The following is a 115343-nucleotide window of genomic DNA, read 5'->3' on the forward strand; positions in this document are numbered from 1 at the left end:
AGGAACGTTACGCGTTTTGCGGGGTGCAAAAATAGCTTACGTTTTCGAATCTCACAAGCTTTTCTCAATCTTTTTTTGAAAATAAATTTTCGTTTGGATTTCGTGGGCTTGTCAGGATTTCTAGGAACGTATGCGTTGTTGCGGGTGCAAAAGTAGACCCTTTATTCGTGTAAACAATGGCTTTTTTGATTTATTTAGCATTTATTTTTTAAACAACTGATAACTTGAAATTTACAAATACCTTTTTAGTTCAGATTTTAAACTTCAGGACGCCGAAGCTAATATTTTATCATTTTTACAGGGCTTTCAGTCACCGGAAGAGCAACAAAACCCCACCAACAAAGCTCTATTTTGCTCGTAAAGACGCAAAGACGTAAATTTTGAATCTGATTTCATTAAACCTTCACATCTTTGCAGGTTTTGGATTTAACAAAAGAAGACACCTTAATAATATTTCAGATATAGTTTTCCTTTGAATCTTCTTTACTCTATATAATGTATGCCTTTTTCATCTTTTCTCTTTTATAAAAACTAATACCCTAGCCCAGATGGAAACGGCATCCTGCTGTCCCGGGGTTCGGGACAGCAGATATAGTGTACAGCTGGAAATAGCTCCTAATTATTAGGATCGATCATTAACAACAACACTTAATTGGATTTTATACATATATATAGAACAAACCTTATATATCTATTGTATGTGTTTTGCTAATACTTTATATTTGCAATCTTAAAATATAAAAAACAATGATTAAGATTACTTTGCCCGATGGGTCAGTTAGAGAGTTTGCTCCTGGAGTAACTCCGATGGATGTTGCAAAAAGCATCAGTGAAGGATTTGCAAGAAATGTAATTTCGGCATCTTTTAATGGTACAACTATTGAAACATCTACTCCACTAACGATCGACGGCAGTCTTACATTATATACTTGGAATGATGCTGATGGGAAGAAAGCTTTTTGGCATTCGACTTCACACGTTATGGCGCAAGTTCTTGAAGAAATGTATCCTGGAGCAAAATTGACTCTGGGACCGGCCATTTCTAACGGTTTTTACTATGACGTTGACTTTGAAGACCAAAAAATCACTGAGGCCGACTTTAAGAAAATTGAAGACCGTGTTCTTGAGATTTCAAGAGAAAAACATGAATTTAAAATGCGTCCAGTTACTAAAGCGGAAGCATTGGAAATGTACAAAGACAATGTTTACAAAACAGAACTAATCACTAATCTTGAAGACGGAACTATCACATTTTGTGATCATTCAACTTTTACTGATTTATGTCGTGGTGGACACATTCCTAATACAGGAATCATCAAGGCAATGAAAGTAATGAGTGTTGCCGGAGCTTACTGGAGAGGTGATGAAAAAAACAAGCAATTAACTCGTGTTTATGGGACGTCATTCCCGAAACAGAAAGACTTAACTGAATATCTGGAATTACTTGAAGAAGCGAAACGTCGCGACCATAGAAAACTAGGGAAAGAATTGGAATTGTTTGCTTTTTCTCAAAAAGTAGGTCAAGGTTTGCCGTTATGGCTACCAAAAGGAGCTGCCTTGAGAGATCGTTTAGAGCAATTTTTGAAAAAAGCACAGAAAAAAGCAGGTTACGAACAAGTTGTAACTCCACACATCGGCCAAAAGGAACTATATGTAACTTCTGGACATTATGCAAAATACGGAGCAGACAGTTTTCAACCGATAAATACTCCTGCTGAAGGTGAAGAGTTTTTATTGAAACCTATGAACTGCCCTCATCACTGTGAAATCTATAATGTAAGACCTTGGTCATACAAAGATTTACCAAAGCGTTACGCTGAATTTGGAACAGTTTATAGATATGAGCAAAGTGGTGAATTGCACGGTTTAACTCGTGTACGCGGATTTACTCAGGATGATGCACATATATTTTGCACTCCAGAGCAATTGGACGAAGAATTTAAAAAAGTAATCGACCTGGTACTTTATGTATTTGGTTCATTAGGTTTTGAAAACTTTACTGCTCAAATTTCATTGAGAGATAAAGAAAACAGAGATAAATACATTGGTTCTGATGAGAATTGGGAAAAAGCAGAAAATGCAATCATCAATGCTGCAGCAGACAAAGGATTGAATACCGTTGTTGAATACGGAGAAGCAGCTTTCTACGGTCCAAAACTGGATTTCATGGTAAAGGATGCTTTAGGCAGACAATGGCAATTAGGAACAATTCAGGTAGATTACAATTTACCAGAACGTTTTGAATTGACTTATAAAGGATCTGATAATGAATTACATAGACCTGTAATGATTCACAGAGCACCTTTTGGATCAATGGAACGTTTTATTGCTATTTTATTAGAACACACGGCAGGAAATTTCCCACTTTGGCTAATGCCTGAGCAGGCAATTATACTGTCTTTGAGTGAGAAATATGAAAATTATGCTAAAAAAGTTTTAAATCTGCTAGAAAATCACGAAATTCGCGCCCTAATTGATAACAGAAGCGAGACGATAGGAAAGAAAATTAGAGATGCAGAAATGCAGAAAATCCCGTTTATGCTGATTGTTGGTGAGGAAGAGGAGAAAAACGGAACCATTTCTATTCGCCGTCATGGTCAAGAAGGAAAAGGTAATATCAGCGTTACAATAGAAGAATTTGCTTCGATTGTTGACGAGGAAATAAAAAAAACATTAAAAGTATTTACAGTTTAACTTAAATTATAAAGTCATAGCAATAAGAAGCAACAGAGGTTATCAACCTCGCGTAGAAAAGAAGGATGCACACAGAATAAATAATTTTATTCGCGGTGTACAAGAAGTAAGACTTGTGGGTGAAAACATAGAGCCTGGAGTTTTTAAACTTGCAGAAGCTTTAAGATTAGCTGACCAATTTGAATTGGATTTAGTTGAGATTTCACCAAACGCGGAGCCACCGGTTTGTAAAATCATGGATTACAAGAAATTTGTTTACGAACAAAAGAAACGTGATAAGGCTCTAAAAGCGAAATCTACTCAAGTAGTAGTAAAAGAAATACGTTTTGGTCCTCAAACAGATGAGCATGATTACGAATTTAAGAGAAAGAATGCTGAAAAGTTCTTAAAAGAAGGAGCCAAATTAAAGGCTTTTGTATTCTTTAAAGGACGTTCAATTATCTACAAAGACCAAGGGCAAATCTTATTATTGAGATTGGCTACTGACTTAGAAGAATTTGGAAAAGTTGAAGCAATGCCAATTCTTGAAGGAAAGAGAATGATTATGTTCATTGCTCCTAAAAAGAAGAAGTAATCAGTTTACAGAAAGCAGATAAAAAATAGTTTTCAGTTTACAGTGTTCAGTTTTAAACCTGAAGTCTGAAACTTTAAATAAAATATAAGTAAGTAAGAATAAATTAAAACACTAGGAAAAAATGCCTAAAATGAAAACCAAATCTAGCGCCAAGAAACGTTTTAAAGTTACTGGTTCTGGAAAGATTAAGAGAAAGCATGCTTTTAAAAGTCACATCTTGACTAAAAAATCTAAAAAACGTAAATTAGCTTTGACTCACTCAGCGCTAGTTCACTCTACAGATATGAAAAGCATCAAACAACAATTAAGAATTATCTAATAATTCTTTAGGTTAAAACAAATTTAATAACCTTGGAGTATGGCTAATAAGTTCCTTTGATTAAATTCAGGACGCCTACTACAAAAAAAACAATAAAATTATGCCAAGATCGGTAAATTCAGTTGCAAAAAGAGCAAGAAGAAAAAAAATAATGAAGCAAGCCAAAGGTTTCTTTGGTAGACGTAAAAACGTTTGGACAGTTGCAAAAAACGCGGTAGAAAAAGCAATGTGCTATGCATACCGTGACAGAAAAGTGAATAAAAGAAATTTCCGTTCATTATGGATTCAACGTATTAACGCTGGAGCTAGATTAGAAGGAATGTCTTATTCTCAATTCATGGGTAAAGTAAAATCTAACGGAATCGAATTGAACCGTAAAGTTCTTGCTGATTTAGCGATGAATCACCCTGAAGCTTTCAAAGCAGTACTTAATAAAGTAAAATAAACGTTATATAAACTCAATTTAGAATTACTTACTTATAAAAAAACCCAATCTTTCGATTGGGTTTTTTGTTTTTATTGTACTCCAACAAAATTATAGAACCAATAATGGAGCTATAAATCCAAAGCCTAAAAGACCAGTCGTATAATCTTTTACCCCGAAAGCATTTTCGGCATAGGTTGTATATTCATAACTTCTAGCCGTATAGGCTACATAGAATTTTATATTAAAATCTTTGAAAGGCATATACTGTATAGTTGGAATAAGCCCATAACTAGTAGATAATTTTGAACTTCCATTTGGATCAGGATTATCTTTCCAAGAATGATTGCAATTCATTACTGTTAAAAGCAAATTAATTTTAGGAGTGACCAAATATTCAGCTCGTATCCAGTTTTCAACATAAAGAGCTTCTTGTGCAGCATATTGATATTGACTGCTTATAATACTAGAGACAATCCCTTTGCGATCAAGCCCTTCATCACTATATTTAAAATCATAATACAAAACGAAATTTTTAGCTTTGAACTTATTACCCAATGCAAAATAGTTCATATGTGCCCCTTTAGCCTCATTGAAGAAACTATAGCTATAAGTAGTTTCTAATTTGTCATTAAAAAAATTACCTCGCCAATTAACTACTGCCGCCAAAGGATACTCTGAAGGATTTATGTTTGGAGGCGCAGTATTTCCATATTGCTCTTCATACGTTTTAGTCCTAGAATTTAATATCTGAAAAGATAGTGAGTTATTACCATCTCCGAAATTATGAGATATTCCAGCACCTACCAAAAAGTTATCTGCATATTCTATTATGTCATTATAAGTCAAGATATCGATAGGATTAAAATCAAACTCATAACCTCCCCAATCTGCACATAATTTCCCAAAAGAAAGCTGGGTGCTCTGAGATAAATCAATTCTCAAAAAAGCCAGATCGACTGATCTGCTAATGTTATCCAGATTTCCAGGAATGGGTTCCCTTGTGTATCTGTTACGGAATCTAAAAAATATTTTATCATGAATTTTTCCTTTAATTTCAAATCGGAGCTGATTCACGTTAAATTCTGAAATTTCATGGTTTCCATCCATAAAATGACTATTGTAAGCCATTCGGGAATTAAAAATTACATCAATATCCCTTAACAAAGATTGTTTAGAAACAGGTATCAACGATTTTAAGGAATCTGGAATAATTAAAACTCCTTCTGTGGTTTGTTTTTCCACTTGCTCTATTTGGGCCATTACAATAATTGGAAAAAAACCAATTATTAAAAAAACAAAGTATTTTCTCATAATTATCTAATTTTTAAATTTATAATAATAAAGATCCCAATAAAAACCCAACTGCAATCGCCACACCAATGGCAATCACACCTGGTGTCATAAAACTATGATTTACTACATATTTTCCTATTTTTGTACTTCCTGTCCTGTCAAAATTTATAGCAGCCAATAATGTTGGATATCCAGGTAAAACAAAATCACTGTTTACAGCCGGGAATATAGCAATCAATGCAGATGGAGGAAGACCCAAAGCAATTCCTAATGGCATCATCGTTTTAGTAGTGGCGGCTTGACTGAACATCAATGCACCCATTATAAAAACTGCTATCGCAAAAGTCCAAGGATGTGCCTCAACAATACCTCCTAAAGCTTCTTGAATTGTATCATTATTGGCATTCATAAAAGTTGAGCTCATCCAAACCACTCCAAAAACTGATACCACTGCAGATGCCATTGAAGTAAATAAACTGGCTTTAGTAACATCAGATGTACTTGTTTTTGTAATCAGCATCATAGCTGCGGAAGCTGTAAGAGTTATTACGCTAATTATGGTTACCATTGACAGAGATCCATTAGCGGCAACACTAAGAGTTTTGTCCCCTGGTGCAAAACTAGGCACTAAACTCGGAAATGCTCCAGCTATTACAATTAGGACTATCGCAAACGTGAATATTAAAACTGAGGTTTTAGCGCCAGATTTCAAACTTTTCTCTTCACCTTCAGCATTTGCTTGCATGGTTTCTGCAAATTCAGGATCCATCATTTTTTCAATAAAAATAGAGTCATCTTTCAATTCTGTTCCTTTTTTGAAAATAGAAAAACAACCTATTAGTATACCGATAATACAAGCAGGAATGCAAATCATCATAATATCTACCAAAGCCCCAGGATAACCTAATATAACTACCAAAGCAGCTGTTGCCGCACTCATAGGACTTCCTGTTAGAGCCAAATGGGAAGCAATAACCGAAATACTTAATGGGCGTTCTGGTCGAATTCTTTTCTTGGCAGCCACTTCAGAAATGATTGGCAAAAGGGAATAAACGATATGAGCAGTTCCAGCAAATAGACATAAAAAGTAAACTGTAAAAGGCGCAATAAAAGTGATATTTGATGGATTGCTTCGAATAATTTTCTCGGCCAAACTCACAAGATAATCAAGTCCTCCCGACGCCTGTAAAGTCGCAGCCGTTGTTACGATAGCCATAATAATCAACATTACATCCAAAGGTGGGTCTGTAGGTTTCATTTTGAAAACAAATAGAAAAATGAATAACCCAACCATTCCCATGACACCTAATCCGATCCCTTTCATTTGTGATCCTATGAGAATCATACCAATAAGAACAGCAAATTCGATCCAAATCATATAGTTACTTTTAAGGTTATTATTGTTTTTGAAACAAAAAAAGTGAACCTTATAAAAGATTCACTTTGGGACTCACTAATATTCAAAGAAATATTGTTGTACCTTTTCTCTATCAGATGTAGTTGTCAAAGCTAACATTAATAAAACTCTAGATTTTTGGGGATTCAAATCATCCGAAACAACAAAGCCCAGTTCTTTATCTTTTACTTCATTATCTAAAGTAATTCTACCAGAGCCAGCTCTAGCAGAACGACATACCAAAATTCCTTTTTTGGAAGCATCGGCTAATGCTTTCCCCACAGGCTCACCAAAATTACCATTCCCCATTCCGGCGTAAACAATTCCTTTTACACCCGAATTTAAAATTCCAGTAACTGACGCTGGACTAGCATCTGCATATCCATAAACAATTTCAACTTGTGGTAGTGAAGTCAAACTTGTGACATCAAATTTTTTGGAAGGATTTTTCAATGATTGATAGTAATAATTTACTTTACCATCATAAATTAAACCGATAGGTCCGAAATTGCGAGATTGGAACGTTTCAAGATTGGTAGTACTGGTTTTTGTCACATCTCTGGCGTCAAAAATCTTTTCATCCATAGCAACGATTACTCCTTTTCCTTGGCTTTTTGGACTAGCCGCAACCATTACGGCATCTAGCAAATTTCTATTTCCATCCTGACTCATTGCTGTTGATGGACGCATTGCTCCAACTAGAACAACTGGTTTATCGGACATCACTGTTAAATCCAAAAAATAGGCAGTTTCTTCCTGAGTATCAGTACCATGAGTAACAACTATCGCATCAGCCTCATTATTTTTGAAAATTTCATTAATTCTTTTAGATAGTTTTAACCAAGTTACCACATTCATATCTTGACTACCTATTTGTGCAATTTGCTCACCAGTTATTTTTCCGTAATCGTGAATTTGAGGCACGGCATTCAGCAAATCATCAATAGGCACTTTACCAGCAGTATAAGCCGCTTTTGTTGAAGATTCACCGGAGCCAGCGATAGTTCCTCCTGTTGCCAAAATAATAATTCTTGGTGAAGTCTTTTGAGCTTTGTTTTGTGCTTGCGCTGGTAAAACAAAAGCTGAAATCATAAATAATAAAATAATATTTTTCATAATTTATATAGTTATAGTTAATTAATTCTTTCTTGGTTTAATAATGATTTTCACTGTTAAATTATGAGGTAATGAACTTAGGATTAATCAAATTTTCTATTGAATAAATTTCATCCCATTTTTCTTGAGTTATTAATTTACGTTCAACAACAGCAATTTGATGGACACTTTTTCCAGTTTTCAAAGCTTCTCCCGCTATGCTGGCACTTTCTTCGTATCCTAAAATTGGATTCAACTGAGTTACGATCCCAATACTATTCATCACCATATTATAACAATGTTGCTCATTTGCAGTAATACCAATGATACATTTATCTATTAATGTTTGAATTGCATTTGATAAATAATCTAATGAGGTAAACATTGCAAAAGCAATTACTGGTTCCATAACATTCAATTGCAATTGTCCAGCTTCAGCCGCCATGGTTACTGTTAAATCTTGTCCTATCACATAAAAACAAGTTTGATTCACCACTTCTGGAATTACAGGATTTACTTTTCCTGGCATAATTGATGAGCCAGGCTGACGAGCAGGCAGGTTAATTTCATTAAATCCTGTTCTTGGTCCCGAACTCAACAACCTAAGGTCATTGCATATTTTCGAAATTTTAACTGCCGTTCTTTTCATGGTACCCATAATTTGCACATAAGCTCCTGTATCTACAGTTGCTTCGATCAAATCGGGAGACAATGTCAACGGAATTCCAACCTCTTTGGCCAAATAAGCAACACAAATTTCCGGATAGCCTTCAGGTGCATTTACTTTTGTCCCAATGGCTGTTGCTCCCATATTAATATCTAAGACTAAACTTTGCGCATCTTTTAATCGTAAAACATCTTCTCCTATTGTTGTTGCGTACGAATGGAATTCCTGGCCCAAAGTCATTGGTACCGCATCTTGTAACTGAGTTCTTCCCATTTTTAAAACTTGCTTAAACTCAGTGCCTTTATCTGCAAAAGCTTTCTCAAGATTTTCAACAGTTTTTATAAAATGATCCATCTTTAAATAAAGTGCAATTCTAAATGCTGATGGATAAGCATCATTGGTCGATTGGGAACAATTCACATGATTATTGGGATGCAAGAAGTTATACTCTCCTTTTTTGTGCCCTAAATATTCCAATCCAATATTGGCAATAACCTCATTTGCATTCATGTTTACTGATGTCCCAGCTCCGCCCTGTATCAAATCGCTGACAAATTCTTGATCAAATTTACCCGCTATTACTTGGTCACTCCCATAACAAATCGCTTCAGCAATTTTGGTATCCAGAGCACCACAATCTTTGTTGGCCATTGCAGCCGCTTTTTTTACATAACCCAATGCTTTGATGAACAATGGCTCTCTAGAAATTGGAATACCGGTAATATTAAAATTCTCAACAGCCCTAAAAGTTTGAATTCCATAATACAAGTGATTTGGAATTTCTAATTCGCCTAAAAAGTCATGTTCTTTTCTTGTTGCTCCCATAATAAGAATTATAAAAAATTGATGTTAGAATTTATTTGATGTTATTTTTTTAGTACATCATTGAAACTAAAATTGGTCCCCAAGCCGTTAAAAGAATATTTCCCAGTGCATAAGGAATTGTGTACCCCAAAACTGGAAATTTACTGGCCGAAGCATCCTGTATCGCTTTTAATCCAATGGTTGATGTTCCTGCTCCCGTTTGCGCTCCTAACAAAATTATCGGGTTCATTTTGAGTATATATTTCCCAAAAAATAATCCAATGATATGTGGCACAATCGCCACTACAAAACCAGCCAAAACAATACTAAAGCCCATTTCTTGAAGTCCAGATATAAAACTAGGCCCTGCTGCCATTCCTACCAAACCGATAAATGTTGCCAATCCAACATTATCAAAAATCCATAAGGCAGGCTCGGGAATACTGCCAAATATTGGTGTATACGAATGCAGCCACCCAAAAATCAATCCCATTACCAATGCTCCGCCGCTGGTTGTCAAAGTGATCTCGATTCCAAAAACGGTAACAGAAAGCAACCCAAAAAATCCACCTAAAACTATACCCAATCCCAAAAAAACGATATCGGTAGCTGAACTTTTTCTGTCTAGATACCCAATGTCCTTGGCCGCTTTTTCAATTAAAACCATCTTGCCAGAGATTTTCAAAACATCACCTCTTTCAATAATAGTATCTAAATTAATAGGTATCTCATGGTACTCTCTAGTGATCTTATCCAACATTAAGCCGGTACTGAAATGATCACGTAAACTCTTAATTGTTTTCCCTGCTATATTCTTATTTGTGACTATCACATCCATGTGTGCCAATGGAAATTTCAATAATTCATCATCTAAAACTTCTGGACCAATTTCGGAAAGACTTGAAAGGATAATCCCTTGTCTTGCCATAATTACCAATATATCACCCTCGTAGATAACCGTATTGGGAGTTGGATCAATTAATTCTTGCTTGTGTCTTAATCGCTGAATGGCTACCCTAAAATCTTTATTGGCTTTTTCGAATTCGGATATCGTTAATCCGATCCATTTCTTATTTGTTATTTGATAGGCTCTAATAACCCAACTTTGATAAACTGTCTCTATACCTGGCTCCTCTTCCGCATCCCCTGTTAAAGTCTGACTGAGTTTTTCGCTTTCTTCCACTAAATTGATTCTCATTAATTTTGGTGCAATTGATGTCAGAAAAAAAACAAATGAAGTCGCTCCGATAAGGTAAGTCAGAGAATAAGCAACGGGGATGTTGTTGACTAACCTTGTTTTCTCAAGTTCTGAAATTGGTAGTTGATGAATAGCCTCCGAAGCTGTTCCTATAAGAGTCGATTCTGAAAAAGCTCCTGCCAAAAGTCCTGCAGCAGTACCCGTATCATAGTTTAAAAGCTTGGACATCCCAAAAGCAATCAACAAACAAGAGACACAAATAACAAGGGTTAACATCAATTGAGGAAATGCATTTTTCTTTAAACCCTGAAAAAACTGAGGCCCTACTTTATAACCTGTAGCAAAAAGAAAAAAATCAAAGAAAATAGTTTTAACAATAGGCGGAACTTGTATGTTCAATTGTCCAATAAGCACACCTGCAAACAAAGTCCCTAAAACAACACCAATTTTAAAACTACCGATTTTAATATGCCCTAAAGCAAAACCTAGAGACAGCGTTAAAAAAACGGCTAGCTCTGGATGCTGCTGTAAAATATGCGTAATTTTTTCCATTAACTTCAAATTAGAAATCCACTAACAAAACACACTCTACTTTAAAAACAGGGGCTTGTTTTTAAACCTACACTAAAGTTAATACATAAATCTGATACATAACCATTTAGGATGCCAAAAAATTCCTATCCTTTGCGCATTTTTGTTTGAATCATATAATGGATGAACTATAAACATCACAGAAAACTACTTGTATTCGGGGATATACATTTTGCTTCTTATAAAATCGCTAATACTTTCTGGCCTTTTAACACCAGCTAAACCTGAATTAAAGATGTCTTCGGCAATCTTTATCGCAACATTTACGGATACTTTCAAAATATCAGCCACACTAGGATAGATCAACCCTTTTTCAAAATCAGAAAAACTCACTTGTTCAGCCACAGCTTCTGCAGCTGTCAACAATATATCATCAGTAACTCTTGTCGCTTCTGTAGCAAAAATGGCAAGTCCTAATGCAGGAAAAATAAACACATTATTTCCTTGGCCAGGTGTAAATATTTTGCCTTGATATTCTACTGGAGCAAATGGGCTTCCACTGGCAAAAATGGCTTTCCCTTTGCTCCAGTTATAAGCCTGTTCCGCAGTACATTCAGAATGGGAAGTTGGATTAGAATAGGGAAAAATTATTGGGCGCTCATTTACGGCACTCATATTTTCAATAACCTGCTGATTAAATGCTCCCCCAACAGTACTCACTCCAACAATGGCAGTAGGCTTAATTTTAAGAACCGCTTCAGCGAAATCCGTACAGGAATCAGAATCATGAGCAAACTGTAATTGATGCTCAGCAAGATCTGTTCTGCTTTTTATCAATAATCCGTTTATGTCAAACATCCAAATCTGTTTTAAGGCTTCCTCTCTTGTCAGACCATCCCTTTCAAACTTTTTGACTAACATATCGGCTATTCCAAAGGCCGCTGCTCCAGCTCCCAAAAACAAGAAATGCTGATCAATAAATCTTTTCTTCATCAAACGGCTTATCGAAATAAAACCAGCAGTTGCGACTGCTGCCGTTCCTTGTATGTCATCATTAAAAGTGCAAACTTTCTCTTTGTAGGTATTCAAAATCTTTATGGCATCCACTCCTGGAAAATCTTCCCATTGAATGCATATTTTAGGAAAAACTTCATTCATTGCCTCAACAAAAGCTGCAACAAAATCATCAAATTCCTTACCTCTAATCCTTTTGCATTTCAATCCGGGATATAGAGGGTCATTCAAAAACTCTTCATTATTGGTTCCTACATCCAAAACAATTGGCAATGTATATTCAGGAGGAACACCCCCGCAACTGGTATACAAAACTAATTTTCCTATGGGAATCCCTAACCCAAAAATACCCAAATCACCTAAGCCCAATATCCGACCGCCATCTGTAACAACGGTAAACCGAACATCTTTTTCGGGCCAATTTCTTAGAATCTCTTTTAGATTGTCTTTTTGTTTTATCGAAAGATATAATCCTCTCGGCCTTCGGGATACCTGACCAAATTTTTGACAGGCCTCTCCAACAGTAGGTGTATAAACCAAAGGCAGGTACTTAGCAGGATCACTGCAGATTGTTTTGAAAAATAAGGTTTCATTATTTTCCAGCAACTGCATTAGATATATATATTGATTTATAGGCTTTTCAAAATTATCCAGCTGTTCGTGGATACGTATTGTTTGCGTTTCAATGGTTTCGACCGCTTCTGGCAACATTCCGAGCAATCCAAATTTTTCTCTTTCTTCGTGAGTAAATGCTGTTCCTTTATTTAATCGAGGATTTCGCAATAACGAATAACCAGTGCAGTCTTCCATTTTAATAAGTTTTATAAATTTTTAAAATCAACGAAACAACCATCACTCTTAAAAATGAATATTCTTAACATTATCCAATCAATAAGAGAAAACTTTAAAAAAATAACAATTCAAAAAAGACATCTGTTTATTGAATTTTAAGATATAAACTTACAAAAATATTTAATATAAATTCTAAAATATTCAACATCAAATTGTTAAATAAAACTTCAAAAACCCTAGTTGGTACTGCAAATTTTAAAACGAAACCAATATGAAAATTATTCGTCCCCCGAATGATGCTCAGGAGCCATAGCCTGATTGTGTTTTATAGCAGAATTCAAGTAAAAGAACAATCGAATGGTATGATTCATGTCATACTGATAACCTGAATATTTTTGTTGATAGACATTCATATAACCAAAATCATAACTCAATTCAGGAGTAATATTTTGTTTAATTCCAATAAATAATCTGTTTTGATCAAATGTATTATAGACCACTTCTTTGCCAAAATGAATTAATAACTCATCGGATAAAACCAAAGAAGGCAATTTTTTATTATTAAAAATTGGAATAGTGAAACTGGCCAAGTAACGTATCCTATTCGTAAAACGATTTTCACCAGTAGACTCATCATTTTCCATTTTTTCCTGCCATCGTTGTTCGTTTCTCAGTCTTTGAAGAACGCTTACTTTACCAACTTTTGTCGTTAATTGCGCCTGCTGGTAAATTCTGTTTTCATCCGCATATGTTGACCAACCTTCTTTAGTCGGAGCCAGCCACATATGAGCGTAACCTGCGGTTAATGATACTGATTTACCAGGAAAATAAGAGAAACCGCCTCTCAAAAAATAAAAATTATTGTTTTCAAAAAATCCGTTTTCGCGAATATGAGCATCGGCGGCAACTCCCCAATGTTCACTGAACTTCGTCACACTATTCAGTGAAACCCATGTTTGAACTTGCTGGTTTATTTCTTTTTTTGTAGCCCCTTGACCAAAAATTAAAAAGGGAAATAAAATCGCTAAAATTTTAGATAAATTTTTCAAAATGAATAGATTTAAATCAACAAAAGATTGCATTAAAATTAATCAAAATAACATTACTATTTTCCAAGTAAATTTACCCTAGCCATAATTATATTAATATAATTTTCATCAGTTTAATTAGGAAATTAATGCATTTTTTAATTATTCTAAAAAGGAAAAACAAATCCGAACCTACAAAAACGTCATTTTTGACGTTCAAGACATCAAATTTGTCCTTAAATCCCCTATCAATAGCGTTTTGCCTTATCAGCAAAAGATGGCTTTCGAAATTTGACTTCCAAAAGGGATTCTAAAGTCATATAAATCTATAAAAAACAGATACTGGACTTTGCAATTTTTATAAAATTTTCTATTAATGAATACTGGATAATTCTTTTTGCAATCTTTATATTTGGACATTAATCCAAATCCATGAACAAAACCTATTTCGTTCTCTTTTTACTTTTTTTCAATACTTTTTATTCCCAAACCAAACTCCTTTCCTGGAACATTCAAAACTTTGGCAAATCCAAATCCGATCAGGAAATTGCATTTATAGCCAATACTGTAAAGGACTATGACATAATTGCCATCCAAGAGGTTGTGGCCGGAAATGGCGGAGCACAAGCGGTAGCAAGATTGGCCGATGCACTCAACCGGAAAGGGACAAAATGGGACTATCGGATAAGTGACCCGACATCAAGCGATGCTCATGGAACCGAACGTTATGCTTTTGTTTGGAAAACTAACAAGCTAAAACTAAAAGGCAAACCTTGGCTGGAACAAAAATACCAGACCGAAATAGACCGAGAACCTTATTTTGCCACATTCGAAATAAAAGACAAAACCATAACAATTGTCGCCTTTCATGCCATCCCAAAGAGTAAACAGCCCGAAACCGAGATTAAATATTTCAAGCTTTTGCCAAAGGAATACCCAAATCTGAATCTGCTCTTTGCTGGAGATTTCAATTGTTCCCAATCACATTCAGTTTTTGATCCTTTGAAGAAAATGGGCTTTCCTCCTATTTTAAAAAACCAAAAAACGTCATTGAAAACTAAGCCGAAAGGAACTGAATGTCTGGCATATGAATATGACAATATGTTTTATAAAACGAATTCCATAAACTATTTAAAATCAGATGTGATTTTGTTTTACAAAAAATTCATTTCCTTAAAAGAAGCCCGAAAAGTATCGGATCATATTCCGATTTGGTTTGAATTTTCTTTGAATTAATTTTTTAAAAAAATCTCTCAAATAAAAAATCCCAAATTCCAATTGTAACTATTGGGATTTGGGATTTTCAGTTTAAGATTTTCTATCTTTTTATGTTTTCTGCTTTTTCTTTCTTGCAGCAGGAAACAAAACATTATTCAAAATTAACCGATAGCCGGGAGAATTAGGATGCAAATCCAAAACTGTTGCGGGATCACCCACTTGATGCTGATAATCCTCTGGATCATGACCACCAAAAAAAGTAAACATACCCTTTCCTTTTTCACCGTGTATGTAACGCGCTTCACCATTGAGTTCACAAGCTCCCATTGTCAGAACATTTGATTTTATCAATTCTGAATCAAATGAAGTGGTTTGTCCCATAAAACCTTTGATTAACTGTGTATGATTTTGACAAAGCATACTTGGTATGAAATCCCATTTTGCAGAATATTCCATCAAGCTAAAATAATCTTTATCCATAGGAACCTTCCTTTTTAAAGTCATATCGATATCCGAAAACTCGTATTGCTCTGGTCTTCGTTCTAAAGTAAAATTCTTGAAAGCAAAAGTATTATTAAAATTCAATTTGGATTGATAATTAGCTTCACTAGGATCTCCATCAAACATGGATTCACAAATATCAACACCATCTGCAGCCAACGCAATGTCAAAACTATCCGTTGCAGAACACATTGCAAATAAAAATCCTCCCCCAATTACAAAATCTCGAATCTTTTTGGCAACTGCTCCTTTTTCTTGAGATACTTTTTCGTAACCTAACTTTTTGGACAAAGCCTCAGCATCTCTTTTTTGGTCAATATACCAGGGAATATTTTTATAAGCTGCATAAAACTTTCCATATTGCCCTGTATAATCCTCGTGATGCAAGTGCAACCAATCATAAAGCAATAATTGATCACTTAGAACTTCTTCATCATATATGGGAGTAAAAGGAATTTCGGCATACGTCAATACTAAAGTAACTGCATCATCCCAAGGTTGTTTCCCTTTGGGAGTATAAACTGCAATTTTCGGAGCTTTCTCTAATATAACTGCCTCCATATTCTGTGAAGGACTTGAAATTTCATTCAAAATCGATGTCTCTTCAGCATCCGAAATGACTTCAAAACTCACTCCTCGTATTTGACATTCCTTACGAATTTCTTCTGCATCTGGTAATAAAAAAGAACCGCCACGGTAATTAAGCAACCAACTTGCTTTATAGTTTTTAGCTAAGCACCAATAGGTAATTCCATACGCTTTAAGGTGATTCTGCTGCGTAGTTTCGTCCATTGGCAACAAAATAAAGGAAGCTCTCGATGAAATCGATATTAGAAAAATAAATATAAAAAGAATTCTTTTGCACATCATTGAAAACTATTTTAAAGCAAAGATAATTGGAAGTAATTAAAGTACTCCTTTTATCTTTTATAATCATGCAAAAAATCCTTTTTAACATTCAATCAATTAAATCTCTAGAGAAACAATAGAATTTTGAATGGCATAAACAACCAGTCCGGCAATATTTTTGGATTCTGTCTTAAGTAACAAATTGTTTCTGTGGCCTTCAACAGTTCTTGGGCTAATGAATAGTTTTTCACCAATTTCTATGGTGCTTTTTTGCTTGCAAATAAGTTGCAAAACTTCTAATTCACGAGAAGTTATAAAACCAGTGTCTAAACTGCACTTTGTTTTTTTATTGGCAATTAGGTCATTTTGAATGATCCCCATTACATACTCTGAATAATAGAATCCTTTTGTCGCTACTTCATTTATGGTTGCAAATAATTCCTGAGGAGTCGTATTTTTAACCAAATAGGAAACAGCGCCCACATCAATCATATTGGCTATAAATGATTTTGAATCGTAACTCGTCAAGGCTATGATTTTTATATTCGAAAAATCTCTATGAATAATTTTGGTAGCTTCAATCCCATTAAGCAATGGCATTTTCAAATCCATAATCACAATATCCGGTTTGAGATTATCTCCTTTTAGAAAATCAATTAATTCAACACCATCTGAGGCCTCAAAAATTACCTCAATATTCTCTTCTCTAGACAACAGAAAAGAAATTCCTTTTCTGAATAGAACTTCATCATCAACCAAAATTATTTTTATAGTTTCCTTCATAATTTAGAAATTAAAAATCACTGTAATTCCATTATTCATTTGCGACTCAATCGAGAGACTTCCCTCTAAAACAGCTACTCTACTTACAACATTTTTCATTCCAAGACCCTTATGATTTTCCAATTGATTTACATCAAAACCAATTCCATTATCCGAATACTTACAGGTTCTTTTTCCGTCAATTGTATCAAAAAGAACAGAAATCATTGTTGCTTTTCCGTGTTTTATCGAATTAGCAAATAATTCCTGTAAAATTCTAAAAACATGTATATGCTTATCGTTGTCTTTAAAATCAAACTCCAAATTATTCTCATATCGAATTTCAACAGCTCCATCATCAAATAATTGAGCACATAATTCCTCAATTCCAGCATGAAGACCGAATTTATCCAATACCGGAGGAAGTAAACTGTGCGTCATTTTTTTTGAACTATTCAAAGCTTTAGAAGTATACTCAATAATGTTTTTGGTAATTTCTTCAATATCTTTTTGAGGTAAATTAGGAATCTTCAGAAGATAACAATTCAAAGAAATCACATTCAATTTTGAACTGATATCATCATGCAAGTCCTGTGCAATACGCTTTCTATCTGATTCTAACGTACGAATCACTGCCGATAATTGTTTGTTTTTCAGGAAAACATCTAAGTCATCAAATTCTAATTTGTTTCCCATATCCTTTTTATTGTAAGAATGACTAAATTTCCTTAACGAGTTTTTAAAATTTCACAATATTTATCTTATATAAAACAAACATGCATTTTATCTTTTTTTATACAACTTTAAGCGGCAAATATAGCTATATTTAGCTATTTTCCTAATAAAGTATTGTGTTTATATAAGCACAAACATAATAAAAATTCTTATTTTAGAAGAATAAAAACTTTTAAATTCTTGTAAGCCAATGCCCTACAAAAAACCCAAGCTTAAATCCATAAAAAAAGGAGAATATCTTATTTTCATAAAATAGTCTCCCTTGTGATAACTAATGTTTTTAAACTTTAAAATGGAACGTCACCATCATCATCGTCATCATTATTAAAATTACTACCAAAAGCCTCGTTTGCTGATGGAAGATTTTTGGTTATAAAAGGACTATCATCATGATTCATACTTGATGGTAAATCATCATAGCCACCACTGTAATCTTCAAGATTATCAAATCGACCCAAGTGTCCAATAAACTTCAAACGAACATTTTCAATTCCACCATTTCTATGTTTTGCAATCATAATCTCGGCTTGTCCCGCAGTTGGAGATGCTTCTTCATCATCCCACTCATCGATTTTGTAATACTCAGGACGGTATAAAAACGAAACAATATCTGCATCCTGCTCAATCGCTCCAGATTCACGAAGATCCGAAAGCAAAGGTCTTTTACTTGAACCACGCGTTTCAACAGCACGCGATAATTGTGAAAGTGCAATTACAGGAATATTCAGCTCTTTCGCCAATGCCTTTAAATTTCGGGAGATTGTAGAAATTTCCTGCTCTCTATTTCCTCCTCCTTTTCCATTTCCGCCAGCAGTCATCAACTGCAAATAATCGATAATGATAATTTTGATACCATGCTGCGACACTAAACGTCGTGCTTTTGCACGCAAATCAAAAATGGATAATGAAGGTGTATCATCTATATAAAGTGGTGCTTTTTCTAAATTCTTAACTTTGGTACTAAGCTGTTCCCACTCATGTTTTTCTAATTTTCCGGTACGTAACTTCTCTGAAGACAATCCTGTTTCGGAAGAAATCAACCTGGTAATCAACTGTACGGATGCCATCTCCAACGAGAACAAAGCAACTGGATGTCCAAAATCGATAGCAATATTTCTAGCCATCGATAATACAAAAGCTGTTTTTCCCATCGCAGGTCTCGCTGCAATAATAATTAAATCACTTGGCTGCCAACCCGAAGTTAGTTTATCCAATTTATCAAAACCTGTGGCAACACCAGAAAGCCCCTCTTGACCAGCAATTTCTTCAATACGTTTTTTAGCTTGCAATACTAAACTCTGAGCGGTTTCGGAACTACGCTTGATATTTCCTTGTGTTACTTCATAGAGTTTGGATTCGGCTTTGTCCAACAAATCAAATACATCGGTAGTTTCATCATAGGAATCTTCAATAATTTCAGATGAAATTCGAATCAAACTTCGTTGAATAAATTTCTGAAGAATAATTCTAGAGTGAAATTCAATATGTGCTGATGAGGAAATCTTTTGCGTCAACTGAATTAAATAAAAATCACCTCCTGCAAGATCTAACTTAGCAGTTTTTCGAAGCTGTGCAGAAACGGTCAGCAAATCGATTGGCTGGGTGTCATTAAATAATGTTACAATGGCTTCAAAAATATATTTGTGAGCATCTTTGTAAAATGCATCAGCTTGTAGAATATCAATTACATCATCTACCCCTTTTTTATCAATCATCATTGCCCCAAGCACTGCTTCTTCTAAATCTAATGCTTGTGGTGGTAATTTTCCTTTTTCTAGGTTTATAATTGTTGTTTTGTCCACTTTAACCGGACTAATATTTTTGAAATTTTCCATGTAGCGAAAGTAACTAAAATTAAAAAAAAATCACAATTGAGTTATTATAATTTATTGTTTATAAATACCTATTTTTTGTTTATAACCAAAAAAAAATCCGAAACTGTAAGGCTTCGGATTAAGGTCTTAAAAATGGCTGTTTATTCTTTGAATTCTCCCATTTTACAGTATTTATCCATTCTCTGAGCGATTAACTCTTCTGTTGATAAGTCTTTCAATTCATTATATCCTTTTATGATATATTGTTCAACTGTAGTAAAAGTAGTCTCTCTGTCATAATGAGCTCCACCAAGTGGTTCTGGAATAATATCATCAACTAATTTTTGTTTTTTCATATCAGCTGAAGTCAATTTTAAGGCTTCGGCAGCTTGTTCTTTATAGTCCCAACTTTTCCATAAAATTGACGAACAAGATTCTGGTGAAATTACAGAATACCAAGTATTTTCTAACATATAAACACGGTCTCCAACGCCTATTCCCAATGCTCCACCTGATGCTCCTTCTCCAACAATAATTGTTATAATAGGGACTTTCAAACGAACCATTTCAAAAATATTTCTTGCGATAGCTTCTCCTTGTCCGCGTTCTTCCGCTTCCAAACCTGGATATGCACCCGGTGTATCTACTAAAGTAAGTACTGGGATATTAAACTTCTCGGCCATTTTCATCAAACGCAACGCTTTTCTATATCCTTCAGGATTTGCCATCCCAAAATTTCTATATTGACGCGTCTTTGTATTGAATCCTTTTTGTTGTCCAACAATCATAAAAGATTGTCCTCCTATTTTTCCTAAACCACCAATCATGGCTTTATCATCCTTAAAACCTCTATCTCCATGAAGTTCCAGAAAAGTATCCCCACAAATCCCTTTGATATGATCCAAAGTATAAGGTCTGCTTGGATGTCTTGATAACTGCACACGTTGCCAAGCAGTTAAGTTTTTATAAATATGTTTTTTGGTCTCCTCTAATTTTTTGTTGATTTGTTTACAAGTATTGGTTACATCAACATCCGATTCTAAACCAATAACAACACATTTATCTAATTGTTCTTCAAGTTCTTTTATAGGAAGCTCAAAATCTAAATATTCCATAGGATTTGTGCGTATTTATTATTGTTTTTAATTTTTCGATTTGGAACTGCAAATATAAAATTTAATATCGTTATACACTTATTTTTTTGTTCAAGTAGAAAAAAATAGGTTTTACAAAAATAAAAACCTTACAATTAATCTTCTTTTCTATAGTGCTTTATAATACCGTTTAAAAGTACCGTAATTACAATTACAACGGCTCCTATGTAAAATTCTGTACTCATTTTTTCTTTTCCACCAATGATAAAAAAGGCCAATACAATACCATAAACAGGCTCTAAATTAGTCGTTAACATAACCGTATATGGTGACAATTGTCGCATCACTTTTACCGAAGCCGTAAAGGCATAAGCGGTACAAATAGATGCTAAAATCAGAATCAAAATCCAATTTTTGGCTGACAACACAAAAAAATCTGCTGAGAAAGAACCTTGAAATAAAAAGTAGATGGAAATAAAAATAAAACCGGCTAAGAATTCATAAAATGAAATCACCGAAGGATCATGATCAGCAATTAACTTTCCATTCATTAAAGTAAATAATACTCCCAATATTATGGAAACTAATGCCAATAACATTCCGCTCCAATAGTTGACCTCTACCTGCATGATTAATCCTAAACCAGCAATAATAACCAATCCAAAGAAAACTTCGTACCAGAGCACTTTTCGACCATAAAATAAAGGTTCCAATAATGAAGCAAAAAATGCACCTAATGAAAAAACAGATAAGGTTATCGAGACTGTTGAGACTTTTATGGCTTCAAAAAAGGTAATCCAATGTAAAGCTATAAGAAGACCAACCAATATAAACTTAACTAATGATTTGGGAGAAACTTTAAATGATTTCTTCTTGATGCCAAGAAAAACAGCAATAAAAACTGCCGCAAAAAACATCCTATACCAAACCAAAAAATCTGATTTTATCGTAATTAATGCTCCTAAAATAGCTGTAAATCCCCAAATAAAAACAATCAAATGTAGATTAAGGTAACTTCTTAAATTATCGTTTCGCATTTCGTAATAAATAAACAGCTAATATTCCAAAAATTATGTTTGGCAACCAAACCGCCAAAAGAGGTGAAAATGAAGATTTCTCGGCCAATACTCCAAATATCTTATCCATAAAGACAAATGAAAAGGCAACTGCAATTCCAATGGCCAAATTGACTCCCATCCCCCCTCTTCGTTTCATTGAAGATACAGAAACAGCAATAATAGTCAAAATAAATGCCGAAATAGGAACGCTATATTTTTTATATAAAACGACTAAGTAAACATTGATATTAGATGATCCACGCTTTCTTTCCTTATCTATAAAAGCATTCAATTCCCCTAGAGTCAATGTTTCAGCAATATAAACCACTGGCGCCAAATCCTCCAGATCAAAACCAAATTTCATCTTCTTTTCAGGAGCTTTTTCAATCACGTCCCCTTCTTTCCCAACTATTCTCTTGGTATAATCATATAAAGTATAGTTCTTTTCTTTCGGATTCCATTTGATTCTGCTAGCAGTGATTTTGTATTCTAATTTCTCTTTTTTAAACCGCTCCATCGAAAAATTAAAAGCCATTTGAGACTCATTATTAAAGCTATTTACATAGATAAAATCGTGATCATTTATCTGTCTGTAAACATCCGTATTATCGCCCCGCATGAGTTCCTTACCACCACTGCGGAGATAGGTGTACCTAAAATTATTATACCCTTCACTAGAAACAGGAATAACCCAAAAACCCATCAACAATACTATCAGGGAAACAATGGAAGCCCCAATAATATAAGGCCTCATAAACCGAGTAAACGAAATACCCGAACTTAAAATAGCAATAATCTCTGTATCATTTGCTAATTTTGAAGTAAACCAAATCACCGATATAAACAAAAATATCGGAAAAAGATTGTTCATAAAGTAAATCGTAAAATGATAGTAATAAATGGCGATTTTTAAAACCGGCACATCATTGGCTAACATTTTATTAATTTTTTCCGACACATCTATGATAATCCCAATAGGGGCAAATAACAAAAGCATCACCGCAAAAGTGGCTAAATATCTTTTTAAAATGTATCTGTCTATTATTGTTAGCATAGTTATGATTGAATCTTTTATTCGTTGAATCAGTTAACTGTTTAATCGTTTATTCAATTAAACAAATAAACGATTAAACATATTTACAGTCTTTGGCTCATATTTTTCACCATCATTTCTTTCCATGGTGCAAAATCGCCCGCTAAGATATGTTTTCTGGCCTCACGAACCAACCACATATAGAAACCTAAATTATGAATCGTAGCAATTTGTTTCCCCAAATATTCATTGGCAGCAAACAAGTGACGCAAATATGCTTTTGTATATTCCGTATCAACAAAAGTATAACCCATTTCGTCCAATGGAGAGAAATCGGCTTCCCATTTTTTATTCTTGATATTGATCGTCCCGTTGGCTGTAAACAACATCCCGTTTCTGGCGTTACGTGTAGGCATCACACAATCAAACATGTCGATTCCAAGAGCGATATTCTCTAGAATATTGATTGGTGTTCCAACTCCCATCAAATAACGAGGTTTGTCTTCAGGCAAAATTTCACAAACTACTTCGGTCATGGCGTACATTTCTTCTGCAGGCTCCCCTACCGAAAGTCCTCCAATCGCGTTTCCTTGCTGACCAGAATTGGCAATATATTCTGCAGACTGTCTTCTTAAATCCTTATAAGTACTTCCTTGTACAATTGGAAAAAAGGTTTGCTCGTAACCGTATTTAAAAGGTAATTTGTCCAAATGATTAATACAACGATCCAACCAACGGTGGGTCATGTGCATCGAGCGCTGGGCATAACGATAATCACAAGGATAAGGCGTACACTCATCAAAAGCCATAATGATATCGGCCCCAATGGTACGCTGAATTTCCATCACATTCTCTGGCGTAAAAAAGTGATACGAACCATCAATATGCGATTTAAACTTTACTCCTTCTTCCTTAATTTTTCGATTTGCCGAAAGCGAATACACTTGATATCCACCAGAATCGGTCAAAATGTTACGATCCCAATTCATGAATTTATGCAATCCTCCCGCTTTTTCAAGAATTTCGGTTTGTGGACGCAAGTATAAATGATAGGTATTTCCAAGAATAATATCTGGGTTTATTTCTTCTTTTAACTCCCGTTGATGAACCCCTTTTACAGAGGCAACTGTACCAACAGGCATAAAAATTGGTGTTTCAATAACACCGTGATCAGTAGTAATACTTCCCGCACGCGCTTTCGATTGCGGATCTGTTTTTAGTAAATCAAACTTCATATAGACTTTTTATCAGTCGGCAAAGATAGTCTAATTTAAAACCCACATCAAAAAAATATTTCCCTTCCTATGAATGAAAAGTCGGTTCATGACATTCAAAATTTAAATACTACTCAGAATAAAATTAGAGAATTATTAAATCTAAAAATGTTTTATTATTTAATTTAGACAAAACGTATCTTTCACACACTATTAATCAAAACATACATTATGAAATTAAAATTAGCCATGTATCTTATTCCGAATTTAATTTTCTTGAGTTGCAATCCAAAAGCAGATGATACACAAGCCATTAAAAGTCTTCTTGAAAAGGAATCTTCCAGTTGGAGATTGGGCGACAGTGAAGCACATGCTGCATGCTGGCATATTCAGCCTTATAGCAAAATTTTAATTTCAACTGTTGATGGTAAAGCATTAGACATCCCTGCTGAAGACATTATCAAACCTATTGCAAATGCCAGTGGCGGTACCTCTATGAATACAAATTATAAAATGAGCATTCACGACAATAATGCTTGGGTCAGCCACGATGAAGTATCGATTGCGAAAGATGGCAAGAAAACCTTTTCGCATGAGATTCGATTACTTGAAAAAATAAATGGCAATTGGAAACTTGTAGGACAATCTATTCACGCCTATAAATAAAAATATTTAAGGATATACAAGCTGAACAACCTTTAAAGATTGGATAAAAACTTGTGTAACAAAAGTTACTGTACAACCTTAATTTCTGTTGTAATTTTGCGTTATAAAACAATACACTTTAAAGCAACTACTATGACTTTAGAAAATATAATAAAAGAGCAACAATGTACGATTGTAGATGTACGAACTCGAGAAGAATTCAGTGGAGGACATGTTGTCGGGTCTATTAATATCCCACTGAATGAAGTCCAAGAGCGATTTGAAGAAATACAAAACCTAAAATCGCCGTTGGTTCTTTGTTGCGCCTCCGGAAACCGAAGCGGACAAGCGCAACATTATCTTTCTCAAAAAGAAATAGACTGCCACAATGGAGGTTCTTGGCTTGAGGTCAATTATTATCAATCCAAATAATAAACAAAATGCTAAATAAACTAAAACAAATATTCGGCTTCGGATCTACTGTTGACTATGCAGCACTTGTAAAGCAAGGTGGTATTATCCTAGATGTACGAAGCAAGGTTGAATATGCCAGCGGACATATAGAAGGTTCCATAAATATCCCCGTAGATATTTTGAAAAATAGTTTATCTCAATTAAAAGACAAAAACAAACCTATTATCACTTGTTGCGCCTCTGGAATGAGAAGTGCGAGAGCAAAAAACATCCTTAAAACACATGGCTACACTGATGTCCATAATGGAGATGGATGGCGAAGTTTACAAAGCAAAATATAAATCTATTATTTTTTTAATTACTAAATATCTGGTTTTAACGACTGCATGAGAAAAAAAAGTGTATACCATGCAGTCTTTTTTTCATTACTGGAAAAAGATAAAAATAATAGAAACATTTTCAATAATTTGTGGAACTAAAGATTTTGTAAAAATCTTTTTTCTCAAAAAAACATTATTTTGGTCTTCATTGTCAATTTCTTCAAATACCTAGTATTCTGGCTTTCATTAGGTAATTTTTATATGAGTAAGTTTACCTTTTCATGCTATAAAAAAATTATCTAAATAAAATTCAATTATTTCTCCACGTGATACTTCTGCCAAATGAGTGTAATTCCTATTGATTATGGTGTCACAATATCCTAAAATAGTTTTCATCAACTACTGACAAACATCATATTTTGAATAAACTTTCTGTTTTAAATTTACAAATAATTTAAAATGAATACGTTATGAGACAGCAAGTTCCAGTGTCAACAATTATGACCAAAAATATAATTAAACTGACTATTTCAGATGATTTAACAAAAGCTGAATCCCTCTTTAAGCATCACAAAATTAGGCATATTCCTGTTGTGAATGGAGAAACCATAATTGGGATGCTAAGTTATACTGATTTACTGCGAATTTCTTTTGCAGACGCAATAGATGATGATGAAGAGGTTGTGGATACAACCGTTTATAATATGTTTACGGTTGAGCAGGTAATGGCTAAAAAATTAATTACCATTACACCAGATACAACTATTAAAGAAGCTGCTGAGATATTAGCAAAAAAAGAATTTCATGCTTTACCCGTATGCGAAGATCATTTGTTGGTCGGAATAGTAACCACCACCGATTTGATAAAGTATTTAATTGATCAGTACAAATAAGTGTTTACTAAAAAAGAAAGTCCCAATGTCTCTTTTGTGATTATTGGGACTTTTATTTTTTTATACTGTTGTCAATTGTTTTAAATCGGCTACGGTTTGAATTGGGTCTTCAGCTTTAAAAACAAAGCTTCCGGCAACAAGTACGTCCGCTCCTGCTTCCACCAATTGTAATGCGTTTTTATTGGTAACGCCACCGTCAATTTCTATAAGAGTTGATGCTCCTTTTCTAGTAATTAAATCTTTTAGTTTTTTCACTTTTACATAAGTGTTTTCTATAAAAGACTGTCCGCCAAAACCAGGATTCACACTCATGATACAAACCATATCAATGTCATTGATTACATCTTCCAATAAATCAACATTAGTATGTGGATTTAACGCCACTCCAGCTTTCATCCCTTGAGCTTTGATCGCTTGAAGAGTTCTGTGTAAGTGTGTACAAGCTTCGTAATGTACAGTCAAAATATCGGCACCTAAATCTTTGAATGTTTTAATATATTGGTCTGGATTGACAATCATCAAATGCACGTCAACTGTTTTTTTAGTATGTCTTGTGATGGCTTCAAGAACAGGCATTCCAAAAGAAATATTTGGAACAAAAACGCCATCCATGATGTCAATGTGAAACCAATCGGCTTGACTGTTGTTAATCATTTCAATATCACGTTGCAAATTAGCAAAATCGGCAGCTAGAACTGATGGAGCAATAATTGTATTCTTCATTGTGTTGTTTTTGTGTTTAGATGCATTGTGGTACATCTTTACATTTGTGTTGTTTATTTTTTGCAAAGGTAATATAAAAAATAAAACTCCGGTAATCAGCCGGAGTTTCAATCATCAATCAAAAAACGAACAGTTAATCAGACTGTTGTTCACGTTGTATTAAAATAGTTAAAATTACTTTTTTTAAAAATTTTAATTTGGGGATATTTTATATTAACCTAAATACGTTTTCAAAATTTTACTTCTTGAAGTATGTTTTAATCTACGGATAGCTTTTTCCTTGATTTGACGAACACGTTCACGAGTCAAGTCAAAAGTTTCACCAATTTCTTCCAATGTCATTGGGTGTTGATCACCAAGACCAAAGTACAAACGTACTACATCTGCCTCTCTTGGAGTCAATGTCTCTAGTGAGCGCTCAATTTCAGTACGCAAAGATTCATGGATTAACTCTCTGTCTGGATTTGGTGATTCACCAGAACGCAATACATCGTAAAGGTTTGAATCCTCTCCTTCTACAAGAGGAGCATCCATAGATAAGTGACGACCAGAGTTTTTCATAGACTCTTTTACGTCATTTACGGTCATGTCCAATTCTTTTGCAATTTCCTCAGCAGATGGTGGACGCTCATTAGATTGCTCTAATAACGCATACATTTTGTTGATTTTATTGATAGAACCAATTTTGTTTAATGGTAAACGAACGATACGAGATTGTTCGGCTAAAGCTTGAAGAATCGATTGACGAATCCACCATACAGCGTATGAAATGAATTTAAATCCACGAGTTTCGTCAAAACGTTGTGCTGCTTTTATCAATCCAAGATTTCCTTCATTGATCAAATCGGGAAGGGTAAGACCTTGATTTTGGTATTGTTTGGCTACCGAAACTACGAAACGTAAATTAGCTTTTGTTAATTTCTCAAGTGCTCTTTGATCCCCTGCTTTAATTCTTTGAGCTAATTCTACTTCTTCGTCAGCGGTAATAAGATCAACTTTTCCAATTTCTTGTAAATATTTGTCTAATGAAGCGGTTTCACGATTGGTAACCTGCTTGGTGATTTTAAGTTGTCTCATGTTTTTGTCTCCTCATTTTTTTAAGTGTACAAGTGGTTATACGTACAAGGTTTCAAAAAAGTTACAAAAGATCTGTTCTTTTTTTAAAATAAAATAAAAATACCTGCTTCAAATTAATGAAACAGGCACTTCTAACTAATTTAATTGTTAATTGGTGGATTAGTTAATACAAGAAATAGTGCTAAATGGCATAGACTATTTTTTATTTTAATTGGTTTTATTCCATTCCTTCTAAATTGATGATTCGGTCGAATATTTCTTTTAAGAATAAAATCATAAAAAACACGCCTGCAGCTAAAATCAAGTGATCAGAGGTGAGCAAAAAAGGTTCGTCTAGAATGTCATACAAACTCGGAATAATGAGGCATAATGACGCTATAAGTCCAATCCAAGGATTGATTTTGTTAAAAAAAGTTCTGAATTGCATATTTGTTTGGTTGTTAAGTTCAAGTCTCATGGTAATTCGGCTTTATAATTTTTTAGTAGAGTAAAGGTAAATAGCAAAACAGTCTTTTTTTAAAGAAATGTCATGAATGAGCTTTTTAATGTCATGAAAGAGGTGACTGAATATATAAATCCGGAAGCAATTAATTAAAAAAGATTTTATGGAGCGAAAAAATAGGCTTTATCAGCAAGGATCGTTCCAGCTGTCCGCTATATCTTTTTTGTATCTTTAGAAAAGAAGATACAAAAAAGGATGTCGCTTCCATCAGGGCTAAAATCCAGCATATTCAATTCTTGGAAAAAATGCTTAGTATTCGACAGTACGAAAAAGACAAACATTTAAGGAGAAGATGTATTGGTATTTATGAAAATGAGTTCTTACGATATAATGTTCATTTTCTTGATGAAATCTTTATAGGTATCACTAAGATTAATTTTGTGGTTCCCTTTAAGTATAATTAAATTATCGGCAAGGATAATTTCCTCAATTTTATCAGTATTTACGATATAATTTCTGTGGGTTTTAATGAATTTGTCTTTATTTAGTAAATCACTGATTTTGGTTAATGAAATCAAGATGACAAATTTTTCTTTCTCAGTAATGATGTTACAATAGCGTTCTTCCACTTCTATGTAGAGAATGTCTTGTAACGACACTTTTTTTAATGCATTTTTCTTTTTAATGAACAAATAATCATTACTGATTACGGTGTCTTGATCTTCGCTCAAAAACACATTAGTTTGCTCGTAGAATTTTTCGACAGCCATTTCTAAGGCATAAAGAATTTCCAATTCATTAAAGGGTTTCATCAGAAAACTAAAAGGCTTGGTGAGTTTTGCTCTTTCAAAAATCTGACGATCTTGTGAACTAGTTAAAAAAACAAAAGGTTTGGATGCGTTTGGCACAATATTGATAGTCTCGGCAAAAGTGATTCCGTCAGGTTTACCATCAAGAAAGACATCGATTACAATAATATCCACTGTATTTTGGTAGAATAAAGTCAGAGCATCAGTATAGCTTCTTGCAACACCTACAATATTGTATTTATTGGCCAGTAAGACTTTGCTCAGCGCTTCACTTTGCTCTGGCGTATCTTCTATAATAAGTACATTGATATTATCCATTTTGTTCTGTCTTTGGGAACGTCAATATAATCTTAGTGCCTTTGTTGAGTTCGCTTTCTATTGCTAGCGTTCCTCCGTTTTTCTTGATCATTTGTTTGCACAATTGTATTCCAAGTCCCGTTCCTACAACCTCCGAATTGCTTTTCTTAGCCAATAATTCGTTATCTTCAAGCAGCTTGTTTATAGTGCCTTGGCTCATTCCCAAACCGCTGTCTTGAACTACAAGTTGGCAAAAATTAGTATTTGTTTCTATCGTATAAATCCTAATTTCACCATTTTCATTAGAAAATTTAATGGCGTTGTCAAGCAAGTTTCGCAATACAATTTTTAGGGAGTCAAGATCTACGAAGATAAAACTATTTTTGGAAACGGCGTTCTCAAAAGTTATGGCTTTGTCAAGCAGTAATGATTTGTAGTTGTATTCTATTTGTTGCACGATGGAATATAAATGAACCGAATCTTTATGAAAATACAATTGTTTGGTTTGCAATAAAGCCCAATGGAGCAGGTTGTCGAGCAAACTGTAAGCGCCGTTTGCAATCGCGCTATTTTGGTGCAAGAGTTGGTCTAGCTCATTGTAGTTTTTGGTTTCAAGCGAAGTAGTTAATTTAGCATTACTTGTTTTGAGGGCATTCACCGAAGAACGCAAATCATGACTCACGATAGAGAATAATTGATCCTTGGTGGCGTTGAGTTCGTCTAATTTATTTTTTTGAGTAAGGATTATTTTGTTGTTTTTTACTTTTTGAGCATATATATAAACACCTCCTACTAAAAGTAATAATAAAGCTAGAACTGAATAAAATAAACCATTACGCTGAGTGTCTTTTAGTTTGCTCTCAACTTTTAGTACTGATATTTGTTTTTGTTTTTGCGCTACCGCATATTTTTTCTCGTAGTCTGCGAGTGCCCAGACTTTATTTTGGTTGTTTAGGGAGTCATTCCATTGTTCGGATTCTTTTCTATATGCTAATGCTTCTTTGAAGTTACCTCTGTTTTCTTCGACAACTGCCATATTTTTTGAAGCAGATTTTTTTGTATAGAAATCCTTAATTCTTTTGGATATTATATATGATTTTTTAAAATAAAAAATAGCTAAATTATCTTTATATTGATCATAATATAAATTTGCTAAATTCATATATGAGTTACAAATTCTATCATTATTTTGACTTTTTTCATTTATTCTCATATTTTTTAGCAGATATTTTTCTGCTTTTTCGTGTTGTTTCAAGAAAATATAAGTGGTGCCTATTCCGTTATATGCAATAGTTAGACATTGAATGTCGTTTGATTCAATAGATTGATTTTCTGACAGTATAAAATAATAAAGAGCTTTATCATAATCTCTTAGTTCTAAAACTGTAGCACCTAAAAAAAAATTTTTTATTTGTGAAAGTTCAAATGAATCTGAGATTAGTAAAAACTCTTTTCTTGCCTCTTTGTATATTCTTTTGTTAAAAAAACTAATCCCCCTAAAATAATGACAATAATCATGTAAAGTTTTGTTTTTATCTACATTTAATTGCTTCATGGAATATACCAAAGTAGAGTCCCAATCTTTCTTTAAATAGAAAGATTGGGCTTTTACAAAATTTAAGTTTTCTTTAAATTTGACAGATTTTTGATAAAGATTTTTTTTTTCAAATAAATTATTTTCTTTGATTTGTGATAATAAGAAACTAGGGAATATTAATATAAAGCAAATAAAATAATTATTGATTTTTAGATTCATAATTAAGGAAGATTTGTTGTAGTCCCTCTAGAAATTTCAGGATCTAAATTTACCATAAAAGATTTGATTTTGTTTATATTCCCCACCGTAGGAGAGGTGTAATCAAGCTCTACATACCAAACATCACAGGTTTTTGGGGTAACCATAGAGAAATCATAATCATACTTGATAGTCAAAACCCCATCTTTTTCTACAGGTGGTTCTACAACAGGTGCGTCTAGATTATCGGAGTTTATGTAGAGTGTTGCTCTTACTTTTAGGGCCTTTACCCCACCTGGCTTGTAAAATTTTGCCGAAATTAATGGCGCTACTGGATAATCGACCTCTTTGAGATTGTCGAACTTAAATACTTTGGTATTAATCTTGGTCGTTTGAATGGTTGGATAAGGAACGAATTCTAGAGGAGTTTTTTTATCACCCATGATTGTTTTTTTTGGTTAATTGTTAATAATAGAATGTGTTAAAGATATTTTTTTTCTTTGAATTAAATGTAATGATTTTGTTATTTTTTAAAAGTAATCATTTAGAAACATGTAAAATAGACATGTTTTTTGTAGTTAAACCAAGAACTAGACTAATGTACAGATTGCTGGTGATTGTATTTTGATTCTTATAAAATTTGACTGTGAAGTGCGCAGAGGTTTTCGAAAGGTTCGCGAAACTTTATGTATTAGAAAGCTTGGTTTTGATGCTGTTTTTACTGAAGAATTTTCTACTGGGGCAAGCCCAAATAAAGTAAAAACAAAAAATGAAGATTGAAAAAAATGAATGCCTTTGGTTTTTAAATTTCACTTGACTCTTAAAATTGTTGTAGAAATTACCATTCTCATTGAAATTGCCCTTGAAATCATTTGTCTTACGGTAAAAAAAAATTACTTTTGCAGCAGTTTAACTTTTACACACAAAATGAAGCCTAACACACAACAATTAAACGATTTAACTATCCAAGTAAGAAGAGACATTCTTCGTATGGTTCACGCTGTTAATTCAGGTCACCCAGGAGGGTCTCTTGGTTGCACCGAATTTTTAGTAGCCTTGTACCAAAATCTTATGGATCGCAAAGAAGGATTTGACATGGACGGAATTGGAGAAGATTTATTCTTCCTTTCAAACGGACATATTTCACCTGTATTTTACAGCGTTTTGGCAAGAAGCGGTTATTTTCCGGTAAAGGAATTAGCCACCTTCCGTTTAATCAACACAAGATTACAAGGACACCCAACAACTCATGACAATTTACCTGGAGTACGTATTGCTTCTGGCTCATTGGGTCAAGGGTTATCTGTAGCAATTGGTGCGGCTCAGGCTAAAAAACTAAACAATGACAATCATATCGTTTACACACTTCATGGTGATGGTGAGTTACAGGAAGGTCAAAACTGGGAAGCGATTATGTATGCATCTGCTAAAAAAGTAGACAATATTATCGCAACTGTTGACCTTAACGGAAAACAAATTGATGGTACTACTGACGAAGTTTTGGCAATGGGAAGCATTCGCGCTAAATTCGAAGCTTTTGATTGGGAAGTTATTGAAATTACCAAAGGAAATGACATTGAAGCTATCATTGGAGGAATGAACGAAGCAAAAGCGAGAACTGGAAAAGGAAAACCAGTTTGCGTGCTACTTCATACTGAAATGGGGAACGGTGTGGATTATATGATGTACAGTCATGCTTGGCATGGTAAAGCACCGAATGATGCACAACTTGCCAATGCTTTAGAACAAAATTATAATACTGGAGGTAATACAGATTATTAAATAATTTTTGAATTGTAAATTTTGAATTTTGTTTCAAAATCTTTCAATTTTTAAATTTTAAATCTTTGAATTTAAAATACATGAAAAAATATACAAATACAGGAAGTAAAGATACTCGTTCGGGTTTTGGAGCGGGAATGACTGAATTAGGTCAAAAGAATGAAAACGTTGTGGCCCTTTGTGCTGATTTAATTGGATCATTAAAATTTGATGATTTCAAAAAAAATCACCCAGAGCGTTTTTTCCAAATTGGAATTGCAGAAGCAAACATGATTGGAATTGCAGCAGGATTAACTATCGGGGGGAAAATTCCTTTCACTGGAACTTTTGCTAACTTTTCTACTGGAAGAGTTTATGACCAAATCCGTCAATCAGTTGCTTATTCAGATAAAAACGTAAAAATCTGTGCTTCTCACGCAGGATTGACCCTTGGAGAAGATGGAGCAACTCACCAAATCTTGGAAGACATTGGATTAATGAAAATGTTACCTGGAATGACTGTAATCAATACTTGTGATTACAACCAAACAAAAGCGGCTACATTAGCTCTTGCTGATCACCATGGTCCAGCTTACTTGCGTTTTGGTCGTCCGGTTGTGCCTAATTTCATGCCAGCTGATGAGCCTTTTGTAATTGGAAAAGCAATTCTTTTAAACGAAGGTACTGATGTAACAATTATTGCTACAGGACACTTAGTTTGGGAAGCTCTTATTGCTGCAGAAGTTTTGGAAGCAAAAGGTATTTCTGCTGAAGTAATCAACATCCACACTATTAAACCTTTGGACGACGAAGCAATTCTAAAATCATTGGCAAAAACCAAATGTATCGTTACCGCTGAAGAACATAACATCCTTGGAGGTCTTGGAGAAAGCGTTGCTAGAGTATTGGCATTAAACAATCCAGCTCCTCAAGAGTTTGTTGCTGTTAATGACAGTTTTGGAGAATCTGGAACTCCTGAGCAATTAATGGAGAAATACAAATTGAACAATCAAGCGATTGTTGAAGCTGTAGAAAGAGTGATCAAAAGAAAGTAATCTTTCTCTATAAATATAAAATCCCATCTCGTTGTAAAAATGAGATGGGATTTTTTTATACGTTATTTTTAATATTAAGCTTCGTCGATAAGTAATCAATTTACAAAACGCATTTTTATTTTCTATGTTTAACCTCAAAAAAAAATCCCATTCTAAAAAGAATAGGATTAATATATTATTGATTCATTTTGATACAAGTTGCATCCAAATGCCTTTTCAACCTATCAGGGTTAGCCTGATCACCTGAACAATCTGGAATTTTATCAAATGTATAGTAATTTCCATCCTTATCTTTGATTTCTCCTCTTGTTGCATAATTATCTCCGTCATCATCAAAATCATTAAAATCAGGAATACCATCCTTATCCGTATCATCTGGATTAGCAACCCCACTTAAAAAAGTATTCATATATCTATCACCATCTAAATCTTCCTGAAAAGAAGGAATACCATCTAAATCATGATCAAATCGCTTTAATTCATACAATTTAATACTAAATACTATAGGAGAATAAGCAGGAATAGTTGTTTGAGCAGTATTATAATATCCTAAACCAGAAGGAAGAAACATTACACCAACACCAAAATCATTATACTTTATCGTCCCATCACTATTTGAAGATGTCCAACCCGTTTTAAATTGAGGAAAACCCTCAGACCAACCACGAATAACCCCTGTTCCTCCGTCATGAGTGGTACCGTCCAAATTGTATTGTGCCTGACCATTATTAGAAGAGTCAAACACTGTACCATCCAATAAAGTACCTTTATAAGCTGCAAAAACAGCATCTACATTACTAGGATATTCACCGCCTGTTGCTTTATCTCCTCCTTTTATCCCTTCTCTAATTAACAAAGTATAAACTTTATAAGTAATACCATGGGCACTTACATTTCTGAAGGTTAATCTTGGAAGAGTAGGACTATTCAAATAAGACCATAAAGAAGGCTGAGTTCCAGCGTCAGTAATCTTTTTAATTGTTACATCCTGATCATCAGGAAAACCCGGATGATTTACTATTTCGCTGATATAATTTGTTTTTAAATAGTTGTTAATAGCTAAACTATCAATAGGATACTGCTCAGCATAAGGCTTTGGCGGAGTTACTTCTACATCATCATCATTCTTATTACATGAACTTATGGTAACAACTGCTGCAATTAATAAAATAAAATTTAATTTAATTTTGTTCATTATATAGGTATAGTTTAAGTCACAAATATACATTAATGATTTACTTTTGTAAAGTATTTAACTTTGATTTTAGAAAATTCATGAGAATAGACAAATATTTATGGTGTGTTCGGTATTACAAAACCAGAAATATGGTAACAGAGGCTTGCAAAAAAAACCACATTACCGTAAATGGTATTATCGCCAAACCATCGAAAGAGGTTTTTCCTACTGATAAAATTACTTTTAGAAAAGATCAAATCACACAAATAATTACAGTTCTCGACATACCCGATAATCGTGTAGGGGCCAAGCTTGTTGATATATATCGAAAAAACGAAACCCCAGCCGAAGCATACGCACACTTAGAATTATTAAAATTATCAAAAGAACATTATAGAAGAAACGGAACTGGAAGACCTACCAAAAAAGACCGAAGAGATATTGATGAATTTGGAAATGAAATAAAAGACGAAGACGAAATAGACTAAAATATTCAGTTTCAGTTTTTAGTTTTGAAACCAGATTTAATGACATAAAATTCGCCTAACTTTTTTATCTTTGAAAAAAATAAAATACGCCATGAGCAAAAATATTATTCTTACCAATCAACAAATCGAACACACAACCAAAAGAATAGCTTACCAAATCTATGAAACTTTTGTAGAGGAGGAAGAGATTGTGATTGCTGGAATTACAACAAATGGTTTTATTTTTGCCGAAAAAATTGCTCAAGTACTGTCTACTATTTCACCTATCAAAATTTCACTGTGTGAAGTAAAAGTTATCAAAGAAAACCCAAAACTTCCCGTGACTACTTCCTTAACAAAAGAACAATACAGTAACAAAGGTTTAGTACTTGTGGATGATGTACTGAGCTCCGGAACTACTCTCATATACGCAGTAAAACATTTTTTAGATGTTCCTTTAAAAAAATTCAAAACCGCTGTTCTTGTGGACAGAAACCATAAAAAATTCCCTATTAAGGCCGATTTTAAAGGAATTTCTCTTTCCACTTCCCTATTTGAGCATGTATCTGTTGTTTTTGACAACAATGGCGATAGTTATGCCAGTTTAAGCTAATAGATTTAAAATATCATTTACCGTTTCCTCGATTGATTTATCATCAACACTCACTTTATACTGTGCATGGTTGTAATAGAAGCTTCTGTCAAAAAGATGCTTTGCTATAAACTCTTTCATTTCCTCTTCGCTTTTATCCGCAATAAGCGGCCTTTTGCTCTTATTAGACACCAATCTATTAAACAAGGTATCGATAGATGCTTTTAAATAAATAGACGTCACACCCTCCCCTATCAAGAATTCATGATTATTGGCATAACAAGGCGTTCCTCCTCCCAAACCGATGATGTTTTTATCCGGATTATTTAACAATTCCAGAAAATATGTATGCTCTAATTTTCTGAAATGGATTTCACCGTGATTCTCAAAAATCTGTTTAATGGACATTTTTTCATTTTTTTCGATATATTCATCGAGATCAACGTACGGAATTGAGACGATTCCAGAAAGTTTTTGAGCGATTGTTGACTTACCACAACCCATATACCCTAATAATATAATTTTTTTCATTTGAATAAGGCCTTACATATTAAGGCGTTAAGGATTTTTAATTAAAAAAGACAAATTTATAATAATTTTACTTGGAAACTTCGAAAAAAAGTCCCTATATTTGCACCCGCATTCAAGAAACGAAATGACTCGATAGCTCAGTTGGTAGAGCACATCACTTTTAATGATGGGGTCCTGGGTTCGAGCCCCAGTCGGGTCACAAATTATGTGATCAAAGCATAAGTTTCTTGAAGCAACGACTCGATAGCTCAGTTGGTAGAGCACATCACTTTTAATGATGGGGTCCTGGGTTCGAGCCCCAGTCGGGTCACAAAAGGTCGAGTAATTTATTACTTGACCTTTTATTTTTTAAGGCCACGTGGAGAAACGGTAGACTTGCCATCTTGAGGGGGTGGTGCTCGTAAGGGCGTGTGGGTTCAAATCCCACCGTGGTCACTTGATGGGACAAAGAAGAAACATTCTTCTTTGTCCCATTTTATTTGGCTCCAATTCGTTGTTAATTATATAAATAATCAATCCTGACATAGAGTTTTCAAATTCAACTTTAGGAATACAACCTCACCATTGCGTATCGTTTTTTTTTGACCTAAATTTAAATCAATTTATAAACAGTAAAAGCAATGTTAGAAAAATTCTTTAAACTCGAAGAAAGAAACACTTCTTTCAAACAAGAAGCCATTGGTGGGACGGTTACCTTTTTGACGATGGCCTACATTATTTTTGTAAATCCTAACATTCTTTCTGCTGCTGGGATGGACAAGGCTGCACTGATTAGCGTTACCTGTATTGCCGCAATCGTAGGAACTCTTTTGGTTGGTATTTGGGCCAATGTTCCTTTTGCAATGGCACCAGGAATGGGGCTCAACGCAATGTTCGCCTTTACACTTGTTATGAGCGACGGAGCAACATGGCAACAGGCACTGGGCGTTGTTACCATGTCAGGGATTGTTTTTATCATCATTTCTATACTCGGAATTCGGCACAAAATAGTCGATGCCATACCCGAATCGCTCCGGGTTGCAATTGGTGCGGGAATCGGGCTGTTTATAGCCTTCATTGGGTTCAAACAAATGGGACTGATTGTTGCTAATCCAGCTACTTTGGTAGGCCTTGGGAAATTTACCCCAGCTGTAGTCATTGGGCTGATTGCCTTTATTGTCACAGTATTTCTGGAAATCCGAAAAGTAAAAGGCTCCATTCTGATAGGGATTTTACTTGCTACCATACTTGGCTTTATCTTTGACGACTCTATAAAAATCCCTTCACAATTTATTAGTACTCCTCCCTCTATCATTCCTCTTTTTGGGCAATTGGAAATTTTATCAGTTTTGAAAATTACTTTCATCGCTCCTATTTTTTCATTTTTGTTCGTGAATTTATTCGACTCCATCGGAACGGCTATTGCCTGTTCTATGGAAGCTGGACTGATTGATAAAGATGGGAAAATGCCCCACATCAAAAAAGTTTTGGAAGCCGATGCTGTAGCAACCGCTTTCAGTGGTGTTTTGGGAACCAGTAGCACCGTGACTTATATTGAATCGGCGGCAGGGATTGCCAATGGTGCCAGAACTGGATTAAGTTCTGTTTTTACCGCCGGATTATTCTTTCTTGCCATGTTCTTTGCTCCCCTTATTGGAATTGTCCCTGCTTATGCAACGGCACCAGCACTTATCTTGGTTGGTATTTTTATGGCTAAACACTTAATCAAAATTAATTTTACCGAACTTTATATTGCTGTTCCTACTTTCCTAACCTTAATTTTAATGCCTTTAACTTACAGTATCAGTTCAGGAATTGCTTATGGCTTTTCATCATACATCATTCTCTGCTTTTTGACTAAAAACACTGATAAGGTCCATCCAATCATGTGGGGAATTGGCCTTTTTTCCATTTTGGAAATCATCATTTCACAAATGAATTAACAACAAAATCTAAAACATATCAGCTTTATGAAAATTAAACTTTTATTAATAGCCCTTTTGTTTTCTTTTTTTGCCAGAGCTCAGGAAGTTCAATTACATTATGATTTTTTACCCGAAAGAGAATACTTTACTTTTACTTTCGAGTTTTTTAAACCTGACAAGTTAGGAAGCACTTTCTTCTTTACCGATTTCAACTTTGGACGCAGTGACTCTGCAAACCTGGCGTATTTCGAAATTGCTAGAAAATTCAATATCAAAAACAACCTCATCGAAGGTTTGAACTTTCATATTGAATACAATGACGGCCTTTTAATGACCGATGACAAAGCCGATAGTCCCGAAAATCCACTTGGCTTCCCAATTAATCGCGCTTTTTTGGTTGGATTGGGTTTCCCAATAAAGATTGGCAACTTTACCTTAAACACGACATACTTGTACAAAAACACACATGGATCTTCTGGATTTGACGGACAATTTACGGCTGTTTGGTTCCAAAACCTATTCAATAACAAAGTAACCTTTAGAGGATTTCTTGATTTCTGGTCGGAAGACAGAGCTGACGGTTCCAGCAAAAAAGCGATCTTATTAACCGAACCCCAAGTTTTGTACAATTTTAACAAAAGCTTTTCAATGGGGTCTGAAATTGAAATCAGCAACAACTTTGACCCATCAGAAGAATTCAAAGTATTTCCAACTATTATGGCCAAATACGCTTTCTAAAGAAAAACTTTTAAATACCAATAGGGCAACAGGATTTCGATTCTTGTTGCCTTTTTTTAATACTCTTTTTGGATTCAAAAACAAAGTTCCATGTAAACACAAATCAATATTATTGTAAATTTTTAATTAATCTTTTATTTAATAACAATATTTGGCAATTAAAAACGTTAACTTACTTAATTTAAATATTTTAGCAATCCCTTTCTACCAAAAAAATCGTCTATGAAAAAAACTGCAAAACCAATTAAAATCAACCACCTTGTGTTTTTAAGCTTTGCTTTTATCTTTTTGGTAATAACAAATGCTAATTCCCAAACCGTTCATTACGATTCTATAAACAAACAAAAATTTGTCCTTGTTAACGTCCAAAAAACATATGAACGCATTGCTGACAAAGGCTACGAATCTGTAGAAATCTATGAATCTCTAGGAAATTACTATTATGAAAATAAAAATTTTCTAAAATCAAAATTATATTTCGATAGGCTATTTGATAAATACAGCCTTTCTCAAATTTCATCCAAAAGCAAAGAAAGATATCAATTAATAAGAAAACAGTTTTATTAGAAATCAATCAACCTCCAATATAAAAACAGTAGCTATATTCAACTCATAGCTACTGTTTTTTTTACATTAAACACAAACAAGTATTTTCTTTAGAAAAAATTAAATATAAATTTTAAAAAAAGTCATAACTTTCAACTTCCTAATTGCAAAATTGAAATCCAAATGACAACACTACTCATAAATAAGAAGAAACACACTATCGATGTTGACCCAGAAATGCCTTTGCTTTGGGCTATTAGAGATACCATCGGTCTTACGGGAACCAAATTTGGATGTGGCATTGGTGCTTGTGGCGCTTGCAAAGTATTAGTTGATAATGTGGCTACCTATTCATGCTTAACTCCTGTTTCGACAGTTGTTGGCAAAAACATTACTACTATTGAGGGTACTGCAGAAAATTTACAATTATTGCAAAAATCATGGGAAGAATTCAATGTCCCTCAATGCGGTTATTGTCAACCTGGACAACTAATAACAGCAACTTCCTTACTCAATTCTAATAAAAACCCTTCGGATACTGACATAGACGATGCCATGAGTGGTAATATTTGCCGTTGTGGCACTTACCAACGCATCAAAAGTGCCATAAAACATACCATAGAACTTAAAAAACAACGCTAATCATGAATGAAATCCAAAACATAAGCCGCAGAGCTTTTATCAAGAACATGGGATTAGCGTCTGGTGGATTAATCTTAGCGTGTAATTACCCTTTATTCTCACAAGAAATTGTATCGGGAAATCTAACCGTATTCAATCCTAATCTGTTTGTACAATTAAATTCAGACGGAAGCCTTGTTATACTTTCATCTCGTTCAGAAATGGGTAATGGAGTGAGAACTTCTTTGACCTCTGTCGTTGCTGACGAAATGGAGGCCGATTGGAATAGAGTTTCTGTAAAACAAGCAACAGGAGATGCTAAATATGGCGACCAAAATACCGATGGTTCCAGAAGTATAGTAGATTTTTACGAAACCATGCGAACAATGGGAGCTATGGCTCGAATGATGCTTATTACCGCTGCCGCAAAAAAATGGCAAGTTCCCGAAAATGAATGTAAAGCCCAGAACCACTTTATTATTCATTCCAGCGGAAAAAAATTAGGTTATGGAGAATTAGTTGATATAGTAGCTACATTGCCAGTTCCAACAACCATTACTTATAAAAACCCTAAGGATTTCAAATATATTGGTAAAACCCTAAAAAGTATCGACGTTAAAGATTTTGCAAACGGAAGTGCCATTTATGGTATTGACAAACGCTTACCCAATATGAAGGTTGTAGCTATAGCGAGATGTCCGGTTACTTTTGGGACAGTCAAATCTTTTGACAAAACTGCTGCTATGAAAATTCGTGGTGTTATAGATGTAATCGAAATTCCGAGAGTTGAAAAACCTTTTGGACCACTTGGTGGTGTTGCGGTGATTGCTTCTAATACTTGGGCGGCATTTAAAGGCAAAGAAGCTCTTGTAATAGAATGGAATTATGGCAAAAATGAAGGTTATGATTCTGAGAAGTACATGACCGAATTAACCGAAAGAGTTCATAAAGCAGGTAAAGTCGAAAAAGAAATTGGCGATGTAAACAAAGCTTTTAATGAAGCTGCAAAAGTTGTTGAAAGTACTTTTCAATTACCTCATCTTGCTCATGCGCCAATGGAAGTTCCAAATGCGGTAGCTTGGGTTCAAGGAGATACCTGCGAAGTTTGGGCGCCTACCCAAGATCCTCAAACGGCTAGAAATGAAGTTTTTAATTATTTGGGAACAACCATAGATAAAGTCACTATAAATGTCACTTTTTTAGGTGGTGGTTTTGGACGAAAATCAAAGCCAGACTATATTGTAGAAGCCGTTATGGTTTCAAAGGCTATCAATGCGCCCGTACAAGTCGTTTGGTCACGGGAAGACGATATAAAACACGGTTATTACCATACCGTAAGTTCACAATACATGAAAGCCTCGCTGGATGCACAAGGTAATGTTACAGGTTGGTTGCACCGATCTGCATTTCCTTCGATTATGTCCACCTTTAAACCAGGCACCGATTATCCTGCTGGATGGGAAGCTTCCAGTGCTGCCGATGTCCCTTTTGCTATAAAAAATTTCAAAGTTGAATCAGGGCAAGCTCCAGCAATGGTTCGAATTGGATGGATGCGATCTGTAATCAATATTCTCCATGGTTTTTCGATCAATGTGTTTGCCGATGAATTAGCGTATGCTGCCAAGCAAGATCCATTAGAATTCAGACTAAAATTAATTGGTGGCGATCGCATAGAAGACACCAAAGACTCCATTAAATACAATACGGCACGTCTCAAAAATGTTTTGAAAATGGCTGCTAAAAATGCCAATTGGGGAAAACCTTTACCAAAAGGCCATGCTCACGGCATAGCAGTTCATTATAGCTTTTATTCCTATGTAGCTTCTGTGGTTGAAGTTTCAATGGTTGATAACAAAGTAAAAGTACACAATGTTCATACCGTTATTGATTGCGGAACTGTTGTAAATAGAGACACTGTAAAATCTCAAATGGAAGGTGCAGCTATCTTTGGAATGTCACTAGCCTATTATGGAAAAATCACGGCTAAGGACGGAGCTATTGAACAAAACAGTTACAGTGACTATCGAATGATTCGTATGAATGAAATTCCAAAGGTTCACGTAGAAATTGTGGACAGTTCAGAAAAACCAACAGGAGTTGGAGAACCTGGTGTACCAGTGATTGCCCCTGCCATAATCAATGCTATCTTCAAACTAACAGGAAAACGATATTACAACTTGCCTTTGAGCGATTACGACCTTGTATAACTAATTGACAAATTAAAATCCTAAACGAATACTTATTTTTAATGAACAATTGGATTGAACTATTACAAGATTTTAAAAACAAAAAGAAACCTGTTGCACTTGTTACAATTACCAAAATTCTTGGTTCGGCTCCCTGTAAAGTAGCGTCAAAAATGATTGTCACGCCACAAAAAGAAATATACGGAACCATTGGTGGTGGAAAATTAGAATTTCAAGTAATCGATGAAGCGGTTCGTGCTATTAAAGAAAATAAAGTTTTAGAATCTACTTATACTTTGGGACCCGAATTTGAACAATGTTGCGGAGGAAAAGTAGAATTAATTATTGAGCCCATGAATCAATCCCCAGAATTATACCTTTTTGGAGCCGGACATATAGGCGTTGCTATCTGCGAAGTTTTAAAAGACACACCTTTCTCAGTTACACTTCTCGATACTCGGGAAAATTGGAGAGAAACTATCGAAATTGACCAAACGGTTACTTACAGCGCCTTACCTTTTGACCTTTATAAACAAACAATAAACTGGGGACCGAATTGCTACGTAGTTATTTTAACCCACGACCACAAACTGGATTTTGAAATTACAGCTTTGGCATTACACGAGCAAACCAGATACATTGGATTAATTGGTAGCAAAACCAAGAAAAACAAATTCAACAACTTATTGATAAACGAATTGGATTTCAAACCAGGAATCAAGCCCGTACATTGTCCGATTGGATTGGATTTGGGCGGTAATTCGCCTAAAGAAATAGCGATAAGCGTCGCCTCCGAATTACTGAAAGTCTATTATGGGAAATAATGCAGTATTTGTGTTATTGGCAGGTGGAAAATCCGAAAGGATGGGCATTGCAAAAGGGTTGCTAGAATATCAAAACACCTATTGGATTTTGGAACAAATAAACCGAATTTCAGCTTCAACAGTAACCGAAGTTTATATTGGCTTGGGTTTTCATTACGAAGAATATTTAAATAAAATCCCTTGGTTTACTAAAGCTCAATCGCTTTTCATAAATTACAAAAATCTAAAAGTGCGAGTTGTGGTTAACCAAAATCCAGAACTTGGCTCTTTTTCAACACTTCAAACTGTTTTGCAACAAATCCCTAAAAACAAATCGGTTTTAATTAATCCAATTGACATTCCTATTTTAAATGCAAACGAATTACAAAACATTATCGAAGAACAAAATCTAATTGTACTTCCAAATTTTAAAGGTAAGAACGGTCATCCAATAAAGTTGCATTCTGAATTTTGGGAACCACTACTTTTGCTCAATCCAACCAATGAAAACAGTCGATTGGATTTAGAAATCAAAAAAATAATTCCTTCTAAAATAACAACAATAACCGTAACCGATTCCTGTATCCTAAAAAACTTAAACACTCCAAATGATTGGATTGAGTTTACAAATTCCAATCATAAAAGAGCATAAAAAAAGCATCCCGAAATCTATCGAAATGCTTTTTTCAAAATTAAATTCAACCTTATTTCTTTATTAATTCCTGCAATGGTTTTAATTGCTCCAAATCAATTTTAGATTCTTTCAAAACCGAAATCATATTCATAATATTCGTTGGATTCATATCTTTTCCCAAAACCCTGACAACAGCAAAACCTGCATCATTTTTATTGGCAAAAAAAACAAATTCATTGATATTATCATCTGTTCCAACATAGCTAACAGAAGCACCTTGTTTACCTGAACCAAACTTCATCAACTGCTGATATTTTGGGTCTTTTAAAATTAAATTCACTTTAGCTCTTTCTGTCTCGAACTGTGCTTTGTTTTTCTCATTCAATTTGAAAGCCAAAACATTCATTTTATCAAAAGAATGTAATGCTTCACTTTGAGCAACAGTCAATTTTGTTTTGTCAACATTCAAAATATTTGATGAAATATCCAAAGCAATAAAATCTTTGTTCTCCGTATTTTCAACAAAGTATTTTTGCAAAGTAGGCTCTGAGTTACAGCTTCCAAAAAGCAAACTACTTAGCAATGCGATTATGAATAATACTACTTTCATTTTACTTTTTCCCTTTAGTTGCTTTTTTCAAATCATCACCACCAGGAATTTTCATTTTGTCTGTCAAGACCGAAATCTCACTCAAATCAAAGTCTCCTGTTAATGACATCAAAACAGTATCTTCATCTTTCCCTCCTTCAACAAACATCAACAACTCTTTAATTTGACTGTCTTTTGCTCCAGATTTAACCATGATTTTAATATTTCTCCCTTTGTCATTTACGCGCATCAATTCTTCCAAACCTGCAGTTTTAATATATTTGTCTGCAGTAGTTTTCATTTCGCCTTCAACTCTTGTACTTTGAGTGGTAAACACTTTCAAATTATCTAATTTCTTTATCAGATTCATGTATTGCTGCGCCTCTTTATCAGAGGTGTCCACTTTTACCTTACTCATCAATTCAAACATTTTCTTATTAACAACAATCGATGTTACATCGTCTTGGCCGTCAAATTTATCGAATGCTCCTTGAGCAAAAAACGGACTTGATACTAATACTATTACTAATGTGATTATTAACTTCTTCATTTTATTTTGATTTAATGATTATTTTTAAAATTCAATTCAACTATTGGGCTTGAATGCTCTAGAATCACTCTCGCTTTATTTTTATTCAACAAATACTTTATCTTTTGTCACTTCATATACCTGAAGATATTGTACTCCTTCAACACCAACATTTACATTATCAGATAACATTGCCAATGCTTTTTGGGTTGCTTCAAAAGCTTCCTCAGGATTATCATAGGTTCCCAACTCCTTGTTTTCTCTCACAGTATTTGCATTGAAATAAGTATATATCCCCACTCCCATTAAAACGACAATCGATGCCGCTATTGACAACCATGCTACTTTTCTTTTTTTAGAAACTAACGGTACTTCACTAGATAGCTTTTGTTCTTTTGCTTCAGTAAAATATCCAAATAGTGGTTGGTATTGTTCTAAATGTGGTGCTACATTTGAAGAAGAAAAATAGTCTTTCAACTCATTTTCTTCGGCAATACTTGTCTCTCCTTCAAAGTATTTTTCTAAAAGTACTTCCATTTTATTGAACTCCATAACTGTGTGTTTTTAACATGTATTCTCTAATCGTTTTCCTTGCTCTAGATAGTGCCACTCTTACTGCAGTTTCATTCATCTCTACTATTTTTGCAATTTCCGAAAATTCGCATTGCTCTATATCCCTTAACTGAATAATCAATCGCTGCTGTTCCGGTAATTGGTCTATAATTTTTTCAACCCAATTTAAGCTGTCGTTATCTTCAACTTTTTTATCTAAACTTGGCTCCCTATCTGTAAAATTATTGTGCACAATTTTAAGATTACCCGCTCTTTTCGATTTTAACTGATCCAAACAATAATTTTTGGTCATTGTCATCGCCATTGCCTCGACACTATAATACGAATCTAAATTTCCGTTTTTACTCCATAATTTTACCAAAATTTCTTGAGTAGCATCTTCTGCTTCCTCTGTGCTTACGAGTAATCTCTTGGCCAATCGAAAGAGTTTATCTTTGAATGGATTGATTAAAAGCACAAATTCATTTTGGTTCATAAAATGGCTATGTTAATTCGGTTATATAATCAAGACGATTCACAATTATATTTGTTACAAAAAAATTTAAATTAAACTAAAGTTAGTATTTTTGCGTTCTATACCTACAAATAAAATACTAAAAATGAAGGCATTTTTCAAAATTACACTTTTACTATTCATTGCCCTTTTTACTTTTCAGAGTTGCGAAGATATAGATGATGTTGCAGCACCAGAGTATTTACAGGTCAACGATTTTATATGGAAAGGTCTTAATTTGTATTATTTATGGCAAGCCGATGTTCCTAATTTAGCAGATAGTCGATTTGCCAACCAAGCAGAATTAAATGCTTTTTTAACCAAATATCCAAGCCCTGAAGACTTATTTGACGCATTAAGGGTTGATAAATCTGTCGATCGATTCAGCTGGATTGTAAGTGATTATTTGGAACTTGAAGGAATGTTGCAAGGAACAACAAAAAATGACGGTGTGGATTTTGGTCTTTATCGTAAAGCTTCCGGTTCAAATGACATATTTGGTTATGTTCGTTATATCATCCCAAATTCTGATGCCTCAACCAAAGACATCAAACGTGGCGATATTTTTTATGGGGTAAATGGAACTCAACTTACAGTAAGTAATTATCAAACTTTATTATTAAATTCAGAGAACTACACTTTAAATCTAGCCGATTATAATAATGGTCAAATTACGCCAAACGGAAAATCGGTTACCCTGACAAAAACAGAACTTTCCGAGAATCCAATTTTAATAAATAATGTAATTGAAACCGGAAGCCATAAAATAGGATATTTAATGTACAATGGTTTTTATCCAAACTATGATTCGCAATTGAATGATGCTTTTGCTACATTAAAATCACAAGGCATTACCGATTTAGTATTAGATCTAAGATACAATTCTGGTGGTTCTGTTCAATCTTCAACCAGATTGGCTAGTATGATAACTGGACAGTTTACAGACAAAGTGTTTTCTAAACAAAGATGGAATGACAAAATCAATGCTTATTTCGAATCCGAAGATCCAAATGCATTGAAAAATTTATTTACAAATACTATTGATGGTGAACCAATAAACAGTTTGAACCTTAAAAAAATTTATATCCTAACTACAAATAGTACTGCCTCAGCAAGTGAATTGGTTATTAACGGCTTGAAACCGTATATAGAAGTGGTTCAAATTGGGGATATTACAACTGGGAAAAATGTTGGATCCATTACCATTTACGACTCACCTACTTTTGGTAAAGAAAATAGAAACCCTCTTCATCGTTATGCAATGCAGCCTATTGTTTTGAAAATTGTAAATGCAGATGATTTTGGTGATTACTTTAATGGCTTGACTCCGACTTATTCTTTAAAAGAAAACATAACCAATTTAGGCGTACTGGGTAACAGTTCTGAACCTTTATTGAGTACAGCCATTGGAAAAATTACAGGAACTGCCAAAATGGTTAAAAAAACCGAAGGAAAAACTTTCCAATATTTTGAAGATACAAAATCAATCAACGGACAAAACCAAATGTATGTTGACAAAGTACCGGCTGGGCTTTTGAAATCTTTGTAATAGACTCCCTAAAAAAGGAATTCATCATTTCGTACCAAATTAGAACTCAATCAAAAAAGGCTTTCATCACTGAAAGCCTCTTTTTTCCCCAAATAAAATAAATAACCAACATAAAAACTTTTTTCCTTTTTTAAGATAATGGCAAAAAAGCAAAATCTTTCCCCTTAGCCCCGGTTGAAGTGAAAACCCTTATAAACGGGTGTTCGGTTTATAAGGTTGTAACGGAAAACGGGACGATCTTTCCAAAAAACTATATCATTCTGCTCCAAGAAAATAATAGTCCAGCTCAGGTTAACATTAGTCATTAAAATAGAAACCCGCTGGAATAACTCCAACTGAGAATGTTTTTTCCAATGTACCAATTGATGGTGAGGTTAATGCATAAACATATACTTTTCCATTATGCTCATAATCGCCAGCGTCACCAACGTAGATATGACTTCCATGAACCGCAAAACTATACACTCCATAAACTCCTTGCGCCGTAGTGCTAAATGCTGAAGTTGTCGGCAATGCTGTTGCACTTGCACTCATCTTATAAATATCTGAACCAATGGTATAATAAACATCATTCCCGTTCAATACCAAATTTGATAAATGCTTAGTCGCATCAGAATAGGCAATTGTGCTTGTCACTGTATTTGTTGCTAGACTTACTTTTACAATTTTACCTGCTGTTTCTGTCAAAGGTGCACTCACATAACTTGGATTTCCAGCACATGATACCCACAAAGTTCCGTCTTTTATTTCCATATTCTCTGGAATATCACCAACAGTAATTGTTGTAGAGACAGCATTTGAAGCAGCATCAATAACCGAAATTTTGTTTCCATAATTGAATCCCCCTTTATGCGCAACATATAATTTTCCAGAATTCACTATAATTTTTTCAGGACCTTCAACAACTGGAATTGAGCTAGATACTTTATTTGTAGACAAATCTATTACAGCAACATAATCATCTGTTGCAACAGTTCCATCACCCCAATTGGTAACATATCCTTTACCATTTGCAAAAGCAATATATCTTGGGTTTTTCAATCCAGAATTGATGGTTGCAATACTCTTCAAAGTATAACGATTTACGATTTCAATTTTGTTGCTTGCATTCAAAACGATATAAGCAAATTCATTATTAAAACCAACATCTTGTCCAGTGTCACCCAATGTTATTGAAGGATTTACTACCGAAAAAATATCATTTTGGGCAATTGAAAAATCTGAGGAAACATAAGAAATCGAAGCATCATTATGACCAAATCCTCCTTGGTTCAAAATCAAAAATCCATTATCATAACTTCCTAATGGAGTATCTTCATTCGTGTCATCATTGGTACACGAAACAAAAAACAACGAGAAAATTAACGCTATTAAAACTAGTTTACTGAAATTCATTTTATTAAAATTTAAAGGTTAGGTTGATTGTAAAATTTCTTCCCGGCATATAGTGCTGGGAAATGCTTTGATAATTTTGATTAAAAAGGTTCAATGCCTGTAAACCGATTTTACATGTTGATTTCTTTCCTAAATCATAATAGACACCCAAATTGGAAACCCAATATTCTTTGACTAAATGATATTTTTGGGAAGGTGTTGTAACAGCTCCATTAAATAAAAACTGGTACGTCACAGCTATTTTTTTATAAGAATAGGAAATATTCGAATTGATTTTATGATACGGAACATAATTCAATTGCTCTCCCGTATCTACGTTTTCGGAAACGGTGTAAGCATAACTTGCATTTAGTGCCAAATTATTTTTCCCGTACGTATTGGACCAACCCAAATTTGTTTCGGAACCATAGCTATTTACTCTGTCAATGTTTTCGGGTGTCCAATTACTACCATCCAAAGGAGCCCATCGAATCAAGTCACTTATTTTTATAAAATAAACTGTTTCGGACAAAGTGAATTTTTTATACGTAAAAACATTTCCAACCTCAGCTTGATAGGAACTCTCCGGTTTCAAATTGGGATTCCCCCCCGTTTCCCAGTATAAATCATTGAAAGTCGGAATTCTGAAGTTTTTTGAAAGGTTGATTTTTAAATTATAAAAGGAATTAAAAACATAAGAGGAACCCAACGAGAATAAAAATGGGCTATCATAATCCGAACTCACTTCTTTTCTAAAACCCAGTTCGTTTTGCCATTTTTCATTGTGTTGCTCAACCGCTTTGATCGCAATCGCACCAATTTGTCTGGTATTATCCCCAAAACTAGTACCAAAACCCTTAGTACGATTGTAATCAAAAATTCCATTAAGTTTTATAGATTCTAATAATTGGTAGCCAAAATCCATTTTGGCAATAAGCGATTCTGATTTCCCAAAACTAAAATCATCGCTGTCGATATTCTCAAAATATTGATATTGTTCTGTGAGATACGCCACTTTATAATTACTGCTGAAACGATCTTTGGTTGTTGAATATTCCAAAAGATTTCGGCTAAAAGTATTGACGTATTTCGTTTTTGAATCGGATTCAGAAATTAAAGAAAGATTTCTGTCCGTGTTTGATGACTGACTGTAAAAAGTAACAACTGAATTGGGCTTTATTTTGTAACCAACATTCGCATACAAATTGGTCGTAGCATATTGCCCGTTTTCATTTTTCCGTTGAGTTCCATCCCAAGTATATTGATTTACATAAGGATAATCATTATCCGAACTGTTTCTGGAAAATCCGACTTGAGTACTCCATTTTTTGTTGGAAAGAATTATTTTATAATTGACTCCAATCGTATTGAAACTTCCATAATCCAATCGCAAATCATTTTCGAATTTATTTTTAAAAACCAAATCATTGCTTAAATGGACTGTCCCTCCAATGGCCCCGCTTCCATAACTAACGCTTCCTCCACCAGCTTTTATGCTGATGGTATTAAAATCGGGTGCCGTGAAAGTATTAAAATCGGCACTACCGTTGAGTTGAGAATTTACATTTATCCCATTCCAAATTACAGCCGTTTGCGAAGCTGTCGTCCCCCTAAAAGAAACAGTTGACAACATTCCACGCCCGTATTCCTTAAAATACAAAACACTGTTATAATTCAATAAATTGGTAAGGGAAGATTGGTTTTTATTAATAACCGAATCATTGAGAATCTGAATCGATTGCGATTTATTGCTAGAATATAAAGTACGGTCTGAAACTATAACCTCTTTTAAATTGGTAATAGAATCATTTTGCGCCGAAATCAATTGGCACATTAAAACAAAAAGGGCAAATATTAGTTTTCTTAAAGTCATAATTTCTGAACCTTTTTTCCCGAAAGTTCGATATTTGTTAAGAAAAAAGGCAGGTCTCCTGGCTTGCGTCTTGTTGTTCACCTTCCCATTCTTTTAAAAACAGTGGTTTGTAGATAACAACAAGCTTAATAGCTTACAGTTGCGGGAACAGCTTAGGTTTTGAACCTAATTCCCTTTTAATGTGTTTTCGTAAAAAGTAAAACACAACCTTAATTCGAGTGCAAATATAAAGTTAAAAATATGGAAAACTAAAATTAATGAACGATTTTAATTTCAACACAAATATAACAAATTGTTTATCAGTAATTTAAAATCAAAAACAAATCAATTCTACATTTCTACTTTAATCACAGCACCATAATCCAATGCTGTTTTAAAAGCTTCCTGCAGTGGAAGATTATTTATTCTGCACAAAATACTTCGGATAACTCCTGAATGAGCCACTATGATAACCGGCTTAGTATGTCCCTTCGAAAAATCATTATTCAAAAATTCTCGAACCCTATAATCCAAATCCACGAACGATTCTCCATTAGGCACATTTACGGTAACAAAATCTTCCATCCAAGGATCTAAAACTTCACGAGGAATGTCATCCCAACTTTTTAGCTCCCAATCTCCAAAATTCATTTCCATTAGTCTTGAATCTTCAATAATGGATTCGATTTGGGTGTTTTTTTGAATATGTTTAGCCAAGATAGCACATCGTTGCAACGGACTGGAATACAAAATAGCATCTTGTGGCAATTGACTTAGAATTGATTCAAAAATAACATTGTAAGGTTCACGAATTCCAACATCACTCTGACCGTAGCAAATTCCTTTTTCACAAACCGTCTCGGTATGACGGACTAAATAAACTTCCATATTCCAATAATTGACAGATAAAAAATTACTTCACAAACCTGTTGTGTTGCTCCTAGGCAATCTCCTGTATAACCGTCAATCCATTTTTGAAAATAACGAGCCAAGAAAAAACGAGCAATAAAAACAGGAATTAAAACCAATAACAATTGCCATTGAAAAAAAGACAAAACGACAAGAGGCAACAATCCAAAAAATGAAGCACCAATTACTTCTTTCCAAGTAAAATTTTGGGCAATTGGTTTGCTTTTGCTCGATGCGTCTTCTCTTGAATATTGATGTGTAAAAACTATCGAAACTGCTGCTAATCGACTTACTGAATGAGCAGAGATAAAAAGTAGCAGATTGCAGATTGCAGATTGCAGATTACATGTTTGAGGCAAAGAAACCAGATTATAAAGAACTTGGAATTTCAATAAAAACAGTAAAACTAAACCAATGGCCCCATATGCTCCAATAGCACTGTCTTTCATTATCAAAAGGATTTTTTCTTTGGTCCAACCTCCTCCAAAACCATCGCAGACATCAGCGAATCCATCTTCGTGAAATGCTCCCGTAGTCAGAATTCCTGTAATCATTGACAATATCAAAGCAATTTCTACAGAAAACACAAGCGAAGCCAGATAATAAACTCCAAAGCAAATTCCACCAACGATCCAACCAATCAAAGGGAAATATCGGGATGCTTTGTTTAAATAATCGGGATTGTGGTCGATGTTTTCAGGACACGGAATTCGAGTATAAAACATCAAAGCAGTGAAAAATATATGTAATTGTTTTTTCATATTTAAAATTAAATTTACGAACGGCTTACCCCTGCGGTTTCAAAACTGGCCATTTCATTTAGAAAACAAACAGCGGATTGAATAATTGGAAATGCAACGGCACAACCTGTTCCCTCGCCCAATCGCAAATCAAGCTGCAACAACGGCTGAACATTTAAATGATTCAATATTGTTTGATGCCCTTTCTCCGCAGATGAATGACAGAATATCGCGTTTTCTTTTACTGATGGATCCATTTTATAGGCAATTAAAAAAGCAACTGTACAAATAAAACCATCAACTAAAATGAGCATATTGTTTTGTTTCGCCTGGAGCATTCCTCCTGCCATCTGCATAATTTCGAATCCTCCAAAATAAGCTAACTTGCTTTGCAAATCATTTGGACCACTATAATTATCAAGAGCTTTTTTGAGAATATTTTGTTTCTGAATTAGCTTTTCGTCAACGACACCCGTTCCTTTTCCGACGCAATCTTCGATAGGCAATTCGAGAAGCACACTCATCAAAACCGAAGCAGTTGAAGTATTTCCAATTCCCATTTCTCCAAAACCGATACAGTTACACCCCGTTTCAAAAATCGAATTCACGATTGCTGCCCCTTTTTCAAAACACAATTCTAGTTCAGCTTGACTCATTGCTGAGCATTGTAAAAATGACTGTGTGCCCTTCGCTATTTTGGCAGAAACCAAATTAGCATTTGTTGGAAAATCATAATTTACACCAGAATCGACAATGGTTAAGTCAATATTATTTTGTTTGCAAAAAACATTGATCGCAGCTCCACCTTCCAAAAAATTAGTTACCATTTGTCGGGTGACATCTTGTGGATAGGCACTTACGCCATGGTTGCTGATTCCGTGATCTGCGGCAAAAACAACGATATTGGGTTTTGTTATTTTGGGTTCCAATGATTGAAAAACCATTCCTATTTGTTTTGCCAGGATTTCTAAAACACCAAGCGAACCTGTAGGCTTAGTTTTATTGTCTATTTTTTGTTGAAGTGCCTCGCTGATTGTGGAATCACTAGATTGAGATTGCTTCGCTTCTCTCAAGGACTTAGGAGCTGAGACTGGGACTAAAATTTCTTCAACACAAGGTTTTTCAGTTTTTTGCTTCCAATTCAATTGTTGCAACATTGGCTGATTGCCGTAATTGGTAGCGGGCTTGCCTACGCAAAAATACCCCAAAGGCTCTATGTTTTCAGGTAATCCCAAAAGCTGTTTAAACTGATAATAATTTAGAATCGAAACCCAGCCCATAGAATATCCTTGTTCCGTCAATGAAAGCCAAATATTTTGGGCTGCGCAAACCGCACTAAACTTTACGGCTTCATTACTACCAACAGTTCCAATCGTAAAATTATTCAAAACGGAACGGTCATAACAAATCACCAATCCAAGTGGTGCTTCCTCAATCGCTTCCAGTTTTAAGGCTTTATACTGTACTTTTTGAAGTTCGTCGTCTGTTAAGTTTGATGCCTTAATATCGTAATCCAAAAACAGTTCTTTTACCGCTTTTTTGATTTCCGTAGATTTGATTAGATAGTATTTCGTTGCATCGGTCAATCCTACAGACGGCGCATAATGTCCTGCCTGCAATGCTCTTTGAATCACTTCATCCGGAATTGCATCGTTTGTAAAATGGCGAGTGTCTCGACGTGATTTTATAATATCATCTAAATTGGACATCTTTAAATTATTTTATTTTTAGAGGAATTCCTGAAACCATCAACACCACATTTTCGGCTTTTTGGGCTATGTATTGATTCATCCAACCTTGAAGTTCCGTGAATTTTCTGCCTATGTGAGTTTCAGCGTGAACTCCCATTCCGATTTCATTGGTTACAATTATGATATTTGTGTTTTCCTGTTGTGCAATCGCATCCAATTCGGCTTTGGCTTGTTCCAAACTTAAAGCAACATCATTTTTGGTATCCACAAAAAAATTAGTCAGCCAAAGTGTCACGCAATCAACAACGGCTGTTTTTCCAGAAAAATCAATTTCAGACAAATGTTTTTCTTTCTCTATGTTTACCCATCGTTCATCACGATCTTTTTGATGGCGGTCAACTCTTTTTTGAAAATCATCATCCCATTTTCTAGCCGTTGCCACATAGATTGGATTTTCGGCTAAATCTTTGGCTAAATTTTCGGCATAACTGCTTTTTCCGGAACGTTCTCCGCCTGTAATTAGATAGATCATTTTTTTCTTTTCTTTAAAACTTTCTCGGTATTCTAAATGTTTTATAAAATCAATTAAAACTAAATTCGATTGTTACTTTTTTCCTTTTTGGAATGATCCCAAAAAAACAAAATCTCTCCCTTAGCCCCGATAGAAGTGGAAATCCTTTTTATTTTTCCTTTAAAAATAAAAAGATTGCAACGGATAGCGGGACCAATGTTGCTGAAAAAACCAAATCTTTCTGCTCCTAAGTCAATTAATAAGGACAATGCGTACAATCACTTTTACAGCAATGTCCCCGTTTGAGATGAAACCACGGCTTGAAAACATAGTTCCCGTCTTCAAAATAATAATCAATTCCTTCAATTATGCTTGCGGTTTCGGGCAAAAATGAAGCTTTGTTTCCTATCGCTGTTTCGGGAGTTATGGTCGCAACAAACTCGTCTATTTTGTCGGAGCAAGCCGTTTTAAAACAATTTGAACAAAGACAATCTTCAATATCAAAAGGATTGAAAATGGGAGGAAAATCATTGCACCAACATTCCTTTCCTTCAACTGAATCTCCACAGCCAAAAGGCATTTTACAAGCCGAGCAATGTTTCACTTTTAATGTATTCATTTGGTAAAGATAGCGTTTGTCTTAATTTTTTACTTCAAAAACTAAACAGGAAATTTATAATTTAATATACCTTTGCTCTTATTGTAAAAAATATAATATGAAATTTTCGTTCTACAAAGTTATTTTATTCGTCATTCTTTTTTCATTTATTGGATGTAAAAAAAATGAAAAAAATGACACTCAAACTGATGTAAACACTCCAAATAGTATTCAGTATGCCAAAAGTTTAGCCATCCACAAACATGAAGGTTATACAGTGGTAACGGTTTCAAATCCTTGGCCGGATGCGGTTAAAGATTTCACTTATATTCTAAAAGAAAAAAACGGAATTGTTCCGGACAGCTTAAAAAAATACACTGAAATTTCCGTTCCATTGCAATCTATTGTTGTGACTTCGACAACAAATATTCCATTTCTGGAAATGCTTGGTGTCGAAAAATCGCTTGTTGGTTTTCCTCATACCGATTATATCTCATCCGAAAAAACGAGAGCTTTGATTGATGCTGGTTCCGTTAAAAATGTGGGACAAAACGAAAAACTCAATATCGAGCAACTTATCGAATTGGCTCCTGAACTTATTGTGACTTTTGGTATTGACAACAACAATCCTAGTATTGAAAATTTACAAAAAAGCGGTTTAAAAGTATTAATACAAGCCGATTGGATGGAGCAATCTCCTCTTGGAAAAGCCGAGTGGTTAAAGCTTTACGGAGCATTGTTTGGCAAAGAAAAAGAGGCTGATGTTTTATTCGAAAACATCGTAAAAGAATACAATAGTGCTCTGGCTTTGGTTGCTGACAAAAAACCAACATCGACTGTTTTATATGGTTCGATGTATCAAGACCAATGGTTTGTGGCAAGAGGCAGCAGCTGGGTTGCTCAATTTATGAAAGATGCCAAAGCCGATTATTTGTGGAAAGATCTTGAAGGTACTGGAAGTCTTGGATTGTCTTTTGAAAACATATTGGACAAAGCCAAAACAGCTAATTTTTGGATTGCAACTGGTTCGTTCAAATCATTGTCTGAACTGGGAAAAGCCAATCCTCATTACAGTCAGTTTGATGCTTTTACAAATAAAACCATTTACACTTTCGAAGGAAAAATGGGAGCCACTGGAGGTACTATTTTTTATGAATTGTCACCATCAAGACCTGATTTGGTATTGAAAGATTACATTAAAATTTTTCATCCTGAATTACTTCCCGATTATGCTTTTACTTTTGCCACTAAACTGAATTAGATACAAATTGAACAATCAAAAACGAAATACAATCTTATTCTCATTCCTGTTTTTAGGACTCGTTGTGCTGTTTTTTGTCAACATCAGTTTGGGGTCGATTACGATACCTTTTAAGGAAGTTTATACGAGTTTGACAGGAGGCCAGTCTAGTAAATCTACTTGGGAATACATCATCATCAACTACCGTTTGCCCAAAGCGATTACAGCGGTTTTAGTTGGAATGGGATTGTCTATAAGCGGATTATTAATGCAGACTTTATTTCGGAATCCTCTCGCTGGGCCTTACGTTTTGGGACTTAGTTCGGGGGCTAGTTTGGGAGTTGCTTTTGTAATATTGGGAGCTAGCGTGATGCCTTCATTTTTGAGCGGTATTTTATTATCTCCCTACGGAATAGTTTTGGCTTCTACACTAGGAAGTACGAGTGTTTTATTATTAGTTTTATTGGTTTCGCAACGTTTGAGGGATACTATGGCAATTTTGATCGTCGGACTTATGTTTGGTAGTTTTACCAGTGCAGTTGTGGGCGTTTTAACTTATTTCAGTTCAGCAGAACAATTACAAAAATTTACTTTTTGGTCGATGGGTAATCTCGGCAATTTGTCTTGGACATCCATCCTCATTTTAACGATTTGTGTCTTATTGGGATTATTCCTCAGTTTGCTTAGTATAAAGCCATTGAACGCACTATTATTGGGTGAAAATTACGCCAAAAGTATGGGATTAAATTTCAATAAAGCCCGACTTATTATCATATTAGCAACGAGTATTTTGGCAGGAAGTATAACGGCCTATGCAGGTCCAATTGCTTTTATTGGATTGGCAGTTCCTCATATCGCCAAATTAGTGTTTCAAACCAGTAACCATACTATTTTATTCTGGAGTACTTTGCTTTTTGGGGCAGCAATTATGTTGGTTTGCGATGTGGTTTCCCAAATGCCGGGAATGGAAATTACTTTGCCAATTAATGCCATTACTTCAATATTGGGAGCGCCAGTAGTTATTTGGTTGTTGGTTCGAAAGAGGAATTTTAAGTAAACCAAATTATCCAACACTCAATAATACTTTGCTTATTACAATTTTAAAACATTTAAATAAAAACATATTATGCCACATTTTGTAATTGATTGTTCCGAAAACATACTGAATCTAAAATTACCCGAAAAAATTATGCAAGCTGTTTATGATACTGCAGAATCAACAGGTCTTTTTGACCCTGCAGATATCAAAGTTCGTATCAATCCTTTTCAATATTACAATACTGGAAATACTAAGGATGATTTTATTCATATTTTTGCGAACATAATGGAAGGTCGAACAACTGCTCAAAAAAGCAATCTCTCGAATAAAATAGTTAGTCAGTTGAAACTAATGTTTCCTGAAGTTTCGATTTTATCCATCAATATCAGGGATTTTGAAAAAGCTACCTATTGCAATAAATCTATGGTGTAAATTTTCGTTTTCAGTATAATAATTATCTAAAATTTAGAGCATTTCAAAATGAGTAATATCCTAACCACAGAAAATTTAAGCATTGGATACACTTCCAAAAAAGAAACTGTGACCATTGCAGAAAACCTCAACTTGAACTTACAGGCAGGGAAACTGATTGCTTTGATTGGGGCAAATGGCATTGGAAAATCTACTTTGTTACGCACTATTACTGGAATTCAAAAACCTTTGAAAGGAGCTGTTTTATTAAATGATAAAAAAATAAGCAGTTACGAACCTTTGGCATTAGCCCAAAATTTAAGTATGGTTTTAACCGAAAAATTACCTCCCAGTAATTTAACCGTTTTTGAATTGGTTGCTTTGGGACGTCAGCCATACACTAATTGGATTGGAACTTTATCGGATGCTGATGTTCAAATAGTTCAAAATGCAATTGAGCTGGCGCAAATTGGCCATTTGTCACAAAAAAAACATTTCGAAATAAGTGACGGTCAACTACAAAAGGTTTTGATTGCAAGAGCTTTGGCACAAGATACACCTTTGATTATTCTAGATGAACCCACAACACATTTGGATTTATTGCACAAAGTTTCGTTGTTAAAACTCCTAAAAAAACTAACACACGAAACTGGAAAATGTATTTTATTTTCGACTCACGATATTGATATGGCCATACAATTGAGTGATGAAATGATTATTATGACTCCCGAAAGTGTGGTACAAGACGAACCTTGCAACTTAATTAGCAGAGGTAGTTTTAATACTTTATTCAAAGATGAACATATTATTTTCGACAGCGAAAAAGGGAAGTTTGTTATTACTTAGAAAGTTGCCGGCTACGAAATTGAATACTTCAATTACATTCCTTTCAATAAATTAATACTCACTGTCGCAATTTCTGAATCCGGAAATTTTTTAAAATAATTAAAGTCTGGAAACAATCCTGCTTCGGCGGCAATTTTATGCAGCACATCAATTTCCACAATATATTGATCCGAAAAACCGTGTGTCGCATCATAAGCCGTGGCTGCTGTTTTGCCTAAATTTTCAGCTGTCAACTGGGGTGAAACAGTATGCAATTCAATAATGAGTAATCCGAATTTATGAACATAAGGCGACCATTTTTTGAAGTGTTCCAATAAATTATCTTCAACTAAATTGTTGTTTATTCGAACACCTCTGTGCGCAAATGCTCCTGTTGAACTGCTTATCCTTCCTTCAGTGATTTGTTTTGGCATATCCCAAATTCGGTTGTGATCCAGAAAAGTTCTTACATTCAACAAATCTTTCAAATCGATATTATAATTCTCTCGTAAATCTTCTGCCAGCAAATCCGGACGACCAATATCTCCCCAAATCACTTTGGCCCAAATATCGGCTTTGATTAAGTTGGCTCTTGTTACTTTGAGAGCAGCTTGATTATAATCGGCACCAACCAAAAATAAAGGATGCATATCCAACATTTTTCCTCTCAAAGTTTGACGTTCAATTACATCAAAAATATGTTCCAAGAATGCGCCATTTCCGCAACCCATATCCAATATCCCTTTAGGTTGTTTAGCAATAGGCAAATTGAATAATTTAATGATAATTTCATCAACCACTTTAAAATAGGTATCGTGAGCACCACCACTTCCCCACACGTTCATTTCTCGATCCACGTGAATCTCATCTTCCCCATCTCCAACGATTCTTAAAACAGAAGGATCACCAAAAATCAATTCATCTATTTTACTAAAAGTAGGCAAATACGAAACCGTCACACCATAAGCAGAAGCTCTTTTAGCAAAAAACAAACCAGTTTCGGTAAATTGATAATTGCCTTTTTTTTGTGTAAACCATTCTAAATAAACTAAAAAGTCAAGGATGATTTTGAAATTTTCGGGTGATTTATGAAATTCTTCAGCTCGAAAGGATATTTCCATAAAATACTTATGAAACATGCCACTCATACCGAGACGCACAATAGTTGGGCCAACCAAAAAACCTTCAATATGCTTTAAAATTTGATGCTGAATGGTATTGGTCAAAGAATCCTCAGAAAACGAGATTCCATAATTATCTTTATACTTTTCGAAAATAAATTTTAAGCGTTCAAAGGGAGCTTCTTCAAATAATCTGGGATGAAAATCCATTGAATAATGCAATAAATCCACAGCGTCTTTATACAATGGAAATAGGGAAAAAGCGATTTCACTTTTTTCATTAATACTGATGGTTATTAAATCAGTACTTGTATCAATGTTGTAATTGAGGAAACCTTGAGAAGCCAAAACCCGCAAACCTACATTGAGGTAACCTTCATTGGCCTTAAATTTATCTGTGAGTTCAGAAAGGCTTACTTCCTTTTTGTCAAAAATATGGGCTAACACTCCTTTTTCATGCAAACAAAAAGCAACTGGAGCAGTTACTAAACCGTCGAGATGTCTAAAAATAGTACTTCGTAAGGAAACGTTATCTATCATAAAAAGAGATTTAAGACCTAAAATGTCTATCTCAAATATATGAAATTTCCTTTAAAAAACAGATTACCTTTACACCAAATAGACTTTAATAACCTCATACTAAATACCTAACCCAATCTGCCTTTATACTTCTCCAACAACAAAAGTAACTAGACTAGCAATATTTTAGTTTGTAATTTATGCTGACATAGGAATCATCAGATTGTTTTCGACAAGAAAAAGGAAAATTCACTTTCAAAAACCTATAATTAAGTTGTTTATCTTTGTAATAGTTGTAAAAACCTGAAGATGAAACACTTTCTTAAAATCACATTGTTTTTTTGGATTATCGTAAGTTCAGCACAGCCAAAATTGGAAATGACTCCAAAGGGCTTTCTACCTCTAGAAGTGGAAATGCCCAATCAGCCCGTTAATAAATTAATAGAACAGTCTAAATCTTGGGCACCTTATTACAATGAAAAAGGTTTTGATGTTTTTGATGTGACTGAAAATTCCTTAACAATTGAGGCACCTTATGAAAATGGCTATTACTATTATAATTTAGGTGTAAAATACAATTTTGATATTCAATATAGTCTTAAAATTGTTTTTGGAGAAAATCAAAAATACACTCTTACATTTATTGTAAAAGAAATTTACATTGATAGGGTTCCCCTGAAGACTACAGTAGCCGATTTTTTCACTTCTGAAGGTAAACTCAAGGAAGATTTCAAAGATGTAAAACCTTCACTGGAAAAAACTGCAAATAGAATTGTAAATTCTTATATCGCTTTTATAACCCCGTAATCTGTCTCTTTGCCTCTCCAACAACAAAAGCAACGGAATTCGCAATATTAAAACTACGAATTAATGGTGACATGGGAATAGTCAAATGATTTTCGAACAATGCTAAAACTTCGGTACTCAAACCAACGCTTTCCTTACCAAAAACCAACCAGTCACCATCTTGGAATTGATTTTCCAAATAGGACTTTTCGGCATGGGAACTCATCAGAAAAACTCTAGATTTGTCTGGAATTTGAGACATCCATTCGGCTACATTTTTATATTCGGTGACATCAAGGTGCACCCAATAATCAAGTCCAGAACGTTTTAAGTTTTTATCATTGATAACAAATCCAAAAGGATGAATTAAGTGCAAACGGCTTTCAGTGCCTACACAAAGACGACCAATATTTCCTGTATTATTTGGTATTTCGGGTTCTACGAGAACGATGTTTAACATGTTTATTGGTTTAATCGTTTAATTGTTGATTTGTTTAATCGGGGATTTGTCTATTTGGGATTGTTTAATCGTTTAATTGGAAATTTTCCACTTCCAAAACTTCTCCTGCTTGCAAGTCATTCAAAAGTAGTTTTCCTATTCGGACTCTTACTAATCTTAGGGTAGGAAAACCAACAGCTGCCGTCATTTTTCGTACTTGTCTAAACTTCCCTTCATTGACCGTAATCGAAGCCCAAGAAGTAGGACCATGACGTTCGTCCCGAATCTTTTTGCCTCTTGCACCAAAATTAGGAATTTCATTTACTATAAAAGCTTCACAAGGTTTGGTTGTATATTTTGTACCATTAAATCCAATTTCGACACCATTTTTCAATTGTTCAATGGCCTCGAGAGTAATAATACCATCAACTTGCACATAATATTCTTTATCGACTTTTTTGCTTCGAATGATTTCACTCATTTTCCCATCGGTGGTCAATAAAAGTAAACCTTCCGAATCTTCATCAAGCCGACCAATAGCCATTGTTCCTACGGGGAAATTATGCAATTCGCCCAAGAGCTTTTTCTTGCGCTTCAATTCGTAAATAAATTGACTTAAATAGCCATAAGGTTTATGAAGGATGAAATGGTGGTGTGACATTTTGGCTTAAATTTAAAAAGGCAAAGATAAATTTGTTAACCCATTAATTAAAGTTATTTTCTAAACAATTAAATCCGCTACAAAACACAAAAGCTTGTAGCGGATTTATTTTAAAATTTTATTATAAAATTTTTCTTTAATCAGTACTAAAACGTAACATTCAATCCCACATTAAACATCCATTGAAATTGGTTGAATGATTGATTTTCTAATGGGTTGATATAATAGTTCATCCCAGGTTCAATGAAAAAGTTGGTTTTCTTAAAGACTTCGTATTCTAAAGTGCTGCTCAATAAAGTACCATAAACAAATTCGTTTACATTTTTGTTTTCCCCAATTGAACTTCCATTTAAAGCAATATCATTAGAAATTAACTTCCCAACAAAACCTCCAGTATTCATACTAATATTAGCTTTCTTTTTACTCAAAATAGCATATGATACCTCCAATGGCACTTCAAAATACTTCAAATTTTGTGTTACATCACCTTTTTCAAAACCATTATCAGCATTTGGATTAGATGCAAACATATAATCTTGATTATTTGAAATAAAAACAACTTCATAATTCTTTTTGGAAGAACTAGGTTGATAAATATCACTTGCAATAGGTAATGTATTTGATAATATTCCTGAACGACTTTGTTGTTCATAATACGAAACTCCAGCAATTTTTTGCCCTAATTCGTTAATTTTGAAACCAGAACTTATCCCCCATTTTTTGTTAAGTTTATAATTTGTCTTCACACCATAACCATTAGACTCTTTTGAAGCCACAGTGTTTCCTAGCGCTTTTTCATTACTATAATTTTGTGAACTCATAACACCTGCAAAAACCTGAAGTGACCATTTATCAATATTTTCTGAAGTCGTTTTTTTCTTTGTTTTGTCTTTATCCAATTGCACTAAAGCCTTCTCTAATTGTTCAACTTCTGATTTTATTTTGTTTAAAGAATCTTTTGAATTTGCGTTTTCTGCAATTACTTTATTGCTACTCAATCTAGAAACATCATTATTTTGATTATTTACAATAGATTTATTATTGCCATTTGACTGGTTTGCTTGAACCGATTTATCTATTGACAATTCAGATTTTAAAATGGTATTCCCTGCAATTCCTTTATTGCTGTTCGATCCTGAAACAGCTTTATTTTGATTACTTCCTATAGATTTGTTACTGGCATTTGATTGGTTTACTTCAGCCGATTTACCAATTACTATTTCTGATTTTGGAATGGTATTTTCTGCAATTCCTTTATTCTTATTCGCTTCTGAAATATCGCTTTTTTGATTACTAACTATAGAATTTGAATTACCAACTCGATTCGATTTGTCAATTGGTGATTCGGATTTAGGAATAACTGAAGTTGCATTTTGATTTGAAGCTATTGCACTAGATTGTGATTCATTCTTAGCAATTTGAATCTTCCCTTTCTTTCTCCATTGATTCAAATTATTAAATTTTGAAGAATCTTTTGCTTTAGAAGAAATACTTGAAACAGTTGTTATTGTTACTTGATTGCTATTTAAATTGTCATTTTTGACCTCTTCCCCGTTCAGATTATTATTCCCTTTTAGGTCGTTCTTGTTACTATTATTTTTTCCCTTAGAATCCTTTTGCAAAACAACTCCATTCGCATTATTTTCCACATTCAGTTCAAGACCATTTCCTTGATTGGCATTAAAATACAAAATAGTTGGAACAGAAAGTCCAACTACTAAACTAGCAGCAATCGACCACCAAATGATGGCGCGTTTCTTCTTTTTAGGTTCATCTAATTGCGCTTCAATTTTATCCCATAATTCGGGAGGTGGAATACTGGAGTAGTTTTCCAATGAAGAAAAAATAGATTTTGCTTCTTTATTTTTCATGCCTTGTTCTATTTACTGATGTGGTATTTTATCATGCTGTTTTACTATTCAATACAACCAAAATTCTTTTTTTTAAAATACTCTTGGCTCTATTCAAATTAGATTTCGATGTGCCTTCTGAAATTTCAAGCAACTTTGCAATCTCTTTATGCTTCATTTTTTCGAAAACAAACAAGTTGAAAACCATTCGGTACTGGTCGGGTAATTCTTGAATGTATTCTAATAATTTTTCTTGTTCAATTGGGGCTAGTTCTAATTCTTCTTCCTCAATTACATCGGTATCAAAAACATCCAGGAAGAGTACATCTTTTTTCTTTTTCTTAAGTGTTTCCAGTAATTTATTGATAAAGATTCGTTTGATCCAACCTTCAAAACTTCCTTCAAATTTGTACTGCCCCATTTTTTGAAAAGCAATTACAAAAGCCTCCTGAAATACATCTTTGGCATCATCTTCATTACGCATGTACTTAAGACATAGACCATATAAAATAGGAGAAAACAACTGATAAATTTTCAGTTGTGCTTCCCTGTCATTTTCGACACACTTTTTTATAATTAGTTCTATGTTTTCTTTCAAGAAATAAGTTTTTAACTCGTTATTTTTTTCTTTTAGTTAAATTAAAATTGGTAAAAACAATTGGATTATTGAATGCTTGTTTTTGATCATTCAAAAAGAAATCTTCTTTACTGTAAATTCTCAAAAAATCTTCGACAAAAATAGGACTTCCTTTTGTAGTATTATCAAATTTATTTTTGGTTGTCTTAACAGGCGTAAATTCTCCTTCATCTGTAAAAATAAAAATTTTCCAGGCCCAACTATTCATTATTTCTTTTTTGGAATTTGAATCAAAACCAGCATCATCATTAGCACAGGAACAAAAAGTAAAAACCATAAGAATTACAAAAGTTATTTTTTTCATTTCGCAAGTATTAAATATTGATACTGGTTTTATATATTCAATTTCAATCAATTATCTAAAAAGTAACATTTACTTTGATAACGAACCTTTTTTATGATTTAGTTTTTAATTCAGTTATTTTATCTTGAATTGCTTTCTTAAAGAGGATAATGTTTTGTGTTTGATCTGTTGAATTATCAGAATCTAAATATATTTTAGTCACAGTACCAGCTTGACTCCATTCAAAATAAACACCACCTTGATCATGAGAATCAGGTGTGCCAAATGTTTTTGTTTTCCCTTTCAAATCTTTAATTTCTGTTGGAATTTTCAAAAGAAAAGCAGCAAAATCATCTTTAAAACCTAATACTTTATAGCTGTATTGACTAAAATCATAAGAATCATAATTCACTTTTAAATAACGAAGTACTTTTTCATTATCAATTCTAAAAAACTGTTGGCAATCAGACCCTGTACAATTACCAAAATAAGATCCCATAACTACATAATCATTAATTTGATTTGCTTCCTTAAATAAGATAGGCTTAGTTGATTTTGGAAGTATCACATAATCTGCAGGGTATGTTATTGCAGTAGTTACAATCTCATCCTTTGCTGGTTCTTTTTCAAAATACTCTACAATTATTTGGCAATCATCTTCAACCACAGATTGAATTTTTATAGTATATCCGCTTGTTGGTTTTGGTCCAGCATAAATTCCCAAAATTCTTTTCTGAGTAAAATCGGGTAATGCAACATCGACAGTTTGACAATTTGTAAATACTTTTTGTACATCTTCATTTGAGCTTAAAATCACAAAAGAATATTGTTTTGGATTTTCTTTTAAAACACCACAATAATTAAAACTTTCAAAAGCTACATTGGTAATACTACCGCAATCTTGCACGTTATCATCAGACATATCAGTACACGAATAAAAGCTTAAGGCAACAAACAAGATTGAAATTAAATTCTTCATATTCTATTTAAATTAGGTTATATAGTAAAGATGTCTTTTTAATAAAAAGGTTGCGTTGCGGTCTAAAAAAATTATAATGTTCGTTTAATATTAGATTTGGAATAATTCGTGAAATTTCATTTTTTAAAATTAAGTACTACGTATTAATGCGTACTTTTACTTTTTTTAAAATAAAATTCTATGTTAACAATTCTTCCTTTATTATTGGTTTTTATTATTGCCCTTGCAATAGGTGTCTTCATTGGTAAACTTATATTTTCGGCACGTTTTCAGTCGGAAAAAGTAAGCTTAGAAGAAAAATTAATCGCGCTAAATTCACAATTCAACCAACAAAAAGAACAATTTTTACTCGATAAAAATACTTTCGAAAAACAACTGGAATTATCCAATTCTGAAAAAGAAAACATCCGAAACGAGAAAGACAGTCTGGCGATTCAACTTTCTAAAAAAGAAGTTGATTTTGAAAATCTTTGGGAACGAAACAAGGAACAAAAAGAGGAAGTCGAGAAACTTCAAGAGAAATTTACTAAAGAATTTGAGAATCTTGCCAATAAAATATTAGACGAAAAATCAAATAAATTTACCGAGCAAAACAAGGAAAACATGAAAAACATCTTGACACCGCTTCAAGATAAAATTCAGCTTTTCGAAAAGAAAGTCGAAGACACCCACAAAGAAAGCATCGATTATCATGCAGCTTTGCGCCAACAAATATTGGGTTTACGCGAAATGAATATTCAAATGAGCAAGGAAACCATCAACTTGACCAAAGCTCTAAAAGGCGACAGCAAAATGCAAGGAAACTGGGGTGAACTAGTGCTGGAGCGCGTACTGGAAAAATCTGGATTGGAAAAAGGACGCGAATATGAAGTGCAACAAAGCCATATCACCGAAGATGGTAATAGAGTATTTCCAGACGTTGTTATCAATTTACCCGATGGAAAAAAGATGGTTGTCGACTCAAAAGTTTCTTTGGTTGCTTACGAAAAATACATCAATGAAGATGAAGATGAAATCGCAAAAACCCGTTATTTAAAAGAGCATGTCAATTCGATAAAACTTCACGTAGAACAATTAGGCAATAAAAATTATCAGGATTTGTACCAAATAGAAAGCCCTGATTTTGTTTTGCTATTTATACCAATGGAACCTGCATTTGCGATAGCCCTAAACGAAGATACTTCGTTGTACAACAAAGCATTCGAGAAGAACATTGTTATTGTAACACCTTCTACTTTATTAGCCACTTTACGAACTATAGACAGTATGTGGGCCAACCAAAAACAACAGGAAAATGCCTTTGAAATTGCAAGACAGGCTGGTGCATTATATGATAAATTTGAAGGTTTTGTGGCCGATTTGATAAAAATTGGAAAAAAAATAGACGAGAGCAAAGTCGAATACCAAGGAGCGATGAACAAATTGGTTGATGGAAAAGGAAACTTAATCATCAGCGTAGAAAAACTTAAAAAAATGGGTGCCAAAGCCAAAAAAGCACTTCCAGAAAATATTTTGAAAAGAGCCGAAACAGATGAAAACACTCTTTTAAATTAAACCCAACATAATATTAATCCCCTCTAACCAAAACCAAACCAATGGAGAAAATATACAAAACAGTTGCTTCATCACACGTCAGCATATCAGTATTGATGTTACCTTCACATACCAATTTTAGCGGAAAAATTCATGGTGGCTATATTTTGTCTCTACTAGATCAAATCGCATTTGCATGTGGTTCTAAATTTTCTGGAAATTATTGTGTTACAGCCTCGGTTGATACTGTCAATTTCTTGAAACCTATCGAAGTGGGCGAACTCGTGACAATGAAAGCTTCTGTCAATTATGTTGGAAAAAGCTCTATGATTGTCGGTATTCGAGTAGAAGCCGAGAACATTCAGACTGGTTATAAAAAACATTGCAACTCTTCTTATTTTACTATGGTTGCCAAAGATAATGAAGGTAATAGCGTACCAGTTCCTGGTTTAATTTTGTCGAATTTTGAAGACATAAAACGCTTTTGCAATTCATTGAAACAAATATCTTTAAAGAAAGAACGCGACTTACACGAAGAAGAATTCAATTACACTTCAAAAGAAACATTAGAGGCTCTAAAAAAATACAATATTCAGATTAATTTGGATTAGTTTTTTTTCTAAGTCACTAAGATTCTAAGTTTAAAAGTAAAATTGCAAGCTCATAAAATAAAAGAAAAAAACGCACAACTTAGTTTCATAGAATCTCAATACCTTAAACTCTTAATCGCCAATATCAAAAGATCAATTCTTTTAATATTGGTTTTTTTTGGCGTAATTTTAAGAATATTGTCACAAAAAAAATCGTAACTTTAGATTAAACCTTTAATAGAAAAAATTATGGAAAAATTTACTCTATTAGTTTTGTTTTTCGTCTTATATCCAATTATTGCCCAAGAGAAATTAAGCACCTCAAATTGCACAATTCACTTCGAAGCTTCTGTGCCATTATTTGAAGCCGTTGAGGCAAAAAACGATGCTGTAGACTGCACATTAATTCCAGACAAAAGCCAGATTACCTTCACTGCTGTCATCAAAAATTTTCAATTCAAAAGAGATTTAATGAAAGAACATTTCAATAGCAATTACATGGAAAGTGACCGCTATTCAAAAGCCGTTTTTAAAGGAGTTATCGAAAAATTTGATTTGAAAATTGTAACTGAAACTGAAAAGGATTTTCAGATAAAAGGCAAACTAACAATCCATGGTCAAACCAGGATTATTGTTGTAAATGCTAAAATTAAAAAGGTAGATAAAGGAATCCAAATTAACTCTCATTTCACCTTAAACACAGACGATTTCAATATTGTCATTCCAAATATTGTCATTGCCAAAATTTCAAAAACTGTGAACACTAAAGTGGATTGTATTTTAAACTAAGTTTTTAGTAATCACTATTTCAAACAGTCTTTCAACGCTTTTTTAAGGTTTTTGAATTGAAATCGAAACCCCAGTTTTTTTATTTTATCCGAAGAAACTCGCCTCCCTGTCAAAATAATGTTGGACATTTCTCCCATCCTAGCACGGATTAAAAAAGATGGAACATTGGGAAGCCACATTGGTGAGCCCAGAGAATTAGCCAATCCTATGGAGAAAGATAAATTTGTTGTGCTGTCATTAATCGTGGCATTATAGACTCCTGTCATATTTTTATTTTCAATTGCCTCAATATATATACTGCATAAATCGTGAACATGAATCCAAGGCATATATTGTTTCCCCGATCCTAAAGCACTTCCAAATCCTCGCTTAAAGATAGGAACCAATTGCTTTAATATCCCCTCATTTTTACCCAAAACCAAGCCCGTTCGAATTTTTACAGTACGAATGCCCAAACCAGCCATCAAATCAGCTGATTTTTCCCATTCTTGGCAAACCTTACCAATAAAGTCATTGGCAGGCAATGTGTTTTCGGTACAAATACCTTCACCATTAACAGCACCATAAAAACCAATTCCCGAAGCCGAAACAAAGGCTTCAATTCTTTTATTGTGTTTTTTCAAAACAGTATAAATCAATTCCGCTGATTGCACTCTGCTATCTCTAATTTCTTCTTTTCTTTTGGCTGTCCATTTTTTTTCAACTATGTTCTCACCAGCCAAATGAATGATATAATCGGCATTGAGTACAGCAACCTCTTCTATTTTTCCTTCCGAAACATCCCAAAGATAATAGCTAATCCTATCAGTATTGGGTTTACCGTTTCTTGTAAGTATTGAAACCGAATATCCCTTTTTCAACAATTCTGCTGTTAGATATTTCCCGATAAAACCAGTCCCACCAGTTATTAAAACATTCTTTTTCATTCTTTTATAAATTAGGGGCAATCCATTTTAACTATACAAATATAAACTACTATTTCGTGCAGCATTATTAATGTTTAGTTAAACGTAACCAACTTCATTCTAAAAAGAAAGTTCAATTCCATTTATAATCAGTTCCTTTGGGCGTGCCACCATTAGAAAAAGGGGGCAACTCACCATATGCATATTCGCCCCCTTTTCCTAATGCTGTCGTGCTGTCCGCGTTACTTTGGTAACTTGCTTCCATCACTCACGCATACACAACAACTTCAAGAAAAACAACCGATTTAGTTATTCATAAAAAAAAGAATTTCAATTCAAAAGTTTTTACGGGTCCTTTTTTAAATCAATAAAAAATTACTTCAAAATTCCTGCTTTATAAGTAGCGATAGCACGGTCTCTTGCAAATGTGTGATCAACCATGGGTTCACAGTAACCCAAATCAAACTCAGTAATCCATTTCCGGATATAGATTCCTTTTTCATCAAATTTTTTTAGTTGAATATCAGGATTGAAAACTCTGAAATAAGGTGCTGCATCGCAACCTGTTCCAGCAGCCCATTGCCAGTTGCCAACATTGGCAGACAAATCATAATCCAATAATTTTTCGGCAAAATAAGCTTCACCCCATTGCCAATTGATCAATAAATGTTTGCATAGAAAACTGGCAACCACCATACGAACTCTATTGTGCATATAGCCCGTTTCATTGAGCTGACGCATTCCTGCATCGACCATAGGATAACCTGTGGTTCCCGTACACCAGCGCTTGAAATCTTCTTCGTTGTTGCGCCACTGAACTCCATCATAAGCAGATTTGAAATTATGGCTGACAACTTTCGGAAAGCTAAATAGGATTTGCATAAAGAATTCCCTCCAAATTAATTCGCTCAAGAAAACGTCATTTTTTTGAACCGCCCAATTGACTAATTTCCGAATACTTACTGTCCCGAAACGCAAATGTGGCGACAAATACGAAGTGCTGTCCATCGCAGGAAAATCGCGAGTTTCATGGTAATTTGTAATCTGTGCGAGATTATGAGGCTGTACTTTTATATTGCTTTCTTCAAAACCTATTTGTTGTAAATTGGGAAAATCAAAATGGTTTTTATGAAAACTGGAGAAGTGATTTTGAGTATCATATTCCACAAGCGGCGCCATGGATTTATATCTTTCCAACCATTTATTTTTATAAGGCGTGTAAATGGTATAAGACAATCCATCAGATTTTGTGATTTCTTTTTCTTCAAAAATGACTTGATCTTTGAAAGAAAAACAAAGAGTATTATGTTCTTTTGCCAATGCCACAATGGCTAAATCTCTCTTAATAGCATAGGGCTCATAATCTTTATTGAAGAAAACTGCCGAAATGTCAAACTCTTGAAAAAGTTGTTCCCAAACATCGATTGTAGCGCCTTTTTTTATCAAAAGAGAACTTCCAACACTATTTAATTTGGTGTTTATTTTTTGTAGTGATACATGTATAAAACCAACACGCGGATCATTCTTTGGCAAACTATTCAAAATGCCCGTGTCGAAAATAAACAAGGGAATAACAGGATATTTGGATTGTAAAGCATGATACAATGTCACATTATCTTCCAGACGCAAATCACGTCGGAACCAAAAAATAGATACTGTTTGTTTTTGCATTATTTAGAATTGAAAAGCTGGTTCACTTTTTGAAAACGATAATCAAAGATTTCTTTTAGTTTATTCTTGACGATTAAAGCATTCACGATTCGTCCTAAAAACCCAAAAGGCAATGCATAATGAATTACATCAGTCATTTTCACACCGTTTGGGGTTGCTTCAAAGAAATGTTTGTGATGCCAAAAACTATACGGACCAAAACGCTGATCATCTATAAAATAAACTCTGTCTTTAATTTGTGTAATTTCAGTAGTCCAATTTAATTTTAACCCTAAAAGTGGCGAAATCTTATATTGGATAATTTGGCCAGCATACATCGACTGATTGTCAAAATCTGTGATTTCAAATCCCATTGTTTTGGGAGTTATTTTTTGCAGATTTCTAGGATTGGAGAAAAAAGCCCAGCATTCCTCTAGCGAAGCATTAATATACTGAACACTTTCTTTTTTATATACTTTCATTTTTTCTATCCATTATTTTTATCAAAATCAAACTCATCAGCAACATAGTAAAAGCATAACCAACATCTTCAACAGGAATTGTTCCTATTCGAATTCCTAAATTCTCGTTGTCATTGTAAAAAACAACTGGTTCATCGATAAAACTGCCTGTAAGGATTCCGTTTACAAGTAAAAAAGGCAATAAAATGATTAGAAATGTAATGAAATAGGTGTTGAGAATTTGTCCTACTTTAAAAACAGCAATAGTTGTAACAATTATAAACAAACTAAAATTTACAAAAGTGTACCATCTATCATAATTTAATACCGCAATCGGAATTAGAATAATCATCAAAAGCCAATAAATCCTTTTTACGACAGTATCACTCAAAGCCACATTGGGAAAGAAATATTGAAAAGAAAAATGAATAAATATACTGGCATAAGGAATGCAGATAAAAAACAGCCACTCCTCTATTGGCAAACCAAAAAATTCAATTCCAGAATGATATCTTGGATTGAAGCTCCAAACTCCTATTTTGGTAAAAATAATATCCCAAACAATAAAAAATAACGCCGTTATAATCAAAGAAGGAAAAATGATTTTCCATCGATTACTATATTTCATTCTTTTTTCGAAACTATACAGAAACGGAATCAAGAAAGAAGCGATATTCAAAAAAAGATATAATGACATATTAGATTTTATAATATTTAAAAGGGACAAACAACATTCCAAAACATTCTCCATGTTCTTTACCCAAATGTTTGTGATGCACTTTGTGGGCTTTTCTCAATCCAATCAAATACTTATTTTTTGTGTTTTTGAACCATTTAAAACGTTGATGAATCAAAACATCGTGTATCATAAAATAACAAAAACCGTAGCTGGTTATGCCTAAGGCGATGAAAAATAAATAATTCATTCCGCCTTCCACACCAAAATAGAAAAGTACAATGCTTGGTATGGCAAAAATAATGAAGAATATGTCATTACGCTCGAACGTATGCGCGTATTTGGGTTGGTGATGATCGGCATGAAAATACCACATGAGTCCATGCATAATGTATTTATGCGTGAGCCATGTGACACATTCCATGAATAAAAAAACGCCTAAAAAAATCAAAAAGGAAATCATATTCGCTTTATTAAATTAAAAATTTATATATTTTTTTATCCCAATTTCAGTTTGTAAGATACGAACGACTGGGCCAACAATCCTGCTTTGGAATAATTAGAAACTCGAATTCTTGTATTTCCTATTTCACTACAAGGTGTGTGTGCCAGTTTTTTGAGGAGTTTTTTGTAATAAACATAGGCTGTATATACTCCAAATTTTGCTTCCAAAGGTAATTTTATGATTCCTTGATAAGCAATTCTAAAATCTTCCTCGATTTCCTCGATTATTGCTTTTTTGGACTTTTCATCAAAAGATTTTAAATCGACTCCAGGAAAATAATTACGGTTCAATAGTAAATTATCATCCTTTAAATCACGAAGGAAATTTACTTTTTGGAAAGCAGAACCCAATCGCATAGCTTGATCTTTCAAAAGATTGTATTTGGTTTCATCTCCTTTGACAAAAACTTTGAGACACATCAATCCCACTACATCGGCAGAGCCATAAATGTATTCGTTGTATTCCTCTTTACTATAATAATCAGACTTGATTAAATCGAGTTTCATGCTTTTGAGGAATGATTGAATCATTTCGTCGGTAATATTGTAATCCTTTACCGTTTGTTGAAAGGAATTCAAAATCGGATTCAAACTAATACCCAATTTCATGGCTTTGTAATACTCGGTTTCAAAGTCATTGATTAGATCTTCTTTATCATAACCGTGAAAAGAATCTACAATTTCATCAGCAAAACGCACAAATCCATATATACTATAAATGGCATCGCGAATACTAGGTGCCAACATATAAACCGCCATAGAAAAAGAAGTACTGTAATTCTTGGTAACCAATTTACTACACTTAAAGGACACATCATCAAATAATTGCTTCATGACTATTGATTTAAAAGTTGTTTTACTATTAATTCAGATACTAATTTTCCCGAAATCAATGCGGGAGGAACACCCGGGCCAGGAACGGTTAATTGTCCCGTAAAAAACAGGTTTTTCACTTTGGGACTTTTGAGTTTTGGTCTCAAAAAAGCTGTCTGCAAAAGCGTATTTGCCATTCCGTAAGCATTTCCTTTATATGAATTGTACTCTGAAACAAAATCATTTTTACAAAAAGACTGTTTGAATATAATATTGCTTTTTACCGTCTGTTGGGTTAAAATTTCGAAACGCTCAATTATTTTATCGAAATATTCCTCTCTTAACTCCTCTATATCGTCTATTCCAGGTGCAAGCGGCACAAGAAAAAATCCTGATTCCATACCTTCTGGAGCAGAAGTTCTATCCGTCAATGATGGGAAATTAGCATAAAACAAAGGTGCTGCCGGCCATTTCGGATCATCATAAATGTCTCTGGCATGCTGTTCGAAATCGACATCAAAGAACAAAGCGTGATGTGAAATATTTTTTATTCTTTTATTGAAACCTACATAAAACAATAAAGAAGATGGTGCAAAAACCCGACTGTTCCAATACTTTTCAGAATAGGCTCGGTATTCTTTATCCAATAAAGTTTCAGTATGATGATAATCAGCTCCACTCAAAATGACATTGGACGGAATTATTTTTCCGTTGACTACAATTGAACGAGCTATTTTATTTTCGACATTTATTTTTTCAATATTGGCATTGGTTATAAAAGTTACACCCAATTCTCTCGCCAGACTTTCCATCGCGAGCACTACATCAAACATACCCGTTTTGGGATGCCAAGTTCCCAGCCCAAAGTCGGCATAATTCATGAAATTATAAAAAGAAGGAGTATCGGATGGTTTTGCACCGAGAAACAAAACGGGAAATTCTAGTATATAAATGAGCCTTTCGTTTTTGAACTTTTTTCTAATGTCTTTACTAATGTTGCTAAAAAACTGACCGATTTTCTTAGCAGTTTCAACGGTTACCAGTTCCAAGGGAGAAACACCCGGACGATACACTAATTCTTTAATGGCAATATCATAATTGCTTTTGGCCTCAGCCATAAATTCCTTTAATATTTGACCGCTACCTTTTTCGATAGCTTCAAAATCAGCCACGATTTGAGGTAGATTATCTGCAATAGCAATAAAATCGTCAATACCATAATAAACACGGTAAGCTGGAGAGAGTTTTACAAGCTCATAATAATCGGTTGTTTTTTTGCCGAAATCAGCAAAAAAACGTTCAAAAACATCGGGCATCCAATACCAACTTGGCCCCATATCAAAAGTAAAACCTTCAGCTTTCAATTGGCGGGCTCTGCCCCCTATTGAAGCGTTTTTTTCATAGATTGTTACTATATGACCGCTTTTTGCCAAATAGCATGCTGCAGCCATTGCCGAAAATCCAGAACCTATTATTGAGATTGATTTTTTCATTTGTTTAACAAATATACAAAAATCTTAAACAAAAAATCAAACCTTTTCTACTAAATCTGGAATAGAATTAAAAACTTTAACATCTATGGGTAATAATTTTTTGTCAATATACTGAGTCATTCTACCTATCAGCCAAATTTCTGACTGATCACCCAACAACTGGGTACCCATAATAGAAACATATTCATTTACAAGCCTCATTTCTGGTTGTGTCGTAAAATAAGAAACATAAACAACTGGACTGTAGTACTTCTTTATCTCTTTCAAATTACCAATTGGCATACTTTCCCCTAAATAAATGACCTTATGCCCTTTGGATATAATCTCATAATGCAAATACATCAATCCTAATTCATGAATTTCATTTAGCGGAAGGGCCAATACATAAACTTTACCCGATTGTACTTTCCTTTCGTTTTCAATTTTTTCAATATTTACAAGTACCTTTTTTATTATCAAACAACTAATAAAATGCTCGTGAGCGGGCATTATTGTATCGGTTTGCCATAACAAACCAATATCCTCCACCAAAGGAATAAACACTTGATAAAAGATTTCCCTAAATGATTTTTCTTCCAGCAACCAATTGTAGGTATTCGAAAAAAGCTCTTGATCAAAATCCATCATAGCCATCTTAAAGGCATTAACAGCATAGTTTTTGGAGTTTTTTTTCGAAACAATATCATGAATCATTTCAACTATTTTTTCATCGGAAAAGGTTGAAATTTTGGAAATTTTATACCCATAATCACACAATAAAGTAATATTCAACAATTTTTGTAGACTTGTCAAAGAATACAAACGTATATTAGTATCGGTACGCATGGGCTGCAGGATATTGTACCGTTTTTCCCAAATTCGGATTGTATGTGCTTTAATGCCCGAGAGATTTTCTAGATCATTAATACTAAAAACATTTTTTATATTGTTCATATATATTCAATAATTTATTAAACAAATATAACTTTATTTTAAATTAAATTTGAAATAAAACTGGTCCAAATTTTTGAATCCTTTAATTTCATTGAACAGTTATATTTTTTATAACTAAATTCTTTGTCAAACCTTAAATTTCGTGCCCCCTAATCCCTAAATTCTCTTTATATTTGTGCCTTTCGAAAAAACAACATAAAATGACTACTCTAAACGAATTGAATGCTATATCACCAATCGACGGTCGTTATAGAAATAAGACATTATCCCTAGCTCCTTTTTTCTCTGAAGAAGCATTAATCAAATACCGCGTATTAATTGAAATCGAATATTTCATTGCCCTATGCGAAGTGCCTTTGCCACAACTAAAAAACGTAAACCCAAATTTATTTGAAAGCTTACGTGACATTTATAAAAACTTCTCTACCGAAGATGCTCTTTGGATAAAAGAAACCGAAAAAGTAACCAACCACGACGTAAAAGCCGTTGAGTATTTCATCAAAGACGCTTTTGAAAAACTAGGTTTATCAGAATATAAAGAATTCATCCACTTCGGATTGACTTCTCAAGACATTAATAATACTGCAATTCCACTTTCTACAAAAGACGCTTTTGAGAAAGTATATATGCCATCGTTAATCACTTTGACATCCAAATTAAAAGAATTAGCTCAAGAGTGGAAAGATGTTCCAATGCTTGCACGTACACACGGACAACCAGCTTCACCAACTCGTTTGGGTAAAGAAATTGCCGTTTTTGTAGAGCGTTTGGAAGAGCAAATGCGTTTGTTGTTCAACATTCCGTTTGCTGCTAAATTTGGTGGAGCGACTGGAAACTACAATGCGCATCATGTGGCTTATCCACAAATTGACTGGAAACAATTCGGAACCAAATTTGTTCAAGAAAACTTGGGATTACACCATTCTTTTCCAACAACACAAATCGAACATTACGATCATTTTGCAGCCTTTTTTGATGCTTTAAAAAGAATCAACACTATCATTATTGATTTGGACCGTGACATTTGGACGTATGTTTCAATGGAATATTTCAAACAAAAAATTAAAGCGGGAGAGATTGGATCATCGGCCATGCCACACAAAGTAAACCCTATTGATTTTGAAAACTCTGAAGGAAACTTAGGAATAGCCAATGCTATTTTCGAGCATTTATCGGCTAAGTTACCGGTTTCAAGATTGCAACGTGATTTGACAGACAGTACCGTTTTAAGAAACATTGGTGTACCTGTAGGTCATACTTTAATTGCTTTTGAAGCTACTTTGAAAGGATTGAACAAACTATTATTGAACGAATCTAAGTTTCACGAAGATTTAGAGAAAAACTGGGCTGTTGTAGCCGAAGCGATTCAAACAATCTTGAGACGTGAAGCCTATCCAAATCCATACGAAGCATTAAAAGGATTGACTAGAACCAACGAAGCAATTGACAAAAATGCAATTCATGGTTTTATCGCAACGCTTGATGTTTCTGATGAAATCAAAGCCGAACTGATGAAAATCACACCAAGTAACTTCTTGGGAATTTAATAAGCACCAATCTATTTTATACTAGAAGCCATCTTTTCAGGATGGCTTTTTTTATGGCTAGAAATCAAATATCGAAAAAAGCAAGTCCTAAAGAATTTACTTTTTTTGTAAATTAGCCATAATTGATTTTTTATCCACAACTGTCAATAATTCCAATTTATGAGTCTATTAGCCGAAGTTACAGAAACAACAAGCCATTTAAACCCATTAATCAGTGATTTAGGCCTTATCTTAATGACTGCAACTGTTGCTGTTCTAATATTTAGAAAACTCAAGCAACCCTTGGTATTGGGATATTTGATTGCGGGTTTTTTGGCGGGAAACCATTTTGATTTTTTTCCTTCTGTCAAAGAGATTAAAAGCGTTGAAGTTTGGGCTGAAATCGGGGTTATCTTTTTACTGTTTAGTCTTGGGCTTGAATTTAGTTTCAAAAAATTAATGAAAGTAGGCGGAACAGCTTCAATAACTGCTGGAATTCAAATTTTAAGCATGTGTATTCTGGGATATTCCGTAGGCCAATGGTTGGATTGGCCAAAAATGGACAGTATCTTTTTGGGAGTAATTCTCTCCATATCCTCAACCACAATTATCTTAAAATCATTTGACGAGTTAGGTGTTAAGACACAAAAATTCGCGGGAATCGTTATTGGCTCTTTAATCGTTCAAGACATACTTGCCATATTAATGATGGTTTTATTGTCCACGATTGCCGTGAGCAATCAGTTTTCTGGAGGCGACCTTTTAATGTCGGTATTAAAACTGCTTTTCTTTCTAGTGCTTTGGTTTCTGGGAGGAATTTTTATCATTCCAACAGTACTCAAAAAAACCAAACATTTACTCACCGACGAAATGCTACTCATCATTTCTCTTGCCCTGTGTCTGATGATGGTTGTCCTTGCTGCAAATGCAGGATTTTCACCTGCACTTGGCGCTTTTATTATGGGCTCCATAATTGCCGAAACCACACAAGCCGAACATATTGAACATTTGGTAAAACCTGTAAAAGACTTATTTGGAGCCGTGTTTTTTGTGTCGGTTGGTATGTTAATCAATCCCGATGCGTTGTACCAACACGCCATTCCTGTTGTTATTCTTTCTTTTGTTACAATTTTTGGTCAATCCATCAGTTCAACAATTGGTGCCATATTATCTGGGCAACCGCTTAAAGATTCCATACGAACCGGGATGAGTTTATCTCAAATTGGAGAATTCTCCTTTATCATTGCGACTTTGGGAGTAACCTTAAAAGCAACCAATTCCTTTTTGTATCCAATAGTCGTTGCAGTTTCGGCGGTAACGGTGTTTACTACTCCGTTTATGATTAAATATTCACTCCCTTTTTCAGAATATTTAGCACATAACTTACCTCGTAAATGGACCAAACGAATCGAACGCTATTCCGCCAGTACACAAGCGATAAAAACGGTTAGTTTGTGGCAAACTGTGATTAATGCTTATTTAATTCAGGTGATTGTCCTTATCGTAATCATCCTTGCCGTTATCTTACTTTCCTCTCGTTTTATACTGCCCTTAGTCGAAGATTATCATTTTGGAAATCACATGGGAGCCTTGATAACATTAGGTATAGTATCTCCGTTTTTATGGGCACTTGCTTTTCGAAGAGTTACCACCAACGAAGTTGAAGAATTAATGCAGGACCGAAAATCCCGTGGGCCGTTGACGATGCTGTTTTTTATACGTATTGTACTGTCCATATTTTTTATTGGTTTATTGCTAAATACTTTTTTCTCGCCAAAAATTGCTTTGATTGCATTCATAATTGCATTAATCATTTATTTGATTTTTCAAAAGAAACTCCACCTTCAATACCATAAAATCGAAAATCATTTTCTCGCTAATTTAAACGACAGAGAGATTGACAGAGCCAAAAGAAGCCGCAGTGATTTAACTCCTTGGGACGGTCACATGGCAATATTTGACATTGCAGCAGAATCCAATATAGCCGGCGAATCATTGAAGAACCTCCAAATGAGGGAAAATTTAGGAATTAATATTGTTTCGATAAAGCGAGGTGACATAACCATACACATTCCAAGTAGGAACGAACGTATTTTCCCAGGTGATGAAATTTGCGTTATCGGAACCGATGCTCAAGTACAGCAATTTAAAAAATATCTTGACCAACACGAAATGGACGTTTCTCCGGAAACTGTGGAACCAGATATTGTTTTGCGCCAAATCGAATTAAAAAATCACACCTTTATCGGAAAAAGCATCAAAGAATCTAAACTGCGCGAGAAAACGCAAGGTTTGATTGTAGGCATCGAAAAAAGAGGTAAACGAGCACTAAACCCCGAGTCGAATGTGATTCTGGAAAAAGATGATATTTTGTGGATTGTTGGCAACAAAAAACTATTGGCGGATTTAGCCCATGATTAGACTTTCCCTTATCTTATATAAAAAACACTGGTCGAAAGGCTGGTGTTTCTTTTTTAGGAGCAGAACGATAGTTTTTCATAACAGCTTCACTCCCGCTGTACGCAATATCTTTTGTCTTGTTTGAGGACGAGACAAAACGATATTTGCTTCCATCGGGGCTAGAGAACACGTTTATCATTCTTAAGAAATATTTCAAAAAACTCATTATCAATACTTTACATTGTGACAAAAGTAAAAACTATTAAAAATTTATAATTCATTTTTTATACATTTGAAAATAAATAAACTCTGATGTTTGCCAAACATAGCAACCCAATTTAGGAGAAACAAGTCGAACATCTTCAAACCTATAAACGAGTTAGGCGATATTGACTCTCCGAATCAACAATTATCTTCAAAATGAAAAAACAGAACTCCATAGATTTACTTGTTGAAACGTTGAGCAAAGAATTTTCACAAATTAAAAATTTTGAATTAACACAAGATGACCCTTTAGGAAATAAATTCTTTACATTTATTGTTAAAAATTACTCTGAACTTAATTCTTTCAAAAATTTATTTGTTCACTATTATTTGCCAGCTTCCTTAAAATCTTCTCAAGATTTTAGTAGAGAACTTAAATTCTCGAAATACAAACATCTAATCAAGATTGAGAACGATGAACTTAAAGAAAACTATTTTGAGACAATAAGACTTGGATATGTTGGTGCATTTCATAAATACGAATCATACGTTAAAAATATAACTATTTTAATGAATGAGTTCTTTTTAGATTTGTTTGAAAATGAGAAGTATCAAGATATTGAAACATATCTTAAAAAAACTTTTCAAATAGAATTAAAAAGAACTATTACAAAATTTCACGCTAGTGAAAAAATAAATTGGATTGCAAACTGTGTCAAGCATTATGATGGATATCCAATAAAAGAACCTGTTTTGAGGTCATTTATTCACCATAATAAAAACAAAAAAATTCAAATTGAAGCTAAAGAATTTCGCGAGGATTTAGATGATTTAATGAAACAAAACCAGTTATTATTGACAGTTTTATTTCTAGTCGGATTTCATCAATTTATGGATCAAGACTATTTTAAAATAAAGGATCAACTTACAGAAGGAAAAGATGAAAAAGATGTAATAAAAATAAAAGCTCAATTTGAAGAAATTATAGTGCGTACATTCAACATCGCCTAACAGCTACTACAACGGATTTGGGCAATTGGCTTAATGGAAAGTTGGTTTTGCATTTGGGATGATTTGGCAAATCCGAAGAATGGGCTTAATTTAGTCCCAAACCCACTGTAGTAACAGAACCTCAGCGGTAATTAAACAGAAACTTAACACATCAGACGAAATGAAAACCAGACACAAACTTTTTTTATTCTTGCTAGCGTTTGAACAAGTAGCGTTTGGACAGACCAACCTTGACAACAAGATAAAGGAATTAAGTAAGCAACATCAGTTCGTTAAAATGGACAGTTTAAATGATAAAGGAAAAGAAAAAGACTATTACTTCTATAAAGGCTTATTTGCAAATGTTTGTAATAATCCTAAACTATCCAATACTTATTTAGACAGTATAAAAAACAACCCAATTGTTAACAATTATGAATTTGTCAAACTGAAAAATGACAATTACATAAAAACGTTCAATTATGATTTGGCATATACATCCTCTAAAACTTTAACCACAAAATATAAAAAACATTTTTCGGAGGACGAGCTGAATGAAGAAATAAATGCACAGAATATATGGCAATCGCTCAGAGGTCAACCAACACAATCAATAGATGCTTTTTCAACGGTAATCTTACCTACATTAAAAGATAAAGCAGGTCTAATTACTATAAATGTGAGTGCAAACAGTACATCAACTGATTTTGTTTTTGACACAGGTGCTGGCATAAGCTGTATAACTGAAAGTACAGCAAAAAAAATGGGAATCATTTTGCTTCCAGACAATAACGTTTCGGTTGAAAGTTTTACTGGTCAAGCCAATAAAGTTCTAATAGGTTTAGCACCTGAAATTAAATTAGGAGAATTGACGATTAAAAACACAATGTTTTTAGTATATCCAGATTCTGCATTTACATTTGCTAACGGTGCTTATGTAATTAATGGAATAATTGGTTTTCCAATAGCAAAAGAATTAGGCACAATTACAATTGAAAAAGATAAACTTACTTTTTCAAAGAATGAAAAAGTTAATCAAAATGAAAAGAACTTTTTTGTAGACCAGCTCAGGGCTATTGTTATGCTAACCTACAGAGGTAAAACCTTTCCATACAATTTTGACAGTGGGGCACAAGTCAGCGAATTCAATAAATCTTTTTACGAGGCATTTAAATCTTATCTTGATAAAGTTGGGAACTTAGAAACAACAAAATCATCCAGTGCAGGGGGACAAGAAGTCACTTCAGAAGTTTTGGTATTAAAAGACGAAGAAATACTTATTAATAAAACTTTAGTTAAGATGCAAAAGATGCAAGTTGACCGGAGTAGCTATGGTATTTATGGTAAAATCAATTATGGAAATATAGGACAAGACGTAATCGGACAATTTAAAAAAGTGACGCTAAGTTTTGACCAAAACTATTTGAAATTGGAGAATTAATTAACCCGCTGCGTGAAGTCTCCTGAATTTGAGCTTTTACAAATTAAAAAAGACAGAATTTTTATGCCAACAGAAAACTTATTAAAGCAAATCGAGTTTATCAAAGAAATTGATAAACTAAAATATATCCAGAGACGAACTAAATTATTCAACAGCGACAGAAACGAAAATGACGCAGAACATAGTTGGCATTTAGCAATGATGACGATTGTATTGGCAGAGCATTCGGATAAACCAATTGACGTCCTTAAAGTTTTAAAAATGGTTTTAATCCACGACATTGTAGAAATTGATGCTGGCGATGTTTTTCTTTATGATACTACAAAAAGCCACACAAATACAGACGAAGAACTTATTGCAGCAAAACGAATTTTTGGGCTTTTGCCAACAGAACAGGCACAAGAATTTATTGCAATTTGGGAAGAATTTGAGGAAGGCATTACTGATGAAGCAAAATTTGCAAAATCAATGGACCGGTTTGAACCATTGCTGCAAAACACCTCCAACAATGGCGGAACGTGGGCAGAATATAATGTTCCGTATCAAACAGTTTACGATAAGAAAAAGGCAATTAAAGATGGTTCGACAACCATTTGGAACTATGCCGAAAATTTGATTAACGAAAGTGTTGAGAAAGGGATCTTAAAAAAATAATTGATTTACTTTTTTAGTTCAAAGTTGCTCTGCGTGAGGGATTACTTCACTTAATTTTTATTTTAATTGGAGTTCAGTGAACTTCGTTTACAGTGGAGCTCTTTTTTTATCCCTTTTTTTAAGGGATAAAAAAAAGCGGGAACGGAAAGCCCGACCCGACCTTTTGGAAGGGTCACGCCCAAACTACTAAATAAAAAAAAGGTGTAAGAAATAAATCTTACACCTTTTGTCTTTTAGACTTTCGTCATATTTTATCTCGAATAATTCGGAGCTTCTTTTGTGATCGTCACATTGTGTGGGTGACTTTCGTTGATACCACTTGCGGTAATACGAACAAAACGACCTGTATCCTGTAAAGTAGCAATGTCTTTTGAACCGCAATAACCCATACCGGCACGAAGACCACCAATGAATTGTTGCATACTTTCGTTCAATTCCCCTTTGTAAGGTACACGTCCAACGATTCCTTCTGGAACAAGTTTCTTAACATCGTCTTCTACGTCTTGGAAATAACGATCTTTTGAACCTTCTTGCATGGCCTCAACAGAACCCATTCCTCTGTATGATTTGAATTTTCTTCCTTCGAAAATGATGGTTTCACCCGGAGACTCCATAGTACCGGCCAATAATGAACCTAGCATTACGCAATCTGCACCAGCTGCAATCGCTTTAGGAATATCTCCTGTGTAACGAATTCCACCATCTGCAATTACAGGAACTCCTGTTCCTTTTATAGCTGCAGCTACTTCAAGCACAGCAGAAAATTGAGGAAAACCAACACCTGCAACGATTCTGGTTGTACAAATAGAACCAGGTCCTATTCCAACTTTTACACCATCGGCACCATTTTCAACCAAATACAAAGCTGCTTCTGGAGTGGCAATATTACCAACGATTACGTCAAGTTTTGGGAATTTAGCTTTTACAGCTTTCAATACATCAACCACACCTTTTGTATGTCCGTGAGCTGTATCGATAATTACGGCATCAACTCCTGCGTTTACCAAAGCAGTCGCTCTTTCAACAGCATCGGCAGTAACACCCAAAGCGGCTGCTACTCTCAAACGACCAAATTTATCTTTATTGGCATTTGGTTTTTGAGTCAATTTGGTAATATCTCTAAAAGTGATTAAACCAACTAGCTCATTTTTATCATTTACTACTGGTAATTTTTCAATTTTATGACCTTGTAAAACTACCTCAGCTTGTTCTAATGAAGTTCCTTCGGCAACAGTTACCAGATTTTGGCTTGTCATCACCTCAGAAATAGGTCTTGCACCATTTTTTTCAAAACGTAAATCCCTATTGGTAACAATTCCTTTTAAAATTTTGTTTTCATCAACGATTGGAATACCACCAATACCGAATTCTCTCATAGCGCTTTTGGCATCGGCAACTGTAGCAGTCGTTAATAAGGTAACTGGGTCGAGAATCATACCAGACTCTGCACGTTTTACTTTACGTACTTTGGCTGCTTGTTGCTCGATTGTCATGTTTTTATGCAAAACACCAATTCCTCCTTCTTGAGCCATAGCGATTGCCATAGAACTTTCGGTTACGGTATCCATAGCTGCGGATACAATAGGAACATTTAATGTTATATTTCTTGAAAATTTTGATTTGATACTCACTTCGCGCGGAAGAACATTTGAGTAATTGGGAACTAATAATACATCATCGTAGGTTAAACCCTCGCCGACAATCTTAGAGATATGTGCTTTCATGTTGCAATTTGTAGTTGAATTGCGTGCAAATATAGACAATCTTAAGCTAAAAAACACTTAACTAGCCCGTTTTATTTTTAACTTGCATGGTAAAAATAAGTTAAAGCCTTATTTTATTTACAACCTCACCTCTTAATTATGTCAACAGCAAACGGCTCTATTTCAGGATTAAACAAAGTTGAAGTTGAACAATCCAGAATCAAAAACGGCTTAAATTCCATAGAACACCAAAAGAAAAACAACATACTTTCTTCCATAATAGAAATGGTTAAAGAACCAATGTTTTTATTATTGCTAACTGCTACCAGTATTTACTTTATCACTGCCGATTTTGGTAACGGGATTTTTATGACAGCAGCAATTTTACTGGTTTCCACCATTTCACTTTATCAGGAATCCAAGAGCCGGAACGCTATTGAAGCTCTGAATAAATTAACGCAACCCAAAAGCAAAGTAATTCGAGATGGTGAACTTATAGAAATACCCTCCGAGGAAATTGTCTTGGGTGATTGCATCCAATGTGAAGAGGGAACCTTTATTCCTGCAGATGGAATTATCATTCAGTCGAACGATTTTTCGGTAAACGAATCGATAATTACGGGAGAATCATTAGCAGTTTTTAAAAGTGAAAAAAGTGAAAACAATCAAGTATTCCAGGGAACGATTGTCGCCTCAGGTTTGGCTATTTGTAAAGTAACTGCGATAGGAAGTCAAACACAATTAGGCAAAATTGGGGAAAGTCTGGATGATATTACCGAAGAGAAAACGCCTTTACAGATTCAAATTGGAAATTTTGTTACCAAAATGTCTCTTGTTGGATTAGTGGTTTTTCTTCTGGTTTGGGGAATTAATTTTTATAATTCCCGAATTCTTTTGGACAGTTTATTAAAAGCATTAACCTTAGCGATGAGCATTATTCCCGAGGAAATTCCGATTGCATTTGCTACATTCATGGCTTTAGGTGCCTGGCGATTGATGAAAAGCGGAATCATAGTCAAACAAACAAAAACAGTGGAAACACTTGGAAGTGCAACCGTGATATGCACAGACAAGACTGGAACTATCACCGAAAACAAAATGAGTCTGGCACAATGGTATTTATTCGAAGAGGGATCATTCAATGATAATTTGAATAGCGATTTATCCATAAAAGAAACTGAATTATTAAGTCTTTCGATGTGGGCCAGTGAACCAATACCTTTTGATGCAATGGAAATGGCGCTGCACGATGCTTACGCAAAAATGGGAATCAAAGATGAGCGCCCCAATTACAGAATGGTTCACGAATATCCTTTAAGCGGAAAACCGCCAATGATGACCCATCTTTTTGAAAATAAAAACGGAGACCGAATCATAGCGGCCAAAGGTGCTCCCGAAGCCTTAATCGCCTGTTCAAAATTATCAGAAAAACAAACCAATCAAATCCTAAGCGCCATGCAATCGATGGCTGAAAAAGGCTATCGGGTTTTGGGAGTTGGCGTAGCCAATTTTTCAGGAACTGATTATCCAAAAACACAGCAAGAATTTTCATTTGATTTCAAAGGACTTATTGCCTTTTATGATCCTCCGAAAGCCAATATAAAAGAAGTCTTCGAAACTTTTTATAAAGCAGGAATTCAAGTAAAAATCGTCACGGGAGACAATGCCTTGACAACGGCGACCATTGCTAATCAAATTGGTTTTAGAAACTCTGGAAAAATACTAAACGGAGACGAACTCATGACAATGGATGATGCTACCTTGAGAGAGAAGGTTATGGAAACCAATATTTTTACAAGAATGTTTCCTGAAGCCAAATTAAAAATCATAAAAGCCCTGAAAGAAAACGACCAAATTGTAGCCATGACAGGAGATGGTGTCAATGATGGTCCCGCATTAAAATCGGCACATATCGGTATTGCCATGGGAAAGAAAGGAACCGAAATTGCCAAACAAGCGGCGAATTTAATTTTGATTGATGACGATTTTTCCAAAATGACAGAGGCCATAGCAATGGGACGAAAAATATACATCAATCTAAAAAAAGCCATTCAATACATTATCTCAATCCACATTCCTATTATTCTGATTGTGTTTATTCCGCTGGTTTTAGGATGGATATATCCCAATATTTTTTCACCTGTTCATATTATTTTTTTAGAAATTATTATGGGGCCAACCTGCTCCATAATTTATGAAAATGAACCTATGGAGCCCAACCTGATGAAACAAAAGCCGCGTCCTTTTACCAATACTTTTTTCAACCTAAAAGAAATTACGATTAGTATTGTACAAGGACTTGTAATAACGCTTGGCCTTTTATTAATGTATCAATATTGTACAAAATTAGATTATACTGAAAACACTACCAGAACCAGCATTTTTCTAACATTGATAGCTTCCAATATTTTCCTAACACTAGCTAATCGCTCCTTCTATTATTCGATATTCACCACTTTAAAATACAAAAATAATTTGGTTCCACTCATTATTGGGATAACGGTATTGATAACGAGCTTACTATTAATCACTCCTGTCTTTAGAAGATTCTTCCAGTTTGAAAGTATTACGTTATTACAAATTGGCTTAAGTATCTTGGTTGGATTCGTTTGTGTGCTTTGGATTGAAATTTTTAAGTTTTTCAGAAGAAGAAAAGAGAAATCTATGAACTGATTCCTTTATTTACTACTTCCCCCCGATATTATATTAAACCCTATTTGAAACGTGAGCGCATTTGCTTTGGAAACATCACTATAGGCAAGAAGATTATTGGCCATCGCATAAAAATTAACCACTCCAATCTTGGTCGTCAATCCCAAACCTATATTTGAAAAGGAATAGGAATCGATGGTGTAAGTGGCTTTCATTTGCAATCCTTTTAAAATTCTTCTTCTGTAATACCCCGTCAAAGCTAACATGGGAGCTCTAGGCGTTGACATTGCAAAAAGCTGTGCACCAACTGCACTTCGATACAAAGAATCTTCATCGGTTGCACAATCGCATTCCTCTTGTCTTTCCTCTTCAAATGAATATTCAAAAGACGAATAAAATTTCAAAGGCCGCCAAGTAGTGTACTTATTATATATGGTATCCAAAGGAATCGCCTCCTTAAAATCCTCGTAAGCATTATCTATTGTTCCATCATCATTAAAATCTGTAATAACACCTTCGAAAACATAACTCCCTTTAAAAGTATAGTCTACAACATCTTTCGTGTGGCTTATAAAACCAATATCTACAATGCTCGCTGTTATCTGAATATTTTTTTTAGGGTAATAAGTAAGCCCTAAATCCAATCCCAAACCTAAATTTCCACCTAAAAAAGCTTTCTTTGGAATATCATTCTTTAAATCACTTCCCAAGTCTCCTTCATAATTTTCGTCCAAATATTTAGCTGCTCCAGAAGTGTTGAGCTGCAAATTGGATTGGATCTCTTGATTATAAATCAAATCAGAACCTTGATAGGTATAAAAATATCCAGAATTATGGATTGATGTGGCATTAAAAACACTAGAATAAATTTTCCCTCGAATTCCGAGTATGAGTTTTTCATTAAGCTGTTTATTAAAGCCTAAATGAAAGACAGATAGGACTTCAGCTTTTGCGCTCAAATCACCCAAATCAAATGACTTTCCTATATAATCTTTATTACCATAGAAAGACAAAATGGCCAAATCTTTTGGAACATAAATAAAGGAATCGAATTCTTGATACATCCCAAAAGAAACATATGATTTACTTTCTTCTCCACCCACTCTAAAACCAGCTGTAAATATTTCCAACTGTTGATTAGCAGTGACATAATCGTTCCTGCTGGTTGAAGCCAAAACACTTTTTGCTTTGGTAGTAAAATCTACCCCATCATTAGCAAATAAATTATAAGCATCAAATCCTGTAGAACCGGCATTTGCTGATATTCCAGACAACAACGGGACTCCAAAAAACCATTTGTATTTCACATCCGCCCCAGGATTTAGCAATAAACTTTGAGGTTGAGGAGTGAAATTGTATAAAACTTCTTTATTTTGAGAAAAACAATAAAAAGAAACGGACAGACATAAAAGGATAGCTATTTTTCTCATTCCACGTCAAAATAAGCAGTTATACTTGAACTCAACTCAAATCTTCCTTGACTGTTAGCTGTTAATGGTGGACCTGGAAGCATCGTAATTGAAAACATCATTTGAGTTGTTCTCTTTAAAATATCCACATCAGCAGCCGTATATGTCACAGTTTTTTCTACTAACACTTCGGCACCGTTATAGGCAGGAACATCAATTTTAATACCACTATTGACAGGTACTCCATTAACATCCAAAAAAATAATATTAAAAATATATTCTCTAGCAATGGTGTTTTTTATTCTGAAATATAACTCGGCTTTTACCAAATCTTCTTCAACAAAAGAAGTATTAAAAAAATCGACATTAGAAGTATGCTGAAAGAAAGACTGCTCTGTCCCGCCAATAATAAACTCTGGAGCTTTCTTTTCAAAATAGGCAAGATTAGTAGTAAACACTGGCTGGATATTAAAATCTTCTGCTTGATTAAAGTCCAAGTCGCTACTACACGAAAAAAGGCAATACCCTAGTGTAGCAATTAAAATAATCTTTTTGAAAAAAGGAAATTTCATATCTCGTTATTTTAATTTTAGAAAGCCATTTCCAATAGTCTTTCGAACTACACTAAAGTAACGAAAAAACTTAAACGATCTAAATATTAACAACTTAAACACAAAAACAAACTAATATCAATGAAATTCACCAAATATTTTTGAAGCCTCATTATAGGCACTTTCAAAACTCATTGGACTGCAATTGGTATTTTCTTTTTGAACAGTAAAATACGAGAGTAACTTCTCGGTAGGCATGTTCCCCGTCAATTTATCAGTAGCCATTGGGCATCCTCCAAAACCTTGAATTGCACCATCAAAACGACGACAACCTCCCTTATAAGCCGCATCAATTTTCTCCAACCATTTATCGGGTGTTGTATGAAGATGGGCGCCAAATTCAATTTGAGGATATTGAGGAATTAAATTAGAGTACAAATAATCAATTACGTCAGGTGTAGAACTCCCTACAGTATCCGAAAGTGATAAAATTTTCACTCCCATTGAAGCCAATTTTTCGGTCCATTGTGCTACAATTTCAACGTTCCAAGGATCTCCATATGGATTTCCAAAACCCATCGAAAGATAAGCCACAGTTTCTTTATTGGTCTTATCGGCAAGATTTAAAATCTCATCTAGTGTCACCAATGATTCGGCTATTGTTTTATGTGTATTTCGCATTTGAAAATTCTCGGAAATCGAAAAAGGAAAGCCTAAATATTGAATAGCGGCATGTTCAGAAGCAAGAGTTGCTCCTTGTGAATTGGCTACAATAGCCAACAATTTACTTGTTGTTTTGGATAAATCAAGTTGCTCTAAAACTTCGGCAGTATCTTGCATTTGAGGTATGGCTTTCGCCGAAACAAAACTCCCAAAATCAATGGTATCAAAACCTACGCGCAATAAAGATTGTAAATAAGCTACCTTTCTTTCGGTAGGAATAAAAGCTTTTATGCCCTGCATAGCGTCTCGTGGACACTCGATAATTTTTATTGCCTTCATAACCTTCAAATATATAAAAAAGGTTTTGAGTTACAAAGAAAGAAAAATCGTTATCCTGCTATTTTTTCGACAAAATTGCTTTGTTAATTTTCTTTACTAATACTGGCCCTTCATAGATAAAGCCCGTATATAATTGGATTAAACTAGCACCTGCTTCTAATTTCTCTAAGGCATCCTCTGCAGAATGTATTCCTCCCACTCCAATAATTGGAAATGCTTTATTACTTTTTTGAGACAGAAAACGAATCACTTCAGTAGATCGCGATGTCAATGGTTTTCCAGATAACCCACCCGTTTCTGTTTGATTTTCAGAATTCAAATCACTTCGAGAAATTGTTGTATTGGTTGCGATTACACCTGCAATTTTAGTTTCTTTTACAATATCAATAATATCAAGTAATTGCTCATCGGTAAGATCTGGAGCAATTTTAAGTAGTACTGGCTTTTGCTTTGGCTTCGCCAAATTCTTATTCTGCAAAGTTTGAAGCAATTGAGTAAGTGGCTCTTTTTCCTGTAATGCTCTAAGATTTGGTGTGTTTGGAGAACTTACATTGACAACAAAATAATCAACATAATCATACAAAGCATCAAAACAAATCTCATAATCTGAGGTGGCATCTTCGTTTAATGTCACTTTATTTTTCCCGATATTTCCTCCTATGAGTACACCGTTATTTTTCTTTAAACGTTCAACTGCTTCCTGAACACCTCCATTATTAAATCCCATTCTATTAATGATTGCCGAATCTTCCACTAAACGAAATATTCTTTTTTTATCATTTCCGGGCTGTCCTTTTGGGGTAAGTGTTCCTATTTCAATAAAACCAAAACCAAAATTAGACAGTTCTTTATACAAAACCGCATTTTTATCAAAACCAGCCGCTAAACCAACAGGGTTTTTAAACTTTAAACCAAAAACTTCCGTTTCTAATCTTTTGTCATTTACTTGATATAATAATCTAAAAAGAGAAGGGAATCCAGGAATTTTTGAAACTATTCTAATTAGTGAAAAGGTAAAGTGATGCACTTTTTCAGGGTCAAAACAAAAAAGAATAGGGCGTATAAAAATCTTGTACATAGCTCAAATATTAATTACCGCAAAAGTAAAGAAATGTTTTTAGTTTTAAAGTATAGAAATGCTTTTAAAGCCTTCCATTTGTTAAATTACCGAACAAAATTTATATTAAACTAAGTTCATTTAGACACAAAAAAAATAAAAAACGACACGTGAGCATCGTTTTTTATTTCCACCAACCAATTAACAATTAAATTTACTTTGGCAAAGCTGCATTTATAGCTGCTTTATCTATATATTGAACAACTCGATCCACTTTATCATGTGAATCAAAATGATAATCTGTATGTATCCACTGAGTCATTTCTTTCCCATTTCTATACTTTGCTGTTGTTTTATACCAAGACAGTAGCCAAACTCCTTTTGCCTCGACGCTTTGAGGTTCATTTACCAAAATCGGTAAAAATATAGCATCACTGAATTTGATGGTTTCAATTACATTGGCTCTTCTTTGCTTCCAGTAAGATGCAATTGCAGGCTTACCAACCAAACTGTCTCCACTATTCCATACATAAACTGCACTGTCGGCATAAATCCCCATCCAACTATCCATGTCGCCTTTTTCCATAGCGGCGAGTGTTTTTTTGCCAATTTCTGCGTATTTAGAATCTGCAAATTCAACCGAATTAGTAATGCTATCATCAGAAATAACTGCTTCGTCAATTTCTTTAGACTCTTCTTTTTTACAACTTATTATCAGGAAAAAACAACATACGACCAATACGTTTTTTTTCATAGCTTAAATATTTAAAGTACCAAAATATTTAGATTAAGCTATCTCTAGAAAGGGTCTGTAAATTTAATTAAAAAAACCAATAAGTTTATTTAAATTTTAAAATAAATCAACTGATTATCAATTTTTTACATTTAAATTTTTAACACCAATATAAATTACCATTATTCACATTTTAAGACAAAAATTGAAGCTTTTTTTTAAAACCTCACAATTAAAACCAGAGCGCTTTTATATGATTTTGATGGATTTTTTCAAATATGTAGTACAATACGGTTAAACCAAATTTGAAATTAATAGTTTGATCCAAATAAATATCTTTAATCTTTAATAAAAGAGTAAGTAAAACCAAATTATGCACTTAACCGTATTTAATAGTGTACATTAGACAAAAAATAATGTCTATAGAACATAAAGTTCAATTGGTTGAAGAATTATTTGACCGCCTAGAGAATGAAATAACTAATTTCAAATCAAAAACAAATTTACATTGTCTTACAGGTTGTGGTCAGTGCTGTTCAAAACCAAATATAGATGCCTCCCCTTTAGAATTTTTACCATGGGCCTTTTATTTATTTTTAAATGGAAAAGCCGAAGCTGTTTTAGAAGAACTAAATACCAAAACCAATACTTTTTGTCATTTATACCAATCGCTTTCAGCTACAGACAATAAAAATGGTAGATGTACAGACTATAAATACCGTGGATTAATTTGTAGACTTTTTGGCTATGCCGCAAGTAGAGACAAATATGGCGAACTACGATTAAATACTTGCAAAATCATAAAAGAGAACCAACAGGAAAACTACAACAATACCGAAGTAGCCATTAGCAAAGGATTGTATGTTCCTATTTTTTCGGACTATTATATGCGGTTAACACAAATTGATCAGAGACTTGGAATTACTTTACTTCCCATCAATGAAGCCTTAAAAATGGCAATTGAAGAAGTCTTGCATTATTACGCTTATAGACCTTTTCCAGGCGGACTTGAAAATATTGCTTAGCAATAAAAATTCACCAATGCGCAATAATCAATATTGCAAAAACAATCGCTTTTTTTTCTAAATTAGTTGGATCAAATAAAAAACCATGAAAAAACTAACCAAGGAAGATATCAGTCAGGAAATTTTTGATCTATATGATGACTATGCCCATAATAAAATCGAGAGAAGGCAATTTATAGAAAAACTGTCCCTGTTTGCAATAGGAAGCTTAACCGTACCGTCACTTCTTAGTTTTATGACTCCTAATTATGTGGATTCCATCACAATCAAACCCAATGATCCAAGAATAAAATCGGAATATATAACCTATCAATCTCCAAAAGGCGGTGGAGCGATCAAAGGCCTTTTATCACAACCTACAGATACTCAAAAAAAATTACCGGGAATAATTGTTGTTCATGAGAATCGAGGACTGAATCCATACATTGAAGATGTAGGAAGAAGAGCAGCTGTGGAAGGTTTTATTACTTTGGCTCCCGATGCACTATCTCCACTTGGAGGTTATCCCGGAAATGATGATGCCGGAAGGGAACTTCAAAAGAAACGCACCCGAGAAGAAATGCTCGAAGATTTTATTGCAGCCTACGAATACCTAAAATCACATAAAGACTGTAATGGTTATGTAGGCGTAGTAGGATTTTGTTTTGGAGGTTGGATTTCCAATATGATGGCGGTCAAAATCCCGACTTTATCCGCGGCAGTTCCTTATTATGGAGGACAACCCACTACAGAAGAAGCAGAAAAAATCACAACACCAATCATGTTGCATTATGCCGAGTTAGACACCCGTGTCAATGAAGGTTGGCCTGCTTATGAAGCCATTCTTAAAAAGAATAAAGTCGAACATACCGCTTATTTTTATCCCGGAGTAAACCACGGTTTTCATAACAATACCACTCCTCGATATGACGAAGCAGCAGCAACATTATCTTGGTCTCGAACCATTGATTTTTTTAAGGAGAAACTCAAAAAGAAATAATTACAAAATTTTAATTTTATGCAACTAATAGCAAAAGCAACCATACAAATACAAAAACCGATTGAAGAAGTTTTTGAAGGAATTATAAATCCCGAAAAAATGACAAATTATTTTATATCTGAAAGTAATGGACCCCTAGAAACAGGAAAAGAATTGATTTGGAAATTTCCCGAATTCCCTGTAGAAGTTCCGGTAAAAGACATCAAGACTGAAATCAATCGTTCGGTTTCATTTGTTTGGGACAAAGAAACCGTCGTAAAAATTATACTAGAAGAACAACCCGATAAAAGCACTGTCGTAAAAGTGACCGAAGACGGAAAAACATACAATGAAGCCAACCTGAGATGGGCTCTAGGAAACACAGAAGGCTGGGCAAATTTTCTCGCTTGTATGAAAGCTTATCTCGAATACGGAATACAACTTCGCAAGGGAGCTTTTGATTTTATGCGTGAAAAATGAGAATAATCCAAACCCTGATCCAATAAAAAAAAGCCCCAAACGGGGCTTTTTCAATATCTAAACTCGAGCTTATTTACTCAAATACATTTTTCTTCTAGAGTACAATTCGTAGAATTGATCATCTTTCAAGTCATCGATAAACAAGATACTTTCTCCAGTTGATTTCATCTCTGGTCCTAATGCTTTGTTTACATTTTGGAACTTACTAAAAGAGAAAACCGGTTGTTTAATTGCGTATCCTTTTAATTGTGGATTAAAAGTAAAATCTGTTACTTTATTATGTCCTAACATTACTTTTGTAGCATAGTTCACATAAGGCTCACCATAAGCTTTTGCAATAAATGGAACTGTTCTCGAAGCTCTAGGATTTGCTTCAATAATATAAACGGTATCGTCTTTTATCGCAAACTGAATGTTGATCAAACCTACTGTTTTTAAAGCTTTAGCGATTTTCACAGTGTGATCTTTAATTTGTTGCATTACAAATTCACCCAAGTTAAAAGGAGGCAAAGTCGCATTACTATCTCCCGAGTGAACTCCACAAGGCTCGATATGCTCCATAATACCTATAATATAAACATTCCCGTCTGCATCACAAATCGCATCCGCTTCGGCTTCGATTGCTCCTGCCAAATAATGATCTAAAAGTAATTTATTACCTGGAATCTGTTTCAATAAGTTGATAACATGTTCTTCTAATTCTTTTTTATTGATCACGATTTTCATTCCCTGACCTCCCAATACATAAGAAGGACGAATCAATAATGGAAAATCCAATGTATCGGCTAAAGCTGAAGCTTCATCAGCCGTTTCAGCAATTCCAAATTGTGGAAAAGGAATGTGTAATTCTGTCAATAAATCAGAGAAACGTCCTCTGTCTTCGGCTAAATCCAAGGCATCAAAACTAGTTCCAATAATTTTTACTCCATATTTAGACAATTTTTCGGCCAATTTCAAAGCTGTTTGACCTCCTAATTGCACGATAACACCTTCTGGTTTTTCGTGTTGGATGATATCATAAATATGTTCCCAGAATACCGGCTCGAAATACAATTTGTCGGCAGTATCAAAATCAGTCGAAACCGTTTCAGGATTACAGTTAATCATGATGGTTTCATAACCACATTCTTTGGCCGCAAGAACCCCGTGGACACAAGAATAATCAAACTCAATTCCTTGTCCAATTCGGTTTGGTCCTGAACCTAAAACAACAATTTTCTTTTTATCGGTAACAATACTTTCATTATCAACATAACGTTCTCCATTAGCTTTTTCAATTTCAGCCTCAAAAGTAGAGTAATAATAAGGAGTTTTAGCTTGAAACTCGGCCGCACAAGTATCAACCAATTTAAATACACGATTAATATCCATTGTCATACGCAAAGAATGCACTTCACTTTCCAGACAATTCATCATGTGTGCAATTTGTCTGTCGGCAAAACCTTTTTGTTTAGCTTCAAGTAATAACTCTTTTGGAAGACTTGAAATTTTATAGTTCGAAATTTCTTTTTCTAAAACATAAAGCTCTTCGTATTGTTTCAAGAACCACATATCAATTTTAGTAATTTCATGAATACGACTCAATGGAATTCCCATTGCAATAGCATCATAAATTACGAAAACACGATCCCAACTTGCAAAAGTTAGTTTCTCGATAATTTGCTCATAGTTTGTATATCCCTTTCCGTCAGCACCTAAACCATTTCTTTTGATTTCCAATGATTGGGTGGCTTTGTGTAAAGCTTCTTGGAACGAACGTCCAATTCCCATTACCTCTCCTACCGATTTCATTTGAAGTCCCAAAGTTCTGTCAGCTCCTTCAAATTTATCAAAGTTCCAACGTGGTATTTTTACAATCACATAATCCAAAGTCGGTTCAAAAAGAGCCGAAGTAGATTTTGTAATTTGATTTTGTAATTCATCTAAATTGTATCCTAAAGCTAATTTAGAAGCAATTTTTGCAATTGGATAACCTGTCGCTTTTGATGCCAAAGCAGATGAACGAGACACACGAGGATTGATTTCAATTGCAACGATATCTTCTTTTTCGTCTGGAGAAACAGCAAACTGCACGTTACAACCACCTGCAAAGTTTCCGATACTACGCATCATCAATATCGCGTAATCACGTAATTTCTGGAATGTTGTATCCGATAACGTCATTGCTGGCGCTACAGTAATCGAATCCCCAGTATGAATTCCCATTGGATCCATATTTTCGATAGAACAGATAATTACAACATTGTCATTTTTATCTCTCAATAACTCCAATTCATATTCTTTCCAACCTAACAAAGCTTTGTCAATCAAAACTTCATGAATTGGTGACATTTCTAATCCGTAGGTTAGTTTTTCGTCAAATTCTTCTTTACTATGCACAAAAGCCGCTCCAGTTCCACCAAGTGTAAATGAAGGACGAATCACTAATGGAAATCCAAATTCCTGAGCAATTTCTTTTCCTTCCAAAAAAGAAGTAGCCGTTTTAGCCGGAGCAGTAGGAACATTTATTTTTTCTAAAAGCTGTTTGAACTGCTCTCTGTCTTCGGTAATATTAATAGCATTAACATCAACACCTATTAATCGTACCCCGAAATCTTGCCAAATTCCTTTTTCATCCGCTTCCAAACATAAGTTCAAAGCCGTTTGTCCTCCCATTGTTGGAAGCACCGCATCAATCTGCGGATGTGCTTTAAGGATCTCAATAATAGACTTTGTCGTTAATGGTTTCAAATAAACATGATCCGCCATAGATGGGTCGGTCATAATTGTCGCAGGATTGGAATTGATTAAGATTACTTCAATCCCTTCTTCACGAATGGAACGGGCTGACTGTGAACCTGCATAATCAAATTCACACGCTTGACCAATAACTATCGGACCTGAACCTATTATTAAAACTGATTTTATAGATGTATCTTTTGGCATTTTATTATGTATTGTAGTTGTTGTTGTTTTTATCACTTAAAATTTAAAATTTGTTAGAAAAACTCAAATTTCAAACTTAATACAGCAGTAACGCTTGGGTATAAAAAAAGGCGATACTAAAAAAAAGTAACGCCTTATAAATGTTTATACAAACATTATTTTTTATGTCTTGGTTCGCTAGAAACAGTCAATTTATGTCTTCCTTTAGCTCTTCTACGCGCTAGAACTTTTCTTCCATTAGCAGAAGCCATTCTGTCCATAAATCCGTGTTTATTTCTTCTTTTTCTTTTCGATGGTTGAAATGTTCTTTTGCTCATTGCTTTGTATGTTTAAAAATCTTAATTAAGTATCTATTTATTTTCGAATAACCATTATTCTAAAACCGAGTGCAAATATACAAAGACTTTTTTTTCTGGCAAGTAGTTTTTAAAAAATATTTTTAAATCCTTTTACTATCTTTGTAACCATAAATCTTTATACATTATGTTTCATAAAAATATCAAACTTATTCTCGCTGGACTTATTATAATCACTAGCATTTGGCAATTTACAGAAAGTAATATTGGTAACGGAATTTTCCTTATTTTATTGTCTGGAATTCCAGTTTTTTTATATTTCAAAAACGAACTTATTCTACTTGCCTTTTTAAAATTAAGAAAACAAGACTTTGAAGGAGCTAAAAAATGGTTATCATACATCAAAAATCCAGAAACTGCTTTAGTTAGAAAACAGCAAGGATACTTCAATTACTTACATGGAATTATGCTTTCGCAAACGAACATCAATCAAGCTGAAAAATATTTCAAAAAAGCAATTGAACTGGGATTATCAATGGATATGGATTTGGCTGTTGCCAAATTGAACTTAGCCGGTGTCGCAATGACTCGCAGAAGAAAATTGGAAGCTACTACTTTATTGAATGAGGCTAAAAAATTAGACAAGCAAAACATGCTTAAAGACCAGATTACCATGATGAAAGAGCAAATGAAAAAAATATAAACATCTAAGTTTAAAACTCTTATTTTCATCACATTATAAAAGTCATTCTTGTTTTAGGATGACTTTTTTTACATCATAAGTATTACATCGGATTAATACGCTATTCAACGTTATTTTTGCGTTATTAAATTCAAAGGCGATATTTTAGCTAACCGTTTTATACCTACTGATTTATGCGCAGATTTTTACTTACACTAATTTTGTCTTTATCCCTAACAACCTCCTATTGTCAAGACACAATTACATACCTAACAGATGCCATAAAAGAAAATATAAGCCCTTATAAAAGAGCAAGCAATAGCGCTTACGAAAAAAGAAACGTAGAGGAAGGAAAAAAACTTTTTGATTCCTTAGTAAAAAACAAACTCATCGGAACAAAATTTGATGATTTCAGTTTGAAAGTTTACAAAGAAAAAAACGTAAAAATAAATAGAATCTCCAAACCTATTTTTATTATCACTTACGCTTCTTGGTGTGTAATCCCCAAAGGAGAAATCCCTGCTTTGAATATATTAGCTAAAGAACATCGAGATGATGTCCAATTTATTGTAGTATTTTGGGATAAAAAAAATGATCTTAAAAAAATCGCTTACAAATTTAGCGATAATATTAAAGTATGTTATGCCAATGAATACTATTCGAAAGATTCCCACATTGTAGCAACGATAAAGCATACTTTAGGGTTTCCAACGTCAATTTTTATTGATGAAAACAAAAAAGTTGTAAACATCAAGCATTTTGAGGATAAAACAAAAATAAAAACTCCAATCAAAGAAGCCATCATTAGCAGCTACAATTACTTTAGTAAAGACATTAATGAAAATCTCATGAAATCTTTATCTAGCAAAAAAAGCTTCACGACTAATTAATATATTTTTTACTTCAGTAATTACTGCAATCCTTCACCCTCTTTATAATTATCTAGGATAATCTTAGGCAAATTTGCATTTAACCATTTGCACTTCATCAAAATCATAACGTGAGTCCCCCCTTTTACAACAATACAATTAGCAATGTTTCGAATCGGGAAAACATCATCCTCGTCTCCATGAATATGTATTACATTTTTATCAACGGCAGTTCTATCCCATAAAATAACCTGCTCTATAGCCCAATCTAAATATCGTTTATCTCGAACCGAAAGAAATTTTTCATATAATTTAAGTCTTTCATTTACTTTTTTACCAAAAGAAAATTTAGCCAAGCTTTCAATATTTTGAACCAAACCTATTGGGATTAACTTATAAGCTTTTGTACTTTTTGCAATCAACATTCTTTTAGGGAACTCCAAATTACTTTTTACACTGGAAATAATTATAACTTTCCTTACCTGAATAAAATGCGACATTTCCTGAACCAAAATACCTCCGAAAGAAACACCTATCAAGACTGGATTTTTATGCTTAACTTTTTGCGTCATACGCTTGGCATAGTCCAGTAAAGATTCTTTCTCCAATGGAATTTCCCATTCTAAAAAAAACATTTCAAATTCTGAGTCAGGAAGATTTATTCTTTCAAAAATAGCAACACTTGCTGCTAGGCCTGGCATAAAATAAACTGGAATCTTATTCATAACTATTCTAACATTAATCGATATGAATAATTATCATACCATTTTTTAAAATTAAATATTTATTCTCACATACAGACTTTACATCTTTAAATTCCAAAAAGAAAAAAATAAGCTCAATCCGCAAATATAAGAGTCCCATAATTTAGTTTCATAAGTAAATCATAAAAACATTTTTTACTGATTATCAAATAATTACCTTTGCACACTGAATAACAAATAGTTATTCCCTGTATTAATAAAAACAAATATGGAAACCATTTTAAAGCTAGAAATTAAAGACAATGCTTTTGCACGACAATTTGAAACAAAAGTAGAAACCGGAATAGTTTCTGTTGAATATTCTTTTCAGGAGAAAAAAATATTTTTAACCAAGATTAATGTTCCCGAAGGCTACGATGATGAAGAATTTATTTCTAATTTCCTTAAAAGCATCATGGAAATTGCTCTTGAAAAAAAATTAAAAGTAGTGCCCATTCTACCAAAAATTGTTACTTTTTTTAAAAAAAATACAATCTATAAAGAATTACTTCCACCAGGAATACGCTTATAAAAATATTTATAACATTTCTTTAAAAACATAAAACGAGAAAGGCAGGAGAAATTAAACTCCTGCCTTTCTCGTTTTAAAAAGAAATATAAAATTTATTTTTCAATTTCTTTCATGCTATCCATTTTCTTGTGAGCCAAGAAACCAGTAATATCTTCAAAATGCTCTACAACACGTTTATTCCCAAATTCGAAAACTTTTGTTGCCAATCCATCAAGGAAATCACGGTCGTGAGAAACCAGAATTAAAGTCCCATCAAAGTCACGTAAAGCGTCCTTAATAATATCTTTGGTTTTCATGTCTAAGTGATTTGAAGGCTCATCCAGAATTAATAAATTCACTGGTTCTAACAATAATTTAATCATCGCCAAACGTGTTTTTTCTCCTCCAGAAAGCACCTTAACTTTTTTGGTAATATCATCACCATGAAACATAAAAGCCCCGAGAATATTCTTTATTTGTGTTCTTACATCACCAACAGCAATATCATCTATCGTTTCAAAAATAGTAGCATTTTCATCCAATAAAGCTGCTTGGTTTTGAGCAAAATATCCGATTTGCGAATTATGACCAATTTCAACAGAGCCACTATCAGGACCAAACTCTTTCATTATGGCTTTGATCATTGTTGATTTTCCTTCCCCATTTTTACCTACAAAAGCCACTTTTTGACCTCTCTCTATAACAATATTAGCATCTTTGAAAACCACATGATCTCCATATGATTTAGACATATCTTTTACAATAACAGGATATTGTCCCGAACGAGCTGCAGGCGGGAATTTTAATTTCAATGCCGAAGTATCCACTTCATCAACTTGCACAATAACTAGTTTTTCTAACATTTTCACTCTTGACTGAACTGCATCAGTTTTAGAAAATGTCCCTTTAAAACGGTCGATAAAAGTTCTATTATCTGCAATCATTCTTTGTTGCTCATCATAGGCTTTTTGCTGATGCAAACGACGGTCTTTTCTCAACTCCAAGTAATGAGTATATTTTGCTTTGTAATCATAAATACGCCCCATTGTCACCTCAATAGTACGATTGGTAATATTATCCACAAAAGCCCTATCGTGTGAAATTACCACTACCGCTTTGGCTGAATTGATCAAGAAATCTTCTAACCATTGAATACTTTCGATATCCATGTGATTGGTAGGCTCATCCAGTAAAATTAAATCGGGTTTTTGCAAAAGGATTTTAGCCAATTCGATTCGCATTCTCCAACCTCCTGAAAATTCTGAAGTCTGGCGGGTAAAATCTTCACGAACAAAACCTAAACCAATTAAAATTTTCTCAACTTCGGCTTCATAATTCACTTCTTCAATTGCGTAGAATTTCTCACTTAAATCCGAAACTCTTTCTATTAATTTCATGTACCCATCACTTTCATAATCGGTACGAATAGTCAATTGCTCATTAATTTCATCGATTTCGGCTTTCATACTGAAAATTTCACCAAAAGCTTTTGAAGCCTCTTCCATTACTGTAGCTCCATCAGTAGTCAATAAATGCTGTGGCAAATAAGCAACAACAGCTTCTTTTGGCACAGAAACACTTCCTGTAGAAGGCTTACCTTGTCCTGCAATAATTTTTAAAAGTGTTGATTTACCAGCACCATTTTTACCCATAAGGGCAATTTTATCATTTTCATTTATTGCAAAAGAAACATCACTAAAAAGTGTAGTTCCCCCAAATTGAACCGAAATATCGTTAATTGTAATCATTTAGATTTTTAGATTATTAGACTACTTAGATTATTAGATCTCCTAGCCATTATTTTTTGAAGGTGCAAAGATAGATTTAATTAGAGAATGTGCCAATTCTTAATGTGGCAATTTGCCAATTAGATTTTCTCAGCTAAATCATTTGTTTTCAAACAAAAAAAGAACCAATACCTACAAAATGCAAATATTGGTTCTATTTAAATTATCTAATGCCACATTGACTAATTATGACATTGAATCAATCTTTTCTCCATTTTTTTGATTCCTCAAAAATATGTTCCAAAATGGCAGCTTCTTTTTCATCAAAATCTATATTTCTGCGACCCATAACTAATCTTGCTGTTTCAAAAGCTTTTTTAGTAACATACGTAGTAAAACCAGTTGCCCCACCCCAAGAAAAACTTGGTACAAAATTGCGAGGAAAACCACTTCCAAAAATATTAGCACTCACTCCTACTACTGTCCCCGTATTAAACATAGTATTAATTCCACATTTACTATGATCTCCCATCATCAATCCACAAAACTGAAGACCTGTTTTAGCAAAACCTTCGGTTTCATAACTCCACAATTTTACTTCTTCGTAATTATTTTTCAGATTAGAATTATTACTATCTGCTCCTATATTACACCATTCTCCTAAAACTGAATCCCCAAGAAATCCATCATGCCCTTTATTGGAGTAAGCGAAAAGTACTGAGTTTTTCACCTCACCACCAATTCTGGAATAAGGCCCTACAGTTGTTGCCCCATAGACTTTGGCTCCCATTTTTACTTGTGCATTTTCGCATAAAGCAAATGGTCCACGAATGATAGATCCTTCCATTATTTCAGAATCCCTACCTATATATATAGGTCCGTTCGAAGCATTCAAAGTAACAAACTCTAATTTGGCTCCTTCTTCAATAAAAATATTTTCAGGTGCAATTACATTGACGCTTTTGGGTATTGACTGCGATTTTCTATCGGCTGTCAAAAACTCAAAATCTTCACGAATAGCCACGTCATTCTTAGAAAAAATATCCCAAGTATTTTCAATAGTAATACAATCCTCATTGTATTCTAAAATCTCATAAGTATCAAAATCTACTGATTCTTGTTCGTCATTCGTATAAAAAGCTATAATATCATCCCCTTTAAAAATAGCCTGATTAGGTCCTAGATTACTAACCATTTCTGCCAAAAGAGTAGTTGGCAAAAAAGAAGCATTAATCATTACATTTTCCTCCAACTCTACCATTGGAAATTTTTCTGACAAATATTCCTCAGTCACGGTTGTAGTTGTAGATCCCAAATGCGCTTCCCATTTTTGACGAATCGTCATAATACCAACAAGAATATCGGCAACAGGACGTGTAAAAGTAAAGGGCAACAAAGCATTTCGAGACGGACCGTCAAAAAGTATGTAATTCATAAATTAAATTGTAAATTGTTAAAATGTGATTTGGTTATCGCCGCAAAGTTACAACTATTTTTAAATGTTTGCAGGTTATGGAATCCCATGTAATAAGAACATGAGGCAAATTTTCATAAAAAAAGCCTCGCAAATTACGAGGCTTTTGATGTATTTGAAAACAGTTAAAATTATTTAACGTGTTTAGCGTATTTAGTTTTGAATTTATCAATACGTCCTGCAGTATCGATAAGTTTAGATTTACCTGTGTAAAAAGGGTGAGAAGTTCTAGAAATCTCCATTTTTACAACTGGATATTCAACACCTTCGTGAATAATAGTTTCTCTAGTATCAGCAGTAGATTTAGTGATAAAAACATCTTCATTTGACATGTCTTTAAAAGCAACTAATCTGTAATTTTCTGGGTGTACACCTTTTTTCATCTTGAATCTTTTTTATTTGTTAATTATAACTTGTCTTGAAGCTTTTCTTCTAACAGAAAAGGTATAAACGCGTTATAACTTTTTGTTTTACAATATTATTTTGAGTTTGCAAATTTACACTTATTTTTTAATACACAAACCTTTACCTAACTTTTTTTTAAATGACTTCAAAAATTTTTTTTGCACTCCATTATATTGGGAATTGCTATATTTGTGGATTAATTTTAAAACATATAGAAAATATGATTAATGAAGTTATAAAAAAGAACGGGATTACTTATGGAATTACCTTAGGTGTTATTTTAGCGTTAATTACTGCTACGATGTATGCAATTGACTTGAAATTATTTGTTTCGAACTGGATAGGACCATCAATATTTGTAATTAACTTGATTGTTGGCATCATATTACTTGTAAAAACAAAAAAAGACCTTAATGATTCTTTCTCCTTTAAAGATGCATTTACAACTTATTTTATTACCGTTCTAGCAGCTCTTTTAATTTCAACATTATTCAGTATTTTATTATTTAATGTAATTGACCCAGCAGCAAAAGAAACTATAAGCGAATATCTCATAAAATATATGGCTGAAATGCTACAAAAATTCGGAACACCAGCCTCTTCAGTAAATGAGGCATTAGCAAAAATGAGAGAATCCAATCCTTTTTCAACTTTAGAACAACTAAAAGGATTCGTCTTCAGTCTTGCCCTTTACTCTATTTTAGGATTAATTTTAGCTGCCTTTTTTAAAAGCAAAACTACACAACAAGAATACAAATAATGAATTTATCAATACTCATACCACTTCTTAACGAAGAGGAATCCCTACAAGAATTGTACACTTGGATCATTTCAATAATGAAATCTAACAATTATAGTTATGAAATCATTTTCTTAGATGACGGAAGTACAGATGAATCTTGGAATATCATTTCAGGATTTGCTAATGAGAATCCAAACGTAAAAGGAATTCAGTTCATGAAAAACTTTGGAAAATCACAAGCTTTGCATGCTGGTTTTGCCAAAGCAAAAGGCGATGTGATTATCACGATGGACGCAGATTTACAAGACAGCCCAGATGAGATTCCAAGCTTATACGAAATGATTACCAAAGAAAAATATGATTTAGTTTCGGGTTGGAAAAAGAAACGTTACGACTCTGTTGTAGCCAAAAATCTTCCTTCGAAATTATTTAATTGGGCTGCTAGAAAAACATCTGGGGTTGAATTGAATGATTTTAACTGTGGACTGAAAGCCTATAAAAATGTAGTCGTAAAAAACATTGAAGTATCTGGTGAAATGCACCGATATATTCCTGTTTTGGCCAAAAATGCCGGTTTTGGAAAAATTGGAGAAAAAATAGTGCAACACCAAGCAAGAAAATATGGTGAAACCAAATTTGGAATGGAACGTTTCATCAATGGTTTCTTGGATTTGATAACAATTTGGTTTCTTTCCCGATTTGGAAAAAGACCAATGCATTTATTTGGAGCAATTGGTTCCTTTATGTTTATTCTTGGATTCTTATTGGCTGGATATATTGGAGTTTCAAAACTATACCATATGTATATGGGAATGAAATATAGCTTAGTCACTAGCAATCCTTGGTTTTTCATTGCATTGACAACAATGATTTTGGGAACTCAATTATTTTTGGCAGGATTTCTGGGAGAAATTATTTTGAGAACCAAAAACAACGAGGAACGTTACAAGGTTTCGACTGAAGTAAACTTTTAATTTTTTTTGCTTTTTCTGAACCAAGTATAAAACTAAAATAAGATACAAAAACTAAATTTCTCTCTTTACGGGTCTAGCCCTGATAGCAGCGAAAATCCTTTTTTGAATAAATCCATTTTTTCCTGAACGGGCAGAGCGACCGGAGGAAGCTCCTGACAGTTCTTGGAAAAAAAGATTTAAGAAAAAAAGGTTGCAGCGAATAGCAGGAAGTAGCTCCTCGCTTTTGCAAAATAGACTAACAACTTAAACTAAATATAAAATGCATATACCTCAAAACATTTTAGACGCAGTAAACGAATGGTTAACCCCAACATTCGACAACGAAACACATGTAGCTATTAAGGAATTGATGACTACTTCACCAAAAGAATTAGAAGAGAGTTTTTATAAAAACTTGGAGTTTGGAACTGGCGGTATGCGCGGTGTAATGGGCGTTGGAAACAACCGTATCAACAAATACACGCTTGGAAAAAACACTCAAGGCCTTTCTAATTATTTACATACAGTTTTTCCTGGACAAGCTTTGAAAGTTGTAATTGCTTATGATTGTCGTCATAATAGTCAATCTTTAGCCAAAGTGGTTGCTGATGTTTTCTCTGCGAATGGAATCCAGGTTTATTTATTTTCAGACTTAAGACCTACTCCGGAATTGTCTTTTGCCCTTAAATATTTAGGTTGTCAATGTGGTATTGTTCTAACAGCATCCCATAATCCACCAGAATATAACGGTTACAAAGTTTATTGGGAAGACGGTGGACAAATTGTTCCTCCACAAGATGGGGCGATCATTGATATTATTGAAAATTTAAATTACAACGAAATCAAATTTTCGGCAGACGAAAGTTTGATTAAATATATTGACACAGAAATTGACGAAGCTTTTGTGAAATCGTCTGTCGAAAATGCAAGTTTCAATACTCCAAAAGAAGCCAAAGACAACTTAAACATTGTATTTACTTCTTTGCACGGGACTTCTATCATGTCAGTTCCTGCGACTTTGGAAAAAGCGGGTTATATCAATGTAAACATCGTTCCGGAACAAGCTAAACCTGACGGGAATTTCCCAACCGTAAAATCGCCAAACCCAGAAGAGCCGGAAGCATTGACAATGGCAATTGCCTTAGCCGATAAATTGAACGCTGATATTGTAGTGGGTACCGATCCAGATTGTGATCGTTTGGGAGTTGCTGTTCGAAATAACGAAGGCAAATTGATTTTATTGAACGGAAACCAAACAATGATCTTGATGACGGCTTTCCTATTGGAACAATGGAAAAAAGCTGGTAAAATAAATGGAAAACAATTTGTGGGTTCTACCATAGTTTCCACTCCGATGATTATGGAATTGGCAACAGCTTATGGTGTAGAATGTAAAGTAGGATTGACAGGCTTCAAATGGATTGCCAAAATGATTAAAGATTTTCCTGAACTTCAATTTATTGGTGGTGGAGAAGAAAGTTTTGGATTTATGGTTGGTGATGCCGTTCGCGATAAAGATGCCGTTGCGGCCACTTTATTGATTTGCGAAGTCGCTGCACAAGCCAAAGCCAAAGGTAGTTCTGTTTACAATACTCTTTTACAATATTATGTAGATTATGGTTTCTACAAAGAGCATTTGGTTTCAATTACCAAAAAAGGAATGGAAGGATTGGCCGAAATCAATCAGATGATGGTTTCATTACGTCAAAATCCTTTGAAAGAAATCGATGGTCAAAGAGTTATAATGGTGGAAGATTACAAATCATCTATCGCCAAAAACTTGTTTACTGGTGAAGAAGAAACTATGAATATACCAAAATCTGATGTATTGATTTATTATACAGAAGATGGTTCTAAAATATGTGCCAGACCAAGTGGAACTGAACCTAAAATTAAATTTTACATCAGCGTAAAAACCGAATTAGACAGCGTTGCTAATTTTACTAAGGTTGAAGAAGTCTTGAACGAAAAGATTAAAAACATAATTACTGCAATGCAATTGAGCTAATGAACAATTTTAAAAGAATATTCCCTTTTGTGATTCCGTATAAGAAATATGCTTATATGAACATATTTTTTAATATCCTATACGCCTTTTTTGGTACACTTTCATTTGTATCCTTAATGCCCATGATGGATGTTTTATTTGGGCAATCCAAAAAAAACTATACACTCCCTACATATAAAGGCGTTTGGGAATTAAAAAACTACTTATCCGATTCTTTGAGTTATTACTTAACATCAATAACTGATGCTTACGGAATTGGCTATACATTATCCATATTGGTAGCAGGTATTATTACCATCTTTTTACTAAAAAATCTATCCGATTATTTTGCAATGTTTTTCATTACCCACCTAAGAAACGGTATTCTGAAAGACATAAGAAATGCGATGTATAGAAAAACTCTTGATTTACCTCTTTCCTTTTTTTCGGAAAAAAGGAAAGGAGATACCATTTCAAGAATTTCTGGAGATGTCAATGAAGTTCAAAATTCCTTTTTATCCATACTGGAATTAGCCGTAAAAGAGCCGCTAACCATTATTTTTACAATAGTAACGATGTTTACAATAAGTGTAAAACTTACGATTTTTGTATTCATTTTTATTCCAGTTTCCGGATATATCATTTCACTCATAGGAAAACAATTAAAAAGAAAGTCAACAAAAGCACAGGAAGAACAAGGAATATTTTTATCTACCATAGAGGAAACACTTGGTGGATTGAAAGTTGTAAAAGGATATAACGCCGAAAACTATTTCAACAGTGTATTCCAAAATTCAACCAACCGTTTTTTTACTCTATCCAACAGCATTGGCAACAGGCAAAATCTTGCCTCTCCAATGAGTGAATTTATGGGAATTATGGTTATTGCTATTTTGCTTTGGTACGGAGGCCACATGGTTTTGATTGAACACACATTAAAAGGCGCCGCTTTTATCACCTACATGGGATTGGCCTATAACATCCTTACTCCTGCAAAATCAATTTCAAAAGCATCTTATGCTATCAAAAGAGGTAATGCGGCAGCAGAACGTATTTTAGAAATCCTAGATCAAGAAAATCCTATTACCAGTAAAATTGATGCTATAGAAAAAACATCTTTCAATTCTGAAATTGAGATTCAAAACATCAATTTTAAATACGAAGATGAAAATGTATTAAAGCATTTTTCACTTACCGTAAAAAAAGGGCAAACTGTTGCATTAGTGGGTCAATCTGGAAGTGGAAAAAGTACCATCGCTAATTTACTTACCCGTTTTTATGATGTAAATGAAGGAAACATAACTATCGACGGTGTTGCGATAAAAGATTTGAATTTACAATCGCTTCGTGGATTAATGGGATTGGTAACGCAAGATAGCATCCTATTTAATGACACCATAAAAGCTAATATTGCCTTAGGAAAACTTGACGCCACCGACGAGGAAATCATCGAAGCCCTAAAAATAGCAAATGCTTACGAATTTGTACAAGAACTACCAACCGGAATTTATACCAACATTGGCGACAGCGGAAATAAACTTTCTGGAGGTCAAAAACAACGCTTATCTATTGCTCGTGCAGTATTAAAAAACCCTCCAATCATGATTCTCGACGAAGCTACATCAGCTTTGGACACGGAAAGCGAAAAATTTGTGCAAGTGGCTCTGGAAAATATGATGCAAAACAGAACTTCCATTGTAATTGCACATCGTCTTTCGACCATACAAAAGGCAGATGTTATTGTGGTAATGAAAAAAGGAAAAATAGTGGAGCAAGGAAAACACGAAGAACTTATCGCTTTGGATGGCACTTATAATAAACTTGTAACGATGCAGTCGTTTGAATAGTTTAGAAGGTTTATAGAGTTTCTAAGCTAATCTTTTAAACTCTATAAACCTTCCTTCTAAACTTCCTAACAAAACATAACCATAAATTATGTATCTAAACAATCCTAACATAAAACTTCCACAAGATTCAGATACCATTGTATGGAAATATCTGGACTTGTCGAAGTTTTTGGATTTATTGCTTTCGCGAAAATTATTCATGTCACGTTCAGATAAATTTGAGGATCAATACGAAGGCACTTTTAGCGAACCAACATTTGAGGAAATCAAAAAACTTTCCACGGACAATCCTGATTTCTTAAATTACTACAAAACGCATCGGGAAAAAGTGGCTATCAGTAGTTGGCACATCAATGAATATGAATCGTTTGCCATGTGGCAAATTTTTACTCAAAATAGTGAAGGATTAGCCATACAATCCACAGTAAAAAGGCTTCAGGATGCCTTGCTTCCCGAAAAAAATTACAAGCAATATATTGGCGAAGTCAATTATATCGATTATAAAAAAGAATACATTCCGTTTGATGATTTGTTTTTTCCTTTTTTATTCAAACGAAAAAGTTTTCAATACGAACGTGAAGTACGCATCATCACTGACGTAACAGAAAGTAATATCAAACTAAACGACGGTTTGAAAATAAGTGTGGATATCACCCAATTAATTGAAAAAATCTACATCCATCCCAAATCCGAGAATTGGTACAAAAATTTAGTAATTCAATTAGTGAAGCAACTGGGTTTTGATTTTGAAATAGAAAAATCTGATTTGGAAAGTGATATTTTGATTTAGGTTTTTATATTGGATTATAACTCTCTACTTTCCAATCTTTGTTGGTCAAATCGATGTAATTATAATGCACTACATCTTTACTATCAAATTTACCATTTTTGTTAGTATCTTCTACCGTTCTAAAATACAAACGATTTTGTGATTCGATTAAGTTCCAATCAATCAATTCCTGAAAATCGGCAGAAACTTTAGTTAATTTATTTCCACTGATTTCACTTAAATATAATGTTGTGATGTCGCTTACATCGAGTTTTCCATCTTTATTGGTATCCATATCCATCATCGAATACACCATAATTTGCTTGTCAATTTTATCGAAAACCGTCTTTAAGTAAGTGGCACGCTGAATCAAAACGGGTTTATCTGTCAATGCTTTTATAGAATCTGAACCAATTTTTTGAAATTTAAGATTTTGCAAATAGCCGGTAATTTCATATTCAGACGCATTGGATATAGTAAAACTCAAATCATTCACACTTGATGACCCATATTTGGTTTTAGATCCTTTTTCATATACACTCAAATCGCCTACCGGATGAATCAAATAATGTGTCCCTTGCATTTGTACCGGTAAATCGGCAATTTTAATTTGTGTAGAATCGGCTTTAGTGAGTTCTCTCCCTACTTTTGAAGCATCGTAAGTCACTTTCGGCTTTTCAATTTCCTCTTTACAGCTTGCTAAAAGCAAAAGCGAAATCCCGATACAGGCAAAATGTGATGTTCTCATAATAACTCTAATATTAAAAATAAACTCAAATGTAATCATTTTTAAAAATGGAAAGGAAATATACAACAGATTTATTAATTCTGTCAATCCCTTAAAACAGGTTACAATCTCATATTTAACTTCAAGTTAAAAACTCGAGTGGTCATGTAATTTGGAATCGCATATTCTGTTTTAGTGTACACATCTCGAACCCAAGTATTGGTAATGGCATTTTGATTATTAAAGAGATTGTAAATTTCAAAGCCTAAAGACAACTCTTTAAAATTCTTGAAAAATTTATTATTGGACATTCCTACTTTTTGATCAATAAAGACTTTCGAAAACCCAACGTCCACTCGTCGATAATCATTCAATCGGTTTTGGTACAAATATGGATCTGAATAAGCTGGCGAACCTCCTGGCAATCCAGTATTGTAAACCATATTAAGATACAATTTTAAACTCGGAATTTTTGGCATATAATCTTGGAACAAAAGCCCAAATTTCAATCGTTGATCCGTTGGTCTGGCAATATATCCTTTGTTGTCAATATTCTCTTCTGTTTTTAAGTATCCAAAACTAATCCAAGAATCAGTTCCTGGAACAAATTCTCCGTTAAGTCGAAGATCTAGTCCTTGCGCATATGCAACAGCATTATTATCAGCAGCATAGCGTATTCTTACATTATCAACTGTATAAGGATTTACATCTGTCATCTTTTTATAGTAAGCTTCGGTAACCAATTTAAATGGGCGCTCCCACATTTTAAAACTATAATCATTACCCAAAACAAAATTTATGGATTTTTGAGCTTCCGTATCGGGTTGTACTACTCCATCATAATCACGCAGCTCCCTATAAAATGGTGGCTGACTATAAACACCTACAGTAAACCTGAAAAGCATGTCTTTTTCCCAATTTGGTTTGATGGCAAATTGGGCTCTTGGACTAAAAATAGTTTGAAAATTACTGACTAAATTATCACCTGACACTTCCCAACTTTGCATTCGAATACCCAAATTATACCAGATCTCGTTTGTTCCCAAATTGTCTTTTCGTCCCCATTGCCCATAAGCCGAAAATCTATCAATATTTGTAAAATTAGTGGCATATACATATTGATATGGAATTAACAGTCCTGAATATGGTTGATACGGTTCATCGTTTTTAGGTAATACAATTGGAGGTCGTATTGAAAAGCCTGCTGAATCAATAACTTCCCATTCAGATACTCGATCTCGAATGGATTCACGTGTGTATTTTACTCCCCATTCGATTTGATTTTGCTTCCAGTTTTTAAACCCTTTTACTTCTAAATTGGCAATTAAGGCATCCAAATCATTTCTGGCGTGATTGAGTTGCGAACCAATTCCTCTTGAAAAAGCAATATCACCATAGGTATCAGATCCTATATTAATATCCACTTCCCCTAAACGATATTGCGCATAAATATCAAAATATTCTTGTTCTATCGTATGAAATACAGAGCCAATAAATTTCAGGGTAAAACTATCACTTACTTGATAAGTACTTTTTAAAGCGCCAAAATAAGTATCATATTTATCTTTCTCTTGGCCTTCATAATAAACAGCAAGAGCCATTGGAGCATCAGCAGTACCAAAATTAGTTTGGCGAGTCAATGGTTGATACAAATACTTATTCTGAGAAATATTACCTAGAAAACTCCATTGCCATTTTGGTGAAGCCTCATAATTGATATTGGTTTGAATATCTGCAAAAGTTGGAGTGTAATTCGTTTGAGTTTCTTGACTATTGACAAGAAGACTGTTATTCCGATACCTTATTCCCGTAATTGCCGACCATTTTTTATCTTTCGAAACTGCATCAACTGCAAGGCTTCCACCAAGAAAACTCATTTCTAGAATGACTCCAAATTGTGTCGGATTTCTATAAGTGATATCCAAAACGGAAGACATTTTATCACCGTACTTCGCTTGAAAACCTCCTGCCGAAAATTCTATATTTTGTACTAAATCAGTATTGATAAAACTCAATCCTTCTTGCTGCCCCGATCGAATCAAAAAAGGTCGATACACTTCTACTTCATTAACATAAACTAAATTTTCATCATAATTTCCACCACGAACTGAGTATTGTGTACTAAGTTCATTATTCGAATTGACTCCAGGCAATGTTTTCAAAACATTTTCGATACCTGCATTGGCTCCAGGAATAAAACGAATGTCTTTGGCTTCAAAAGTAATAATCCCCTGAACTGATTTTTTATTATTACTATTGATGATAACCTCGCCCATTTGTTCCTGTTGATCATTCATGTGCATATTAAACACATAAACTTCATTTGGTTTTAAAGAAGCTTTTAAACTGGCTTTTTTTAAAGAAATATGGGTGAATTCAATAGTGATTATTTGATTGGACGGAATAGCAATTTCATAAAACCCCTTTTCATCTGTCTGAATATTATTATTAGGACAGGTTACATTCACACCCTCAATAGGAAGATTCTTTTCATCCAAAACGACACCTTTTACAAAAGCCGTTTGGGCAAATGAATTCATTCCCATCCATAAAAAGATAAAACAACACAGGGATTTAAAAATATTCAATTGATTTTACTTTTACTGTTTTTGATTTCTTAGAAAATGAGTTTCAAAGATAGAAGAATTCCCTACATTATCCACTACTACAACTTTAAATTCATTCTCGCCGTCAGTAACAATTCCGTCACTAAAATTATGAGTCAAAAGCCTCGTTTTATTATCGTATTCCATCAAAATCCATTTTCCGTTAAGATAACCATTATACGATTTAATTCCAGACAAACTATCAGATATACTCACCTGAAGCAGTTTTTGGCTGTCCATTTTTTTACCTTCAATAGATTTTGCAATTGT

At 34.0% G+C, this 115343-nt stretch carries 110 protein-coding genes, 3 tRNA genes and 1 riboswitch (1 of these 114 running past the window's edge); of the genes, 49 read left to right on the top strand and 64 right to left on the bottom strand.

The genetic code is table 11. The features are described from left to right. The first annotated feature begins 747 nt into the window (after positions 1-747). The 4 genes from thrS (at position 748) to rplT (ending at position 4032) form a co-directional block, all read left to right on the top strand. The gene (gene thrS / locus J2W95_RS15665; protein ID WP_310008667.1) at positions 748-2694 is read left to right on the top strand and encodes a threonine--tRNA ligase; all 1947 of its coding nucleotides are present in this window, start codon (positions 748-750) and stop codon (positions 2692-2694) included. Positions 2695-2710: 16 nt separating this feature from the next. After that, positions 2711-3268: a translation initiation factor IF-3 gene (gene infC / locus J2W95_RS15670; RefSeq protein WP_394338673.1), complete on the top strand. Its 558-nt coding sequence runs from the start codon at positions 2711-2713 to the stop codon at positions 3266-3268. 121 nt (positions 3269-3389) lie between these two features. Next, entirely contained in the window at positions 3390-3587 is a 198-nt protein-coding gene (gene rpmI, locus J2W95_RS15675) for a 50S ribosomal protein L35 (protein WP_007810722.1), read from the top strand. 100 nt (positions 3588-3687) lie between these two features. Then, on the top strand, positions 3688-4032 hold the full coding sequence (gene rplT, locus J2W95_RS15680; protein WP_077371129.1) for a 50S ribosomal protein L20: 345 nt from the start codon (positions 3688-3690) through the stop codon (positions 4030-4032). Between the two features lie 90 nt (positions 4033-4122). Here rplT and J2W95_RS15685 read toward each other — a convergent pair whose 3' ends face one another. The 7 genes from J2W95_RS15685 to J2W95_RS15715 form a co-directional block, all read right to left on the bottom strand. Then, positions 4123-5325 carry a porin gene (locus tag J2W95_RS15685; RefSeq protein WP_310008672.1) on the bottom strand — a complete coding sequence of 401 codons (1203 nt, stop codon included), beginning with the start codon at positions 5323-5325 and terminating at the stop codon, positions 4123-4125. 19 nt (positions 5326-5344) lie between these two features. Then, the gene (locus J2W95_RS15690) at positions 5345-6685 is read right to left on the bottom strand and encodes an anaerobic C4-dicarboxylate transporter family protein (protein WP_310008674.1); all 1341 of its coding nucleotides are present in this window, start codon (positions 6683-6685) and stop codon (positions 5345-5347) included. Between the two features lie 75 nt (positions 6686-6760). Further along, complete coding sequence (locus J2W95_RS15695; RefSeq protein WP_310008676.1) at positions 6761-7819, bottom strand: type II asparaginase; 1059 nt, start codon at positions 7817-7819, stop codon at positions 6761-6763. A gap of 61 nt (positions 7820-7880) precedes the next feature. Continuing rightward, positions 7881-9290, bottom strand: coding sequence for an aspartate ammonia-lyase (gene aspA, locus J2W95_RS15700; RefSeq protein WP_310008678.1), 1410 nt, complete (start codon positions 9288-9290; stop codon positions 7881-7883). A 49-nt stretch (positions 9291-9339) separates the two neighbouring features. Beyond that, on the bottom strand, positions 9340-11019 hold the full coding sequence (gene aspT, locus J2W95_RS15705) for an aspartate-alanine antiporter (protein WP_310008680.1): 1680 nt from the start codon (positions 11017-11019) through the stop codon (positions 9340-9342). Between the two features lie 186 nt (positions 11020-11205). Further along, positions 11206-12822 carry an NAD-dependent malic enzyme gene (locus J2W95_RS15710; RefSeq protein ID WP_310008681.1) on the bottom strand — a complete coding sequence of 539 codons (1617 nt, stop codon included), beginning with the start codon at positions 12820-12822 and terminating at the stop codon, positions 11206-11208. A 260-nt stretch (positions 12823-13082) separates the two neighbouring features. Beyond that, complete coding sequence (locus J2W95_RS15715) at positions 13083-13853, bottom strand: DUF2490 domain-containing protein (protein ID WP_310008683.1); 771 nt, start codon at positions 13851-13853, stop codon at positions 13083-13085. A 411-nt stretch (positions 13854-14264) separates the two neighbouring features. Here J2W95_RS15715 and J2W95_RS15720 point away from each other — a divergent pair, with 411 nt between their 5' ends. Then, positions 14265-15068 carry an endonuclease/exonuclease/phosphatase family protein gene (locus J2W95_RS15720; RefSeq protein WP_310008685.1) on the top strand — a complete coding sequence of 268 codons (804 nt, stop codon included), beginning with the start codon at positions 14265-14267 and terminating at the stop codon, positions 15066-15068. Positions 15069-15158: 90 nt separating this feature from the next. Here the strand turns inward: J2W95_RS15720 and J2W95_RS15725 are convergent, their stop codons facing one another. The 8 genes from J2W95_RS15725 to tgt all read right to left on the bottom strand — a co-directional run bounded on the left by J2W95_RS15725 (position 15159) and on the right by tgt (position 24131). After that, the gene (locus J2W95_RS15725) at positions 15159-16418 is read right to left on the bottom strand and encodes an asparagine synthetase B (protein ID WP_310009054.1); all 1260 of its coding nucleotides are present in this window, start codon (positions 16416-16418) and stop codon (positions 15159-15161) included. Positions 16419-16517: 99 nt separating this feature from the next. Further along, positions 16518-17183 (bottom strand): response regulator, encoded by a 666-nt coding sequence (locus J2W95_RS15730; protein ID WP_310008687.1) that lies wholly within the window; start codon positions 17181-17183, stop codon positions 16518-16520. 3 nt (positions 17184-17186) lie between these two features. Beyond that, entirely contained in the window at positions 17187-17858 is a 672-nt protein-coding gene (locus tag J2W95_RS15735; RefSeq protein ID WP_310008689.1) for a sensor histidine kinase, read from the bottom strand. A 326-nt stretch (positions 17859-18184) separates the two neighbouring features. Then, a complete protein-coding gene (gene dnaB, locus J2W95_RS15740) occupies positions 18185-19732 on the bottom strand; it encodes a replicative DNA helicase (protein ID WP_310008691.1) in 1548 nt (515 codons plus the stop codon). Positions 19733-19872: 140 nt separating this feature from the next. After that, positions 19873-20826, bottom strand: coding sequence for an acetyl-CoA carboxylase carboxyltransferase subunit alpha (locus J2W95_RS15745; protein WP_310008693.1), 954 nt, complete (start codon positions 20824-20826; stop codon positions 19873-19875). 134 nt (positions 20827-20960) lie between these two features. Continuing rightward, positions 20961-21842, bottom strand: a complete 882-nt coding sequence (locus tag J2W95_RS15750; RefSeq protein ID WP_310008696.1) for a DMT family transporter — start codon at positions 21840-21842, stop codon at positions 20961-20963. After that, on the bottom strand, positions 21829-22917 hold the full coding sequence (locus J2W95_RS15755; RefSeq protein WP_310008698.1) for an LptF/LptG family permease: 1089 nt from the start codon (positions 22915-22917) through the stop codon (positions 21829-21831). Before J2W95_RS15755 ends, J2W95_RS15750 begins: the two co-directional genes overlap by 14 nt. An 83-nt stretch (positions 22918-23000) precedes the next feature. Continuing rightward, positions 23001-24131, bottom strand: a complete 1131-nt coding sequence (tgt, locus tag J2W95_RS15760; RefSeq protein WP_310008700.1) for a tRNA guanosine(34) transglycosylase Tgt — start codon at positions 24129-24131, stop codon at positions 23001-23003. Positions 24132-24341: 210 nt separating this feature from the next. Between tgt and J2W95_RS15765 the strand changes: the two genes are divergently transcribed. The 4 genes from J2W95_RS15765 to J2W95_RS15780 all read left to right on the top strand — a co-directional run bounded on the left by J2W95_RS15765 (position 24342) and on the right by J2W95_RS15780 (position 26382). Further along, complete coding sequence (locus tag J2W95_RS15765; RefSeq protein ID WP_310008702.1) at positions 24342-24776, top strand: endo-arabinase; 435 nt, start codon at positions 24342-24344, stop codon at positions 24774-24776. Positions 24777-24908: 132 nt separating this feature from the next. Continuing rightward, positions 24909-25187: a rhodanese-like domain-containing protein gene (locus J2W95_RS15770; RefSeq protein WP_310008704.1), complete on the top strand. Its 279-nt coding sequence runs from the start codon at positions 24909-24911 to the stop codon at positions 25185-25187. A gap of 8 nt (positions 25188-25195) precedes the next feature. Continuing rightward, entirely contained in the window at positions 25196-25510 is a 315-nt protein-coding gene (locus J2W95_RS15775) for a rhodanese-like domain-containing protein (protein ID WP_310008706.1), read from the top strand. Positions 25511-25959: 449 nt separating this feature from the next. After that, positions 25960-26382: a CBS domain-containing protein gene (locus tag J2W95_RS15780; RefSeq protein ID WP_310008708.1), complete on the top strand. Its 423-nt coding sequence runs from the start codon at positions 25960-25962 to the stop codon at positions 26380-26382. A 60-nt stretch (positions 26383-26442) separates the two neighbouring features. Here J2W95_RS15780 and rpe read toward each other — a convergent pair whose 3' ends face one another. The 6 genes from rpe to J2W95_RS15810 form a co-directional block, all read right to left on the bottom strand. Then, positions 26443-27105 (bottom strand): ribulose-phosphate 3-epimerase, encoded by a 663-nt coding sequence (rpe, locus tag J2W95_RS15785; RefSeq protein ID WP_310008710.1) that lies wholly within the window; start codon positions 27103-27105, stop codon positions 26443-26445. A 213-nt stretch (positions 27106-27318) separates the two neighbouring features. Further along, positions 27319-28182 carry a sigma-70 family RNA polymerase sigma factor gene (locus J2W95_RS15790; protein ID WP_007804760.1) on the bottom strand — a complete coding sequence of 288 codons (864 nt, stop codon included), beginning with the start codon at positions 28180-28182 and terminating at the stop codon, positions 27319-27321. A 217-nt stretch (positions 28183-28399) separates the two neighbouring features. Beyond that, positions 28400-28639 carry a hypothetical protein gene (locus J2W95_RS15795; protein WP_310008712.1) on the bottom strand — a complete coding sequence of 80 codons (240 nt, stop codon included), beginning with the start codon at positions 28637-28639 and terminating at the stop codon, positions 28400-28402. 365 nt (positions 28640-29004) lie between these two features. After that, entirely contained in the window at positions 29005-29751 is a 747-nt protein-coding gene (locus J2W95_RS15800) for a LytR/AlgR family response regulator transcription factor (RefSeq protein ID WP_310008714.1), read from the bottom strand. Next, positions 29744-31486, bottom strand: coding sequence for a tetratricopeptide repeat-containing sensor histidine kinase (locus J2W95_RS15805; RefSeq protein WP_310008716.1), 1743 nt, complete (start codon positions 31484-31486; stop codon positions 29744-29746). The genes J2W95_RS15800 and J2W95_RS15805 overlap by 8 nt, the downstream gene beginning before the upstream one ends. 2 nt (positions 31487-31488) lie before the next feature. Continuing rightward, positions 31489-31908: a hypothetical protein gene (locus tag J2W95_RS15810; RefSeq protein WP_310008719.1), complete on the bottom strand. Its 420-nt coding sequence runs from the start codon at positions 31906-31908 to the stop codon at positions 31489-31491. 484 nt (positions 31909-32392) lie between these two features. On the opposite strand from J2W95_RS15810, the gene J2W95_RS15815 reads away from it, so the two are divergent. Together J2W95_RS15815 and J2W95_RS15820 are read left to right on the top strand one after the other, a co-directional pair. After that, on the top strand, positions 32393-33247 hold the full coding sequence (locus J2W95_RS15815) for a transketolase (RefSeq protein WP_310008721.1): 855 nt from the start codon (positions 32393-32395) through the stop codon (positions 33245-33247). Between the two features lie 80 nt (positions 33248-33327). Next, complete coding sequence (locus J2W95_RS15820; RefSeq protein WP_310008723.1) at positions 33328-34281, top strand: transketolase family protein; 954 nt, start codon at positions 33328-33330, stop codon at positions 34279-34281. Positions 34282-34456: 175 nt separating this feature from the next. Here the strand turns inward: J2W95_RS15820 and J2W95_RS15825 are convergent, their stop codons facing one another. Then, complete coding sequence (locus J2W95_RS15825) at positions 34457-35476, bottom strand: BamM family beta-barrel-assembly machinery protein (RefSeq protein ID WP_310008725.1); 1020 nt, start codon at positions 35474-35476, stop codon at positions 34457-34459. 80 nt (positions 35477-35556) lie between these two features. Here J2W95_RS15825 and J2W95_RS15830 point away from each other — a divergent pair, with 80 nt between their 5' ends. Continuing rightward, positions 35557-35946, top strand: coding sequence for an RNA-binding S4 domain-containing protein (locus tag J2W95_RS15830; protein ID WP_310008727.1), 390 nt, complete (start codon positions 35557-35559; stop codon positions 35944-35946). A gap of 91 nt (positions 35947-36037) precedes the next feature. Then, positions 36038-36538 (top strand): phosphoribosyltransferase family protein, encoded by a 501-nt coding sequence (locus tag J2W95_RS15835; protein WP_310008729.1) that lies wholly within the window; start codon positions 36038-36040, stop codon positions 36536-36538. Here the strand turns inward: J2W95_RS15835 and J2W95_RS15840 are convergent. Then, positions 36530-37048: a shikimate kinase gene (locus tag J2W95_RS15840; protein WP_310008731.1), complete on the bottom strand. Its 519-nt coding sequence runs from the start codon at positions 37046-37048 to the stop codon at positions 36530-36532. The two genes, J2W95_RS15835 and J2W95_RS15840, sit on opposite strands and share 9 nt — an antisense overlap. Positions 37049-37174: 126 nt before the next feature. Between J2W95_RS15840 and J2W95_RS15845 the strand changes: the two genes are divergently transcribed. From J2W95_RS15845 to J2W95_RS15890, 10 genes are all read left to right on the top strand, one after another. Continuing rightward, positions 37175-37247 (top strand) — tRNA-Lys (locus J2W95_RS15845). 38 nt (positions 37248-37285) lie between these two features. After that, positions 37286-37358 (top strand) — tRNA-Lys (locus J2W95_RS15850). A 42-nt stretch (positions 37359-37400) separates the two neighbouring features. Next, a tRNA-Leu gene (locus J2W95_RS15855) sits at positions 37401-37483 on the top strand. A 185-nt stretch (positions 37484-37668) separates the two neighbouring features. After that, positions 37669-38970, top strand: coding sequence for an NCS2 family permease (locus tag J2W95_RS15860; RefSeq protein ID WP_310008733.1), 1302 nt, complete (start codon positions 37669-37671; stop codon positions 38968-38970). Positions 38971-38997: 27 nt separating this feature from the next. Further along, positions 38998-39690 (top strand): DUF5020 family protein, encoded by a 693-nt coding sequence (locus tag J2W95_RS15865; RefSeq protein ID WP_310008735.1) that lies wholly within the window; start codon positions 38998-39000, stop codon positions 39688-39690. 222 nt (positions 39691-39912) lie between these two features. Next, a complete protein-coding gene (locus J2W95_RS15870) occupies positions 39913-40257 on the top strand; it encodes a hypothetical protein (RefSeq protein WP_310008736.1) in 345 nt (114 codons plus the stop codon). 162 nt (positions 40258-40419) lie between these two features. Further along, complete coding sequence (locus tag J2W95_RS15875; protein WP_310008739.1) at positions 40420-40878, top strand: (2Fe-2S)-binding protein; 459 nt, start codon at positions 40420-40422, stop codon at positions 40876-40878. Between the two features lie 2 nt (positions 40879-40880). Further along, positions 40881-43064 carry a xanthine dehydrogenase family protein molybdopterin-binding subunit gene (locus tag J2W95_RS15880; protein ID WP_310008741.1) on the top strand — a complete coding sequence of 728 codons (2184 nt, stop codon included), beginning with the start codon at positions 40881-40883 and terminating at the stop codon, positions 43062-43064. 41 nt (positions 43065-43105) lie between these two features. After that, positions 43106-43867 (top strand): xanthine dehydrogenase accessory protein XdhC, encoded by a 762-nt coding sequence (gene xdhC, locus J2W95_RS15885; RefSeq protein ID WP_310008743.1) that lies wholly within the window; start codon positions 43106-43108, stop codon positions 43865-43867. Next, entirely contained in the window at positions 43857-44498 is a 642-nt protein-coding gene (locus J2W95_RS15890) for a nucleotidyltransferase family protein (protein ID WP_310008745.1), read from the top strand. Before xdhC ends, J2W95_RS15890 begins: the two co-directional genes overlap by 11 nt. Before the next feature lie 52 nt (positions 44499-44550). Here J2W95_RS15890 and J2W95_RS15895 read toward each other — a convergent pair whose 3' ends face one another. The 4 genes from J2W95_RS15895 to J2W95_RS15910 form a co-directional block, all read right to left on the bottom strand. Continuing rightward, positions 44551-45090, bottom strand: coding sequence for a DUF4252 domain-containing protein (locus tag J2W95_RS15895; RefSeq protein WP_310008746.1), 540 nt, complete (start codon positions 45088-45090; stop codon positions 44551-44553). A gap of 1 nt (position 45091) precedes the next feature. Beyond that, positions 45092-45619, bottom strand: a complete 528-nt coding sequence (locus J2W95_RS15900; RefSeq protein WP_310008748.1) for a DUF4252 domain-containing protein — start codon at positions 45617-45619, stop codon at positions 45092-45094. Between the two features lie 81 nt (positions 45620-45700). Further along, positions 45701-46150, bottom strand: coding sequence for a hypothetical protein (locus tag J2W95_RS15905; RefSeq protein ID WP_310008750.1), 450 nt, complete (start codon positions 46148-46150; stop codon positions 45701-45703). Next, positions 46137-46646 carry an RNA polymerase sigma factor gene (locus tag J2W95_RS15910; protein ID WP_310008752.1) on the bottom strand — a complete coding sequence of 170 codons (510 nt, stop codon included), beginning with the start codon at positions 46644-46646 and terminating at the stop codon, positions 46137-46139. The genes J2W95_RS15905 and J2W95_RS15910 overlap by 14 nt, the downstream gene beginning before the upstream one ends. 124 nt (positions 46647-46770) lie before the next feature. Between J2W95_RS15910 and J2W95_RS15915 the strand changes: the two genes are divergently transcribed. Continuing rightward, positions 46771-48213 (top strand): S41 family peptidase, encoded by a 1443-nt coding sequence (locus J2W95_RS15915; protein ID WP_310008753.1) that lies wholly within the window; start codon positions 46771-46773, stop codon positions 48211-48213. Positions 48214-48510: 297 nt separating this feature from the next. On the opposite strand, the gene J2W95_RS15920 is transcribed toward J2W95_RS15915, so the two are convergent. From J2W95_RS15920 to J2W95_RS15950, 7 genes are all read right to left on the bottom strand, one after another. Continuing rightward, positions 48511-49608 (bottom strand): YncE family protein, encoded by a 1098-nt coding sequence (locus J2W95_RS15920; protein ID WP_310008755.1) that lies wholly within the window; start codon positions 49606-49608, stop codon positions 48511-48513. Between the two features lie 4 nt (positions 49609-49612). Further along, complete coding sequence (locus tag J2W95_RS15925; protein ID WP_310008757.1) at positions 49613-51460, bottom strand: TonB-dependent receptor plug domain-containing protein; 1848 nt, start codon at positions 51458-51460, stop codon at positions 49613-49615. Between the two features lie 31 nt (positions 51461-51491). Further along, a riboswitch (cobalamin riboswitch) is annotated at positions 51492-51687 on the bottom strand. A 103-nt stretch (positions 51688-51790) separates the two neighbouring features. Continuing rightward, entirely contained in the window at positions 51791-52327 is a 537-nt protein-coding gene (gene cobC, locus J2W95_RS15930) for an alpha-ribazole phosphatase (protein WP_310008759.1), read from the bottom strand. Next, a complete protein-coding gene (locus J2W95_RS15935) occupies positions 52312-53109 on the bottom strand; it encodes an adenosylcobinamide-GDP ribazoletransferase (protein WP_310008760.1) in 798 nt (265 codons plus the stop codon). The genes cobC and J2W95_RS15935 overlap by 16 nt, the downstream gene beginning before the upstream one ends. Before the next feature lie 14 nt (positions 53110-53123). Continuing rightward, the gene (gene cobT / locus J2W95_RS15940) at positions 53124-54797 is read right to left on the bottom strand and encodes a nicotinate-nucleotide--dimethylbenzimidazole phosphoribosyltransferase (RefSeq protein WP_310008762.1); all 1674 of its coding nucleotides are present in this window, start codon (positions 54795-54797) and stop codon (positions 53124-53126) included. A 7-nt stretch (positions 54798-54804) separates the two neighbouring features. Next, positions 54805-55311 carry a bifunctional adenosylcobinamide kinase/adenosylcobinamide-phosphate guanylyltransferase gene (gene cobU, locus J2W95_RS15945; protein ID WP_310008764.1) on the bottom strand — a complete coding sequence of 169 codons (507 nt, stop codon included), beginning with the start codon at positions 55309-55311 and terminating at the stop codon, positions 54805-54807. A gap of 235 nt (positions 55312-55546) precedes the next feature. After that, the gene (locus J2W95_RS15950) at positions 55547-55909 is read right to left on the bottom strand and encodes a DUF5522 domain-containing protein (protein ID WP_310008766.1); all 363 of its coding nucleotides are present in this window, start codon (positions 55907-55909) and stop codon (positions 55547-55549) included. 97 nt (positions 55910-56006) lie between these two features. Here J2W95_RS15950 and J2W95_RS15955 point away from each other — a divergent pair, with 97 nt between their 5' ends. From J2W95_RS15955 to J2W95_RS15970, 4 genes are all read left to right on the top strand, one after another. Then, complete coding sequence (locus J2W95_RS15955) at positions 56007-57149, top strand: ABC transporter substrate-binding protein (RefSeq protein WP_310008768.1); 1143 nt, start codon at positions 56007-56009, stop codon at positions 57147-57149. A 7-nt stretch (positions 57150-57156) separates the two neighbouring features. Beyond that, positions 57157-58185 carry an iron chelate uptake ABC transporter family permease subunit gene (locus tag J2W95_RS15960; protein ID WP_310008771.1) on the top strand — a complete coding sequence of 343 codons (1029 nt, stop codon included), beginning with the start codon at positions 57157-57159 and terminating at the stop codon, positions 58183-58185. 69 nt (positions 58186-58254) lie between these two features. Next, entirely contained in the window at positions 58255-58599 is a 345-nt protein-coding gene (locus tag J2W95_RS15965; protein WP_310008773.1) for a 5-carboxymethyl-2-hydroxymuconate Delta-isomerase, read from the top strand. Between the two features lie 48 nt (positions 58600-58647). Continuing rightward, positions 58648-59424: an ABC transporter ATP-binding protein gene (locus J2W95_RS15970; RefSeq protein ID WP_310008775.1), complete on the top strand. Its 777-nt coding sequence runs from the start codon at positions 58648-58650 to the stop codon at positions 59422-59424. A 32-nt stretch (positions 59425-59456) separates the two neighbouring features. Here J2W95_RS15970 and J2W95_RS15975 read toward each other — a convergent pair whose 3' ends face one another. After that, a complete protein-coding gene (locus J2W95_RS15975; protein ID WP_310008777.1) occupies positions 59457-61064 on the bottom strand; it encodes a class I SAM-dependent methyltransferase in 1608 nt (535 codons plus the stop codon). Positions 61065-61352: 288 nt separating this feature from the next. Between J2W95_RS15975 and J2W95_RS15980 the strand changes: the two genes are divergently transcribed. Beyond that, positions 61353-61850, top strand: a complete 498-nt coding sequence (locus J2W95_RS15980; RefSeq protein WP_310008779.1) for a hypothetical protein — start codon at positions 61353-61355, stop codon at positions 61848-61850. Here J2W95_RS15980 and J2W95_RS15985 read toward each other — a convergent pair. The 6 genes from J2W95_RS15985 to J2W95_RS16010 all read right to left on the bottom strand — a co-directional run bounded on the left by J2W95_RS15985 (position 61837) and on the right by J2W95_RS16010 (position 66678). Next, on the bottom strand, positions 61837-62289 hold the full coding sequence (locus J2W95_RS15985) for a tRNA (cytidine(34)-2'-O)-methyltransferase (RefSeq protein ID WP_310008781.1): 453 nt from the start codon (positions 62287-62289) through the stop codon (positions 61837-61839). The genes J2W95_RS15980 and J2W95_RS15985 overlap by 14 nt on opposite strands. A 64-nt stretch (positions 62290-62353) precedes the next feature. Next, a complete protein-coding gene (locus tag J2W95_RS15990; protein ID WP_310008783.1) occupies positions 62354-62929 on the bottom strand; it encodes a pseudouridine synthase in 576 nt (191 codons plus the stop codon). A 146-nt stretch (positions 62930-63075) separates the two neighbouring features. After that, the gene (locus tag J2W95_RS15995) at positions 63076-64800 is read right to left on the bottom strand and encodes a hypothetical protein (protein ID WP_310008785.1); all 1725 of its coding nucleotides are present in this window, start codon (positions 64798-64800) and stop codon (positions 63076-63078) included. Positions 64801-64831: 31 nt separating this feature from the next. Beyond that, entirely contained in the window at positions 64832-65377 is a 546-nt protein-coding gene (locus J2W95_RS16000; RefSeq protein ID WP_310008787.1) for an RNA polymerase sigma factor, read from the bottom strand. A 19-nt stretch (positions 65378-65396) separates the two neighbouring features. After that, the gene (locus J2W95_RS16005) at positions 65397-65720 is read right to left on the bottom strand and encodes a hypothetical protein (protein ID WP_310008789.1); all 324 of its coding nucleotides are present in this window, start codon (positions 65718-65720) and stop codon (positions 65397-65399) included. Between the two features lie 91 nt (positions 65721-65811). Further along, entirely contained in the window at positions 65812-66678 is an 867-nt protein-coding gene (locus tag J2W95_RS16010; protein WP_310008790.1) for a protease complex subunit PrcB family protein, read from the bottom strand. A 180-nt stretch (positions 66679-66858) separates the two neighbouring features. On the opposite strand from J2W95_RS16010, the gene J2W95_RS16015 reads away from it, so the two are divergent. The 3 genes from J2W95_RS16015 (at position 66859) to J2W95_RS16025 (ending at position 69590) form a co-directional block, all read left to right on the top strand. Further along, on the top strand, positions 66859-68232 hold the full coding sequence (locus J2W95_RS16015; RefSeq protein ID WP_310008792.1) for a DNA recombination protein RmuC: 1374 nt from the start codon (positions 66859-66861) through the stop codon (positions 68230-68232). 41 nt (positions 68233-68273) lie between these two features. Then, the gene (locus J2W95_RS16020; RefSeq protein WP_310008793.1) at positions 68274-68822 is read left to right on the top strand and encodes an acyl-CoA thioesterase; all 549 of its coding nucleotides are present in this window, start codon (positions 68274-68276) and stop codon (positions 68820-68822) included. A 228-nt stretch (positions 68823-69050) separates the two neighbouring features. Then, positions 69051-69590 (top strand): YceI family protein, encoded by a 540-nt coding sequence (locus tag J2W95_RS16025; RefSeq protein WP_310008795.1) that lies wholly within the window; start codon positions 69051-69053, stop codon positions 69588-69590. A gap of 14 nt (positions 69591-69604) precedes the next feature. Here J2W95_RS16025 and J2W95_RS16030 read toward each other — a convergent pair whose 3' ends face one another. From J2W95_RS16030 to J2W95_RS16065, 8 genes are all read right to left on the bottom strand, one after another. Continuing rightward, positions 69605-70516: a TIGR01777 family oxidoreductase gene (locus J2W95_RS16030; RefSeq protein WP_310008797.1), complete on the bottom strand. Its 912-nt coding sequence runs from the start codon at positions 70514-70516 to the stop codon at positions 69605-69607. 354 nt (positions 70517-70870) lie between these two features. Next, on the bottom strand, positions 70871-72166 hold the full coding sequence (locus J2W95_RS16035; protein ID WP_310008799.1) for a cryptochrome/photolyase family protein: 1296 nt from the start codon (positions 72164-72166) through the stop codon (positions 70871-70873). Then, positions 72166-72627 carry an SRPBCC family protein gene (locus J2W95_RS16040; RefSeq protein ID WP_310008801.1) on the bottom strand — a complete coding sequence of 154 codons (462 nt, stop codon included), beginning with the start codon at positions 72625-72627 and terminating at the stop codon, positions 72166-72168. Before J2W95_RS16040 ends, J2W95_RS16035 begins: the two co-directional genes overlap by 1 nt. Continuing rightward, entirely contained in the window at positions 72614-73303 is a 690-nt protein-coding gene (locus J2W95_RS16045) for a lycopene cyclase domain-containing protein (protein ID WP_310008803.1), read from the bottom strand. Before J2W95_RS16045 ends, J2W95_RS16040 begins: the two co-directional genes overlap by 14 nt. Before the next feature lies 1 nt (position 73304). Then, complete coding sequence (locus J2W95_RS16050) at positions 73305-73745, bottom strand: sterol desaturase family protein (protein WP_310008804.1); 441 nt, start codon at positions 73743-73745, stop codon at positions 73305-73307. 35 nt (positions 73746-73780) lie between these two features. Then, on the bottom strand, positions 73781-74620 hold the full coding sequence (locus tag J2W95_RS16055; protein WP_310008806.1) for a phytoene/squalene synthase family protein: 840 nt from the start codon (positions 74618-74620) through the stop codon (positions 73781-73783). Positions 74621-74622: 2 nt separating this feature from the next. Next, positions 74623-76092, bottom strand: a complete 1470-nt coding sequence (locus tag J2W95_RS16060; protein WP_310008807.1) for a phytoene desaturase family protein — start codon at positions 76090-76092, stop codon at positions 74623-74625. Between the two features lie 36 nt (positions 76093-76128). Further along, on the bottom strand, positions 76129-77025 hold the full coding sequence (locus J2W95_RS16065; protein ID WP_310008809.1) for a MerR family transcriptional regulator: 897 nt from the start codon (positions 77023-77025) through the stop codon (positions 76129-76131). A 200-nt stretch (positions 77026-77225) separates the two neighbouring features. Here J2W95_RS16065 and purB point away from each other — a divergent pair, with 200 nt between their 5' ends. The 5 genes from purB (at position 77226) to J2W95_RS16090 (ending at position 84240) form a co-directional block, all read left to right on the top strand. Further along, complete coding sequence (gene purB, locus J2W95_RS16070) at positions 77226-78572, top strand: adenylosuccinate lyase (protein ID WP_310008811.1); 1347 nt, start codon at positions 77226-77228, stop codon at positions 78570-78572. Between the two features lie 159 nt (positions 78573-78731). Beyond that, entirely contained in the window at positions 78732-80972 is a 2241-nt protein-coding gene (locus J2W95_RS16075; protein ID WP_310008813.1) for a cation:proton antiporter domain-containing protein, read from the top strand. Between the two features lie 399 nt (positions 80973-81371). Continuing rightward, positions 81372-82166, top strand: a complete 795-nt coding sequence (locus J2W95_RS16080) for a hypothetical protein (RefSeq protein ID WP_310008815.1) — start codon at positions 81372-81374, stop codon at positions 82164-82166. Positions 82167-82326: 160 nt separating this feature from the next. Continuing rightward, the gene (locus J2W95_RS16085) at positions 82327-83586 is read left to right on the top strand and encodes a retropepsin-like aspartic protease (protein ID WP_310008816.1); all 1260 of its coding nucleotides are present in this window, start codon (positions 82327-82329) and stop codon (positions 83584-83586) included. 63 nt (positions 83587-83649) lie between these two features. Continuing rightward, positions 83650-84240 (top strand): HD domain-containing protein, encoded by a 591-nt coding sequence (locus J2W95_RS16090; protein WP_310008818.1) that lies wholly within the window; start codon positions 83650-83652, stop codon positions 84238-84240. Between the two features lie 251 nt (positions 84241-84491). On the opposite strand, the gene guaB is transcribed toward J2W95_RS16090, so the two are convergent. Then, the gene (guaB, locus tag J2W95_RS16095) at positions 84492-85964 is read right to left on the bottom strand and encodes an IMP dehydrogenase (protein ID WP_310008820.1); all 1473 of its coding nucleotides are present in this window, start codon (positions 85962-85964) and stop codon (positions 84492-84494) included. Between the two features lie 138 nt (positions 85965-86102). Here guaB and J2W95_RS16100 point away from each other — a divergent pair, with 138 nt between their 5' ends. Further along, complete coding sequence (locus tag J2W95_RS16100; protein ID WP_310008822.1) at positions 86103-88616, top strand: cation-translocating P-type ATPase; 2514 nt, start codon at positions 86103-86105, stop codon at positions 88614-88616. Between the two features lie 5 nt (positions 88617-88621). On the opposite strand, the gene J2W95_RS16105 is transcribed toward J2W95_RS16100, so the two are convergent. From J2W95_RS16105 to J2W95_RS16125, 5 genes are all read right to left on the bottom strand, one after another. Next, a complete protein-coding gene (locus J2W95_RS16105; RefSeq protein ID WP_310008824.1) occupies positions 88622-90025 on the bottom strand; it encodes a DUF5723 family protein in 1404 nt (467 codons plus the stop codon). Then, entirely contained in the window at positions 90022-90576 is a 555-nt protein-coding gene (locus J2W95_RS16110) for a hypothetical protein (RefSeq protein ID WP_310008827.1), read from the bottom strand. Before J2W95_RS16110 ends, J2W95_RS16105 begins: the two co-directional genes overlap by 4 nt. A 117-nt stretch (positions 90577-90693) precedes the next feature. Further along, on the bottom strand, positions 90694-91557 hold the full coding sequence (locus J2W95_RS16115) for a hydroxymethylglutaryl-CoA lyase (RefSeq protein WP_310008829.1): 864 nt from the start codon (positions 91555-91557) through the stop codon (positions 90694-90696). A gap of 58 nt (positions 91558-91615) precedes the next feature. Continuing rightward, a complete protein-coding gene (locus tag J2W95_RS16120) occupies positions 91616-92635 on the bottom strand; it encodes a quinone-dependent dihydroorotate dehydrogenase (protein WP_310008831.1) in 1020 nt (339 codons plus the stop codon). A gap of 193 nt (positions 92636-92828) precedes the next feature. Beyond that, on the bottom strand, positions 92829-93368 hold the full coding sequence (locus J2W95_RS16125; RefSeq protein WP_310008833.1) for a nuclear transport factor 2 family protein: 540 nt from the start codon (positions 93366-93368) through the stop codon (positions 92829-92831). A 395-nt stretch (positions 93369-93763) separates the two neighbouring features. On the opposite strand from J2W95_RS16125, the gene J2W95_RS16130 reads away from it, so the two are divergent. From J2W95_RS16130 to J2W95_RS16140, 3 genes are all read left to right on the top strand, one after another. Then, positions 93764-94372 carry a YkgJ family cysteine cluster protein gene (locus tag J2W95_RS16130; RefSeq protein ID WP_310008836.1) on the top strand — a complete coding sequence of 203 codons (609 nt, stop codon included), beginning with the start codon at positions 93764-93766 and terminating at the stop codon, positions 94370-94372. Positions 94373-94457: 85 nt separating this feature from the next. Continuing rightward, entirely contained in the window at positions 94458-95351 is an 894-nt protein-coding gene (locus tag J2W95_RS16135) for a dienelactone hydrolase family protein (protein ID WP_310008838.1), read from the top strand. 18 nt (positions 95352-95369) lie between these two features. After that, entirely contained in the window at positions 95370-95810 is a 441-nt protein-coding gene (locus tag J2W95_RS16140; RefSeq protein ID WP_310008840.1) for an SRPBCC domain-containing protein, read from the top strand. Positions 95811-95879: 69 nt separating this feature from the next. Here J2W95_RS16140 and carB read toward each other — a convergent pair whose 3' ends face one another. Both carB and rpmH read right to left on the bottom strand, forming a co-directional pair. Continuing rightward, the gene (carB, locus tag J2W95_RS16145; protein ID WP_310008842.1) at positions 95880-98735 is read right to left on the bottom strand and encodes a carbamoyl-phosphate synthase large subunit; all 2856 of its coding nucleotides are present in this window, start codon (positions 98733-98735) and stop codon (positions 95880-95882) included. A 155-nt stretch (positions 98736-98890) separates the two neighbouring features. Further along, positions 98891-99052 (bottom strand): 50S ribosomal protein L34, encoded by a 162-nt coding sequence (gene rpmH, locus J2W95_RS16150; protein ID WP_008464848.1) that lies wholly within the window; start codon positions 99050-99052, stop codon positions 98891-98893. 166 nt (positions 99053-99218) lie between these two features. Between rpmH and J2W95_RS16155 the strand changes: the two genes are divergently transcribed. Together J2W95_RS16155 and J2W95_RS16160 are read left to right on the top strand one after the other, a co-directional pair. Continuing rightward, positions 99219-99734, top strand: coding sequence for a DUF2892 domain-containing protein (locus J2W95_RS16155; protein ID WP_310008843.1), 516 nt, complete (start codon positions 99219-99221; stop codon positions 99732-99734). Positions 99735-99907: 173 nt separating this feature from the next. Then, positions 99908-100603 carry a TlpA family protein disulfide reductase gene (locus tag J2W95_RS16160; protein ID WP_310008845.1) on the top strand — a complete coding sequence of 232 codons (696 nt, stop codon included), beginning with the start codon at positions 99908-99910 and terminating at the stop codon, positions 100601-100603. A 20-nt stretch (positions 100604-100623) separates the two neighbouring features. Here J2W95_RS16160 and J2W95_RS16165 read toward each other — a convergent pair whose 3' ends face one another. Continuing rightward, the gene (locus J2W95_RS16165) at positions 100624-101307 is read right to left on the bottom strand and encodes an alpha/beta hydrolase (RefSeq protein ID WP_310008847.1); all 684 of its coding nucleotides are present in this window, start codon (positions 101305-101307) and stop codon (positions 100624-100626) included. 247 nt (positions 101308-101554) lie between these two features. On the opposite strand from J2W95_RS16165, the gene J2W95_RS16170 reads away from it, so the two are divergent. Beyond that, positions 101555-101857, top strand: coding sequence for a GNAT family protein (locus tag J2W95_RS16170; RefSeq protein ID WP_310008849.1), 303 nt, complete (start codon positions 101555-101557; stop codon positions 101855-101857). A gap of 92 nt (positions 101858-101949) precedes the next feature. Here J2W95_RS16170 and J2W95_RS16175 read toward each other — a convergent pair whose 3' ends face one another. The 3 genes from J2W95_RS16175 to J2W95_RS16185 form a co-directional block, all read right to left on the bottom strand. Beyond that, positions 101950-103584, bottom strand: coding sequence for an ABC-F family ATP-binding cassette domain-containing protein (locus J2W95_RS16175; RefSeq protein ID WP_310008851.1), 1635 nt, complete (start codon positions 103582-103584; stop codon positions 101950-101952). 238 nt (positions 103585-103822) lie between these two features. Further along, positions 103823-104998, bottom strand: a complete 1176-nt coding sequence (locus J2W95_RS16180; RefSeq protein WP_310008853.1) for a GlmU family protein — start codon at positions 104996-104998, stop codon at positions 103823-103825. A gap of 170 nt (positions 104999-105168) precedes the next feature. Continuing rightward, positions 105169-105420, bottom strand: a complete 252-nt coding sequence (locus tag J2W95_RS16185) for a type B 50S ribosomal protein L31 (protein WP_116797397.1) — start codon at positions 105418-105420, stop codon at positions 105169-105171. Positions 105421-105581: 161 nt separating this feature from the next. On the opposite strand from J2W95_RS16185, the gene J2W95_RS16190 reads away from it, so the two are divergent. The 5 genes from J2W95_RS16190 to J2W95_RS16210 all read left to right on the top strand — a co-directional run bounded on the left by J2W95_RS16190 (position 105582) and on the right by J2W95_RS16210 (position 111761). Beyond that, positions 105582-106202, top strand: a complete 621-nt coding sequence (locus J2W95_RS16190) for a DUF4199 domain-containing protein (protein ID WP_310008856.1) — start codon at positions 105582-105584, stop codon at positions 106200-106202. Continuing rightward, positions 106202-107158 (top strand): glycosyltransferase family 2 protein, encoded by a 957-nt coding sequence (locus J2W95_RS16195; protein ID WP_310008858.1) that lies wholly within the window; start codon positions 106202-106204, stop codon positions 107156-107158. Before J2W95_RS16190 ends, J2W95_RS16195 begins: the two co-directional genes overlap by 1 nt. Before the next feature lie 259 nt (positions 107159-107417). Further along, on the top strand, positions 107418-109145 hold the full coding sequence (locus J2W95_RS16200) for a phospho-sugar mutase (RefSeq protein WP_310008860.1): 1728 nt from the start codon (positions 107418-107420) through the stop codon (positions 109143-109145). Beyond that, the gene (locus tag J2W95_RS16205; RefSeq protein ID WP_310008862.1) at positions 109145-110971 is read left to right on the top strand and encodes an ABC transporter ATP-binding protein; all 1827 of its coding nucleotides are present in this window, start codon (positions 109145-109147) and stop codon (positions 110969-110971) included. The genes J2W95_RS16200 and J2W95_RS16205 overlap by 1 nt, the downstream gene beginning before the upstream one ends. Before the next feature lie 88 nt (positions 110972-111059). Continuing rightward, complete coding sequence (locus J2W95_RS16210; protein ID WP_310008864.1) at positions 111060-111761, top strand: DUF2971 domain-containing protein; 702 nt, start codon at positions 111060-111062, stop codon at positions 111759-111761. 4 nt (positions 111762-111765) lie between these two features. Here J2W95_RS16210 and J2W95_RS16215 read toward each other — a convergent pair whose 3' ends face one another. The 3 genes from J2W95_RS16215 to J2W95_RS16225 form a co-directional block, all read right to left on the bottom strand. Continuing rightward, positions 111766-112488 (bottom strand): hypothetical protein, encoded by a 723-nt coding sequence (locus J2W95_RS16215; RefSeq protein WP_310008866.1) that lies wholly within the window; start codon positions 112486-112488, stop codon positions 111766-111768. A gap of 101 nt (positions 112489-112589) precedes the next feature. Continuing rightward, on the bottom strand, positions 112590-115013 hold the full coding sequence (locus J2W95_RS16220) for a TonB-dependent receptor (protein WP_310008869.1): 2424 nt from the start codon (positions 115011-115013) through the stop codon (positions 112590-112592). Positions 115014-115067: 54 nt separating this feature from the next. Next, positions 115068-115343 carry the end of a M23 family metallopeptidase gene (locus J2W95_RS16225; protein ID WP_310008871.1) on the bottom strand. 1422 nt of this gene lie beyond the right edge of the window, so 276 of the gene's 1698 nt are visible here — the last part of the coding sequence; its start codon lies off the right edge, out of view; the stop codon is at positions 115068-115070.

Source organism: Flavobacterium granuli (genome assembly GCF_031456055.1).
GTDB lineage: Bacteria > Bacteroidota > Bacteroidia > Flavobacteriales > Flavobacteriaceae > Flavobacterium > Flavobacterium granuli_A.

What these genes read in the sequence shown, in the direction of transcription:
- thrS (WP_310008667.1), top strand. Translation starts at nt 748, where the DNA reads ATGATTAAGATTACTTTGCCCGATGGGTCAGTTAGAGAGTTTGCTCCT.
- rpmI (WP_007810722.1), top strand. Translation starts at nt 3,390, where the DNA reads ATGCCTAAAATGAAAACCAAATCTAGCGCCAAGAAACGTTTTAAAGTT.
- rplT (WP_077371129.1), top strand. Translation starts at nt 3,688, where the DNA reads ATGCCAAGATCGGTAAATTCAGTTGCAAAAAGAGCAAGAAGAAAAAAA.
- J2W95_RS15685 (WP_310008672.1), bottom strand. Translation starts at nt 5,325, where the DNA reads ATGAGAAAATACTTTGTTTTTTTAATAATTGGTTTTTTTCCAATTATT.
- J2W95_RS15690 (WP_310008674.1), bottom strand. Translation starts at nt 6,685, where the DNA reads ATGATTTGGATCGAATTTGCTGTTCTTATTGGTATGATTCTCATAGGA.
- J2W95_RS15695 (WP_310008676.1), bottom strand. Translation starts at nt 7,819, where the DNA reads ATGAAAAATATTATTTTATTATTTATGATTTCAGCTTTTGTTTTACCA.
- aspA (WP_310008678.1), bottom strand. Translation starts at nt 9,290, where the DNA reads ATGGGAGCAACAAGAAAAGAACATGACTTTTTAGGCGAATTAGAAATT.
- aspT (WP_310008680.1), bottom strand. Translation starts at nt 11,019, where the DNA reads ATGGAAAAAATTACGCATATTTTACAGCAGCATCCAGAGCTAGCCGTT.
- J2W95_RS15710 (WP_310008681.1), bottom strand. Translation starts at nt 12,822, where the DNA reads ATGGAAGACTGCACTGGTTATTCGTTATTGCGAAATCCTCGATTAAAT.
- J2W95_RS15720 (WP_310008685.1), top strand. Translation starts at nt 14,265, where the DNA reads ATGAACAAAACCTATTTCGTTCTCTTTTTACTTTTTTTCAATACTTTT.
- J2W95_RS15725 (WP_310009054.1), bottom strand. Translation starts at nt 16,418, where the DNA reads ATGTGCAAAAGAATTCTTTTTATATTTATTTTTCTAATATCGATTTCA.
- J2W95_RS15730 (WP_310008687.1), bottom strand. Translation starts at nt 17,183, where the DNA reads ATGAAGGAAACTATAAAAATAATTTTGGTTGATGATGAAGTTCTATTC.
- J2W95_RS15735 (WP_310008689.1), bottom strand. Translation starts at nt 17,858, where the DNA reads ATGGGAAACAAATTAGAATTTGATGACTTAGATGTTTTCCTGAAAAAC.
- dnaB (WP_310008691.1), bottom strand. Translation starts at nt 19,732, where the DNA reads ATGGAAAATTTCAAAAATATTAGTCCGGTTAAAGTGGACAAAACAACA.
- J2W95_RS15745 (WP_310008693.1), bottom strand. Translation starts at nt 20,826, where the DNA reads ATGGAATATTTAGATTTTGAGCTTCCTATAAAAGAACTTGAAGAACAA.
- J2W95_RS15750 (WP_310008696.1), bottom strand. Translation starts at nt 21,842, where the DNA reads ATGCGAAACGATAATTTAAGAAGTTACCTTAATCTACATTTGATTGTT.
- J2W95_RS15755 (WP_310008698.1), bottom strand. Translation starts at nt 22,917, where the DNA reads ATGCTAACAATAATAGACAGATACATTTTAAAAAGATATTTAGCCACT.
- tgt (WP_310008700.1), bottom strand. Translation starts at nt 24,131, where the DNA reads ATGAAGTTTGATTTACTAAAAACAGATCCGCAATCGAAAGCGCGTGCG.
- J2W95_RS15765 (WP_310008702.1), top strand. Translation starts at nt 24,342, where the DNA reads ATGAAATTAAAATTAGCCATGTATCTTATTCCGAATTTAATTTTCTTG.
- J2W95_RS15770 (WP_310008704.1), top strand. Translation starts at nt 24,909, where the DNA reads ATGACTTTAGAAAATATAATAAAAGAGCAACAATGTACGATTGTAGAT.
- J2W95_RS15775 (WP_310008706.1), top strand. Translation starts at nt 25,196, where the DNA reads ATGCTAAATAAACTAAAACAAATATTCGGCTTCGGATCTACTGTTGAC.
- J2W95_RS15780 (WP_310008708.1), top strand. Translation starts at nt 25,960, where the DNA reads ATGAGACAGCAAGTTCCAGTGTCAACAATTATGACCAAAAATATAATT.
- rpe (WP_310008710.1), bottom strand. Translation starts at nt 27,105, where the DNA reads ATGAAGAATACAATTATTGCTCCATCAGTTCTAGCTGCCGATTTTGCT.
- J2W95_RS15790 (WP_007804760.1), bottom strand. Translation starts at nt 28,182, where the DNA reads ATGAGACAACTTAAAATCACCAAGCAGGTTACCAATCGTGAAACCGCT.
- J2W95_RS15795 (WP_310008712.1), bottom strand. Translation starts at nt 28,639, where the DNA reads ATGAGACTTGAACTTAACAACCAAACAAATATGCAATTCAGAACTTTT.
- J2W95_RS15800 (WP_310008714.1), bottom strand. Translation starts at nt 29,751, where the DNA reads ATGGATAATATCAATGTACTTATTATAGAAGATACGCCAGAGCAAAGT.
- J2W95_RS15805 (WP_310008716.1), bottom strand. Translation starts at nt 31,486, where the DNA reads ATGAATCTAAAAATCAATAATTATTTTATTTGCTTTATATTAATATTC.
- J2W95_RS15810 (WP_310008719.1), bottom strand. Translation starts at nt 31,908, where the DNA reads ATGGGTGATAAAAAAACTCCTCTAGAATTCGTTCCTTATCCAACCATT.
- J2W95_RS15815 (WP_310008721.1), top strand. Translation starts at nt 32,393, where the DNA reads ATGAAGCCTAACACACAACAATTAAACGATTTAACTATCCAAGTAAGA.
- J2W95_RS15820 (WP_310008723.1), top strand. Translation starts at nt 33,328, where the DNA reads ATGAAAAAATATACAAATACAGGAAGTAAAGATACTCGTTCGGGTTTT.
- J2W95_RS15825 (WP_310008725.1), bottom strand. Translation starts at nt 35,476, where the DNA reads ATGAACAAAATTAAATTAAATTTTATTTTATTAATTGCAGCAGTTGTT.
- J2W95_RS15830 (WP_310008727.1), top strand. Translation starts at nt 35,557, where the DNA reads ATGAGAATAGACAAATATTTATGGTGTGTTCGGTATTACAAAACCAGA.
- J2W95_RS15835 (WP_310008729.1), top strand. Translation starts at nt 36,038, where the DNA reads ATGAGCAAAAATATTATTCTTACCAATCAACAAATCGAACACACAACC.
- J2W95_RS15840 (WP_310008731.1), bottom strand. Translation starts at nt 37,048, where the DNA reads ATGAAAAAAATTATATTATTAGGGTATATGGGTTGTGGTAAGTCAACA.
- J2W95_RS15860 (WP_310008733.1), top strand. Translation starts at nt 37,669, where the DNA reads ATGTTAGAAAAATTCTTTAAACTCGAAGAAAGAAACACTTCTTTCAAA.
- J2W95_RS15865 (WP_310008735.1), top strand. Translation starts at nt 38,998, where the DNA reads ATGAAAATTAAACTTTTATTAATAGCCCTTTTGTTTTCTTTTTTTGCC.
- J2W95_RS15870 (WP_310008736.1), top strand. Translation starts at nt 39,913, where the DNA reads ATGAAAAAAACTGCAAAACCAATTAAAATCAACCACCTTGTGTTTTTA.
- J2W95_RS15875 (WP_310008739.1), top strand. Translation starts at nt 40,420, where the DNA reads ATGACAACACTACTCATAAATAAGAAGAAACACACTATCGATGTTGAC.
- J2W95_RS15880 (WP_310008741.1), top strand. Translation starts at nt 40,881, where the DNA reads ATGAATGAAATCCAAAACATAAGCCGCAGAGCTTTTATCAAGAACATG.
- xdhC (WP_310008743.1), top strand. Translation starts at nt 43,106, where the DNA reads ATGAACAATTGGATTGAACTATTACAAGATTTTAAAAACAAAAAGAAA.
- J2W95_RS15890 (WP_310008745.1), top strand. Translation starts at nt 43,857, where the DNA reads ATGGGAAATAATGCAGTATTTGTGTTATTGGCAGGTGGAAAATCCGAA.
- J2W95_RS15895 (WP_310008746.1), bottom strand. Translation starts at nt 45,090, where the DNA reads ATGAAAGTAGTATTATTCATAATCGCATTGCTAAGTAGTTTGCTTTTT.
- J2W95_RS15900 (WP_310008748.1), bottom strand. Translation starts at nt 45,619, where the DNA reads ATGAAGAAGTTAATAATCACATTAGTAATAGTATTAGTATCAAGTCCG.
- J2W95_RS15905 (WP_310008750.1), bottom strand. Translation starts at nt 46,150, where the DNA reads ATGGAGTTCAATAAAATGGAAGTACTTTTAGAAAAATACTTTGAAGGA.
- J2W95_RS15910 (WP_310008752.1), bottom strand. Translation starts at nt 46,646, where the DNA reads ATGAACCAAAATGAATTTGTGCTTTTAATCAATCCATTCAAAGATAAA.
- J2W95_RS15915 (WP_310008753.1), top strand. Translation starts at nt 46,771, where the DNA reads ATGAAGGCATTTTTCAAAATTACACTTTTACTATTCATTGCCCTTTTT.
- J2W95_RS15920 (WP_310008755.1), bottom strand. Translation starts at nt 49,608, where the DNA reads ATGAATTTCAGTAAACTAGTTTTAATAGCGTTAATTTTCTCGTTGTTT.
- J2W95_RS15925 (WP_310008757.1), bottom strand. Translation starts at nt 51,460, where the DNA reads ATGACTTTAAGAAAACTAATATTTGCCCTTTTTGTTTTAATGTGCCAA.
- cobC (WP_310008759.1), bottom strand. Translation starts at nt 52,327, where the DNA reads ATGGAAGTTTATTTAGTCCGTCATACCGAGACGGTTTGTGAAAAAGGA.
- J2W95_RS15935 (WP_310008760.1), bottom strand. Translation starts at nt 53,109, where the DNA reads ATGAAAAAACAATTACATATATTTTTCACTGCTTTGATGTTTTATACT.
- cobT (WP_310008762.1), bottom strand. Translation starts at nt 54,797, where the DNA reads ATGTCCAATTTAGATGATATTATAAAATCACGTCGAGACACTCGCCAT.
- cobU (WP_310008764.1), bottom strand. Translation starts at nt 55,311, where the DNA reads ATGATCTATCTAATTACAGGCGGAGAACGTTCCGGAAAAAGCAGTTAT.
- J2W95_RS15950 (WP_310008766.1), bottom strand. Translation starts at nt 55,909, where the DNA reads ATGAATACATTAAAAGTGAAACATTGCTCGGCTTGTAAAATGCCTTTT.
- J2W95_RS15955 (WP_310008768.1), top strand. Translation starts at nt 56,007, where the DNA reads ATGAAATTTTCGTTCTACAAAGTTATTTTATTCGTCATTCTTTTTTCA.
- J2W95_RS15965 (WP_310008773.1), top strand. Translation starts at nt 58,255, where the DNA reads ATGCCACATTTTGTAATTGATTGTTCCGAAAACATACTGAATCTAAAA.
- J2W95_RS15970 (WP_310008775.1), top strand. Translation starts at nt 58,648, where the DNA reads ATGAGTAATATCCTAACCACAGAAAATTTAAGCATTGGATACACTTCC.
- J2W95_RS15975 (WP_310008777.1), bottom strand. Translation starts at nt 61,064, where the DNA reads ATGATAGATAACGTTTCCTTACGAAGTACTATTTTTAGACATCTCGAC.
- J2W95_RS15980 (WP_310008779.1), top strand. Translation starts at nt 61,353, where the DNA reads ATGAAACACTTTCTTAAAATCACATTGTTTTTTTGGATTATCGTAAGT.
- J2W95_RS15985 (WP_310008781.1), bottom strand. Translation starts at nt 62,289, where the DNA reads ATGTTAAACATCGTTCTCGTAGAACCCGAAATACCAAATAATACAGGA.
- J2W95_RS15990 (WP_310008783.1), bottom strand. Translation starts at nt 62,929, where the DNA reads ATGTCACACCACCATTTCATCCTTCATAAACCTTATGGCTATTTAAGT.
- J2W95_RS15995 (WP_310008785.1), bottom strand. Translation starts at nt 64,800, where the DNA reads ATGAAAAATAAAGAAGCAAAATCTATTTTTTCTTCATTGGAAAACTAC.
- J2W95_RS16005 (WP_310008789.1), bottom strand. Translation starts at nt 65,720, where the DNA reads ATGAAAAAAATAACTTTTGTAATTCTTATGGTTTTTACTTTTTGTTCC.
- J2W95_RS16010 (WP_310008790.1), bottom strand. Translation starts at nt 66,678, where the DNA reads ATGAAGAATTTAATTTCAATCTTGTTTGTTGCCTTAAGCTTTTATTCG.
- J2W95_RS16015 (WP_310008792.1), top strand. Translation starts at nt 66,859, where the DNA reads ATGTTAACAATTCTTCCTTTATTATTGGTTTTTATTATTGCCCTTGCA.
- J2W95_RS16020 (WP_310008793.1), top strand. Translation starts at nt 68,274, where the DNA reads ATGGAGAAAATATACAAAACAGTTGCTTCATCACACGTCAGCATATCA.
- J2W95_RS16025 (WP_310008795.1), top strand. Translation starts at nt 69,051, where the DNA reads ATGGAAAAATTTACTCTATTAGTTTTGTTTTTCGTCTTATATCCAATT.
- J2W95_RS16030 (WP_310008797.1), bottom strand. Translation starts at nt 70,516, where the DNA reads ATGAAAAAGAATGTTTTAATAACTGGTGGGACTGGTTTTATCGGGAAA.
- J2W95_RS16035 (WP_310008799.1), bottom strand. Translation starts at nt 72,166, where the DNA reads ATGCAAAAACAAACAGTATCTATTTTTTGGTTCCGACGTGATTTGCGT.
- J2W95_RS16040 (WP_310008801.1), bottom strand. Translation starts at nt 72,627, where the DNA reads ATGAAAGTATATAAAAAAGAAAGTGTTCAGTATATTAATGCTTCGCTA.
- J2W95_RS16045 (WP_310008803.1), bottom strand. Translation starts at nt 73,303, where the DNA reads ATGTCATTATATCTTTTTTTGAATATCGCTTCTTTCTTGATTCCGTTT.
- J2W95_RS16050 (WP_310008804.1), bottom strand. Translation starts at nt 73,745, where the DNA reads ATGATTTCCTTTTTGATTTTTTTAGGCGTTTTTTTATTCATGGAATGT.
- J2W95_RS16055 (WP_310008806.1), bottom strand. Translation starts at nt 74,620, where the DNA reads ATGAAGCAATTATTTGATGATGTGTCCTTTAAGTGTAGTAAATTGGTT.
- J2W95_RS16060 (WP_310008807.1), bottom strand. Translation starts at nt 76,092, where the DNA reads ATGAAAAAATCAATCTCAATAATAGGTTCTGGATTTTCGGCAATGGCT.
- J2W95_RS16065 (WP_310008809.1), bottom strand. Translation starts at nt 77,025, where the DNA reads ATGAACAATATAAAAAATGTTTTTAGTATTAATGATCTAGAAAATCTC.
- purB (WP_310008811.1), top strand. Translation starts at nt 77,226, where the DNA reads ATGACTACTCTAAACGAATTGAATGCTATATCACCAATCGACGGTCGT.
- J2W95_RS16075 (WP_310008813.1), top strand. Translation starts at nt 78,732, where the DNA reads ATGAGTCTATTAGCCGAAGTTACAGAAACAACAAGCCATTTAAACCCA.
- J2W95_RS16080 (WP_310008815.1), top strand. Translation starts at nt 81,372, where the DNA reads ATGAAAAAACAGAACTCCATAGATTTACTTGTTGAAACGTTGAGCAAA.
- J2W95_RS16085 (WP_310008816.1), top strand. Translation starts at nt 82,327, where the DNA reads ATGAAAACCAGACACAAACTTTTTTTATTCTTGCTAGCGTTTGAACAA.
- J2W95_RS16090 (WP_310008818.1), top strand. Translation starts at nt 83,650, where the DNA reads ATGCCAACAGAAAACTTATTAAAGCAAATCGAGTTTATCAAAGAAATT.
- guaB (WP_310008820.1), bottom strand. Translation starts at nt 85,964, where the DNA reads ATGAAAGCACATATCTCTAAGATTGTCGGCGAGGGTTTAACCTACGAT.
- J2W95_RS16100 (WP_310008822.1), top strand. Translation starts at nt 86,103, where the DNA reads ATGTCAACAGCAAACGGCTCTATTTCAGGATTAAACAAAGTTGAAGTT.
- J2W95_RS16105 (WP_310008824.1), bottom strand. Translation starts at nt 90,025, where the DNA reads ATGAGAAAAATAGCTATCCTTTTATGTCTGTCCGTTTCTTTTTATTGT.
- J2W95_RS16110 (WP_310008827.1), bottom strand. Translation starts at nt 90,576, where the DNA reads ATGAAATTTCCTTTTTTCAAAAAGATTATTTTAATTGCTACACTAGGG.
- J2W95_RS16115 (WP_310008829.1), bottom strand. Translation starts at nt 91,557, where the DNA reads ATGAAGGCAATAAAAATTATCGAGTGTCCACGAGACGCTATGCAGGGC.
- J2W95_RS16120 (WP_310008831.1), bottom strand. Translation starts at nt 92,635, where the DNA reads ATGTACAAGATTTTTATACGCCCTATTCTTTTTTGTTTTGACCCTGAA.
- J2W95_RS16125 (WP_310008833.1), bottom strand. Translation starts at nt 93,368, where the DNA reads ATGAAAAAAAACGTATTGGTCGTATGTTGTTTTTTCCTGATAATAAGT.
- J2W95_RS16130 (WP_310008836.1), top strand. Translation starts at nt 93,764, where the DNA reads ATGTCTATAGAACATAAAGTTCAATTGGTTGAAGAATTATTTGACCGC.
- J2W95_RS16135 (WP_310008838.1), top strand. Translation starts at nt 94,458, where the DNA reads ATGAAAAAACTAACCAAGGAAGATATCAGTCAGGAAATTTTTGATCTA.
- J2W95_RS16140 (WP_310008840.1), top strand. Translation starts at nt 95,370, where the DNA reads ATGCAACTAATAGCAAAAGCAACCATACAAATACAAAAACCGATTGAA.
- carB (WP_310008842.1), bottom strand. Translation starts at nt 98,735, where the DNA reads ATGCCAAAAGATACATCTATAAAATCAGTTTTAATAATAGGTTCAGGT.
- rpmH (WP_008464848.1), bottom strand. Translation starts at nt 99,052, where the DNA reads ATGAGCAAAAGAACATTTCAACCATCGAAAAGAAAAAGAAGAAATAAA.
- J2W95_RS16155 (WP_310008843.1), top strand. Translation starts at nt 99,219, where the DNA reads ATGTTTCATAAAAATATCAAACTTATTCTCGCTGGACTTATTATAATC.
- J2W95_RS16160 (WP_310008845.1), top strand. Translation starts at nt 99,908, where the DNA reads ATGCGCAGATTTTTACTTACACTAATTTTGTCTTTATCCCTAACAACC.
- J2W95_RS16165 (WP_310008847.1), bottom strand. Translation starts at nt 101,307, where the DNA reads ATGAATAAGATTCCAGTTTATTTTATGCCAGGCCTAGCAGCAAGTGTT.
- J2W95_RS16170 (WP_310008849.1), top strand. Translation starts at nt 101,555, where the DNA reads ATGGAAACCATTTTAAAGCTAGAAATTAAAGACAATGCTTTTGCACGA.
- J2W95_RS16175 (WP_310008851.1), bottom strand. Translation starts at nt 103,584, where the DNA reads ATGATTACAATTAACGATATTTCGGTTCAATTTGGGGGAACTACACTT.
- J2W95_RS16180 (WP_310008853.1), bottom strand. Translation starts at nt 104,998, where the DNA reads ATGAATTACATACTTTTTGACGGTCCGTCTCGAAATGCTTTGTTGCCC.
- J2W95_RS16185 (WP_116797397.1), bottom strand. Translation starts at nt 105,420, where the DNA reads ATGAAAAAAGGTGTACACCCAGAAAATTACAGATTAGTTGCTTTTAAA.
- J2W95_RS16190 (WP_310008856.1), top strand. Translation starts at nt 105,582, where the DNA reads ATGACTTCAAAAATTTTTTTTGCACTCCATTATATTGGGAATTGCTAT.
- J2W95_RS16195 (WP_310008858.1), top strand. Translation starts at nt 106,202, where the DNA reads ATGAATTTATCAATACTCATACCACTTCTTAACGAAGAGGAATCCCTA.
- J2W95_RS16200 (WP_310008860.1), top strand. Translation starts at nt 107,418, where the DNA reads ATGCATATACCTCAAAACATTTTAGACGCAGTAAACGAATGGTTAACC.
- J2W95_RS16205 (WP_310008862.1), top strand. Translation starts at nt 109,145, where the DNA reads ATGAACAATTTTAAAAGAATATTCCCTTTTGTGATTCCGTATAAGAAA.
- J2W95_RS16210 (WP_310008864.1), top strand. Translation starts at nt 111,060, where the DNA reads ATGTATCTAAACAATCCTAACATAAAACTTCCACAAGATTCAGATACC.
- J2W95_RS16215 (WP_310008866.1), bottom strand. Translation starts at nt 112,488, where the DNA reads ATGAGAACATCACATTTTGCCTGTATCGGGATTTCGCTTTTGCTTTTA.
- J2W95_RS16220 (WP_310008869.1), bottom strand. Translation starts at nt 115,013, where the DNA reads ATGGGAATGAATTCATTTGCCCAAACGGCTTTTGTAAAAGGTGTCGTT.